Source organism: Brevundimonas sp. Bb-A (genome assembly GCF_009394735.1).
GTDB classification, from domain to species: Bacteria; Pseudomonadota; Alphaproteobacteria; order Caulobacterales; family Caulobacteraceae; genus Brevundimonas; species Brevundimonas aurantiaca.
Genome location: NZ_CP045456.1, coordinates 1,184,469 through 1,297,075, shown reverse-complemented (window position 1 = coordinate 1,297,075; position 112,607 = coordinate 1,184,469). Strand labels below are relative to the sequence as shown.

Annotated in this window: 108 protein-coding genes, 1 tRNA gene and 3 pseudogenes (2 of these 112 cut by a window edge); 52 read left to right on the top strand and 60 right to left on the bottom strand. The window is 68.3% G+C overall.

Annotated elements, in window-relative coordinates; genetic code table 11:
• The 3 genes in view from BSP_RS06420 to BSP_RS06410 are tightly spaced (at most 53 nt apart) and all read right to left on the bottom strand, a layout consistent with a single transcriptional unit that may run on beyond the window.
• Positions 1-864 carry the 5' portion of a TMEM43 family protein gene (locus BSP_RS06420; protein WP_054764973.1) on the bottom strand. Its footprint begins 315 nt before the window's first position, so 864 of the gene's 1,179 nt are visible here — the first part of the coding sequence; it begins with the start codon at positions 862-864; its stop codon lies beyond the left edge, outside the window.
• Between the two features lie 8 nt (positions 865-872).
• Positions 873-1,766: a hypothetical protein gene (locus BSP_RS16330; RefSeq protein WP_054764972.1), complete on the bottom strand. Its 894-nt coding sequence runs from the start codon at positions 1,764-1,766 to the stop codon at positions 873-875.
• Positions 1,767-1,819: 53 nt separating this feature from the next.
• Positions 1,820-2,275 carry a hypothetical protein gene (locus BSP_RS06410; protein WP_054764971.1) on the bottom strand — a complete coding sequence of 152 codons (456 nt, stop codon included), beginning with the start codon at positions 2,273-2,275 and terminating at the stop codon, positions 1,820-1,822.
• Between the two features lie 186 nt (positions 2,276-2,461).
• Between BSP_RS06410 and BSP_RS06405 the strand changes: the two genes are divergently transcribed.
• Entirely contained in the window at positions 2,462-3,115 is a 654-nt protein-coding gene (locus tag BSP_RS06405; RefSeq protein WP_227976062.1) for a response regulator transcription factor, read from the top strand.
• Positions 3,112-5,025: an ATP-binding protein gene (locus BSP_RS06400; RefSeq protein ID WP_152949684.1), complete on the top strand. Its 1,914-nt coding sequence runs from the start codon at positions 3,112-3,114 to the stop codon at positions 5,023-5,025. The genes BSP_RS06405 and BSP_RS06400 overlap by 4 nt, the downstream gene beginning before the upstream one ends.
• A 41-nt stretch (positions 5,026-5,066) precedes the next feature.
• On the opposite strand, the gene BSP_RS06395 is transcribed toward BSP_RS06400, so the two are convergent.
• Positions 5,067-5,156, bottom strand: a tRNA-Ser gene (locus BSP_RS06395).
• 138 nt (positions 5,157-5,294) lie between these two features.
• On the opposite strand from BSP_RS06395, the gene msrA reads away from it, so the two are divergent.
• The 5 genes from msrA (at position 5,295) to BSP_RS06370 (ending at position 11,840) form a co-directional block, all read left to right on the top strand.
• Positions 5,295-5,945 carry a peptide-methionine (S)-S-oxide reductase MsrA gene (msrA, locus tag BSP_RS06390; RefSeq protein ID WP_054764969.1) on the top strand — a complete coding sequence of 217 codons (651 nt, stop codon included), beginning with the start codon at positions 5,295-5,297 and terminating at the stop codon, positions 5,943-5,945.
• A 106-nt stretch (positions 5,946-6,051) separates the two neighbouring features.
• A complete protein-coding gene (locus BSP_RS06385) occupies positions 6,052-7,374 on the top strand; it encodes a VOC family protein (RefSeq protein WP_152949683.1) in 1,323 nt (440 codons plus the stop codon).
• A gap of 59 nt (positions 7,375-7,433) precedes the next feature.
• Positions 7,434-9,281, top strand: coding sequence for an acyltransferase family protein (locus BSP_RS06380; RefSeq protein WP_227976061.1), 1,848 nt, complete (start codon positions 7,434-7,436; stop codon positions 9,279-9,281).
• A 150-nt stretch (positions 9,282-9,431) separates the two neighbouring features.
• Positions 9,432-11,396 (top strand): glucans biosynthesis glucosyltransferase MdoH, encoded by a 1,965-nt coding sequence (mdoH, locus tag BSP_RS06375; protein WP_152949681.1) that lies wholly within the window; start codon positions 9,432-9,434, stop codon positions 11,394-11,396.
• 126 nt (positions 11,397-11,522) lie between these two features.
• Entirely contained in the window at positions 11,523-11,840 is a 318-nt protein-coding gene (locus BSP_RS06370) for a hypothetical protein (RefSeq protein ID WP_054764965.1), read from the top strand.
• Between the two features lie 18 nt (positions 11,841-11,858).
• On the opposite strand, the gene BSP_RS06365 is transcribed toward BSP_RS06370, so the two are convergent.
• The 5 genes from BSP_RS06365 to BSP_RS06345 are packed head-to-tail and all read right to left on the bottom strand — an operon-like array spanning position 11,859 to position 14,526.
• Positions 11,859-12,143 carry a GNAT family N-acetyltransferase gene (locus tag BSP_RS06365; RefSeq protein ID WP_152949680.1) on the bottom strand — a complete coding sequence of 95 codons (285 nt, stop codon included), beginning with the start codon at positions 12,141-12,143 and terminating at the stop codon, positions 11,859-11,861.
• 60 nt (positions 12,144-12,203) lie between these two features.
• Positions 12,204-12,587: a hypothetical protein gene (locus BSP_RS06360; protein ID WP_152949679.1), complete on the bottom strand. Its 384-nt coding sequence runs from the start codon at positions 12,585-12,587 to the stop codon at positions 12,204-12,206.
• A 10-nt stretch (positions 12,588-12,597) separates the two neighbouring features.
• Entirely contained in the window at positions 12,598-13,347 is a 750-nt protein-coding gene (locus BSP_RS06355) for a hypothetical protein (protein WP_227976060.1), read from the bottom strand.
• 1 nt (position 13,348) lies between these two features.
• On the bottom strand, positions 13,349-13,747 hold the full coding sequence (folB, locus tag BSP_RS06350) for a dihydroneopterin aldolase (protein WP_152949678.1): 399 nt from the start codon (positions 13,745-13,747) through the stop codon (positions 13,349-13,351).
• Between the two features lie 5 nt (positions 13,748-13,752).
• Positions 13,753-14,526: an SDR family oxidoreductase gene (locus tag BSP_RS06345; RefSeq protein ID WP_152949677.1), complete on the bottom strand. Its 774-nt coding sequence runs from the start codon at positions 14,524-14,526 to the stop codon at positions 13,753-13,755.
• 331 nt (positions 14,527-14,857) lie between these two features.
• Here BSP_RS06345 and BSP_RS06340 point away from each other — a divergent pair, with 331 nt between their 5' ends.
• The 6 genes from BSP_RS06340 to uvrC all read left to right on the top strand — a co-directional run bounded on the left by BSP_RS06340 (position 14,858) and on the right by uvrC (position 20,569).
• Positions 14,858-15,394 (top strand): hypothetical protein, encoded by a 537-nt coding sequence (locus tag BSP_RS06340; protein ID WP_227976059.1) that lies wholly within the window; start codon positions 14,858-14,860, stop codon positions 15,392-15,394.
• Positions 15,391-16,503, top strand: a complete 1,113-nt coding sequence (locus tag BSP_RS06335; protein ID WP_152949676.1) for a hypothetical protein — start codon at positions 15,391-15,393, stop codon at positions 16,501-16,503. The genes BSP_RS06340 and BSP_RS06335 overlap by 4 nt, the downstream gene beginning before the upstream one ends.
• Positions 16,504-16,627: 124 nt before the next feature.
• A complete protein-coding gene (locus tag BSP_RS06330; protein WP_152949675.1) occupies positions 16,628-17,098 on the top strand; it encodes an NUDIX domain-containing protein in 471 nt (156 codons plus the stop codon).
• Between the two features lie 61 nt (positions 17,099-17,159).
• Positions 17,160-18,023, top strand: a complete 864-nt coding sequence (locus BSP_RS06325; protein ID WP_152949674.1) for an alpha/beta hydrolase — start codon at positions 17,160-17,162, stop codon at positions 18,021-18,023.
• A 31-nt stretch (positions 18,024-18,054) separates the two neighbouring features.
• Positions 18,055-18,501: a DMT family transporter gene (locus BSP_RS06320; protein ID WP_054764958.1), complete on the top strand. Its 447-nt coding sequence runs from the start codon at positions 18,055-18,057 to the stop codon at positions 18,499-18,501.
• Positions 18,502-18,697: 196 nt separating this feature from the next.
• Complete coding sequence (gene uvrC, locus BSP_RS06315) at positions 18,698-20,569, top strand: excinuclease ABC subunit UvrC (protein WP_152951070.1); 1,872 nt, start codon at positions 18,698-18,700, stop codon at positions 20,567-20,569.
• Positions 20,570-20,576: 7 nt separating this feature from the next.
• Here uvrC and BSP_RS06310 read toward each other — a convergent pair whose 3' ends face one another.
• Positions 20,577-21,431 carry a LysR substrate-binding domain-containing protein gene (locus BSP_RS06310; protein WP_152949673.1) on the bottom strand — a complete coding sequence of 285 codons (855 nt, stop codon included), beginning with the start codon at positions 21,429-21,431 and terminating at the stop codon, positions 20,577-20,579.
• Between the two features lie 95 nt (positions 21,432-21,526).
• On the opposite strand from BSP_RS06310, the gene BSP_RS06305 reads away from it, so the two are divergent.
• From BSP_RS06305 to pgsA, 5 genes are all read left to right on the top strand, one after another.
• On the top strand, positions 21,527-22,501 hold the full coding sequence (locus tag BSP_RS06305; RefSeq protein ID WP_152949672.1) for a sodium-dependent bicarbonate transport family permease: 975 nt from the start codon (positions 21,527-21,529) through the stop codon (positions 22,499-22,501).
• A 95-nt stretch (positions 22,502-22,596) separates the two neighbouring features.
• Positions 22,597-23,223: a carbonic anhydrase gene (locus BSP_RS06300; RefSeq protein ID WP_152949671.1), complete on the top strand. Its 627-nt coding sequence runs from the start codon at positions 22,597-22,599 to the stop codon at positions 23,221-23,223.
• Between the two features lie 43 nt (positions 23,224-23,266).
• Positions 23,267-23,554 carry a type II toxin-antitoxin system ParD family antitoxin gene (locus BSP_RS06295; RefSeq protein WP_152949670.1) on the top strand — a complete coding sequence of 96 codons (288 nt, stop codon included), beginning with the start codon at positions 23,267-23,269 and terminating at the stop codon, positions 23,552-23,554.
• Entirely contained in the window at positions 23,551-24,006 is a 456-nt protein-coding gene (locus BSP_RS06290) for a PIN domain-containing protein (protein ID WP_054764952.1), read from the top strand. The genes BSP_RS06295 and BSP_RS06290 overlap by 4 nt, the downstream gene beginning before the upstream one ends.
• Positions 24,003-24,650 carry a CDP-diacylglycerol--glycerol-3-phosphate 3-phosphatidyltransferase gene (pgsA, locus tag BSP_RS06285; protein ID WP_152949669.1) on the top strand — a complete coding sequence of 216 codons (648 nt, stop codon included), beginning with the start codon at positions 24,003-24,005 and terminating at the stop codon, positions 24,648-24,650. The genes BSP_RS06290 and pgsA overlap by 4 nt, the downstream gene beginning before the upstream one ends.
• Here the strand turns inward: pgsA and BSP_RS06280 are convergent.
• Positions 24,647-25,174: a TIGR02281 family clan AA aspartic protease gene (locus tag BSP_RS06280; RefSeq protein ID WP_152949668.1), complete on the bottom strand. Its 528-nt coding sequence runs from the start codon at positions 25,172-25,174 to the stop codon at positions 24,647-24,649. The genes pgsA and BSP_RS06280 overlap by 4 nt on opposite strands.
• An 88-nt stretch (positions 25,175-25,262) precedes the next feature.
• A complete protein-coding gene (locus tag BSP_RS06275) occupies positions 25,263-25,481 on the bottom strand; it encodes a DUF1289 domain-containing protein (protein ID WP_321208006.1) in 219 nt (72 codons plus the stop codon).
• A 155-nt stretch (positions 25,482-25,636) separates the two neighbouring features.
• On the opposite strand from BSP_RS06275, the gene BSP_RS16195 reads away from it, so the two are divergent.
• Positions 25,637-25,789, top strand: coding sequence for a hypothetical protein (locus BSP_RS16195; RefSeq protein WP_007390126.1), 153 nt, complete (start codon positions 25,637-25,639; stop codon positions 25,787-25,789).
• Between the two features lie 114 nt (positions 25,790-25,903).
• A complete protein-coding gene (locus tag BSP_RS06270; RefSeq protein WP_152949667.1) occupies positions 25,904-26,701 on the top strand; it encodes a crotonase/enoyl-CoA hydratase family protein in 798 nt (265 codons plus the stop codon).
• 9 nt (positions 26,702-26,710) lie between these two features.
• Here the strand turns inward: BSP_RS06270 and BSP_RS06265 are convergent, their stop codons facing one another.
• The 3 genes from BSP_RS06265 to BSP_RS06255 are packed head-to-tail and all read right to left on the bottom strand — an operon-like array spanning position 26,711 to position 29,672.
• Complete coding sequence (locus BSP_RS06265) at positions 26,711-27,724, bottom strand: HlyD family secretion protein (protein WP_152949666.1); 1,014 nt, start codon at positions 27,722-27,724, stop codon at positions 26,711-26,713.
• A gap of 26 nt (positions 27,725-27,750) precedes the next feature.
• Complete coding sequence (locus BSP_RS06260) at positions 27,751-28,506, bottom strand: ABC transporter ATP-binding protein (RefSeq protein WP_152949665.1); 756 nt, start codon at positions 28,504-28,506, stop codon at positions 27,751-27,753.
• A complete protein-coding gene (locus BSP_RS06255; RefSeq protein ID WP_152949664.1) occupies positions 28,503-29,672 on the bottom strand; it encodes an ABC transporter permease in 1,170 nt (389 codons plus the stop codon). The genes BSP_RS06260 and BSP_RS06255 overlap by 4 nt, the downstream gene beginning before the upstream one ends.
• A 211-nt stretch (positions 29,673-29,883) precedes the next feature.
• Here BSP_RS06255 and BSP_RS06250 point away from each other — a divergent pair, with 211 nt between their 5' ends.
• The 7 genes from BSP_RS06250 (at position 29,884) to BSP_RS16190 (ending at position 38,610) form a co-directional block, all read left to right on the top strand.
• Complete coding sequence (locus BSP_RS06250) at positions 29,884-31,971, top strand: S46 family peptidase (protein ID WP_152949663.1); 2,088 nt, start codon at positions 29,884-29,886, stop codon at positions 31,969-31,971.
• 182 nt (positions 31,972-32,153) lie between these two features.
• Positions 32,154-34,235, top strand: coding sequence for a S46 family peptidase (locus BSP_RS06245; protein ID WP_152949662.1), 2,082 nt, complete (start codon positions 32,154-32,156; stop codon positions 34,233-34,235).
• Complete coding sequence (locus BSP_RS06240) at positions 34,232-34,741, top strand: GNAT family N-acetyltransferase (protein WP_152949661.1); 510 nt, start codon at positions 34,232-34,234, stop codon at positions 34,739-34,741. Before BSP_RS06245 ends, BSP_RS06240 begins: the two co-directional genes overlap by 4 nt.
• A 232-nt stretch (positions 34,742-34,973) precedes the next feature.
• On the top strand, positions 34,974-35,549 hold the full coding sequence (locus tag BSP_RS06235; RefSeq protein ID WP_152949660.1) for a TetR/AcrR family transcriptional regulator: 576 nt from the start codon (positions 34,974-34,976) through the stop codon (positions 35,547-35,549).
• A complete protein-coding gene (locus tag BSP_RS06230) occupies positions 35,549-37,258 on the top strand; it encodes an MFS transporter (protein WP_152949659.1) in 1,710 nt (569 codons plus the stop codon). Before BSP_RS06235 ends, BSP_RS06230 begins: the two co-directional genes overlap by 1 nt.
• A 21-nt stretch (positions 37,259-37,279) precedes the next feature.
• On the top strand, positions 37,280-38,383 hold the full coding sequence (locus BSP_RS06225; RefSeq protein ID WP_194167011.1) for an HlyD family secretion protein: 1,104 nt from the start codon (positions 37,280-37,282) through the stop codon (positions 38,381-38,383).
• A gap of 50 nt (positions 38,384-38,433) precedes the next feature.
• Complete coding sequence (locus BSP_RS16190; protein WP_182714330.1) at positions 38,434-38,610, top strand: hypothetical protein; 177 nt, start codon at positions 38,434-38,436, stop codon at positions 38,608-38,610.
• Positions 38,611-38,644: 34 nt separating this feature from the next.
• Here BSP_RS16190 and BSP_RS06220 read toward each other — a convergent pair whose 3' ends face one another.
• The 4 genes from BSP_RS06220 to BSP_RS06205 form a co-directional block, all read right to left on the bottom strand.
• A complete protein-coding gene (locus BSP_RS06220) occupies positions 38,645-38,848 on the bottom strand; it encodes a hypothetical protein (RefSeq protein WP_152949658.1) in 204 nt (67 codons plus the stop codon).
• A gap of 182 nt (positions 38,849-39,030) precedes the next feature.
• Positions 39,031-40,467 (bottom strand): efflux transporter outer membrane subunit, encoded by a 1,437-nt coding sequence (locus tag BSP_RS06215; protein ID WP_152949657.1) that lies wholly within the window; start codon positions 40,465-40,467, stop codon positions 39,031-39,033.
• Complete coding sequence (locus BSP_RS06210; RefSeq protein ID WP_054764936.1) at positions 40,467-43,733, bottom strand: efflux RND transporter permease subunit; 3,267 nt, start codon at positions 43,731-43,733, stop codon at positions 40,467-40,469. Before BSP_RS06210 ends, BSP_RS06215 begins: the two co-directional genes overlap by 1 nt.
• A 3-nt stretch (positions 43,734-43,736) precedes the next feature.
• On the bottom strand, positions 43,737-44,945 hold the full coding sequence (locus BSP_RS06205; RefSeq protein ID WP_152949656.1) for an efflux RND transporter periplasmic adaptor subunit: 1,209 nt from the start codon (positions 44,943-44,945) through the stop codon (positions 43,737-43,739).
• Positions 44,946-45,114: 169 nt separating this feature from the next.
• Between BSP_RS06205 and BSP_RS06200 the strand changes: the two genes are divergently transcribed.
• Positions 45,115-45,684: a TetR/AcrR family transcriptional regulator gene (locus BSP_RS06200; protein WP_182714328.1), complete on the top strand. Its 570-nt coding sequence runs from the start codon at positions 45,115-45,117 to the stop codon at positions 45,682-45,684.
• 70 nt (positions 45,685-45,754) lie between these two features.
• Here BSP_RS06200 and BSP_RS06195 read toward each other — a convergent pair whose 3' ends face one another.
• Together BSP_RS06195 and BSP_RS06190 are read right to left on the bottom strand one after the other, a co-directional pair.
• Positions 45,755-47,029 (bottom strand): sugar MFS transporter, encoded by a 1,275-nt coding sequence (locus BSP_RS06195; RefSeq protein ID WP_152949655.1) that lies wholly within the window; start codon positions 47,027-47,029, stop codon positions 45,755-45,757.
• Between the two features lie 196 nt (positions 47,030-47,225).
• Positions 47,226-50,027, bottom strand: a complete 2,802-nt coding sequence (locus tag BSP_RS06190; RefSeq protein WP_227976058.1) for a TonB-dependent receptor — start codon at positions 50,025-50,027, stop codon at positions 47,226-47,228.
• Positions 50,028-50,313: 286 nt separating this feature from the next.
• On the opposite strand from BSP_RS06190, the gene BSP_RS06185 reads away from it, so the two are divergent.
• Both BSP_RS06185 and BSP_RS06180 read left to right on the top strand, forming a co-directional pair.
• Positions 50,314-52,152, top strand: coding sequence for an alpha-amylase family glycosyl hydrolase (locus BSP_RS06185; RefSeq protein WP_152949653.1), 1,839 nt, complete (start codon positions 50,314-50,316; stop codon positions 52,150-52,152).
• Complete coding sequence (locus BSP_RS06180; protein WP_152949652.1) at positions 52,149-53,789, top strand: alpha-amylase family glycosyl hydrolase; 1,641 nt, start codon at positions 52,149-52,151, stop codon at positions 53,787-53,789. The genes BSP_RS06185 and BSP_RS06180 overlap by 4 nt, the downstream gene beginning before the upstream one ends.
• Positions 53,790-53,794: 5 nt before the next feature.
• Here BSP_RS06180 and BSP_RS06175 read toward each other — a convergent pair whose 3' ends face one another.
• Positions 53,795-54,808: a LacI family DNA-binding transcriptional regulator gene (locus tag BSP_RS06175; protein ID WP_152949651.1), complete on the bottom strand. Its 1,014-nt coding sequence runs from the start codon at positions 54,806-54,808 to the stop codon at positions 53,795-53,797.
• A gap of 105 nt (positions 54,809-54,913) precedes the next feature.
• Between BSP_RS06175 and BSP_RS06170 the strand changes: the two genes are divergently transcribed.
• The 4 genes from BSP_RS06170 to BSP_RS06155 all read left to right on the top strand — a co-directional run bounded on the left by BSP_RS06170 (position 54,914) and on the right by BSP_RS06155 (position 61,986).
• A complete protein-coding gene (locus BSP_RS06170; RefSeq protein WP_152949650.1) occupies positions 54,914-56,974 on the top strand; it encodes a glycoside hydrolase family 97 protein in 2,061 nt (686 codons plus the stop codon).
• Between the two features lie 169 nt (positions 56,975-57,143).
• A complete protein-coding gene (locus BSP_RS06165; RefSeq protein ID WP_152949649.1) occupies positions 57,144-58,676 on the top strand; it encodes an MFS transporter in 1,533 nt (510 codons plus the stop codon).
• Positions 58,673-59,605: an alpha/beta hydrolase gene (locus BSP_RS06160; protein ID WP_194167010.1), complete on the top strand. Its 933-nt coding sequence runs from the start codon at positions 58,673-58,675 to the stop codon at positions 59,603-59,605. Before BSP_RS06165 ends, BSP_RS06160 begins: the two co-directional genes overlap by 4 nt.
• A gap of 8 nt (positions 59,606-59,613) precedes the next feature.
• Complete coding sequence (locus BSP_RS06155) at positions 59,614-61,986, top strand: glucan 1,4-alpha-glucosidase (RefSeq protein WP_152949647.1); 2,373 nt, start codon at positions 59,614-59,616, stop codon at positions 61,984-61,986.
• 55 nt (positions 61,987-62,041) lie between these two features.
• Here the strand turns inward: BSP_RS06155 and BSP_RS06150 are convergent, their stop codons facing one another.
• The 11 genes from BSP_RS06150 to BSP_RS06100 all read right to left on the bottom strand — a co-directional run bounded on the left by BSP_RS06150 (position 62,042) and on the right by BSP_RS06100 (position 73,875).
• Complete coding sequence (locus BSP_RS06150; RefSeq protein WP_152949646.1) at positions 62,042-62,737, bottom strand: TorF family putative porin; 696 nt, start codon at positions 62,735-62,737, stop codon at positions 62,042-62,044.
• Between the two features lie 91 nt (positions 62,738-62,828).
• Positions 62,829-64,178 (bottom strand): ammonium transporter, encoded by a 1,350-nt coding sequence (locus BSP_RS06145; RefSeq protein ID WP_054764925.1) that lies wholly within the window; start codon positions 64,176-64,178, stop codon positions 62,829-62,831.
• 218 nt (positions 64,179-64,396) lie between these two features.
• Entirely contained in the window at positions 64,397-65,503 is a 1,107-nt protein-coding gene (gene leuB / locus BSP_RS06140; protein ID WP_054764924.1) for a 3-isopropylmalate dehydrogenase, read from the bottom strand.
• The gene (gene leuD / locus BSP_RS06135) at positions 65,503-66,087 is read right to left on the bottom strand and encodes a 3-isopropylmalate dehydratase small subunit (RefSeq protein WP_054764923.1); all 585 of its coding nucleotides are present in this window, start codon (positions 66,085-66,087) and stop codon (positions 65,503-65,505) included. Before leuD ends, leuB begins: the two co-directional genes overlap by 1 nt.
• 149 nt (positions 66,088-66,236) lie before the next feature.
• Complete coding sequence (gene leuC / locus BSP_RS06130) at positions 66,237-67,649, bottom strand: 3-isopropylmalate dehydratase large subunit (protein WP_152949645.1); 1,413 nt, start codon at positions 67,647-67,649, stop codon at positions 66,237-66,239.
• Positions 67,642-68,889 carry a 2-isopropylmalate synthase gene (locus tag BSP_RS06125; protein WP_054764921.1) on the bottom strand — a complete coding sequence of 416 codons (1,248 nt, stop codon included), beginning with the start codon at positions 68,887-68,889 and terminating at the stop codon, positions 67,642-67,644. The genes leuC and BSP_RS06125 overlap by 8 nt, the downstream gene beginning before the upstream one ends.
• Positions 68,889-69,140 (bottom strand): ACT domain-containing protein, encoded by a 252-nt coding sequence (locus BSP_RS06120; protein WP_054764920.1) that lies wholly within the window; start codon positions 69,138-69,140, stop codon positions 68,889-68,891. The genes BSP_RS06125 and BSP_RS06120 overlap by 1 nt, the downstream gene beginning before the upstream one ends.
• 1 nt (position 69,141) lies before the next feature.
• Positions 69,142-70,854, bottom strand: coding sequence for an acetolactate synthase 2 catalytic subunit (gene ilvG, locus BSP_RS06115; RefSeq protein ID WP_054764919.1), 1,713 nt, complete (start codon positions 70,852-70,854; stop codon positions 69,142-69,144).
• 18 nt (positions 70,855-70,872) lie between these two features.
• On the bottom strand, positions 70,873-71,886 hold the full coding sequence (gene ilvC, locus BSP_RS06110; RefSeq protein ID WP_054764918.1) for a ketol-acid reductoisomerase: 1,014 nt from the start codon (positions 71,884-71,886) through the stop codon (positions 70,873-70,875).
• Between the two features lie 6 nt (positions 71,887-71,892).
• Positions 71,893-73,632 (bottom strand): dihydroxy-acid dehydratase, encoded by a 1,740-nt coding sequence (locus BSP_RS06105; protein WP_054764917.1) that lies wholly within the window; start codon positions 73,630-73,632, stop codon positions 71,893-71,895.
• A 90-nt stretch (positions 73,633-73,722) separates the two neighbouring features.
• Positions 73,723-73,875, bottom strand: a complete 153-nt coding sequence (locus BSP_RS06100; RefSeq protein ID WP_152949644.1) for a hypothetical protein — start codon at positions 73,873-73,875, stop codon at positions 73,723-73,725.
• 252 nt (positions 73,876-74,127) lie between these two features.
• Here BSP_RS06100 and gap point away from each other — a divergent pair, with 252 nt between their 5' ends.
• From gap to fba, 3 genes are all read left to right on the top strand, one after another.
• Positions 74,128-75,135, top strand: coding sequence for a type I glyceraldehyde-3-phosphate dehydrogenase (gene gap / locus BSP_RS06095; protein WP_054764915.1), 1,008 nt, complete (start codon positions 74,128-74,130; stop codon positions 75,133-75,135).
• Positions 75,136-75,311: 176 nt separating this feature from the next.
• Positions 75,312-76,508 (top strand): phosphoglycerate kinase, encoded by a 1,197-nt coding sequence (gene pgk, locus BSP_RS06090; RefSeq protein ID WP_152949643.1) that lies wholly within the window; start codon positions 75,312-75,314, stop codon positions 76,506-76,508.
• Between the two features lie 104 nt (positions 76,509-76,612).
• Entirely contained in the window at positions 76,613-77,698 is a 1,086-nt protein-coding gene (fba, locus tag BSP_RS06085; RefSeq protein WP_054764913.1) for a class II fructose-bisphosphate aldolase, read from the top strand.
• 17 nt (positions 77,699-77,715) lie between these two features.
• Here fba and BSP_RS06080 read toward each other — a convergent pair whose 3' ends face one another.
• On the bottom strand, positions 77,716-78,351 hold the full coding sequence (locus tag BSP_RS06080) for a DUF2799 domain-containing protein (protein WP_152949642.1): 636 nt from the start codon (positions 78,349-78,351) through the stop codon (positions 77,716-77,718).
• Between the two features lie 101 nt (positions 78,352-78,452).
• Here BSP_RS06080 and BSP_RS06075 point away from each other — a divergent pair, with 101 nt between their 5' ends.
• From BSP_RS06075 to rpoH, 3 genes are all read left to right on the top strand, one after another.
• A complete protein-coding gene (locus tag BSP_RS06075; RefSeq protein WP_152949641.1) occupies positions 78,453-79,463 on the top strand; it encodes an RluA family pseudouridine synthase in 1,011 nt (336 codons plus the stop codon).
• An 8-nt stretch (positions 79,464-79,471) separates the two neighbouring features.
• The gene (locus BSP_RS06070) at positions 79,472-79,774 is read left to right on the top strand and encodes a GNAT family N-acetyltransferase (protein ID WP_152949640.1); all 303 of its coding nucleotides are present in this window, start codon (positions 79,472-79,474) and stop codon (positions 79,772-79,774) included.
• 236 nt (positions 79,775-80,010) lie between these two features.
• Positions 80,011-80,898, top strand: coding sequence for an RNA polymerase sigma factor RpoH (gene rpoH, locus BSP_RS06065; protein ID WP_082382620.1), 888 nt, complete (start codon positions 80,011-80,013; stop codon positions 80,896-80,898).
• A gap of 12 nt (positions 80,899-80,910) precedes the next feature.
• Here the strand turns inward: rpoH and BSP_RS06060 are convergent, their stop codons facing one another.
• The 8 genes from BSP_RS06060 to BSP_RS06025 all read right to left on the bottom strand — a co-directional run bounded on the left by BSP_RS06060 (position 80,911) and on the right by BSP_RS06025 (position 91,489).
• Positions 80,911-81,720 (bottom strand): response regulator, encoded by an 810-nt coding sequence (locus BSP_RS06060; protein WP_054764910.1) that lies wholly within the window; start codon positions 81,718-81,720, stop codon positions 80,911-80,913.
• A 61-nt stretch (positions 81,721-81,781) separates the two neighbouring features.
• Positions 81,782-83,077: an adenylosuccinate synthase gene (locus tag BSP_RS06055; protein ID WP_054764909.1), complete on the bottom strand. Its 1,296-nt coding sequence runs from the start codon at positions 83,075-83,077 to the stop codon at positions 81,782-81,784.
• Positions 83,078-83,210: 133 nt separating this feature from the next.
• A complete protein-coding gene (locus BSP_RS06050; protein WP_152949639.1) occupies positions 83,211-84,368 on the bottom strand; it encodes a phosphoserine transaminase in 1,158 nt (385 codons plus the stop codon).
• A 47-nt stretch (positions 84,369-84,415) separates the two neighbouring features.
• Positions 84,416-85,336 carry a DnaJ C-terminal domain-containing protein gene (locus tag BSP_RS06045; protein ID WP_152949638.1) on the bottom strand — a complete coding sequence of 307 codons (921 nt, stop codon included), beginning with the start codon at positions 85,334-85,336 and terminating at the stop codon, positions 84,416-84,418.
• Positions 85,337-85,515: 179 nt separating this feature from the next.
• A complete protein-coding gene (locus BSP_RS06040) occupies positions 85,516-89,271 on the bottom strand; it encodes a glycoside hydrolase/phage tail family protein (protein ID WP_152949637.1) in 3,756 nt (1,251 codons plus the stop codon).
• 244 nt (positions 89,272-89,515) lie between these two features.
• Positions 89,516-89,935 (bottom strand): NlpC/P60 family protein, encoded by a 420-nt coding sequence (locus tag BSP_RS06035; RefSeq protein ID WP_152949636.1) that lies wholly within the window; start codon positions 89,933-89,935, stop codon positions 89,516-89,518.
• A gap of 149 nt (positions 89,936-90,084) precedes the next feature.
• Positions 90,085-90,732, bottom strand: coding sequence for a DUF2163 domain-containing protein (locus tag BSP_RS06030; protein WP_152949635.1), 648 nt, complete (start codon positions 90,730-90,732; stop codon positions 90,085-90,087).
• A 145-nt stretch (positions 90,733-90,877) separates the two neighbouring features.
• Complete coding sequence (locus BSP_RS06025) at positions 90,878-91,489, bottom strand: DUF2460 domain-containing protein (protein WP_152949634.1); 612 nt, start codon at positions 91,487-91,489, stop codon at positions 90,878-90,880.
• Between the two features lie 97 nt (positions 91,490-91,586).
• On the opposite strand from BSP_RS06025, the gene BSP_RS06020 reads away from it, so the two are divergent.
• On the top strand, positions 91,587-92,291 hold the full coding sequence (locus tag BSP_RS06020) for a DUF805 domain-containing protein (RefSeq protein ID WP_054764903.1): 705 nt from the start codon (positions 91,587-91,589) through the stop codon (positions 92,289-92,291).
• A 95-nt stretch (positions 92,292-92,386) separates the two neighbouring features.
• On the opposite strand, the gene BSP_RS06015 is transcribed toward BSP_RS06020, so the two are convergent.
• From BSP_RS06015 to BSP_RS05980, 8 genes are all read right to left on the bottom strand, one after another.
• Complete coding sequence (locus tag BSP_RS06015; protein WP_152949633.1) at positions 92,387-92,932, bottom strand: phage tail tape measure protein; 546 nt, start codon at positions 92,930-92,932, stop codon at positions 92,387-92,389.
• Entirely contained in the window at positions 92,922-93,107 is a 186-nt protein-coding gene (locus BSP_RS06010) for a phage tail assembly chaperone (RefSeq protein WP_054764901.1), read from the bottom strand. The genes BSP_RS06015 and BSP_RS06010 overlap by 11 nt, the downstream gene beginning before the upstream one ends.
• The gene (locus BSP_RS06005) at positions 93,104-93,394 is read right to left on the bottom strand and encodes a GTA-gp10 family protein (protein WP_054764900.1); all 291 of its coding nucleotides are present in this window, start codon (positions 93,392-93,394) and stop codon (positions 93,104-93,106) included. Before BSP_RS06005 ends, BSP_RS06010 begins: the two co-directional genes overlap by 4 nt.
• A gap of 471 nt (positions 93,395-93,865) precedes the next feature.
• The gene (locus BSP_RS06000; protein ID WP_054764899.1) at positions 93,866-94,276 is read right to left on the bottom strand and encodes a phage major tail protein, TP901-1 family; all 411 of its coding nucleotides are present in this window, start codon (positions 94,274-94,276) and stop codon (positions 93,866-93,868) included.
• A gap of 114 nt (positions 94,277-94,390) precedes the next feature.
• Complete coding sequence (locus BSP_RS05995; RefSeq protein ID WP_152949632.1) at positions 94,391-94,801, bottom strand: DUF3168 domain-containing protein; 411 nt, start codon at positions 94,799-94,801, stop codon at positions 94,391-94,393.
• Entirely contained in the window at positions 94,798-95,124 is a 327-nt protein-coding gene (locus BSP_RS05990; protein ID WP_227976057.1) for a phage head-tail adapter protein, read from the bottom strand. Before BSP_RS05990 ends, BSP_RS05995 begins: the two co-directional genes overlap by 4 nt.
• A complete protein-coding gene (locus BSP_RS05985; RefSeq protein WP_152949631.1) occupies positions 95,091-95,354 on the bottom strand; it encodes a head-tail connector protein in 264 nt (87 codons plus the stop codon). The genes BSP_RS05990 and BSP_RS05985 overlap by 34 nt, the downstream gene beginning before the upstream one ends.
• Before the next feature lie 143 nt (positions 95,355-95,497).
• The gene (locus tag BSP_RS05980; RefSeq protein ID WP_152949630.1) at positions 95,498-96,724 is read right to left on the bottom strand and encodes a phage major capsid protein; all 1,227 of its coding nucleotides are present in this window, start codon (positions 96,722-96,724) and stop codon (positions 95,498-95,500) included.
• A 125-nt stretch (positions 96,725-96,849) separates the two neighbouring features.
• Between BSP_RS05980 and BSP_RS05975 the strand changes: the two genes are divergently transcribed.
• On the top strand, positions 96,850-97,227 hold the full coding sequence (locus BSP_RS05975; protein WP_152949629.1) for a hypothetical protein: 378 nt from the start codon (positions 96,850-96,852) through the stop codon (positions 97,225-97,227).
• 200 nt (positions 97,228-97,427) lie between these two features.
• Here BSP_RS05975 and BSP_RS05970 read toward each other — a convergent pair whose 3' ends face one another.
• Genes BSP_RS05970 through BSP_RS05960 form a run of 3 tightly spaced genes read right to left on the bottom strand, consistent with a single transcriptional unit; the run spans position 97,428 to position 99,380 of the window.
• Positions 97,428-97,943, bottom strand: a complete 516-nt coding sequence (locus tag BSP_RS05970; protein ID WP_370513379.1) for an HK97 family phage prohead protease — start codon at positions 97,941-97,943, stop codon at positions 97,428-97,430.
• Positions 97,940-98,176 carry a hypothetical protein gene (locus tag BSP_RS05965; protein WP_152949628.1) on the bottom strand — a complete coding sequence of 79 codons (237 nt, stop codon included), beginning with the start codon at positions 98,174-98,176 and terminating at the stop codon, positions 97,940-97,942. Before BSP_RS05965 ends, BSP_RS05970 begins: the two co-directional genes overlap by 4 nt.
• Positions 98,177-98,225: 49 nt before the next feature.
• The gene (locus BSP_RS05960) at positions 98,226-99,380 is read right to left on the bottom strand and encodes a phage portal protein (RefSeq protein WP_227976056.1); all 1,155 of its coding nucleotides are present in this window, start codon (positions 99,378-99,380) and stop codon (positions 98,226-98,228) included.
• Positions 99,381-99,484: 104 nt separating this feature from the next.
• Between BSP_RS05960 and BSP_RS05955 the strand changes: the two genes are divergently transcribed.
• Entirely contained in the window at positions 99,485-99,751 is a 267-nt protein-coding gene (locus BSP_RS05955) for a type II toxin-antitoxin system Phd/YefM family antitoxin (protein ID WP_054764891.1), read from the top strand.
• A 106-nt stretch (positions 99,752-99,857) separates the two neighbouring features.
• Here the strand turns inward: BSP_RS05955 and BSP_RS05950 are convergent, their stop codons facing one another.
• On the bottom strand, positions 99,858-101,072 hold the full coding sequence (locus BSP_RS05950; protein WP_152949626.1) for a DNA-packaging protein: 1,215 nt from the start codon (positions 101,070-101,072) through the stop codon (positions 99,858-99,860).
• On the bottom strand, positions 100,999-101,427 hold the full coding sequence (locus BSP_RS05945) for a hypothetical protein (RefSeq protein ID WP_152949625.1): 429 nt from the start codon (positions 101,425-101,427) through the stop codon (positions 100,999-101,001). The genes BSP_RS05950 and BSP_RS05945 overlap by 74 nt, the downstream gene beginning before the upstream one ends.
• A 357-nt stretch (positions 101,428-101,784) precedes the next feature.
• Here BSP_RS05945 and BSP_RS05940 point away from each other — a divergent pair, with 357 nt between their 5' ends.
• The 3 genes and pseudogenes from BSP_RS05940 to BSP_RS16595 form a co-directional block, all read left to right on the top strand.
• Complete coding sequence (locus tag BSP_RS05940; RefSeq protein WP_152949624.1) at positions 101,785-102,186, top strand: IS5 family transposase; 402 nt, start codon at positions 101,785-101,787, stop codon at positions 102,184-102,186.
• Positions 102,187-102,303: 117 nt separating this feature from the next.
• Positions 102,304-104,559 carry a TonB-dependent receptor gene (locus BSP_RS05935; RefSeq protein ID WP_152949623.1) on the top strand — a complete coding sequence of 752 codons (2,256 nt, stop codon included), beginning with the start codon at positions 102,304-102,306 and terminating at the stop codon, positions 104,557-104,559.
• Between the two features lie 100 nt (positions 104,560-104,659).
• A pseudogene (locus tag BSP_RS16595) lies at positions 104,660-104,842 on the top strand (hypothetical protein); the annotation flags it as partial.
• 46 nt (positions 104,843-104,888) lie between these two features.
• Here the strand turns inward: BSP_RS16595 and BSP_RS05930 are convergent.
• The 4 genes from BSP_RS05930 to BSP_RS05915 form a co-directional block, all read right to left on the bottom strand.
• Positions 104,889-105,356, bottom strand: coding sequence for a YcgN family cysteine cluster protein (locus BSP_RS05930; protein WP_152949622.1), 468 nt, complete (start codon positions 105,354-105,356; stop codon positions 104,889-104,891).
• Positions 105,357-105,388: 32 nt separating this feature from the next.
• Positions 105,389-106,435 (bottom strand): methyl-accepting chemotaxis protein, encoded by a 1,047-nt coding sequence (locus BSP_RS05925; protein ID WP_152949621.1) that lies wholly within the window; start codon positions 106,433-106,435, stop codon positions 105,389-105,391.
• A gap of 100 nt (positions 106,436-106,535) precedes the next feature.
• On the bottom strand, positions 106,536-106,874 hold the full coding sequence (locus BSP_RS05920; RefSeq protein WP_054764885.1) for a multidrug efflux SMR transporter: 339 nt from the start codon (positions 106,872-106,874) through the stop codon (positions 106,536-106,538).
• On the bottom strand, positions 106,871-107,449 hold the full coding sequence (locus BSP_RS05915; protein WP_152949620.1) for a TetR/AcrR family transcriptional regulator: 579 nt from the start codon (positions 107,447-107,449) through the stop codon (positions 106,871-106,873). The genes BSP_RS05920 and BSP_RS05915 overlap by 4 nt, the downstream gene beginning before the upstream one ends.
• Before the next feature lie 150 nt (positions 107,450-107,599).
• Here BSP_RS05915 and BSP_RS16590 point away from each other — a divergent pair.
• The 4 genes and pseudogenes from BSP_RS16590 to BSP_RS05895 all read left to right on the top strand — a co-directional run.
• Positions 107,600-108,472 (top strand): annotated as a pseudogene (locus BSP_RS16590) (ATP-binding cassette domain-containing protein); the annotation flags it as partial.
• A gap of 111 nt (positions 108,473-108,583) precedes the next feature.
• A pseudogene (locus BSP_RS16585) lies at positions 108,584-109,519 on the top strand (ATP-binding cassette domain-containing protein); the annotation flags it as partial.
• Positions 109,520-109,587: 68 nt separating this feature from the next.
• On the top strand, positions 109,588-109,809 hold the full coding sequence (locus BSP_RS05900; RefSeq protein WP_054764883.1) for a hypothetical protein: 222 nt from the start codon (positions 109,588-109,590) through the stop codon (positions 109,807-109,809).
• Positions 109,806-110,615, top strand: a complete 810-nt coding sequence (locus tag BSP_RS05895) for a hypothetical protein (RefSeq protein ID WP_054764882.1) — start codon at positions 109,806-109,808, stop codon at positions 110,613-110,615. Before BSP_RS05900 ends, BSP_RS05895 begins: the two co-directional genes overlap by 4 nt.
• Here the strand turns inward: BSP_RS05895 and BSP_RS05890 are convergent.
• Positions 110,612-110,794 carry a hypothetical protein gene (locus BSP_RS05890; protein ID WP_054764881.1) on the bottom strand — a complete coding sequence of 61 codons (183 nt, stop codon included), beginning with the start codon at positions 110,792-110,794 and terminating at the stop codon, positions 110,612-110,614. The two genes, BSP_RS05895 and BSP_RS05890, sit on opposite strands and share 4 nt — an antisense overlap.
• A gap of 91 nt (positions 110,795-110,885) precedes the next feature.
• On the opposite strand from BSP_RS05890, the gene BSP_RS05885 reads away from it, so the two are divergent.
• A complete protein-coding gene (locus BSP_RS05885; RefSeq protein WP_054766846.1) occupies positions 110,886-111,860 on the top strand; it encodes an alpha/beta hydrolase in 975 nt (324 codons plus the stop codon).
• Between the two features lie 96 nt (positions 111,861-111,956).
• A protein-coding gene (locus tag BSP_RS05880) for a sensor histidine kinase (RefSeq protein WP_054764880.1) crosses the window boundary here: on the top strand, positions 111,957-112,607 show its 5' portion. The gene runs 330 nt beyond the window's last position; 651 of the gene's 981 nt are visible here — the first part of the coding sequence; the start codon lies at positions 111,957-111,959; the stop codon falls past the right edge of the window.

Here is a 112,607-nt window from a genome sequence, read left to right as displayed (position 1 = left end):
CTGGTTGGCCGCCTTGGCGTCCTGCAGCATCGTCTCGGCGTCGAGCCGTCCGGCCCGCACCTCGTAAAGGCGGCCGTGGCGCGTGGCGTAGGGAACCAGATCGGCGCCCTGCTGGCCGGCGATGACGCTGATCGGCCCCCAGGGAGCCGCCGCATAGCGGATGCGAGCGTCGCCCACGGCCGGCTGGGCCGGATCTGCGCCCACATAGAGGGCGTCGCCGCTGACGACGACTTTGCGCCCCAGGCGCCGCTCCGCCTCCTGGGCGTCGCCGGCCAGAAGGACGACGGTTTCCGTCGCCGGCAGCCCCGCAGCCGCCTCTGGCCCGAGGCGCCGCCGCCCCAGCCTGATCTGCGGCGTCGAAAAGTCCTGATCCTTCAGAATCGGTTCGGGATTGACGTGTCCCTGCGGCTGCTTGAACCCGTCGGAATCCACCGGAAGCGACGACCATTCCAGCCGGTAGTCATAGGTGGCGACCGTCTCCTCGCCGCCGCCCAACCGCGTGCGCGTCTCGGTGCGAACCGTCTCGACCCACTGATAGAGTTCGACCTTCCGAACCAGCCGGAGGCCGGAGATTCTGAGACCTGTGCTCTCGTCGCTCAGCGGTCCGGCGGCCTGGGCCATGCCGACGACGTGAATGGGCCGCCCCTCCTGGGCCGGGTCGATCCGGTCGGGCGAGGCCGAGGTCGCCAGACGTCCGCCCTCGTCCAGCGTCTGGGCCGCACGCACGGCGCGGCCTTCGTTGCCGAACAGAAGCGTCAGGCCTCCCAGCACCAGGATGACGCCGACCGCCATGCCCGCCAGGGCGCCGCCCAGCCGTTGCAGCCAGGAGGCGTGGGTCGTCACGACGAGGGGATCTTGGCTCATGTCCGGCTTCACGGGGTTTCAGTGATTTGCAGGACAGCCGGCGCCGTGCCGCCGCCGAAGACGCCGACCCAGATGTCGTAGACGCCGCTGCGCGGCGCGTTCAGGCGGATCTCTGCGTTGGTGCCTTCGCCGCCGTCGTCGTCGCACAGCCACTCGCCGTCCGGCGTATTGACCATCAGGGTGACGTCGCGGTCGGCGTTCGCGCGAATCGCCAGCGGCATGCCGGCCGCGTCGTAGGTCAGTTCGAAACTGGGCGCGATCGCCGTAAAGCCGGAACAGCCGTTTTCGACACGCGAGGCGTCGACCGTCCCTCCAGCGGTCACGGCGCGACGGAAGGGATCAGGCGTAAAGCCCGCGCGAAGCCGGCGCGAGCCATAGGCGGCCGGTGCGGCGTGATCGGGAGCGTCCCGGCCGTCGTCGCTCGCCTCGGGGCCGTACCGGCCGCCGCCCAGCATTTCCGAAATCCGGACCTCGCCGATCGGGCGAGGCTGACCGAAGGCGCCCAGCCAGATGCGGTATGTCCCGGACTGGGGGCTGGAAATGACGATGCGCGCGTTGCGGCCGTCGAGGCTGTCGTCGTCGCAACGCCAGCGCCCGTCCGGTCCCTGGACGACCAGGCTGGTGTCTGCAGGGCTGTCGCTGGTCAGGACGAGCGGGGAGGCGCCGGCTTCGTAGCGAAGCTCGATATTGGCGCGACGGGCCACCATGCCGACGCATCCGGGCGCCAGGGATGCGGCCGACCGGGCGCCGCCGGCGCGGAGCTGCACGACCTCGGGATCCGGCAGGAAGCCGGATTCGAGCTCGACAATCTGGAAGTCGGGCCTGTGCTGAAAGGCCTGGGCCGAGACCTGACCGGCGGCGAAGACCAGGCCGAAGCCGATGAGAATGGATCGAAAAGCCATGGGACTGAACGTTCGGCGCGGCCCCGGATCGATCCGGGACCGCGCCTCTTTCTTCAGGGGGTTTCGGTGATCTGCAGGGTGGCGCTGGTCGTGCCGCCGCCGAAGGTGCCGACCCAGACGTCGTAGGTTCCGCTCTGCGGCCGGTTGAAGCGCACCATGGCGTCGCCGTCGCCGTACGAGTCGTCGTCGCAGTGCCAGCGTCCGTCCGGGCCGTTGATGATCAGGGTCGTGTCTTCCGACGAGACCGTGCGGAACACCAGCGGCAGGGAGCCCGCCTGATAGGTCAGCTCAAAGTCGGGGGCCTGGCTGATCATGCCGGTGCAGGCGCCCGGCAGACGCGCTCCGTCGACCGATCCGCCCGCCTGGACGCTGACGCGGTAGGGGTCGGGGGTGAAGCCGGAGCTGAGCGAAATCTCGCCGAAGTTGGCGGTGAGGCTGGCGTCCTGGGCGAGCGAGACGGTCGGGGCGGCGGCGGCCAGCAGGGCGGCGGCGAGAAGACAGAGTTTCAAGTTCGTGGTCCTTCCAAATGGGCCCGCCGTCGAGACCGGAGCCGGTCGGAGGCGGGTTCGACAGAAAGCTTGACCGTTGGGGGAGGCGCTTGAAATACCATGGGCGGGCGAGCCGCCTCCCATGATCATGGGATGCGGTCCGGCGCCTTCCCGCTAAGCTTTGCGGTCGTTTATCAGGAGAGGGCCGTGCCCCACCGCATCGCCGTCATCGAGGACGACCCCTTCGTCCGTCGCCACCTGGCCCGCCTGATCGACGCCCATCCCGAGCTGCAGCTGATGGGCGAGGCCGGCGGCGTCTCGGCCGGACTGGCGCTCGCCGCCAAGGGCGCCGACCTGATCATCGTCGACCTGGGACTGCCCGACGGCTCCGGTCTGGAGGTCATTCGCACGGCGGCGGCCCTGCCGTCCCCGCCGCGCTTGCTGGTGCTGACCGTTTTCGGCGACGAGACCAGCGTGGTCGAGGCGGTCGGCGCCGGCGCGGACGGCTATCTGTTGAAGGACAGCGCCGACGAGACCCTGTGCGCCGACATTCTGGAGACGCTGAACGGCGGGTCTCCCATATCGGCCTCGGTGGCGGCCTATCTGCTGCGGCGCATGCGCCGCGCGCCGCAACCGGCCCAGCCCGAACCGTGCGAGAGCGCCGCCGCCGTCACCCCGCGCGAGGTCGAGCTGCTGAATTTGCTGGCGCGCGGGCTGAGCTATCGCGAGGTCGCCTCGGCCCTGTCGATCTCCCACCATACGGTGGGCGCCCATGTGAAGGCCATCTATCGCAAGCTGGCGGTCAATTCGCGGTCCGAAGCGGTGTTCGAGGCGGTCCAGACGGGCCTCATCCAGCTTTGACCACGCCCCTGCTCAACCTGGATCTCGAACGCCGTCCTGTCGCCGGCGGTCTGATTCTCACGGTCATCATCCAGGCGCTCTTCTGGGCCTTCGTCTTCGCGGCCAACCGGCCGGCCCTGCCGCCGGCCCAACTCGCCGCCCTTCAAATCTCAAAGGCCTATGTGGCGCCGGTCCCCGGCCTGGAGCCGGAACCGATCGAAAGGTCGGGCCGCACGCTGAAACGCCTGCCCTTCAACACGCGCGAGAGCGACGCCTCTCCCTGCGTCCGTGGCGCGCGCTTCTCGGCCTATCAGCTGAGCGCGGACGTCAGCCTTCCCGATCCCGACGTGGTCTACGGCGTCCATGTCAGCGGGATCCGCGACAATTACGCCGTCTGGCTGAACGGTCGAATGGTCGCCACGCCGCGCGGACGCTTTTCATCCCAGCCGACCCGGGAAGGCAACGAGCCCCTGACCCTGGGGCTGACGCCCGAACTGATCCAACCGGGCAAGAACCGGCTCGACATCGTCGCCGTCGCCAACGGTTGCCATCCGAATTTCGGCCGGATCTATGTCGGGCCGGAAAACGTCCTGCGGCGCCTTCAGCAGCAGGAAAGACTGACGAAAACCGTCCTGCCCTTCATCACGGTGATCGCCTCCTCGACCCTGGCCCTGACCGCCGTCTTCCTGCTGCCGCTCAGCGGTTACAGCGGCGTCTTCTTCAGCCTGGCCGCCTTCATGATCTCGCTGGCCGTCCGGGGCTGGACCTTCATCTGGTACGACGCCGACATCGACCGCGCCCTGAGGGACGTGGCGGCCTATTCGATCTCGGCGACGGCCATGGCGAACGCCGCCTTCTTCCTGAACCGCTGGACCCAGGCCCCGGCGCGCCATCTGGTCTTCGTCTACGGCTGGTGCCTGGCCTGCATCATCGGCCTCTGGTGCGGCTGGGCGGCCAAGGTCGTCTGGGTCCCGCAGATCACCGAAACGGGCGGCATCGTGCTGTGCGGCCTTTATTTCATCTGGCGGATGACCTGTCTGGCCAAAGCCCGGCGGGCCGTGGCGGCGCGCACCTTCGCCTTCCTGTCCGTCGCCCTGACGGCGACGATACATGATCTGATCATCGCCCTTTTCGGCCTGCCCCGATGGACCATGGCGGGGCTCTATTTCCCCTTCGTCCTGATCGGCGCCATCGCCTGGGAGATCATCATCAGGGGCATAGATCTGTATCGCGGCGCCGCCATGGCGCGCGACAGCCTGGCGGAACAGGTGCAGCTCAAGGAGGCCGAGATCCGCTCCACCTATCTGCGCCTCAGAGAGCAGGAGCGGATGATCGCCATCAACGAAGAGCGCCAGCGCCTGGTGCGCGACATGCACGACGGAGTCGGCGGCCATCTGGTCTCGCTGCTGGCCCAGTTGAGAGGCGGCGCGCCCGATGTCGAAACCCTGCGCGAGGGCGTGCGGATCGCCATCGACGATCTGCGGCTGATCATCGATTCGATGGACGGCGTGGATGACTCGCTGGAGGTGGCCATCGCCATCTTCCACGAACGCATGGCGCCCCGCCTGCGTCTGGCGGGGATTGAGCTGACTTGGTCGGCCGAGCCGGGCGCGCCCGTCGAGGGTTTCGGCCCGGAGGCCAGGATCAATATCTACCGCATTCTTCAGGAGGCGATCACCAACGCCGTGAAACACGCCAAGGCGTCCAGAGTCGATATTCGCTTGAAGATGGAACGCGACGCCGTCGTTATCTCGGTCTCGGACAACGGCATCGGACTGCCCCAGTCGCTGCGTGAAGGCGGCAAGGGCCTGCCCAACATGAACCGCCGCGCGGACCGGATCGGCGGAACGCTGGATCTGGTCCCGCTGAACCCCGGACTTTCAGTTCGGCTGCAGGCGTCTCTCCCTTCTGCGCCGGAACCAGGGCGTTAGGAGGCGAAAGCGAGCCGAAGAGAGCCCGTAACACCAGGCGCTGGCGGACAGAGAGGGATTCGAACCCTCGGTAGGCTTTCACCTACACACGCTTTCCAAGCGTGCGCGATCGACCACTCCGCCACCTGTCCGTTTCACGCCAGCTCGTGCGCGCCGCCGGAGGTCGATCCGGCGGGAGGCGGGCCTGATAGAACACCATGGCCCCCTCGGCAAGCGCCTGTGACGTCCCCATATGGGGGCGGACGACATTTTCCTTATTGGGGAACCCCATGCTGCTGACCAAGACCGCCGAACTGCCCACCGCCGAGACCGCCCTGCCCGGACGCGCCGAGCCCCTGGCGACGGACGAAACCCATTTCGTCAGCGGCCATCCGCTGAAGGGGCCCTATCCCGAGGGTTTTGAAACGGCGATCTTCGGCATGGGCTGTTTCTGGGGCGTGGAGCGGGTCTTCTGGTCCCTGCCGGGCGTCTGGGTGACGTCGGCCGGCTATTCGGGCGGAATCACGCCCAATCCGACCTATGAGGAGACCTGCACCGGCCGGACCGGGCATGCCGAGGTGGTCAAGGTGGTGTTTGACCCGTCGGTCATAACCTACGGCGACCTGCTTAAGGCTTTCTGGGAAAACCACGACCCGACCCAGGGCATGCGCCAGGGGAATGACGTCGGCACCACCTATCGGTCCGCCATCTACACTCTGAACGACGATCAGCAGCGCGAGGCCGAGGCGTCGCGTGACGCCTATCAGGCGGCCCTGACCGCGGCCGGGCGCGGCGCCATCACCACCGAGATTCAGCCTGCCGGCGAATACTATTACGCCGAGGGTTATCACCAGGGCTATCTGGCCAAGAATCCGGCCGGCTATTGCGGCATCGGCGGCACCGGCGTGGTCTGTCCGATCGGGATCGGCGTGAGGGCCTGACCGACGTCCTTGGATGACGGTCGGGCGAAATGTCCTGTCCGCCTCCGGCTAGGCGTCGGCGGCGGACAGGCGTAGGGAAGCCGAAAACGCCCAAGGGAGAGCCGCCATGTCCGCCTTCGTCCATCCCGATGAGATCCGCAGCCGTTTCTCGGCCGCGTTGTCGGCCATGTACCGAGCGGAGGTGCCTCAGTACGGGGAGCTGCTGACCCTGGTGGCCGAGGTCAACGCCGAGGCCTTGAAGGCCGATCCGGCGGGGGCGGACCGGCTGGCCGCAGCCGGCGAACTGGCGCGGCTGTCTGAGGAACGCCACGGCGCCATCCGCGTCGGCACGGCGGACGAACTGGCCACCATCGCCCGCGCCTTCGCCGTCATGGGCATGGCGCCGGTCAGCTATTACAATCTGGCCCCCGCGGGGGTGCCGGTCCATTCGACCGCCTTCCGGCCGGTCGATCCGGCGGCCCTGGCGCGCAATCCCTTCCGGGTCTTCTGCTCCCTGCTTCGGCTGGAGCTGATCGCGGATGAGGACCTGCGTCAGGAGGCGGCCGCCGCCCTGGCCCGGCGCGACATCTTCACCCCGGGCGCGCGGGCGCTGATCGAGGCGGCCGAGGCCGCCGGCGGCCTGGACGAGGACCAGGCCGACCGTTTCGTGTCCGAACTGCTGGAGACCTTCCGCTGGCACGCCGAGGCGACGGTCAGCGCCGCAACCTATGAACGCCTGGTCGCCGCCCACCGGCTGATCGCCGACGTGGTCAGCTTCAAGGGGCCGCACATCAACCATCTGACGCCGCGCACCCTGGACATAGACGCGGCCCAGGCCGCCATGCCCGAACGGGGCATCACGCCCAAGGAGACGATCGAGGGGCCGCCCGCCCGCGCCTGCCCGATCCTTCTGCGCCAGACCAGTTTCAAGGCCCTGCAGGAGGCCATCGCCTTCCCCGGCGCGGACGGGGCCGTCCAGGGGGTGCACACCGCCCGCTTCGGCGAGATCGAGCAGCGCGGCTGCGCCCTGACCCCGACCGGACGCGCCCTGTACGACGCGGCCCTGGCGAGCAAGGACTTCTCGGCCCTGCCCGACGACTGGACGGCCCTGCGCCGGAACGGCCTGGCCTGGTTCAGCTATCGCGCGACGCCGGACGGCCTGGCGGGCCGCGCCGAGACGACGGATCTGGAGGCCCTGATCACCCTGGGACAGGTCGTCGCGGAGCCGATCACCTATGAGGACTTCCTGCCCGTCAGCGCGGCCGGAATCTTTCAGTCCAACCTGGGCGCCGAGGTGCGCGAAGCCTATGCCGTCGACCCGGCCAAGGCCGATTTCGAACAGGCCCTGGGCCGGTCGGTGCTGGACGAGATGGCCCTGTATCAGGCGGAGCAGGATGCCTCGATCAGCGAGACGTTGAAGGCCCTGGGTCTGGCCTCGGCCTTGGCCTGAGGAATCCGAGACCATCCGCCGTATTGCCTGACGCCCCGCGCCGGATCATAGACGCGGCCGTGACCCCCTCCGCCCCCTCGTCTGCGCGTCGTTATGATCTGGACTGGATCCGGGTTGGGGCGTTCGGCCTGCTGATCCTCTATCACGTCGGCCTGGTCTACGGGGTCTACGGCTGGCACGTGCACAGCGTTCACACCTTCGAGTGGATGCGCGAAGCCATATTGATCACCAATCCGTGGCGGCTGACCCTGCTGTTTCTGGTGTCGGGCGCGGCCCTGCGGTTCATGACCTTCCGCCGCACGCCGCGCCAGGTGGCCCGGGCGCGGTTCGAGCGGCTGGTTCCGCCGCTTCTGTTCGGGGCCGTGGTCCTGGTGCCCATCCAGTCCTGGATCGAGGCCATGGACAAGGCCGGCTGGCCCAATGGCCTTGCCGGTTACGCCGCCTGGATGGTGCGCGAGTTCAGCTTCAGCGGCCTGGCCGACGGCGTGCCGGTCAACCATCTGTGGTTCATCGTCTATATCGCCGCCTACAGCGTCGTCACCATACTGCTGTGGCGACGGCCGGGCCTGATCGACCGGATCGGCGGGTGGCTGGAGAAGTCTCTGGCCGGGCCGCGCCTCCTGATCCTGCCGATCCTCTATCTGATCGCCATCCGCATCCTGCTGTTCCCCTGGTTCGGGGTGACCAATGTCCTGCACTGGGACTGGTACAATCACGCCCTGTCCCTGGCGGCCTTCATCTTCGGCTTCAGCATCGTGGGGCGAGAGAGCATCTGGCGCGACATGGAGCGGTATCGCTGGGTCGCCCTTAGCCTGGCGGCGCTCGCCCTGCCGATCATGATGGCCCAGGTCTGGCACCCCGGCGGCCGGGCCTTCTGGGGCGTGCCCAAGGCCATGGTCTACGGCCTGGACCAGTGGGCGACGATCGTCGCCATCCTGGGTTTCGGCAGCCGGCATCTGCGGTCACGCGGCGGGCCGGTTCTGACCTATCTGACCGAGGCGACCTTCCCCCTCTATCTGGCGCACCAGACCATCCTGGTGGCGGCGGTCTGGGTCATTCGTCCTGCCCATCTGCCGGCGGGGCTGGAGGCCCTGTCCCTGCTCCTGATCACCTTCCTGGGCAGTTTCGCCGTCTATGAGGTCGTAAAGCGCATCCCCGCCATCCGTCCTCTGTGGGGTCTGAAGCCCGCCGGCGGACGGCCCTGGCCGCTGGATCTGGAGGCCTTGCGACGTCCCGCCGCCCGTTATCACCGCCGTCGTCGCCTGCTGGCCGTCGGGATCGCCGCGCCGCTCCTGGCTCTGACGGTGGTGGCGGCCGCCATCGCCGCCTATCCCGGCTTCGACAACGCCACCCAGTATCTGAGCGAGCTGGGCGGTTCCACGGCCCAAGCCCCGATTATCTTCAACGGCGGCGTCTTCATCGCCGGCGCAATGGCGGGCGTGGCGGGGATCGGCTTCGGCCTGGCCGTCTACGCCCTGACGGAGAAGCGGATCGCGGGCGCCGTGATCGCGGCGGTCTTCGTCCTGGCCGGGGCGGGCATGTCGGCCTCGACCCTCTACCCCTGGCCGGACCCGCGCCACATGGTCATCAACCTGGCCCTGGGCATTCAACTGGCGCCGGTGCTGCTGCTCTGGGGTCTTGCCTCGCGCCGGGATCTGCCCCGGCTCAAAATCTTCCTGACCGCCATCTTTGTCATCATGGCGTGTCTGACCGTTGTTACAAAACACATGGTCTTTCCCGGCACGGTCAATGACGCCAACGTCGGCTGGTGGGAGCGGGCCTACGCCCTGGTGCTGGTCGGCTGGGTCGGCGTCGCCGCCTGGCTGCTGGACCGCAAGTTGTTGCAGGAAGCGATAAAATCCCCGTCTGGCGGGTCCGTCGCCCAGGTCGCGGCGGCGGGTGAGTAAAAAAACCCCGAATTTTTCGCCCCTATCAACATTGCGTGATTGAAAATCGCGCGAATGTGATCGACTATAGGGGTCGTGCTGCGATGCAGCGCGCACCGCCTTCCTGCCTTCGGAAGCGCGGATGGTCAACACGGGGGCGTCCAGAGCGGCATGAACAAGCTGGCGATCCGGCCTGTCGAACAGGCTGAAATCGAGACGAAGAACCCGGCGCCCCAGGGCCCGGCCTGGTCCTGGCTGCCCGACGAGGCGCCGCTGGCCATGCCGGTCCAGTCCCTGACCGCGCCCGACGCCGTCGCCGAGGCCATCCCCGCCACCTCCCCGCGCGCGGTCGGCCTGCGCCGGCTGATGCTGCTGGCCGGCACCCTGGTCCTGACCGGCCTGTCCGCCATCGCCCCCTTCTATCTCTACGCCCGCAAGGGTTGGGACGGGACCGAGGTTCTGGCCTTCGGCATCTTCATGGTGCTGATCACCGCCATCTCCTGCTGGTTCGTCAGCGGCCTGATGGGCCTGTTCGTCATGCTGCTCGGCAAGGATCAGGCCGACCTGGCCTTCGCCCCCCACCCGGCCCTGCCGCGCACCCGCACGGCCCTGCTGATGCCGCTGTACAATGAGGACGCCCGCGCCTCCTTCGCCCGTCTGGCGATGATCGACGCCTCGCTGACGCGCCTGGGCGCCGCCTCGGCCTTCGACATCTTCGTGCTGAGCGACTCGACCAAGGAAGAGGCCGCCGCCGACGAGCGTTCGGTCTTCCAGGCCTTCCGCCAGACCGCCGGCTGCAAGACCTTCTATCGTCGCCGCACCGAGAACACCGAGCGCAAGGCCGGCAATCTGGCCGAATGGGTCCGTCGTTTCGGCGGCGCCTATGAGAACATGATCGTCCTGGACGCCGACAGCACCATGGCCGGCGAGACCCTGCTGCGCATGGTCGACGCCATGGAGCGCAATCCCGGCGTCGGCCTGATCCAGACCGCCCCCGTCATCATCAAGGCCCGCACCATCTTCGCCCGCGTGTCCCAGTATTCGGTGCGCCTGTACGGCCGCGTCGCCGCTGCGGGCCTGGCCTACTGGACCGGTTCGGAATCCAGCTATTGGGGCCACAACGCCATCATCCGCACGCGCGCCTTCGCCGCCTGCTGCGGCCTGCCCCACCTGAAGGGCAGGAAGCCCTTCGGCGGCCATATCATGAGCCACGACGTGGTCGAGGCCGCCCTGATGCGCCGCGCCGGCTGGGCCGTCCACGTCAGCGCCGCCCTGGACGGGTCGTGGGAAGAGACCCCGCCGTCGATCACCGACTTCATCCGCCGCGACCACCGCTGGTTTCAGGGCAATCTGCAGCACCTGGGCCTGATCACGGCCAAGGGCCTGTCGCCGATGAGCCGCCTGCAGCTGGCCATGGGCTGCATGGCCTATCTGTCCTCGCCCCTGTGGCTGGCCTCGCTGATCGTGGGCCTGTTCATCCAGATGTTCTATCCGGTCGACTGGACCAGCTTCTTCTACATCCTGAACCCGCAGTTCACCCCCTTCATGCTGGCCTCCTTCCTGTCCGGCGTCCTGCTGATCGGGCCCAAGTTCATGGGCGCCGCCCTGGTGCTCAGCCGCCCGGCCGAGCGGCGCGCCTTCGGCGGACGCCGCGCCATCGCCAAGGGCATGGCCGCCGAGATCGCCCTGTCGGCCATCCTGGCCCCCATTCTGATGGTGGCCAACACCAAGGCCTTCATCCAGATCCTGTCCGGCCACGACACCGGCTGGACCACCCAGCAGCGCGAGGCCGACGGCCTGGCCTGGTCCGACGCCTTCCGCGCCATGCGCTGGCAGATGGTCGCCGGCGTGGGCTTCATGGCGCCCCTGTGCGTCCGCCCCGACCTGGCGACCTGGTTCGCCCCCATCGTCCTGCCGCTGCTGCTGGCCGCCCCCATCGCAGTCTGGACCTCGCGCGTCCGTTCGGGCGACGCCCTGGCCAAGAAGGGCTTCCTGGTCACCCCGGCCCAGGACGGCGTCAGCGTCAATCCGTCGGTCCTGCACACGCCCCGTTCGCCCCTGCGCGCCGTCGCCGGCGGCGTCCTGGCCCCGGTCGCAGCCCCGGCCATGGTCCCCGCCCGCGCGCCGGAGCTGTAAGCGCCTCTCCACCGGCCGCGACCGATGCAAGGCGGCCACAGAACCGCCATAACCGCTACAGCCACGCTCGACGCAGGGCTCGGTCTTGATCATCTTCAGTCATCAGCTCTGCTGAGGACCGATTCCATGACCAAGAAGACCAGCGCCGATTCCAAGCCCGAGCTGCGCATCGTCGGGACCGAGGCGGCCGTCTATGACCTGATGCGCGCGCCCGAGACCACGGCCGAGCGCGTTAAGCGCCTGCAGATGGAGGCGCACGCCCTGGCCCTGGAAGAGATCGACCAGTTCGAAAAACTGCTGACCCAGGCGGCGCAAAAGGCCAAGGACATCGCCTCGGGCGGCGACGCCTATCCGGTCGGCGTTCGAGAAGTCGCCACGCGCATCGCCGCCGACCTGCCGACACGGGCCGAGACCATACGCACGATCGTGGGCCGTCTGGGCTGATCACGCCCCCTTCGCCGTCTAGGCCAGGACGTCGTCGTAATCGGGGTGGCGCTTGTGCCAGGCCACGGCGTAGCTGCATCGTGGGAACAGTTTCAGCCCCTGTTCACGCGCATATTCGGCCATCGCCTGCATGAAGCGGCCGGCGGCGCCGGAGCCGCGCAGCGCCTGATCGGCCTCGACGTGCAGGATCATCCGCGCCCCGCCGCGCACGGCGTAGTCGGCCCAGACCCGTCCGCTTCCGCCCTCGCCGTCGAACACCTGTTCGAAGCGGTTATCGTCCCTGGCGTCGGTGAACGGTCCCATGCTCAACTCCCTTTCAGCCTCAACAGCTTGGGGCGCCGCGACGTTCCATCGGCGAGTGCGTCAGATCGGCTTGTTCTGCAACAGATTGATCAGGCCCAGCACGCTCTTCACCGTGAACCAGACGCTGAGCAGGAACCAGATCAGCAGGAACAGCAGCAGGAAGGGAATCCCGATCAGCACCACCGAGGCCAGGGCGCTGACGGCGATGCCGACCCAGGCGGCGATGGTCCACCAGAAGACCGACCAGAAGAGGCGGATCTGGGCGTCGATATGTTGCCGGGCCACGCCCGCGGCCGTGCTGCGCGTCACATAGGCCACCACCAGCCCGACCAGGACCAGCACATTGGCGCTGGGGATGGACAGGATGAACAGGGCCCAGGCGATCAGGGCGCCGACCTTGCCTTCCGGCTCCTGGCCGGGGGTGAAGTTGGGTTCGGTCGTCATGGTCGTCCTTTCAGAACAGCCAGCTGCGCGGGCGGTCGATCGGCCGCCCGGCCTTCAGACGCATCACGCCGAAGACGCCCCGCGCCAACACCCACAGGGCCAAGAGGAACAGGACGAAGACGCCGATATTGACGATCACCAGCAGACCGCCCAGCACCACCGCCCCGGCGGCGATCCACAGGGTGCGCCGCTGATACAGGAAGTGGCTGGCGGCCAGCCGCTCCTCCGGCCCGTCGCGACCGGTCACGGCCAACAGGGCCAGCACCGCCGAAACCCCCAGGGTCGGCACCGCCAGAAGGATCAACACATAGACGGCGTAAAGGCTCATCGGCGCGGCCGGCTGTTCCTTTCGGCGCTCCAGACTGTCACGCAGGGCGTCCACCGGGCCGGGCCGGGCCGACCGTTCGAAGGGTCCCGGCTGGGCGGGGGCGGGCGCCGTAACGGGCTGGGGCTGGGGCTCGGGCGGATCGAACAGATCGGCTTCGCGCTCAGGGGCCGGCGTCACGGGCTCGGCCCTGGTCGGCGCGGCGACCGGCGCAGCCGGCGTCGCCTCCGGCTCTCGGCGCCGCCCCGCCAGCGAAGCCGCCGAGACGAAGCCGACCAGGGCGTCGTGATCCTGATCGTCGGACGCGGCCTGGGGCTGTGCGGACTCTGAGCCTTGCGGATCGCCGGGTTCGGCCATGGACAGGATACGCTTCTCTCGCGCCGCCGAGACGGCTGGACTGTTAAGGACAATGGCCGCCCAGGCGGGCGGACGCAACCTATCGCGCCAGAACGATCTCGCATCCCGGCGCGATCACGGCCGAAAGGGCGCCGGGCTTTTCGATCCGCACCGTGGCCCGCATCACCCGCCGGTCGTCCAGACAGGCCCGCGCCAGCCGGTCGGCGAAGGTCTCCACCAGTCCCACATGGCCCTCGGCGGCGATGGCGCGCGCGGCCTCGGCGACGGTCTCATAGTTGATGGTGTCGCCCAGCCGCTCGATCGGCCGGGGCTCCAGCTCCAGGGTCACGTCGATCACCAGGGTCTGCAGCCGCCCCTGTTCGTGGTCATAGACCCCGATCCCCGCCTGAACCTCCAGCCCGCGCACGAAGACGCTCAGCCGCTCGCAGCGCAGCGGTTCGTCCGCCGGAAACGGCGACACCGACGACGACTGAACCACGCGACCTACTCCTGGATGTCCGGGGTGCGCCAGGCCAGATGCTGGCCCCCATCGACGGCGATCATCTGGCCCGTCACCATTCGCGCGTCAATGAGCCACAGCACGGCCTCGGCCACCGCCTCGGGGCTGCCCGGCGTCTGCAACAGGGTGGCGCGCGCCTCGGCGGCGAATTCCTCGGGGGTCTGATGGATCGACGGCAGGGTCGGCCCCGGCCCCACGCCGTTGACCCGAATGCCCGGCGCCAGGGCCTGGGCCAGGGTCTGGGTCGCCCACCACAGGCCGTTTCTCGACAGGCTGTAGGAGAAGAAGCGCGGATCGGGCTTCAGCACCTTCTGGTCCAGCAGATTGACGATCGCCCCTTCCACCGTCTGGGCGGCGAAGGCCTCGGCCAGAACGATCGGCGCCCGCAGATTGGTCTCCAGATGCTTGTCCCAGCTGTCGCGCGTCAGGCCGCCGATCCGGTCGTCCTCGAACACCGAGGCGTTGTTGACCAGCACCGTGACCGGTCCCAGGGCCTCGGCCGCCGCCGGGACCAGGGCCCGCACCCGCGCCTCGTCCGTCAGATCGGCCTGCAACAGACAGGCGCGCCGCCCCAGGCCGCCGATCGCCTCGGCCAGATCCCGCGCCGCCTCGCCCGAGGCGTGATGATGGATCGCCACATCGAACCCGGCCCTGGCCAGGGTCAGACATATGGCCCGCCCGATCCGCCGCGCCCCGCCCGTGACCAGGGCGACGCCCCGCGCCGCAGAAGCGTCCGAAGCCGCCGGGACTTCAGTCAACCCGACCGAACTCGACCAGGTTCATCAGGGCCATGACGGCGATGAAGCCGAAGATGATGCCGAGAGCCAGCATGGTGATCCTCCTGTTTCCCCAAGGCTTAGAGGCAGGCGGGGCGCGGTTCAAGCGGGGATGGGGGTGGGGGTGGGGGTGGGGGTGGGGGTGGGGTGGGGTGGGGTGGAAGATGCCCCGTAGCCGACACTTGCAAGTACCGCTTCGAGATGGCGCAGGACCTGGACTCAGATGCACTAAGCCGACCCGTTGCCACCGTGACGTCCTATAAATTCCTGGCGTGCACCATCAGACCGTGTAGTCGTTGAGGCGGAGGCGAACATGGCGAATGAGCTGAAGTTTCATGATTTGAGTGCAAGACACTACGGCGTAACCGAGAGCATCTCGGGTGCCTACGCTGAAGCTGCTTGCGTCTGCCTCGACCGCCACCATGCACCAGATGTCGATTTCGCTGTGGAGGACACTGGGAAATCCTCCATCGCCAAGGCTTCGTGGGCTTCGCCAGTTGATGCCCGCGTTTTGTCTGCCTGGAACAACGTCACCGATACGACCGAGAATGGCGCATACGGCCTTGCGCTTGCGGCCGTTGAGTGTTCGCGCGGTCTCGTCGCTATAAGACGCGCAGAAACGCTCACCGGGGCCGACTATTACGTCAACACCCCAGATGCCCCCGTAGATGACTTGGAAGCGAGCTTTCGGCTCGAAGTTTCCGGGATGGAGTCCGGTGATGAGACCGCCATCAAAGCGCGGCTCAGACAGAAGATTGCCCAGACGGAAAAAGGCAAATCCAACCTCCCGGCGCTGGCGTGTGTTGTGGCCTTCCACGCGCTGAAGATTTGCACGGCGGAGGCAGCATGAGCTGGTCCAACGCGCATAGCAAAAGTGAAGCGTTAGCAGCATGCGCGCACCAAGCCGCTCGACAGGGGCGTGCCGATGAAGCGCGCCGGCTCTTCATCGAGGCAGCGGAAGCCGAACAACTGGCTCTGGATCAGATCGGTAGGGACAAACCTCGCACGCTCGGCATTATCGCCATCAGCGCCGCCGCGCTATTTTATAAAGGCGGCGATTTGGCACGAGCGGGTCAAGTCGCCCACAAGATGTCGGCAGAGCCGGCCTTGCCTGCCTTCGCCCATGAGGAGCTCAAAAGTCTATTGCAGGCCATCTGGAACGAGCAGGCCCGAGATGGGTCGGGAATTGAGTTCGCGCCTGGTGAAGTTGTCGTGTCCGTGAAAGGCGGGCAGGTGGTCACCGGCGGCGCTCCGCTGGATCTAATCGTAAGTAAAGTTCAAGATATCCAGAGCATCTATTACCGTACGGTAGAAATGTTGAAGGGGATGCCTCACCGTACGAAGGGGCCGGTTGCGAAGGATATACAAGATAGATACAGGCCATGGCTTTTCCAAACTGTACCAGGTAGTTACCAATTTATTGTTGCCGTGCAAAAACCTCAGCAACATGAGCTTTTTCCTTCTGACAACCCAGAGCCCGAGCTGCTGACTGAAACCTTTTTATCGATCGTCAAAGCGGGTGCAGGCGATGCGGCGACGATGGAACAAATCGTCCCCGATCCTACCTATCGAAAAACTCTCCTCAAGCTTACGCAGAACCTCGCCCCTACGGGCAAAACGTTTGAGGCGATTGCGTTTAGAGGTCCCTCTGACGCATCGAGCGTCGTGCTCACATATGATACCCGCAAGCATATTCGGGACCAGCTTCGGCCGCCACGGGACACGAATGCGCCATCGACCGACGAAGTGATTACTGGTGTTTTGCGGGCGGTTGACTTGGAAAAGGACTGGCTAGAAGTGGTTCGCCCCGAAGGCGACGCCGTGAAAGTGAAGAATGTTGGCGAGGTCGTCGATGATCTCATCGGACCGATGGTCAATCACCGGGTAAATGTCACTGTTCGGAAGTCAGGTCATCCCAAACCAAAATATCAGTTCATCGACATCGAATCCGACGAATAGCGTGACTGACTGATCGCACCCCTGAATCGAGAGAGTCCAGATTTCGCTAGATTTCCACTGTCCGCTTGTGTCGCAGTGCTCCCATGCTCCTATCTAAAGACGAGCGATATCTCTCCTCACCCCCATGACCTGGCGCATCCACGTCGAACCCTTCACCCGTCCCCTCTTCTTCGCCTGGTCGCGCCTCACGCGCGGCAAGACCTTGGGCGTGCGGGCCGTGGCGACGGACGCCGGGGGGCGGGTGCTGCTGGTGCGGCACACCTATCTGAAGGGCTGGTGGTTGCCGGGGGGCGGGGTGGATCGGGGCGAGACGACCCATCAGGCCGTGGCGCGCGAACTGCGTGAGGAGGCCGGGCTGATTGCGCGGTCGGCGCCGCGCCTGGTCTCGATCCATTCCAATGAACGGTTCTTTCCCGGCGATCACGTCGCCGTCTTCCTCATCGACGCCTTCGATCCGGGCGAACCGACCAGCCGCGGCGAGATCGCCGAGGTCGGCTGGTTCCACCCCGCCGCCCTGCCCGCCGACGTCAATCGGGGCTGTCGCGCGCGGCTGGCCGAAATCTTCGACGGCGCCCCGGTTTCCGACCTCTGGTGAGACGGAAACGATCCGCTGATCCGTTTCAGAACGGCCAAGCCTGTTCGGAAAGGATCCTTCTATGCCCGTCTCCCGTCGCCTGGCCCTGATGGGGCTGGCCCTCGGCGCCGTCTTGCCCAATGCTGCTCTGGCCCAAACGCGCGGAGATCGGCGGCGCCGTCGAACGGGGCCGTCCACGGCGACCCCGGCGCCGTCCCAGACCGTCGCCTTCGGCCCCGATCCGCTTCAGGCCTATGACCTCTACGCCGACCGGGGCGCAGGACCGGTCCTGATGTTCGTCCACGGCGGCGGTTGGTCGCGGGGCGAGCGGACGCGGGTCAATGAGCTGCCGGCCTATGCCCGCCGCCACGGCCTGACCCTGGCCTCGACCGGCTATCGACTGGCGCCCGCCGTCAGCGCCCGCGAGTCGGCCATGGACGTCGCCGCCGCCGTCGCCGACCTGAAACGCCGCCTGCCCGGCCGGCCGCTCTATCTGATGGGCCATTCGGCCGGGGCGCATCTGGCCGCCCTGGTCGGGATCGACCCCGACTATCTGGGCGCCGTCGGGCTGAGGCCGTCGGATCTGGCGGGGGTGATCCTGCTGGACGGCGCCGGCTATGACGCCACGGCGCCGCGCGGGGACGGCCGCATCGACCAGTGGCTGGGCCAGACCTATGACCAGGCTTTCGGCGATCAGGCCGCCGCCCTGTCGCCCACCCTGCGCGTCCGCCCCGGCGTCGCCTATCCGCCCTTTCTGATCTTCCACGTCGCCCGGCGTCAGGATTCGGCCGTCCAGAGCCGGGGCCTGGCCGAGGCCCTGACCCGCGCCGGCGGCCGCGCCGATGTCGTTCCCGCCCCCGACGACAGCCATATGACCATCAATCGCGGCTTCGGCGCCGCCGGCGATCCGGAGGGCGAACGCGCCGCCCGCTTCATCTCGGGCTAACAAAAGGCCGGCGACGTGCTAGCCAAGGCCCATGAACCCGTCTCTGTTCGCCATCCTCGTCGTCGTCCTGGCCGGGGGCGCCACCGCCCTTCAAGCGCCGACCAACGCCAAGCTGGCGACCGCCGTGGCCTCGCCGGTGAATGCGGCCTTCATCTCCTTCGCCGTGGGCACGACGGTGCTGGGCATCCTCGCCGCCCTGATGCAGACCCGGCCCGACATGGCCGCCGCCCGCGCCCTGCCCTGGTACGCCTGGCTTGGCGGGGTCTACGGCGCCTGTTTCGTGGTGGCCGCCGCCTGGGGCGTGCCGCGCCTGGGGGTGGCCATGACCATCACCCTGATGGTCGGGGGCCAACTGCTGCTCAGTTTGATCCTGGATCATTTCGGCGCCCTGGGGGTGCCGCGCCAGCCGCTGAACCTGGGCCGGATCGCCGGTGTGGGCCTGGTTCTGGCCGGCGTCCTTCTGGTTCGCCGCTCGTAAATCCAGACCCTCTCCCGCTTGCGGGAGAGGCAGCGCGTCGATCGCGCAGCGATCCAGCGACGGAGAGGGAAGTCTTCTTCCCTGAAGTGAAACTCCCCCATCGTCAGCCGTCTCGCTACACTCGACGAGCTGACACTTCCCCCGCAAGCGGGGGAAGGACATGCGCCGCCTCGCGCGAAGCCCTATATCCATCCCGATGACCGAGGAGACGCTCGATTCGACCTTGAAGGCCGCCGCCCTGATCGCCGACGAGGCGCGTCGGGCGCCCGACAAGCCGGGCGTCTATCGCATGTATGGCGAGGACGGCTCGTGCTTGTATGTCGGCAAGGCCAAGTCGCTGAAGAAGCGGATCGTCCAGTACGCCCAGGGAAGGTTCCACACCCAGCGGATCGGCCTGATGGTCTCGCTCACCCGGTCGATGGAGCTGGTGGTCACCGCCACCGAGACCGAAGCCCTGCTGCTGGAATCCAACTTCATCAAGAAGCTGAAGCCGCGCTTCAACGTCGTGTTGCGCGACGACAAGTCCTTCGCCGAACTGATGATCCGCAGCGACCACCGCGCCCCCCAGATCCGCAAGCATCGCGGCGCCCACACCACGCCGGGCCAGTATTTCGGGCCCTTCGCCTCGACCTGGGCGGTGAACCGGACCCTGAACACCCTGCAGAAGGCCTTCCTGCTGCGCTCATGCTCCGACAGCGTCTACGAGACCCGCACCCGCCCCTGTATGCTGCACCAGATCAAGCGCTGCTCGGCGCCCTGCACCGGCCTGATCTCGCTTGAGGACTATGGCGAATTGGTCACCGAGGCCGAAGCCTTCCTGCGCGGCAAGTCACGGGCCGTCATCAGTCGCCTGTCGCAGGAGATGCAGGCCGCGTCCGACGCCATGGACTTCGAACAGGCCGCCCGGGTCCGCGACCGCATCCGCGCCCTGTCCGCCATCTCGATGGAGAACTCCGTCAGCGCCGACAGCGTGGCCGAGGGCGACGTCTTCGCCCTGCACACCGACGGCGGCCAGGCCTGCGTCCAGGTCTTCTTCTATCGCGCCGGCCAGAACTGGGGCGGGCGCGCCTATTTCCCGCGCGTGGACAAGACCGACACCGATCCCGAAATCCTGGCCGCCTTCCTGGGCCAGTTCTACGAGGACAAGCCGATCCCGCGCCTGATCCTGTCCAACGTCCGGCCGCACGAGCTGGAGCTGCTGGAAGAAGCCTTTTCGATGAAGGCGGACCGAAAGGTCGAGATCGCCAAACCCCAGCGCGGCGAGAAGCTGGCCCTGGTCGACCATGCCCTGACCAACGCCAGGGAGGCTCTGGGCCGCCGCCTGGCCGAAAGCTCGGCCCAGGGCAAGATCCTCGACGAGGTGTGCGAGGCCTTCGGCCTGGAGGCCCGGCCCGAGCGGATCGAGGTCTATGACAACGCCCATATCCAGGGAACCAATGCGGTGGGCGGCATGATCGTGGCCGGCCCCGAAGGCTTCCAGAAGTCCCAGTACCGCAAGTTCAACATCCGGGGCGAGGATCTGACGCCCGGCGACGACTACGGCATGATGCGCGAAGTCATGCGCCGCCGCTTCGCCCGTCTGGTCAAGGACGAAGAGGAGGGCGAGGAAGTTGTGCGCCCGGACCTGCTGCTGATTGACGGCGGCGCGGGCCAGCTGGCCGAGGTTCTGGCCGTCATGGCCGACCTGGGCCTGGACGACATCGCCGTGGTGGGGGTCGCCAAGGGACCGGATCGCGACGCGGGGATGGAGAAGTTCTTCATGCCCGGCAAGCCGCCCTTCATGCTGCCGCTGAAGTCCCCGGCCCTCTATTATCTCCAGCGGCTGCGCGACGAGGCCCACCGTTTCGCCAACGGCGCCCACGCCAAGCGCCGCTCGATGGACATCCGCAGGAATCCGCTGGACGAGATCGAAGGGGTCGGCCCGGGCCGCAAGAAGGCCCTGCTCCACGCCTTCGGCTCGGCCAAGGGCGTCGGCCGCGCCTCCGTCGCCGACCTGGTCAAAGTGGACGGCGTCAGCCAGGCCCTGGCCGAACGCATCTACGCCTTCTTCCATCCCCAGGCGCGGTGATTCAGGGCTAGGCGCGATCCGGCGCACGCTCCAGGCTTCGAAACACCTCCTGCGCCAGCAGCTTGGCGGGACCGCCCGAGCCGCGCGCCGACACCAGGGCGATCTCGCTGTCGTGCAGGGCGGGCAGGGTCTTCACCACCGCCAGATCGCGCGGCGCCATGGCGGCCGGCAGAACTCCGACGCCCAGCCCCGCCCGTAGCGCCGCCATCTGACCGGCAAGACTGGGCGAGGTGAAGGACGCCCGGAATCCGATCCCCGCCGTCTCCAACGCCTGTAGCGCGCGCTTGCGATAGATGTCCGGCGCAGGCGCGATGATCAGGGGCAGCGGCGAGGCCTCCGCGACCGAGGCGTCTTGGGCCACCCAGACCAGCGGCTCGCTCCACACCTTCAGCCCCAGGTCGGCGCCCCCGGCCTCGCGCTTGACCAGGGCCAGGTCCAGCAGTCCGCGCGACAGCTGATCCAGCAGATTGGCGGTATAGTCGCATGTCACCGACAGCCGGATGCGCGGATGGCTGCGCGCGAAGGCCCCCAGTATGCCCGGCAGATGAACCGTGGCGATGTCTTCCGGCGCCCCGAACCGCACCTCGCCCTCGGGCTCGCCGTCGCTCAGCGTGGCGATGATTTCGTCGTTCAGCTTCAACAGCCGCCGCGCCTGGGGCAGCAGGGCCGCCCCCTCGGTGGTCAGCCCCACCCTGGCGCCGCCCCGGTCCAGCAGCGGCGCCCCGAGCTGCTGCTCCAGCCGCCGCATCTGCAAGCTGACGGCCGGCTGGGTCAGGCCGCGTTGCTGGGCCGCCCGGGTGAAGCTGTGGGTTTCGACCACCGTCACGAAGGTCCGCAGCAGATCGATGTCGAGACTGGTCATGCCATAACTGTTCGTTATGTCGCACATCAAGTCAATAAACTGGCGCGTCTGGCGCGGGGCGGGCAAAGGGCCCGCCACTGAGTTTTGGAGCCCCCATGCCCGATATCGCCGCCGGTCTCGGACTGCTGTCCTCGCCCGCCATCCTGTTCTTCTTCGTGGGCGCGGCTGCGGCCTTCGCCCGGTCCGACCTGTCCATACCGGAGCAGGTCGCCAAGGCGATCTCCCTTTATCTGATGCTGTGCATCGGCTTTCGCGGGGGTGTGGAAGCGCGCGAGGCTGGGCTTCAGGGCGACTTTCTGACAGCCGGGGCTCTGGGATTGGCGCTCAGCGCCCTCATGCCGCTCCTGGCCTTCATCCTGCTGCGGTGGACGTCGCGACTGGATCGTCCGACCCTGTGCGCCCTCGCGGCCACCTACGGATCGGTGTCGGTGGTGACCTTCGCCGCCGGTCAGCAGCATCTGACCGCCCTGGGCCTGGCGCCCGGCGGCTATATGGCGGCGGTGCTGGCCCTGATGGAGACGCCGGCGATCCTGACCGCCCTGGTCCTGATGCACGGCGCCGGTCGCGAGCCGTCGACCGGCCGGGGCGTCGTCCTGCGCGAAGTTCTGGTCGGAGCGGCGACGGTGATGCTGCTGGGCAGCTTCCTGGTCGGCCTCATTTCAGGCGAGGCGGGGCTGAAGAAGCTGGACCTGTTCGTCAATCCGCTGTTCCAGGGCGCCCTGTGCTTCTTCCTGCTGGACCTGGGTCTGACCGCCGCGCGCAGCCTGATGACGGATCGGCGCAAGCTGACCTGGCCGGTGATCGGTTTCGCCCTATGCTTCCCCGTCCTGTCGGCAGGCGTCGCCCTGGCCCTGGGACGACTGGCGGGTCTTGGACTCGGCGACGCAGCCATGCTGGCCGTCCTTGCGGGCTCGGCCTCCTACATCGCCGTGCCCGCCGCCATGCGGGTCGCGGCGCCCAAGGCCGATCCCGGCGTCTTCGTCACGGCCTCCCTGGCCGTGACCTTTCCCTTCAACCTCGTGATCGGCATCGCCCTCTATACGGCGGCCGCAGTCTGGCTGTGGGCCTAGACGCCTCACCGAAGGGGTGCGGAACCGGAGAGGCGACGGCGATTTTCCCGTTTTCACCTCTCCCCCGCCCCGAGATTGGGTCCTATACCCGCCCCATGTCCGATCCGTCCAAAGACCCTCTCCTGTCAGGCTACCGCCGCTTCCGCGCCGAACACTGGCCCGAGGCGCACGCCGAGTACGAAACCCTGGCCGAAAAGGGCCAGAAGCCGCACACCCTGATCGTCGCCTGTTCCGACAGCCGCGCCGACCCGGCCCTGATCTTCGACGCCAAGCCGGGCGAGTTGTTCGTCGTCCGCAACGTCGCCAATCTGGTTCCGCCCTATGAACCGGACGGCAAGCTGCACGGGGTTTCTGCGGCCCTGGAGTTCGGGGTCAAGGTTCTGGGCGTCAAACGCATAGTCGTCATGGGCCACGCCCACTGCGGCGGGGTCAACGCCATGATCAACGGCGCGCCCGACGTCGTCGCCGACTTCGTGGCCCCCTGGATCGCCCAGGGGACGCCGGTGGTTCAGCACGTCGCCGAAACCGTCGCGCCGAACGAACTGGAGCGCGCCGCCGAAGAGGCCGTGGTGCGTCTGTCGATCCGAAACCTGCGCACCTTTCCCTGGATCGCCGAGCGTGAAGCCAAGGGCGAACTGGAGCTCAGCGGGCTTCATTTCGGAATCGCCGACGGCGTCCTGACCGCCCTCACCGACAAGGCGAGGTTCGAGCCGTTGGGTTGAAGACCGCCTTCCCCGGCTCACCTATTCTTGTTATGTTCACCCCATGGCCACCAACGTCCACCTGACCCCGGAACTGGAGCAGTTCGCTCGAGATCGTGTGAACACAGGCCGCTATGCCAGTATGAGCGAAGTGGTTCGCGACGGTCTGCGCCTTCTGCAGGATCAGGAAGTGGCGCGTCAAAGCGCGGAAGCTGCTCGACGGGAAGAACTGGCCCGGCAGCAGGAAGAAAGCGCGCGCCGTCAGCTGGCGTTCAAGGCCATGTTGGACCGGTGGAGCGCCATGCCCTCGATCGACATAGGCCCCTGGACCCGCGAAGAGCTGTACGATTGAGGATCGCCCTCGATACGAACGTCATCGTCTACGCTGAAGGGCTCAACGGTCCCGCACGACGCGCTGCGGGCAGACGACTGATCGACCGGCTTCATGCGGATCATGAGCTCATTGTCGCCGCCCAATGCCTGGGAGAGTTGCACCGCGTGCTGACCGGCAAGGCGCGAATGACACCCGCAATGGCGTCGGAGATCGCGGACAGTTGGCGACGCCTCGCAATCGTGCCCGCGACCAGCGAAGCCGTCGTCTTCTCGGCCTTTGAACTAGTCGCCACCCACCCGCACCAGATCTGGGACGCCATCATCCTATGCGCTGCCGCCGAAGCCGGCTGCGGCCTTCTGCTTTCCGAAGACATGCAGGACGGCTTCGTCTATCGAGGCGTCACCGTCGCCAATCCGTTCGCGGAGACGCTTCACCCCCTGCTCGCGTCCCTGCTGGAGATCCCGTCATGACCGCGCCCGCCCTCCGCGCCAATCCGATCCCCAACATCCTGACGGGCATCCGCCTGTTCGCCGGGGTGGTGATGTTCGCCATGCTGGCCGGCGCCGCGCCGGGGGCGCTGGACGCCTGGCTGTCGCCCGAGACCCAGCTGAAGTTCGGCCTGTGGGCCTTCTGGATCTTCGTCATCGCCGCCTCGACCGACTGGGTCGACGGCTTTTTGGCCCGGCGCTGGAACTCGACCACCCGCTGGGGCGCCATTCTGGACCCGATCGCGGACAAGGTCCTGATCACCGGGGCCATCCTGGGGGTGCTGGCGTCCGGCTCCCTGCCGGGCATCGCCCTGCCCTGCGGCCTGATTCTGTTCCGGGAGTTCGCGGTCTCGGCCCTGCGCGAGACCATGGCCGGCCGGATCGAACTGCCCGTCACACTGGCCGCCAAGTGGAAGACGACGGTCCAGATGGTGGCGCTGGCGGCCCTGCAACTGACCCTGCTGTGGGACGCCTTCGGCCTTCAGAACGAGGACGGCTCGCCCCTGTCCTGGCAGCCGGCCTTCGAATCCTTCGCCGTCTTCCTGATCTGGTTCGCCGCCGTCATCACCCTGTGGACCGGCTGGCAGTATTTCCGCGAAGCTCGGCGTCAGATGCAGGATCTTTAGGGCCTCAGCGTCAGTCCCGCAGGCGTCGCCTCAAAGGCCGACAGCCGCCCCAGATAGCTCATGCCCAACAGGGAATAGGCCAGCCCCTCTTCGACCACCAGGGCCTGGACTCGCTCCACCCGCGCGCCTGCGACCGACACCGCCGCCAGTTCGACGGGCGCGGCGCGGGCCAGGCCCGAGGCGGTCTGCACCCGCCCCGTAAAGGCGTCCGGCGCCGGATCGACGCCCAACCGTCGCGCATCGGCCCGCGTCAGGGCCACCACGCTGGCGCCCGTGTCGATCAGAACCCGCACGGCCCGGCCCTCGATGGTCGCCTGCGCCCAGTAGTGACCGTCCGGCCCCTTCACCACCTGGGTCGCGGTCCCAGAAGCCGGGGCGGGCGCGACGACGAGGCGTTCCGGCCGGGCCGCCGCCGCCAGGGCGGGGGCGCCGCCGTCCAGGTGACGGATCGCCAGGGCCGTCGCGAACGAGGCCGCCAGAGAGGCGCCCAGGACGACGACAGACTGAAGATCGATACGGATCATGCCCTTTCAATAACCGTCGCCCGTTGGGATGCGGTGAAGCGACGTGGCTGACGAAGTCTTAAACGCCCATCCCCCCGACCCCGCCCCCTCAGCCCAGTTTGGCGGGGTCGATCCGGCCGCGCCGCGACGGCAGTTCCGCCATGATCCGCGTCCGCTCTTCCTCCCCCAGGGCGCGCCAGCCGGCGATCTCCTTCAGGGTTCGAAAGCAGCCCAGACACAGGCCGCTTTCACCGTCGATGGCGCAGACCATGACGCACGGCGTGGCGATCGCCTTCGGCGGAAGCCGGGGCGGGCTGGGCGCGCTCAACGCGACATCTTCATAAAAATTGCTCCGGTTACTGACTTAAAAATTTGCATTTTGGACGGAGATGGCTATCTTGGTCATCGACGCGAAACGACTGATGGTGAGATCCCTAGGTACGACGCGTCTCTTTTCATCGTTCTGCGAAAGGAGACGCCAAGATGAACGATAAGGAGCGCAACCTCCAACACGCCATGATGTCCTTCGCCCTGTGGGGCGGGATGCTGGTCAACAGTCGGCACATGCCGTCTAACTCGGGACGGGCGGCCAGCCATCCGTCCAACTTCGTACCCTATACGCCCAAGAAACGCTGACGGCTTCGCGAGCCGGACGTGCAGGAGCCCCGGTCCCGACCGGGGCTTTTGCAATTCCGACCTTGCCTGACGCGACGGCGGCGGACGATGAGAGGGGAACAAGGGAGACGACCCATGGGGCTGATTGCCGAAACCCGCCAGGGCGCGGTGCTGATCTGGACGCTGGACCGTGAGGCGCGGCTGAACGCCCTGCCCGACCTGGGCGACGGCGACGAATTCGCTGAGGCCTGCGCCCGCGCCAACGCCGACATGACGGTCAAATGCGTCGTCCTGACCGGGGCGGGGCGGGCCTTTTCGGCCGGGGGCGATCTGACCGCCATGCGCGACCGGCGCGACCTGTTCGAAGGCTCGGGCGCGGAGATCCGCACCCGCTATCGCCGCGTCGTCCACCGGATCGTCCGCAGCCTCTATGATCTGGAGATTCCGCTGGTCTCGGCCGTCAACGGCCCGGCCATGGGCCTGGGCTGCGGCATCGCCGCCACAGCCGACATCCGCATCGCCTCGGACCGGGCCAGCTTCGGCGTGCCGTTTCTGAAGCTGGGCATCATTCCCGGCGACGGCGGGGCCTGGCGGCTGCCGCGCGACGTCGGCTACGCCCGCGCCGCTGAAATGCTGTTCACCGGGCGCAGCATCGACGCCGAGACGGCCGAGCGCTGGGGTCTGGTCAACCGCGTGGTTCCCCACGACCGGCTGATGGACGAGGCCCTGATCACCGCCGGTGAAATCGCCGCCCAGCCGGCCCAGGCCCTGCGCATGGCCAAGACCCTGATGCGCCAGGGCCGCGACCAGACCTTCGAACAGATCCTGGAGCTGTCGGCCGCCATGCAGGCCCTGGCCCATATGACCGACGACCATCAGGAAGGCGTCGCCGCCGTGCTGGAAAAGCGGCCGGCGGATTTCACCGGCCGCTGATGCGGTCCCTTACTTCTGTCCCGCCGCGCGCATGGCCTGGGCGGGACCGACGCCGGCGGCGACCGGACGGGCGACGCCGGCCTTCTGACCGGGCTTCATGAACTTCACCAGGACGCGCTGGCCGATCAGGAAGGGGGTGTCGTCGGCCGAGACCACGACCTCGACCACCCGTTCGTCGGTGCGGGCCGAAGGGTCCTCGGATTGCAGCTGGCGGGCGCCGAAGACGGCGGCGCGGCGCAGGACGCGGCCCACCGAAATCTTGGTGGGATCGCCTTCGGGCGTCAGCTCGACCTCCTGGCCGACGGTGACGTTGGGCAGGTCGGCCTCGACGATCTCGGCGCGGACGATGCGGTCGGTCTCGGGCTCCAGGTCGAACATGGCCGTGACGTTCAGGGTCGAGGCGCCGGCGCCCGGCTGGGCGTAGCGGCGGGCGATGCGGCCGTTCATCGGGGCGCGAATCACCGTCAGCTCCTGATTATAGCGGGCCTCGTCCAGGCGGGACTGGGCGGTCTGGACGGCCGCGTTCTGGGACGCCATTCGGGCCTCGGCCTGGGCGATCTGATCGCGGGCCTGGTCCAGACGCTGGGCGGCGACGAAATTGGTCGCGGCCAGTTTCGACAGCCGCTCATATTCGCGGCGGGCCGTCGCCAGCTCCACCCGCGTCATGCCCAGCTGGGCGCGCGCCTCGGACACCGCAGCCGCCGCGCTCTGGGCCGCCAGACGGGTCTCGTCGTCTTCCTGGCGGGCCAGGATCTGGCCGGCGACGACCTTGTCGCCCTCATTGACGAAGACTTCGCGGACCACGCCGCCGCGACGGGCGGCGACCTTGATCACCCCGCCCTCGACGTCGGCCTTGCCGTTGGCGATGGCGGCGTAGGGGCTGTCGATCTTCTGGGCGGCGGCCTTTTCGACCTCGGCCTTCTTGGCCGCGCCGGCCTTGCTGAAGGCCATGAAGCCGACGACGAGGACGACGATCAGGATCAGGCCGATCCAGAGCCATTTGTTTTTGAGAAAGGCGGGCATGACGGTTCAGTCCGTTCGAAAAGAGCTTAGTGGGACGCCAGCTGGGCGTCGGGATCAGGGGTGCGGCGTTGATCGTCCAGGATCTTGCCGTCTTCGATGTGGATGACCCGGTCCGCCCAGGCTTCCAGGCGCGGGTCGTGGGTCACGCAGATCACGGCGGCGCCGTGTTCGGTGGCGGCCCGGCGCAGCAGTCGAATGACCACCTGGCCGTTCTCGCCGTCCAGGGCCGAGGTGGGTTCGTCGGCGAACAGGATCTGCGGGTTCTTGGCCAGGGCGCGGGCGATGGCGACGCGCTGCTTCTCGCCGCCCGACAGGGCGCTGGGCCGCTGGTTCAAGCGATGGCCCAGGCCGACCTCCTCTAGGGCGGTGGTGGCGCGCTTCTTGGCCTCCGACGGCGACAGGCCCTGATATTTCAGCACCGTCATCACCTGTTGCAGCGCCGTCAGCGACGGAAACAGGTTGAAGCCCTGAAAGATGAAGCCGCAGTGATCCAGCCGGAACTTGTCGATCCGGCCCGAGCCGTATTTCCACAGGTCGTCGACGTCCAGAATATCGACCCGCCCCTCTTCAGGCTTCAGCAGGCCGGACAGATTGGCGATCAGGGTCGACTTGCCCGAGCCGGACGGCCCCATGACCATGGTCAGGTCGCCGTGGCGCGCGTCGAAATCGACGCCCTTCAGCACCTCGACCCAGCTGCGGCCCGTTTTGAACCGCTTGACCAGACCCTTGGCCTCGATGGCGAAATCGCCGTGCTTGCCGTGGACTTTGGTATGAACGCTCATCGCAGCAGGTCCGCAGGCTGGCTCTTCTTCAGGACGCCCAGCGACAGGAAGCCGGACAGCAGGGCGATCACCACCAGCATGGCCGAGACCATCATCACCATGGTGGGCGGGAAGGACATGGTCAGGCCCGAACCCGCGGCCAGCAGGCTGACGGCCCAGGTCAGGGCGAAGGCCGCCAGAACCCCGGCGATCCCGACCCAGAAGCTGAGTTCCAGCACGATCCGCCGCAGCGACCCCATAGACACGCCCAGAGCCCGCAGAGAGGCGAACTCCTTGATGTTCGCCATGATGGCGCCGCGCAGCGTCTGCCAGGTGATGGCGACCCCGATCAGAATGCCCAGGAACAGCGAGAAGCCCAGCATGATGGCGATGAAGCTCTCCTTCATCATCGCCCCCTCGTTGGCCTTGGCCAGGTCCTGGCGCGTCCAGGCCTTGAACTGGCCGTTGGAGATGGCGTTCAGCTGCGCCACCACGATTGGGGCGCGCGAGGGATCCTTGATCTGGACCATCAGCGGCCCGACCCGTTCGCCGGTATTGGCCTCGCCCAGCATCCGCAGGGTGTCGCGTGACATGACGACCGTGGCCTGCATCATATTGGGATAGCCTTGGGTCACGGCCGCGACCCGCACGGTCTTGCCGTTATAGGTGGCCTGGTCGCCCAGTTTGACGCCCAGCCGTCCTAGGGCGGTCTGGTCCACCGCCACCGCATAGGGCTGGCGCAGGGCCTCGACCAGATCGTCGGAATAGTCGACGGGCACCGTCACCGCGCCGGGCATGGCGTCGATGGTGGTGACGTTGACGAACTCCATCTTCTTGGCGCCGGGGGCGGCGGGCTCGGCGCCCGGCTCCTTGTCCTTGACGATGTTCTGCCAACGCCCGCCGGACCCGTCCAAGTCGGCGACGGCCAAGACCTCGGGGTGCTGATAGACCACCGGCATGATGCGCCGCGGCACGCCCGAGGGGCCGCCGTTGAACAGGGCCGTGGCCCCGGGGCTCAGGATCATGATGTCGGCGCGGGCGCGGTCGATCTGGGCCGTAAAGGCCTTGCCGATCCCCATGAACATGCCGACCTGGGCCAGCACCAGCAGGCCCGAAAAGGCGAGCGCCACAATGGCGGCCATGTAGCGGCGCCACTCGTAGAGCAAGGTTGATAATGCAAGCGACATGGTCGTCGATAAACCCCCGGTATGGGGTCTATCTGACCGGCGCGTGCCTCAGCGCCAAGTTAAATCGGGGTAAGGCTTCGCATCGGCGCGATTGCGAGGGACTGATCGCCGGGCTATCGGCGTCTGGCTCTTGGCGGCGTCGATGAAACGGCGCTAGTTACAAGATAACAGGCGGATCAGCCCGGTCCCGCACTCTGGAGGAAGTTTCCAAATGTCCCTGCCGTCCCTTCGTCTCACCGCCTCGCTGGCCGCCCTGGGCGCCGCGACCGTCGTCCTGTCCGCGCCTGCGACCCCCGCCAAGGCCGATGAGGGCATGTGGACCTTCGACAACTTCCCCATCGCCACGGTGAACCAGAAGTACGGCACGAACCTCGACCAGGCCTGGCTGGATCGGGTGCGCAACGCCGCCGTGCGTCTGCAGGGCTGTTCGGCTTCGCTGGTTTCGGGCGAAGGCCTGATCCTGACCAACCACCACTGCGTCGTCAGCTGCGTTCAGGACCTGTCGGACGCCCAGAACGACTACGTCAAGAACGGCTGGATGCCGGCGACCCGCGAAGAAGAGAAGAAATGCCCCGGCCAGACGGCCGAGATCCTGACCGACATCACCGACGTCACCGACCGCGTCACCGCCGCCGGCGCCGGGCTTGAGGGCGCCGCCTTCGTGCGCGCCCGCGCGGCCGAGATCGACAAGATTCAAAAAGAAGTCTGCGGCGACGATCAGAAGCTGACCTGCCAGGTGATCAGCCTCTATCGCGGGGGTCAGTACAAGCTCTACAAGTTCCGCAAGTACGAGGATGTGCGTCTGGTCTTCGCGCCCGAGTTCCAGGCGGCCTTCTTCGGCGGCGATCCGGACAATTTCAACTTCCCGCGCTACGCCCTGGATGCGGCCTTCCTGCGCGCCTACGAGGACGGCAAGCCGGTCTCCACGCCGAACCACCTGACGTGGAACCCCAATGCGCCCAAGGAAGGCGACGTCACCTTCGTCGCCGGCAACCCCGGTTCGACCTCGCGCCTGTTGACCATGGCCCAGCTGGAGGTCCTGCGCGATCAGCAGCTGCCGATCACCCTGATCCAGACCTCGGAACTGCGCGGTCGCCTGCTGGAATATGCGACCACCAGCGAAGAGGCCAAGCGGGTCTCGGTCGATCCGATCTTCGGCCTGGAGAACAGCTTCAAGGTCTATTACGGCCAGCAGGGCGCCCTGACCGACCCCGCCTTCATGGCCAAGAAGCGCGCTGAGGAGCAGGAGCTGCGCCAGCGCGTCGCGGCCGACCCCGCCCTGGCCCAACGGATCGGCGACCCCTGGGCCGAGCTGGAGCGCGCCGCCGCCGCCCAGCGCGACCTTTACCTGCCTTATCGCCAGCTGGAATCGGGTCCGCGCTCGCAGCTGTACAGCTACGCCAAGGCCATCGTCCGCGCCGCCAAGGAGCGGGCCAAGCCTGCGGCCGAACGCCGCGCCGGCTATTCCGAGGCGGACATCGCCGCCCTGGGCCGCCGCCTGGCGCAGGACGCCCCGATCTCCGACGACATCGAGAAGATTCAGATGTCGTTCTGGCTGTCCAAGACCCGCGAATATCTGACGGTGGACAATCCCAGCGTTAAAGCCCTGCTGGGCAAGGAAAGTCCCGAGCAGATCGCTGAGCGCACCGTCGAGGGCACCCGCCTGGCCGATCCGGCCTTCCGCGCCGAAGCCTTGGCCATGACGCCGGAACAGCTGGCCGCCTCGGGCGATCCGATGATCCAGTTCGTTCTGGCCAATGACGACGCCGCCCAGGCCGTCCGCACCCAGTGGGAAGCGGCCGTGTCCGGCCCGACCAGCCGCGCCGCCGAAAAGATCGCCCAGGCCCGGTTCGCGGTCTACGGAACCAACCTCTATCCCGACGCCACCTTCTCCCTGCGCCTCTCCTACGGCCAGGTTAAGGGCTGGACCTATCGCGGCGTGACGGTGGAGCCCTTCACCTATATCGGCGGTCTGTACGAGCGGAATACGGGCGCCGAGCCCTTCAACGCGGCCGAGGACTGGCTGGCGGCCGAGGGCAAGGTGAACAAGTCGACCGTCTATGACTTCGTCTCGACCAACGACATCATCGGCGGCAACTCCGGCTCGCCCGTCATCAACGCCAAGGGTGAAGTCATCGGCGCCGCCTTCGACGGCAACATCCACTCGCTGGGCGGCAGCTTCGGCTATGACGGCGAGCTGAACCGCACCGTCACCGTCTCGACCGCCGCCATCACCGAGGCGCTGCGCACCGTCTACAACCAGCCGCGCCTGCTGCGCGAACTGGGCGTGCGGCGGTAAGGCCGGGTCATAAAGTCTCCTCCCCGCTTTGCGGGGAGGGGGACCGCGTAGCGGTGGAGGGGCTCTTCACCACCGCACCGGCGCCTGTCATGTATCTCAGAGCCCCTCCGTCACGGCGCGAAGTCGCGCCGCGCCGCCTCCCCATCGCGGAGCGATGGGGAGGAGACTTCAAGGACCATCCCATGCGCCTCGCCCTTCTCGCCTCCGCCGCCGTCGTCGCAGTCGCCTTCGCCACTTCGGCCGGCGCCGAAGAAGGCATGTGGACCTACGACAACTTCCCCATCGCCCGCGCCAATCAGACGCTGGGGACCAATATCGACCAAGCCTTCCTGGACCGCGTCCGCCTGTCCTCGGTCAAGTTCGGCGGTTGTTCGGCGGGCGTGGTCTCGGGCCAGGGCCTGGTGATGACCAACAATCACTGCGTCGCCACCTGCGTCGCCAACCTGTCCACGCCCCAGGTCAACTACGCCGAGACCGGCTTCCTGCCGAAATCGCGCGAGGAAGAGCTGAAATGCCCCGGCGCCACCGCCGAGATCCTGACCGATATCTCGGACGTGACCGAGCGGATGCACAAGGCGGGCGAAGGGCTTGAAGGCCAGGCCTTCACCCAGGCCCGCGACGCCGAGGCCGGTCGGATCGAAAGCGAAGCCTGCGGAAACGACCCCAAGATCCGCTGCCAGGTCGTCAGCCTGTACCGGGGCGGCCAGTTCAAACTCTACAAGTACCGCAAATATTCCGACGTCCGCCTGGCCTGGGCGCCTGAGGATCGGGCCGCCACCTTCGGCGGCGATCTGGACAATTTCTCCTTCCCCCGCTTCGCCGTCGATGCGGCCTTCATCCGCCTGTACGAAGACGGAAAGCCGGTCGAGACCCCGACCCATTTCGCCTGGAACCCAAACAAGCCGACCGAGGGCGAGGCCGTCTTCATCTCCGGCAACCCCGGCGCCACCCAGCGTCTTCTGACGATGGACCAGCTGACCACCATCCGCGACGTGGTGCTGCCGCTGGACCAGTTGATCGCGTCCGAGCTGCGCGGCCGGCTGATCCGCTATTCCGAAGAGGGCGAGGAGCAGGCCTTCATCGCCATGGACCCCATCGTGGGTCTGGAGAACACCTACAAGCGCGGCCGCGGCCGGATGGCCGCCCTGATCGATCCGGCCTTCATGGCTCGTAAAGCCGAGCAGGAAGCCGACTTCCGCGCCCGCGCCGCCGCCTCCGGCGTCGATCCCTGGTCGGCGCTCAGCGCGGTCCAGCCGGTCGCCCGCGAACTCTATCCCTCCATGGCCCTGCTGGAGGGCGGCACAGGCCTGGGCACGACCTCGGTCGCCGGGGGATCGCAACTGTTCAGCTATGCCCGCACCTTGGTGCGCGGCGCCCAGGAGCGGGCCAAGCCGTCCGACCAGCGCCTCCCCGAGTTCGCCGACAGCCGCCTGTCCGGCGTCGAATCCCGCCTGTTCGCCGAACGTCCCACCTATCCCGAGCTGGAGCAGATCCGGCTGGAATGGTGGCTGTCCAAGACCCGGGAGTGGCTGACGGTCGACAACCCTTCCGTCCGCACCCTGCTGGGCAAGGAGAGCCCCGAGGGCCTGTCGGCCCGACTGGTCGCCGGCACCCAGCTGGCCGATCCGGCCGTGCGCCGCGCCCTGTGGACCGGCGGTCTGGCCGCCATCCAGGCCTCGACCGATCCGATGATCCAGTACGCCCTGGCCATCGACGCCGACGCCCGCGCCGTCCGCGACGCCTGGGAGACCCGCGTCCAGGCCCCGACCGACCGCGCCTCGGAACAGCTGGCCGCCGCCCGTTTCGCCGCCTATGGCGACGCCGTCTATCCCGACGCCACCGGCACCCTGCGCCTGACCTACGGCCAGGTCGAAGGCTCCGACGTTCCGGGTCAGCGGTTCGCCGCCTTCACCACCTTCGCCGGCCTGTGGGACCGCGCCACGGGGGCCGCGCCCTTCGCCGTCGCGCCCAAACTGCTGGCGGCCAAGGACCGGATCGACCCGAACGCGGTGATGGACATGGCCGTCTCGACCGACACCATCGGCGGCTCTTCCGGCTCGCCCGCCATCAATGCGAAGGGCGAGATCATCGGCGCCAACTTCGATTCCACCGTCCTGACCCAGCGCAACGCCTATGGCTACGACCGCGCCGTCAACCGCAGCGTCATCGTCACCACACAGGCCGTCACCGTGGCCCTGCGCGACGTCTACGGCATGGACCATCTGGTGCGGGAGCTGGGCGTTTCCCGAGACCGGAGGCGGTGAGCGACATCGCCTTCCGCGCGGCGACACTCGACGACGTCGCCGCGCTTCATCCCCTGATCGAGCGGGCCTATCGGGGCGAGACGGCCAAGGCCGGCTGGACCCACGAGGCGGACCTGCTGTTCGACACCCGCACCAGCGCCGAGGAACTGTCGGCCCTGATCGCCGATCCCGACCGGGTCATCCTGCTGGCCCATCAGGACGGCGCCCTGGTCGGCTGCGTCCAGGTGGCCCGCGTCGACGACGAACGGGCCTATCTCGGAATGCTGACGGTCGAGCCCGGCCTGCAAGCCTCTGGCCTGGGGCGCCGTCTGCTGGCCGCCGCCGAGAGCGAGGCCGTGACCCGCTTCGCCGCCCGCCGCATGGAAATGACCGTCATCCACCGCCGCGCCGAGCTGATCGCCTGGTACGAACGGCGCGGATACCATCTCACCGGCGAAACCCGCCCCTTCCCCGTGGACCCGCCCCGGCCGGACCTGCACTTCGTGGTGCTGGAGAAGGGACTCTAATTTCTTCCTTCTCCCATGGGGAGAAGGTGGCCCGAAGGGCCGGATGAGGGCCCGCCGGCGGGCCAGCTCGCACCGCCGCACCCTCGCCCTTTGGCTGCTGCGCGCCGCCCTTCGGGTCGGGCAAGACTGATCGCTACGCTCTCAGGCGCTCAAGCCCTCTCCCGCTGGGAGAGGAATCTTCGAAGACCTCCCCTTGCAAAACGGACACTCGTGTCCATTTAAGCGCGTCACCATGTCGCGCCCCGCCCCCAAACCTCGCCGCAAGGACGTCATCCACAACCGCGCCGCCCTGCTGGACGCCGCGCGCGCGGTCTTCGCCGACCAGGGTCTGGACGCGCCGCTGGACCTGATCGCGGAAAAGGCCGGCGTCGGACGCGGCACCCTGTATCGCCATTTCGCCGACCGCACCGAACTGGCCCTGGCCGTGCTCGAAGCCGACGTCGCCGACCTGGACCGCCGCACCGCCGAACAGGGCGAGGCGCCGGAGACCTTCTTCTGGTTCCTGGACCGGTTGGCCGAAGACATGGTCCGCAACGCCGGCCTGGCGGGCCTGGTGCGGAACGTTCGGTCGCCCGACGCGCTTACGCCCCTGCGGCAAAGCTTGATGGAGGCGGGCGCCGCCCCTCTGCAACGCGCCCAGGCGGCCGGTCTGGTGCGAAAGGATCTGCGGCCGATGGACATTCGCCTGATCGCCACCCTGCTGGGCGCCGGCTTCCAGGGCGCCGATGAAGCCGAGCGTCAGGCTGTGTCCCAGCGCACCCGCGCCCTCCTCATGGACGGCCTGCGCCCCCGGGCCGAGGCCTCCTGATGGCTCGTCGCGCCGACCACAACTGGCATCTGCCGTGGGACCAGTATCTGGCCACGCTGAAACCCCACGAGCGCCCGACCCTGCCCGGCTCGCCCGCCACGCCCGACCACACGGCCTGGCTGAGGCTTCAGTACGCCCTGACCGGCGTCCTGGTGGCCCTGGTCGGCAGTCTGGGCAATGCGGCTGTGACCGCCAATCTGACGAGTCTTCAGGGCTCTCTGGGAATCACCCCCAGTGAAGCCGCCTGGCTGCCGGTCGTCTTCGTCATGACCAACGCCTGCATGAACCTGATCCTGTTCAAGTTCAGACAGCAGTACGGCCTGCGCCTGTTCACCCAAATCTGCCTGACCGCCTTCGTCGTCACCTGCGCCGCCCACCTGGCGGTCGACAACTATGAGTCCACCCTGTTCGTCCGCGCCGTGGCCGGCACGGCGGCGGCGGGCCTGTCCAGCCTGGGCTTCCTCTATATGATCCAGGCCTTCCCGGCCCGGCACCGGTTGAAGGGCCTGGTGATCGGCATCGGCCTGTCCAGCTTCGCCGTCCCCATCGCTCGCCTGATCATGCCCAGCCTGCTTCAGCTGGACGACTGGCGCGCCTTCTATACCTTCGAACTGGGCATGGCGCTGCTGGCCTGGGCCGCCGTCCAGGTGTTGCGACTGCCCCCGTCCGAGCGGCTGAAACTGTTCGAGCCGCTGGACTTCGTCACCTTCGCCCTGTTCGCCCCCGGCGTGGCCCTGCTGGCCGCCGTTCTGGGCCTGGGCCGGATCGTCTGGTGGACCGAAGCCCCCTGGATCGGCTGGGCTTTGGCGGGGGCGATCCTCCTGCTGACCGCCGCCCTGATGATCGAGTACGACCGCAAGAACCCGCTGATCAACGTCCGCTGGCTGACGGGCCCCGACATCCTGCGTCTGTTCGGCGCCATCCTCCTGATCCGCATCACCCTGTCCGAACAGACCTCGGGCGCCGTGGGCTTCCTGACCGTGGTCGGCCTGGGCCCCGATCAGCTCCACGGCCTCTTCCTGGTCATCCTGCTGGCCATGATGGCCGGGACGGCGGTCGCCGCCCTCACGCTGGACATGACCCGGCTGAACCTGCCCATCGCCATTGCCCTCGGCCTGATCGCCGTCGGCGCCTATATGGACAGTCACGCCACCGTCCTGACCCGCCCGGCCCAGCTCTATGTCAGCCAGGCCCTGGTCGCCTTCGCCTCGGCCCTGTTCGTCGGCCCGGCCCTGCTGATCGGGGTGGGCAAGGTGCTGCAACAGGGCGCCCGCAACATCATCAGCTTCATCGTCATGTTCAGCGTGCTTCAGAACCTGGGCGGCCTGGCCGGTTCGGCCCTGATCGGCACCATCCAGGTGGTGCGCGAGAAATTCCATTCGAACCAGCTGGCCGCCGACATCACCAGCCTGGACCCCCAGGTGGTTCTACGCCTGCGCCAGCTGTCGGGCGCCTATTCGTCCACCATCACCGACCCCGCCCTGCTGAACGCCGAGGGGGCGGCCCTGCTGACGCGCCAGGTGACGCAGCAGGCCAATGTCCTGGCCTATAACGACGTCTTCCTGATCATCGCCGTGGTCGCCGGCCTGGGCGGCGCCTGGGTGACGGCCGTCCATCTGCGCCCCCGCCTCAAGGCGCGCCGTCAGGCGAAACGGGAGGCCCGAAACACGCCCACGCCCGACGCCGCAGCTGTCGCCGCCGCCGACTGATCTCCGAAAGCCCCGAATCCGATGACCGACACAGCCCCCGCTCCCCCCGCTCCCTCCGCTCCGCCCGCCTCTGCCGCCCCTGCCGCGCCGGAACCCCGCAAGCGCGTCCTCTGGGCCGTGGTGGCGGCCATCGTCGCCGTCTTCGCCGTCGGCCTGGTCCTCTATGCCTGGCGGCTGCCGCCCTTCACCGGCCATGTCCAGCGCACCGACAACGCCTATGTGCGCGGCCAGGTGACGATCATCAGCCCCCAGGTCAGCGGCTATGTGACGGCCGTGCCGGTCCAGGACTTCCAGAGGGTCCAGCAGGGCCAGCTTCTGGCCCAGGTCGACGACCGTATCTACCGCCAGAAGCTGGAACAGGCCGAGGCCGCCCTGCACTCCGCAGAGGCGGCCCTGTCCAACTCGACCCAAAGCCAGGCGTCCGCGCGCGGAACCGTGGCCCAGCAACGCGCCTCGATCGCCGCCGCCCAGGCCGCCCTGACCAAGGCCCAGGCCGATGCCGACCGCGCCCGCACCCTGAAGGCCGGCGGCTGGGTGTCGCAATCCAATGTGGACATCGCCGTCGCCGCCCTGCGCAGCGCTCAGGCCCAGCTGGCCCAGGCCCAGGCCGCCGAGGGCGTGGCCCAGACCGGCGTCACCTCGGCCGTGGTCAACCGCGACAGCCTGGCCGCCTCGGTCGAGAACGCCCAGGCCGCCGTCCGTCTGGCCCAGATCGACTTGGCCAACACCCGCATCATCGCCCCCCGCTCCGGCCGCCTGGGCGAGATCGGCGTGCGCCAGGGCCAGTATGTCACCGCCGGAACCCAGCTGATGGGTCTGGTCCCCGACGTGGTCTGGGTCACGGCCAATATGAAGGAGACCCAGATGCGCGACATCCGCATCGGCCAGCCGGTCGAGATCACTGTCGACGCTCTGGGCGGTCAGAGCCTGCGCGGCCGCGTCGAACGCATCGCCCCCGCCGCCGGCAGCGAGTTCAGCGTCATCCGCCCCGACAACGCCACCGGCAACTTCACCAAGGTCGCCCAGCGCATCCCCATCCGCATCCGGCTGGATTCCGGTCAACCGGCCCTGGAGCGCCTGTCGCCCGGCATGTCGGTGGTGGCCAGGGTGGATACCGGTCGCTGACGGAACCCGCCTGCGCGCCCCGCGCTCCCTCATCAGCAAGGGAGACCATCATGGATGACATTCAGACCGAGGGCCGCAAGAAGAACGGCGCTGAGCCGTTGGGCAAGCCGGACGCCCTGACGCCAGAGGCAGACGTGAAGAAGGTGGGCGACCAAGAGCGGCGCAGCGCCGGGCCCGACGGGCCTGATGCGGCCGAAGTGGGCGACACCTTCAAGCGACAGCCCTGATCGTCCCGGCCTGATCACTCCGGTTTGATTTCTCTCATGACCGGCCGTACGACAGGCGCGCGGCCAGCAGATGCACGTCGTGCGCCCGCATCCGTTCGAAATTGCCCAGACCCAGGGCTAAGGCGCGCATCACCTCGGTCTGGCGGGTGTGTTCGGGATGCTGCGGCAAGGACGCCTCGGCCCGCGCCAGCTCCGCATCCAGCTCGGCCATCATATCGGCCAGAATTCCGTCATTCATCTGATCCTCCGTCACGCCGCCGACCGCCGCAGTCGGTTTAAGCACGAGGAGAACAAATTGGGAACACGACACGCCGACGTCCTTGTGGACGATTGTGACTCTCGACGCACGAACGCCGGCGGCCCGAAGGACCGCCGGCGGCCTGCCTTCACTCCCCCCAAGGGACGGAGGATTTTCTCTCGTCAGCTCTCGGCCTGCCAGCCGCCGGCGAGGGCGCGGAACAGGGCGATCTGGTAGGTGGTGACCAGGGCGTCGGACTGGGCCAGGGCGGCGTCGGCGGCGGCCTGGGTGCGTTCGGCGTCCAGCACCACCAGGAAGCTGTCGGCGCCGGCGTTGAAACGCTGACGCGACAGGGTGGCGGCGCGGGCGGCCTGGTCCCGCGCCTCGGTCAGGGCAGCGCGGCGGTCCAGTTCGTTGGCGTAGTTGCTGAGCGCCGTCTCGGTCTCCTGCAGGGCCGTCAGAACCGTCTGGTCGAAGGTCGCCAGGGCGGCGTCCGAGCGGGCGCCGGCGGCCTGGATCTGGGCGCGGGCGGCGAAGACGTTGGGGAAGGACCAGCTGATCAGCGGACCGAAGCTGAAGCGATAGTTCTGGTCGTCGCCCAGTTCGCTCGACTCCAGCGCCGTCGAGCCGAAGGAGCCGCCCAGGCTGATCTGCGGATAGAGGTTGGCGGTCGCCACGTTCACGCGGGCGGCGGCGGCGGCCAGATTGGCCTCGGCCTGACGCACGTCGGGACGACGCGCCAGCAGAGCCGCGCCGTCGCCGACCGGTATCGGCCGGCTGAGCTGCGGCGGCCGGACGCAGGCGGCGGCGGCCTGGTCAGCCTCGGCCGGGGTGCGGCCGGTCAGGGTGGCCAGGCGGAACAGGGCCTCGTTGCGCGACGCCCGCAGGGTCGGCAGGGTCGCCGCCGTCTGGGCCAGGGCCGCACGGGCGCTGGCCACGTCCAGACCGGTCCCCGCCCCGCCGTCGAGCAGGGTCTGGGTCAGGTTGGCGGTATTGCGCTGAAGCTCCAGCGTCCGTTCGGCCACCGCGATCTGGGCGTTGGCCGAGCAGACGTCGGCATAGGCGCGGGCCGTCTCGGCCGCGACCGAGACCTGGACCGTGGCAAGAGCCGCCTCGGCCGCGCGGGCGTCGGCGCGGGCGGCGCGGATGGTGGATTCCACCCGTCCGAACAGATCGACCTCGTAGCTGGCCGCCAGACCGACGTCATAGGTGTCGATCTCGGGGGCGTCCTCGCCGGCGGGCAGGCCGGTGACGGTGGCGGCCGAGGCGCGGCTGCGCTGGGCCTGAGCGCTGGTCGTTGTGCTGGGGAAGCGGCCGACGCGGGCTTCGGACAGGGACGCTCGAACCGCGCGCAGATTGGCGAAGGCCGCCTCCAGCTCGTTGTTCTCGGCGAAGGCCTGACGGATCAGGCCGTCCAGGGTCGGATCGTCGTACAGCCGCCACCAGTCGTCGCGGGCCGGGGCCGCGGCGGTCACGGCCGGATTGGCCGCGCCGACGAAGCCGCCGGTCCCCGAGGTCGGCAGAGCCGCCTCGGGCGCCTTGGGCCCGACCGCGCAGGCGGCGAGCAGGGCGCCGGCGGCTGCGGCGGTCAGGAAGCTGAGGGTCTTGGTGCGGGTCATCAGATGTCCCCTCCCCGACCCGTGGCCGGAGCCGGCGCATTAGGATCGGTCAGGCTGGAAGTTTGATCGTAACGGACGGTCTCGGCGCCGGTGGGCGTCGGCGTCTTGCCCTGCGGCAGTTTGGACGACAGCCAGCGGGTGACGACATAGAAGACCGGGGTGAAGATCAGGCCGAAGAAGGTCACCCCCAGCATGCCGGAGAAGACCGCCGTGCCGAGCGACTGGCGCATTTCGGCGCCGGGCCCGCTCGCCAGCATCAGCGGCACGACGCCGAGGATGAAGGCGAAGGAGGTCATCAGGATCGGGCGCAGACGGGTCCGGGCCGCGGCCACGGCCGCGTCGAACCGGTTCATGCCCTGCTCTTCTTCGGCCTGTTTGGCGAACTCCACGATCAGGATGGCGTTCTTGGCCGCCAGCGCGATCAGAACCACCAGGCCGATCTGGACCAGGATGTTGTTGTCCAGCCCCCGCAGGTTCACACCGATGATGGCGGCCAGCAGACACATGGGCACGATCAGGATGACCGCCAGCGGAAGCGTGAAGGCTTCATACTGGGCCGCCAGCACCAGGAAGACGAAGACCACGGCCATCAGGAAGATCATGGTCGCGCCCGAACCGGCCGCCTTCTGCTGGTAGGCCAGCTCGGTCCACTCGTAGGTGAAGCCTTGCGGCAGGGTGCTGGTCGCCATCTGCTCCATGACCTGAAGGGCCTGGCCGGAGGAGACCCCCATGGCCGGATTGCCCTGCAGCTCGGACGCCGGGAACAGGTTGTAGCGGACCACGCGCGACGGGCCGGAGTCATTGACCAGATTGGCCACCGACCCGATCGGCACCATGGCCCCACTGGAGGAGCGGGTCTTCAGGTTGGCGATGTCGGCGATGTCGTCGCGGTACTGGGGCTCGGCCTGGGCGGTCACCCGATAGGTGCGGCCCAGAAGGTTGAAGTCGTTGACGTAGGACGAGCCCAGATAGACGCCGAGTGTGTCGAAGACGGCGCTGGGCTGGACGCCCATCATCAGGGCCTTGTCGCGATCGACGTCGGCCGAGATGCGGGGCGAGCCGGTGTTGTAGGTCGAGAAGACCTGGCTGACCTGATCCGGGGCCTGGGCGGCGGCGCCCATCATGGCGAAGGTCGCCCCCTCCAGCGCGCGATAGCCGGCGCCCGAGGTGTCCTGGATCATCATCTTGAAGCCGTTGCCGTTGCCCAGACCCTGGACCGCCGGCGGGGCGATGACGAAGATCTGCGCGTCCTCGATCTGACCCGTGGCCTGGGTGATGGCCCCGGCCAGGGCGGCGGCGGCCTCTTCCTTGGAGCGTTCTTCGAAGGGATCGAGGCGCACGAAGATGGTGGCGGCGTTCGATCCGAACGAGAAGCTGGCGCCGTCCAGGCCCGCGAAGGCCACGGTGCCGTTGACCCCGTCGGTGCCCTCGATGATCTGACGGGCGCGGGTCATCACCGCCTCCGTCCGGTCCAGGGAGGCGCCGGCCGGCAGCTGAATCACGCCGATCAGGAAGCCCTGATCCTGTTCGGGAATGAAGCCCGAGGGGGTGTCGACCAGACGCCAGGCGGTCAGGCCCAACAGACCGGCGTACAGGATCAGCACGATGCCGACCGTGCGCACCAGACGCGCCGTCAGACGACCATAGCGGTCCGACAGCCAGTCGAAGCCCTCGTTGAACTTCCGTCCGCCCCAGCCGACGTAATAGACGGCGGTCCCCAGGACGCCGGGCTTGCGCACCGGGCCGTGGTCCTTGTCGTGCGGCTTCAGCAACAGGGCGGCCATGGCCGGCGACAGGGTCAGGGAGACGAACAGGGAGATGACCGAGGCCGAGGCGATGACCACGGCGAACTGGCGGTAGAAGATGCCCGGAATGCCCGGCACGAACATGGTCGGCACGAACACCGACACCAGCACCAGGCCGATGGCGATCAGGGCGCCCGAGACCTCCTGCATCGATCGATAGGCGGCTTCCTTGGGCGACAGACCCTCGCTGATCGCCCGCTCCACATTCTCGACCACGACGATGGCGTCATCGACGACGATGCCGACCGCCAGAACCAGAGCGAACAGGGACAGGGAGTTGATCGAATAGCCGAGCGCCAGCTGCACTGCGAAGGTGCCGACCAGGGCGACCGGGATGGCCACGATCGGAATGATGGCCGCGCGCCAGGTCTGAAGGAAGACCATGACCACGATCACGACCAGGACCACGGCCTCGATCAGGGTGTGCTGAACCGACTCAACCGAGGCGGCGACAAATTCGGTGGGGTTGTAGGGCACCGAGACCTGCATCCCGGCCGGCAGTTCGGCCTTGACGGCCTCGACCTCGGCCAGGACCCGATCGGCGGTGCCGAGCGCATTAGCGCCCGGCTGCTGCACGATGGCCAGGCCGACGCCGCGCTGGCCGTCAAAGAAGCCGCGAATGCCGTAGTCCTGGGCCCCCAGTTCGATCCGCGCCACGTCGCGCAGATAGGTGACACGGCCCTCGCTGTCGGTCTTCAGAACGACGTTGGAGAACTGGTCGGGATCGGTCAGACGGCCTTGGACCTGGACCGGCAGTTGGAAGGCCGAGGCGCTGTTCGGGAAGGGCGGCTGGCCGATGGAGCCGGCGGCGGCCTGGACGTTCTGGGCCCGCAGGGCGGCGACGATGTCCGGCCCGGTCAGGCCGCGCTCGGCCGCCTTGGCCGGGTCGATCCAGACCCGCATCGAATAGTTGCCGCCGCCGAAGACCTGGACCGCGCCCACGCCTTCGATCCGCAGCAGGCGGTCCCGCAGGGTCGAGTTGGCGTAGTTGCCGACATAGTCGTTGTTCAGCGAGCCGTCGGGCGAGGTCAGCCCCAGGATCATCAGGAAGCCGCTCTCGGCCTTGTTGACGACCACGCCGGTTTGGCGGACCGCCTCGGGCAGACGCGGTTCGGCCAGGGCCACGCGGTTCTGGACGAGCACCTGGGCGGCGTCCAGATCGGTGCCCGGCTGGAAGGTGACGGTGATCGCCACCGCCCCGTCCGAGGTGGACGAGGAGGTGATGTAGAGCATGTCCTCGACGCCGTTCACCTCCTGCTCGATGGGGGCGGCGACGGTCTCGGCCAAGGTTTCGGCCGAGGCGCCGGGATAGGCGGCGTTGATGGTGATCGTCGGCGGCGCGATCTCCGGATACTGCGACAGGGGCAGCAGCGGATAGGCGAAGACGCCGACAATGGTGATCACCACCGCGATCACGGCCGCGAAGATCGGCCGGTCGATGAAGAAGCGGGATATGTTCATGGCTTAGTCGCCGGTCGAAAGGCTGGTGGCGAACGAGGCGGTGGAGGCCGGGGCCGCCTGGGTGACCGGGGCGTCCGGCGCCTGTTGGGCGACGGGTTGGATCTTGCCGGTCTTGGGCGTGACCTTGGAGCCCGGCTGGGCGGCGCGTTGCAGGCCGGCGATGATGACGCGGTCGGTCGGGGCCAGACCCGACTTGATCACGCGCAAACCTTGGACGATCGGACCCAGTTCGACGGGCTTGGTCGTGACCGACCCGTCGGCGTTGACGACCGAGACGACGCGGCGCGCCTGATCGGTGCCGACGGCGGTGTCGGGCACCAGCAGGGCGTCATAGGAGCCGGCGCCGGCGACCTGGGCGCGGCCGAACAGGCCGGGGCGCAGGAAGCCGTCGGCGTTCGGCACGATGGCGCGCATGCGGATCACGCCGGACGAGGTGTCCAGGGCGTTGTCCGAAAAGTCCAGCCGGCCGGTGCGGGTGAAGCCGCTCTCGTCCTGCAGGCGGATGCGGACCGGGGCGCCCTGGCTGGCGCCGCCGTCTCGCATATATTTCAACAGCACCGCTTCCGAACCGTCGAAGACGAAGTGGATCGGACCGCCCGAGACGATGGTGGTCAGGACGTCGCCCGCCGAGGAGCCGCCGGCGACCAGATTGCCCGGATCGACGCGACGATCCGAGACCCGGCCCGAGGTCGGCGCCGTGACGCGGGTGTATTCCAGGTTCAGCTGGGCGGTGCGAACGGCGGCGTTGGCCGCCGCGAGATTGGCCTGGGCCGCATCGACCGCCGCCTTGTTGGCGTCATATTCGGCCCGGGAAACGGCCTGGGAGGCCAGCAGGGTCTCGCTGCGCGCCAGATTGGCGCGGGCCAGGGTCAGCTGCGACTGCATCTGGGCGACCTGGGCCTGGGCCTGGGCCAGGGCGGCCTGGGCGGGGCGCGGGTCCAGGGTGAAGAGCAGCTGGCCCTTCTGGACCATCTGGCCGTCGCGGAAATGGACCGCCTGGATATAGCCGCCGACGCGGGCGCGGACATCCACGCTCTCGATCGCTTCGAAGCGTCCCGTGAACTCGTCCCAGTCCACCACCTTCTGCTGCAGAGGCGTGGCCACCGTCACCGGCGGGGCGCCGCCGGGCGCCTGGCCCTCGGCCTTGGGGGAACATCCATAAAGCGCGCCCGTCACCATGACGGACACGGCCGCAATCTTCAGCCCGCGCATCTGCGCAATCTCCCTGTCGGAGGTAAATCCCTGTCGTGCGGATGAGGACCGGTGGGGAGCCGGCCTTGTCAACGCATGGTGACTTAATGGGTGGCGTCGTGACGCTTGTCAACAGGCGTTGACAAAGCCATATGGAGGCTACGGTTATTCATTCTGGAGTGTCGCCCCCTTGTTATGTCCCGGCCCCCGCCCGAGGAACGCCGCCGCCACCCGCACGGCCATCCTCGAAGCAGCACGCGACCGTTTCGCGGCCGAGAGCTATGACGATGTGGGCATGCGCGACATCGCCCGCGACGTCGGCGTCGATGCGGCCCTGATCAGCCGCTATTTCGGCTCCAAGGACGATCTGTTCCTGGCGGCCCTGGACAGCTGCAGCGACGGCAGCACCCTGATGTCGGGCGACAAGTCCGAGTTCGGCCGGCGCGTCGCCCACGAGATCGTCTTCGAGCCCAAGAAGGCTGAAAAGCTGAAGGGCATGGCGATCATGCTGCGCTCCATCGGCTCGAACAAGGCCGCTGAAATGGTTCAGAACACCTGCACGGCCCGCTTCTTCGGCCCGCTTGAGGAATGGATCAGCGGACCAGACGCCCGGGTCCGCGCCCGCCTCTTGGCCGGATTCATCATGGGGATGTCGGTCAGCCGCGAACTGGGCGGCGGCAGTTTCAACATCGACCAGGCCGACTGCGAAAAGATGCGCGACCGCCTGGCCCCGATCCTTCAGGGCCTGATCGACGGCTGACCGTCCGCGCGGAAATGAAAAGGGCGCGGAGATGGCTCTCCGCGCCCTTTGTCGTGTCTGAAGACCGGCCTCAGTGCGAGACGGTGGTCGTCACCTCGGTCTTGGCCTTGGTGCGGATGCAGGCCACGGCGAAGATCGTCAGGCCGACATAGCCCAGCATCGGCACGACGAAGGCCGGCTGAAGCGCGCCGGCGGCGTCGGCGATGCGCGCCGCCACCTGGGGCAGCAGGGCGCCGCCGATGATGCCGAAGACCAACAGGCCCGAGGTGGCCGAGGTGGGGGCGGTGGACCGCTCCAGGGTCAGGGTGAAGATGGTCGGGAACATGATCGAGTTGAACAGGCCGATCGACAGGGCCGCATAGGCCGCCGTCGGTCCGCCGATCCGGCTGACGACGAAGCAGAGGACCGCCGCCGTCACGGTGCAGACCGCCAGGACGATTCCCGGCCGGACCTGGGTCAGAACGAGCGAGCCGATGAAGCGGCCGACCATGGCGCCGCCCCAGTAGAGGGCGACCATCTTGCCCGCCGTCTCGATCGGCGCGTTCAGGGTCTCGGGGCTTTCGAGGAAGTTGGTCAGCATGCCGCCGATGGCCACTTCAGAACCGACGTAGAGGAAAATGGCCAGGGCGCCGAAGATCGCCCAAGGCGAGGTCAAGGCCTTCAGCGGCGAGACCGCCTGGGTGGCGGCCGGCGCCGCTGCATTGATCTTCTTGCGGGCGGTGAAGATGAAGAAGGCCACCACGGCGAAGAAGGCGCCCATGCCCAGGAAGGCCATGTCGATGCTGCGCAGCGACTGGGTGCGGGTGGCGGCCGTGACCACGGCGCCGGCGGCGAAGACGCCGCCCGTCAACAGGACGTGCGACCCCAGCCACGGACCGACCGTGGTGCCCAGGGAGTTGAAGGCCTGGGACAGATTCAGACGGCTGGAGGCGCCCTTGGGCGCGCCCAGTTCAGCCACCAGCGGATTGGCCGCGACCTGAAGCAGGGTGACGCCCGAGGCGATGACGAACAGGGCGATCAGCACGCCCGGATACCAGTCGGCGGCCGTCGCGGCCGGCACGATCAGACAGCCCGCCACCATGACGACCAGGGCGCCGATGATCGAACGGCTGTAGCCCAGCCGGCCCAGCACCGCCGCCGCCGGCAGGGACATCAGTCCATAGGCGATGAACCAGGCGAAGGTCGTCAGAAAGGCCTCGGCGTTGTTCAGATCGAACACCCGCTTCACCGCCGCGATCAGCGGATCGATCAGCGAGGTGGCGAAGCCCCAGGCGAAGAAGAGCGTGGTGACATAGGCGAAGGCCAGGCCTGTGCCCTGACGTCTTGCGGCCTCTGGTGCGGACATGAATATTCCCCCTTACGGATGATACGAAGACGCCGCGCTGTGCCCGCGCGGTTCTGATCGCCTTGGTTCGGCCATAGCGGACGCGCCGTCCAGCGGAAAAAGGGCGCCTGTAACCAAACTTTGGCGCGCAACAGTCCCACAAAAGAAAAAAGGCCGCCTCGTTTCCGAGGCGGCCACAGTTTGCTCAGGGGAGAAATCAGAAGCGGTAGTTCATGCCCACCGCGAAGGTCCGGCCATAGCTCTGATAGTCGATGGTCCGGCGCTCATCGCCGTTTTCGAAGGTCTTGAACGGCTCGTCGGTCAGGTTGTTGACCTGGGCCAGGATCGACAGGCCTTCCAGCGGACCGGATTGGAACTCATAGCCGATCTGGGCGTCGACCACGGTTTCCGCCGCGACCGACCGCAGGGTGCGGCCGTTGCCGAAGCCGGCGACCTCGCCCAGGAAGTCCGACCGGTAGCGACCCGAGACCCGCGCCTGGAAGCCGTAACGCTCATAATAGAGGGTGCCGTTGACCACCGTCTCCGACAGGCCCGGCAGGGTGGTCGGGGCCTGGGTCGGGTCGGGCTGGACCTCGCTGTCGGTCGCCGAGGCGCTGAAGACGCCCCCGAAGCCTTCGAGCGCGGGGTGGAGCAGGTCGAACGGAGCCGACACCGAGAACTCCAGACCCTTGATCCAGCCGCCGTCGCCGTTGTCCGGCGCACCGACCAGACCTTGGCGCAGAGCCGGTTCGGGGTTGGTCGGCGAGATCACGCCGATCGGATAGCCGCTGAAGTCGAAGATCTGGTTGCGGTTATAGACGTAGCTTTCGAGGTGTTTGTAGAAGCCGGCCAGCGAGACATAGCCTCGGCGGTTGGCGAAATACTTCTCGAACGACAGGTCCGCGACGTCGGCGATATAGGGCCGCAGTTCCGGATTGCCGCCGCCGCCGCCCCACGGCGAACGGTTGATGTCCGTCGATTGGGCCAGGCTGGTGTTGTAGCTGTAGTTCCGCGAGGCGCGCATGTCGTCCATCCGCGGACGCGCCAGGGTGCGCGAGACCGCAAAGCGGGCGAACATGTCGTCGCCGACCTCCAGGATGAAGTTGGAGCTTGGCAGGATCTCCAGATATTCCGCACCGCCGTTGACGGCGACCGTTTCGGCCACGCCGGGGCCCACCTGCCGCGCCGAGAAGCCGCTGGAGCTCTGATCCGTATAGACGAACTGCATGCCGACATTGCCGGTCAGGGGCATGCCGAACAGTTCGTGGTCGATGTTGGCGCGGATATAGGCGGTAGAGACCTTTTCAGTCACTTCCCAGTTGCCGGCGGCGACGTCGGCGTTGGGGTTGCGAACCCGATCCAGCAGGCCGCTGTTGACCACGCCCAGGGCGTCATAGCTCAGCACCTGCGAGATGCCGAGATAGCCCAGGTCGGTCGGGGCCAGCAGATATTCCGACGGCACGAACAGATCGCCGCCGCCGGGGACGCCGATATAGTACTGGTCGTTGACGAAGCTCTTGTTGCGCTCGGTATAGTTCAGGCCGAAGTCGATGGAGCTGAACGGGCTCTGGTGCAGAGTCCGCTTGGCGGTGATGCGGGCCGCCTTCAGCTCGTCCTCGATCGAGGGCGTGTTCATATAGCCGACCTGGCCGCCCGGAATGACGTCCGAACCCCAGCCCTGGGCCGAGGTGATGCGGATCAGGCTGGCGTCGGCGTAGTCGAGCCGGCTGTTGAACCGGGTCACCCCGTCGTCGGTCAGTTCGAAGCCCAGGGTGTCCAGGGCGCCGTTGATGTTGCGGCCCGTCCCGGCGTTGGTCTCCAGGATGATGTCGTCACGCTCGACCTTCGAATAGCTGAGGTCCAGACCCAGGGTCCAATCGTCATTGGCGACGAATTCGGTGTTCCAGCCCAGGGCGGTGATGTTGCTGTCGCGCTTGTTCAGGTCGTTGCGGACCACGCCCTTGATGTTGTCCCAGGTGCCGGCGACGATCAGGCCGTCTTCCACGGTGTAGCCGGGGCGCAGCGACGGCGCCGGACGGCAGACGGGCGAGGCGACGTTGACGGTGCAGTCGCCCGACGATCCGCCCCAAGCCAGCGGGAATTCGATGCCGCGCAGGACCTGGGTGTTCTTGAACTCGGAATAGAAGGCGTCGATCGTCGAATGGATGCGGTCGTTCGGGCGCCATTCCAAGACGCCCATATAGCCGTCGCGCTCCAGCTCCGAGGACATGACGTAGGGCTTGACCCCGCCGGTCAGCAGATTGCCGTCGGAATAGGTGGGATAGCCCCAGGCGTTGAACCGCTCGGACTGATAGGGCGAGCTCATGTGGGCGTAGCCCAGGGCGACGCCCAGGGTGCCGTCCATGAACTGGTCGATGTAGGAGACGGTGTAGCGGTCGCCGCTGTCGGTCGTGCCCGAGTTCAGGGCGCCGATGTCGTTCCACTCATGCCGATAGTTCAGGGCGATTGCCTGACGGCCGTAGGCCAGGGGCCGCACGGTGCGCAGATCGACCGAGCCCGCCAGACCCTGACCCAGCAGGGCCGCATCCGGGGTCTTGTAGACGACAACGCTGCCCAGCAGTTCCGACGGGAACTGGTCGAATTCGACGCCGCGGTTGTCGCCGGTGGTGACCAGTTCGCGGCCGTTCAGCAGGGCGGTGGTGAAGTCCGGGCCCAGGCCGCGGATGGAGATCTGCTGGCTGCGGCCGTCAAGGCGCTGCATCGTCACGCCGGGCAGGCGCGCCAGGGATTCGGCGATCGAGACATCCGGCAGCTTGCCGATGTCTTCGGCGGAGATGACTTCGACGATCGAGGTGTTGTTGGCCTTGGCCGAGATCGAGGCCTCGATCGAGCGACGGATGCCGGTGACGACGATTTCGCCGACTTCGGTCGGCGCTTGATCGGCCTGTTGGCCGGTGGTCGCGGTTTGAGCCTGCGCCGCACCGACGGCGACGAAGGCGGCGGCGCCGACAGCAGCGCCCGACAGCAGGCGCACGCGCCGGTTAAGACGTAGAGACATGGTCATCCTCCCTGGGGGCCGCCGCGATTCTGAATGTCGCAGCCGAAGCCTTCGCAAAAATATGCAAATCTTGGACAAGGTTGCAAGCCGTTAATGTGGGCGACGCATTTTCGTCGCACTCTCCAGAGCTACAAAAGCCCGGTATACGCGGATATACGGACGGATAAGGCCAAGCTTTCGCTGCATTGCATCATTCCAATCCGCGTTGACAGGCGGCCCCAGGACTGCAAAATCTTGCAAATCGATCTGGAAGGCTTTGCACTTTCCAGACAGGAGGACCGACAGGATGAGCCTTGCCCCCCGCAAGACGAACCGCGCCCGCGCCTTGGCCGCAGCGACGGCTCTGATGGCGAGCCTTTCGGCCCTGCCCTTTCAGGCCCGCGCCGAGGCCCCGGCCGCGTCGCCCGCAGCCGACGCCCTGACGGCGCTGCGTCAGCGTCCGCCGCAGGACGAGGTCATTTACTTCCTGCTGCCCGACCGGTTCGCCAACGGCGATCCCGCGAACGACCACGGCGGCTACGCCCCCGAGCGGCTGAAAAGCGGCTTTGATCCGTCGGACACCGACTTCTACCACGGCGGCGATCTCGCCGGGGTGACGCAGCGGCTGGACTATATTCAGGGCCTGGGCGCCACCGCCGTCTGGCTGGCCCCCGTGTTCAAGAACAAGCCGGTGCAGACGCACAACGGCTACACCGGCGCGGCGCACCACGGTTACTGGATCACCGACTTCACGGTCGTCGATCCCCATTTCGGCGACGAGGCGGCGATGCGGGCCCTGGTCGATGCGGCCCATGCGCGGGGCATGAAGGTCTATCTGGACATCGTCGCCAACCACACGGCCGACGTCATCCGCTACCGCGAATGCCCGGACCGGCCGTGCGAATACCGCAGCCGGGCCGACTATCCCTACACCCGCCGCGGCGGAGTGGACGGGGCGGCGATCAACGCGGGCTTCGACGGACGGGACTTCTCGCGCCTGACCCGGCCCGACTACGCCTACACCCCCTATGTCCCGGCGGGCGAAGAGACCGCCAAGGTCCCGGCCTGGCTGAACGACCCGATCCACTATCATAACCGGGGCGACAGCACCTTCGCGGGCGAAAGCTCGCTGGACGGGGATTTCGCCGGTCTGGACGATCTGCTGACCGAAGACCCCGTCGTGGTCCAGGGCATGATCGACGTCTTCGGCGGCTGGATCGACAAATACGGGATCGACGGCTTCCGCATCGACACCGCCCGCCACGTGAACCCCGAGTTCTGGCAGGCCTTCATCCCCGCCATGCTGGAGCGGGCGCGGGCCAGGGGCATCCCGAACTTCCATATCTTCGGCGAGGTGTTCGACGCCGATCCGGCCGTCACGGCGCGGTTCACGCGGGAGGACGCCTATCCGGCCGTGCTCGACTTCCCCTTCCAGAAGACGGCGGTGGAGGTCGCATCCGGCAAGACGGGGACCGACGCCCTGGCCCGACTGTTCGCCGCCGACGCGATCTACGCGAAGGGCGCCGAGACCGCCGCCGTCTTGCCGACCTTCCTGGGCAATCACGACATGGGCCGGGTCGGCTTCTTCGTGAAACAGGCCAATCCCGACGCCGACGAGGCCGAGATCCTGGCCCGGGTGAAACTGGCCCACGCCCTGATGATGTTCAGCCGCGGCGTGCCGACCCTCTATTACGGCGACGAACAGGGCTTCGCCGGCGCCGGCGGCTATGGAAACTCGCGCCAGGACATGTGGCCCAGCCGCACCCAGGTCTATGCGGCGGAACAGCCGGTCGGCGGACGGCAGACGCCCTATTCCACGACAGCGCCCCTCTACACAGCCATCGCCGAAATGGCCCGAATTCGCGCCGCTGATCCCGCCCTGCGCCGGGGCCGACAGGTTGTTCGCGCGGCGGGCGACGCGCCCGGAATCTTCGCCCTGTCCCGCCTGGATGAAGCCGGCGGGGAGACCCTGGTCCTCTTCAACAGCTCGACCGCCGAGGTGACGGCCCAGGTCGAGGTGGAGCCCGGTTCGCTGCGGTGGCAAGCTGTGCGCGGCGACTGCGAATCCTTGGCCTCGGCGCCGGCCAGCTACGCCGTCCGCATTCCTCCTCTCGACTACCTGATCTGCAAGAGCACGCCCCAGTGAACGCCCACAGCCTCGACCTCGCGACCGCCGCCCAGCCGGCGACCGCCCATCACGAATGGTGGCGGGGCGCCGTCCTGTACCAGATCTATCCGCGCAGTTTCGCCGATGCGAACAACGACGGGGTCGGCGACCTGAAGGGGATCACCGATCATCTGGATCACGTCGCCTCGCTGGGCGTGGACGGCATCTGGCTGTCGCCCTTCTTCACCTCGCCGATGAAGGACTTCGGCTATGACGTCGCCGACTATTGCGACGTCGATCCGATCTTCGGGACACTGGCCGATTTCGACGCCCTGGTGGCGCGCGCCCATGCGCTGGGCCTGAAGGTCGTGATCGACCAGGTCTTCTCCCACACCTCGGACGAGCACCCTTGGTTCCTGGACAGCCGAGCCTCGCGCTCGGGCCCGCACGCCGACTGGTACGTCTGGGCCGACGCCAAGCCGGACGGATCGCCGCCGTCGAACTGGCAGTCGGTGTTCGGCGGCCCGGCCTGGACCTGGGACGCGCGGCGCGGCCAGTACTATATGCACAACTTCCTGGCCTCGCAGCCGCAGCTGAACGTCAGGAACCCCGAGGTCCAGGACGCCCTGATCGCAGCGGCGCGCTTCTGGCTGGACCGGGGCGTCGACGGCTTCCGCCTGGACGCCATCAACTTCTCCATCCACGACCTGAAGCTGACCGACAATCCGCCGATCAAGGACGGCAAGAAGCGCACCCGGCCCTTCGACTTCCAGGACAAGATCTACAACCAGAGCCAGCCGGAGATCCTCGGCTTCCTGAACCGGATCCGCGCCCTGACCGACAGCTATGAGGGGCGGTTCACCGTGGCCGAGGTCGGCGGCGATCACGCCGATCGCGAGATGAAGGAATACACCGCCGGGACCGATCGCCTGCACTCGGCCTATGGCTTCCTGTATCTGTACGCCGACACGCTGAAGAGCGAACTGGTCGCGCGGGGCGAGACCATGTGGCCGGATCAGCAGGGCGAAGGCTGGCCGTCCTGGACCTTCTCCAACCATGACGCGCCGCGCGCCGTGTCACGCTGGGCGCAAGGGCGGGACCGCAAGGCCTTCGCCGAGATGGCCCTGATGCTGCTGGTCTGCCTGCGCGGCAATGTCTTCGTCTATCAGGGCGAGGAGCTGGGCCTGCCCCAGGCCGAGGTGCCGTTCGAGCGGCTGGTCGATCCCGAGGCCATCGCCAACTGGCCCGAGACCCTGGGCCGCGACGGCGCCCGCACCCCCATGCCCTGGCATGCGGATCAGGCCAACGCCGGCTTCTCGACCGTCGAGCCCTGGCTGCCGGTCGACGCCCGCCATCTGCCGCTGGCGGTGGATGCGCAGGAGGCCGACCCGGCCGCGACCCTTCACGTCGCGCGGCGGATGATCCGGCTGCGTCATCAGCACCCGGCCCTGCGCTTCGGCGGCATGACGCCGATCGAAACCTCGGACCTGCTGATGTTCGAACGCCGGGAACGCGGCGGCGGCGAAGAGCGGCTGCTGTGCGTCTTCAACCTGGGCCATGAGCGGATCGACTGGAGCCCGCCCGCAAACGCGACGCGGATCGAGACGATCAACTGGACCGAGGCCGACGGCGCCGCCCTGCCTCCGCTCGCCGGCCTGGTCTTCAGACTGGCATGAGCCGTTCAGCCGCCACAGGTCTCGCGCACGATCAGGTCGGTGGGCACCCGTTCCGACCGACCGGCCGTCGCGCCACCGTGGTCCAGCAGCTTGGACACCATCAGCCGTCCGGCCTTCATCGTGTCCTGGGCGATGGTGGACAGGGCCGGGCGCGAGTAGCGGCTGAAGGGCACATTGTCGAAGCCGATGACGGAGACGTCGCCGGGCACGGTCAGGCCGGCGTGTTCCAGCGCGCGCACCGCGCCCAGGGCGATCTGGTCGGAGGCCGCCACCACCCCGTCGAACCTGACGCCCCGACGCACCAGGGCGTCCACGGCGGCCTCGGCGGACTCGACCTCGAAATGGGCGGGCACGATCAAGTCAGGATCGACCGACAGGCCCGCCGCCTCCAGCGCCTCCAGATAACCGCGGTGCCTCTGCATGGCCTCGGGCGGATCCAGATCGCCCAGGAAGACGATCCGCGTGCGGCCCAGTCGCGCCAGGTGCGAGGTCGCGCGGCGACCGCCCGAGAAGTTGTCCGATCCGATCGAGCAGTAGTCCTGCTCCGGCAGGTCGGCGCCCCAGACCACGAAGCGATGGTCGCCCGCCGCCAGCCGGTTGAAGGCGCCGTGCAGGCTGGACTGGCCCAGGAAGATCACGCCGTCCGCACGACTGGTGTTCATCGCCGCCGCCAGCTCGTCATAGGTGGCGGGCGAGATGTGGCTCATCAGCAGGTCGCAGCCCCGTTCGCGCGCCGCCTCGCCCACCCCGGCCAGAAGCTCCAGGAAGAAGGGGTCCGAGATCCGGCCCTCCCGCCCCTGGGGTCGCGGCGTCACCAGGGCGATCGTGCCCTGGGCCCCGATCGGTCCGGCGGGCATGTAGCGGCGGAAGGGGTAGTCGTGCTCCTTCGCCAGCTTCCAGATCAGCTGCTTGGTGCGGTCGTTGACCGCAGGACTGTCATTCAGCGCTCGGGAGGTGGTGGCGACGGAGACGCCGGCCAGGCGGGCGATGTCTTCAAGGCGGGTTGTCTTGCGGCTCAAGGTCGCGGGTCCTCAGCACAGGCTTTCAGGCCTGCAAATTTTTCTGCAAACATTTCAGCCACCGTTCGCGGCGGTTGGCAAGAGGCGGCGTAACGGAGTTCACAGATGAAGCGCAGATCCTTCCTGGCCCTCGGCGGCGCCTCGATCCTGGCCTTCGGCGCGACGGGCGTTCGCGCCCAGACCGCGCCGACCCACGCCCGCGCCAGCTCCCCCGGCGGGGTGCTGACGGTCGAGGCCTTCACCGACAACGACGGCCGGCCGATGTATTCGGTGCTGCGTCAGGGACGGGTGGTCGTGGCGCCGTCGAAGCTCGGCTTCCTGCTGACCGACGCCCCGGCGATCGAACGGGGTCTGGCGATCACGGCCGGTCAGCCCGTGACCTTCGACGACACCTGGGAGCAGCCCTGGGGCGAGCGCCGCTTCATCCGCAACCACTATAACGAATGGCGGGTCCGCTACGCCGAGACCGGCGGCCTGCAACGGCGCGTCGAGGTGGTGTTCCGCCTGTATGACGACGGCCTGGGCTTCCGCTACGAGTTCCCGGACCAGCCGGCCCTGAAGACGGTTCGCATCGGTTCGGAGATCACCGAGTTCAATCTGGCCGAGGACGGCGAGGCCCTGTGGTGCCCGGCCTGGGAATGGAACCGCGAGGAATATCTCTACAGCCGCACCCCGATCAGCGCGGTCGGCAGCGCCCAGACGCCGATGACGGTCAAGGGACGGTCGGGCCTGCACGTCTCGATCCACGAGGCCGCCTGCATCGACTACGCCGGCATGAACCTCAGGCGGTCGGAGGAGACCAGGTTCCGCGCCCAGCTGACGCCCGGCCTGACCAACGCCGCCGTGGTGCGCCAGGCGCCGTTCAACACACCCTGGCGGACGCTGCAGATCTCGGACAGCGCTGCGGGCTTGATCGACTCCAGCCTGATCCTGAACCTGAACGAGCCCAACAGGCTGGGCGACGTCAGCTGGTTCAAGCCGATGAAATACGTCGGCGTCTGGTGGGAGATGCACCTGGAGCTGAAGAGCTGGAACTCCGGCCCCAAACACGGCGCCACCACCGAGAACGCCATCAAACACATCGACTTCGCGGCCAAGCACGGCCTGGGCGGGGTCCTGGTCGAGGGCTGGAACAAGGGCTGGGACGGCCAGTGGTTCGCCAATGGTTCGGACTTCAGCTTCACCGAAGCCTATCCCGACTTCGACATCGAGGCGGTCTGCGCCCACGCCCGGTCCAAGGGCGTCCAGCTGATCGGCCACCACGAAACCGGCGGCAACGCCTTCCACTATGAGCAGCAGCTCGAACCGGCCATGGCCCTGTATGAGCGGCTGGGCGTCCATTCGGTCAAGACCGGCTATGTCGCCGACGCAGGCGGCGCTCGCGTCGCCGGGCCGGACGGCCGGATGGTGATGGCCTGGCACGAGAGCCAGGCCATGGCCCAGCACCATATGAAGGTCGTCGAGGCGGGCGCACGGCACAAGGTGGCGATCAACGCCCACGAACCGTTCAAGGATACGGGCCTGCGCCGCACCTATCCGAACATCATCAGCCGCGAGGGTCAGCGCGGCATGGAGTATTCGGCCTGGGGCAATCCGGGCAATCCGCCCGAGCACGAGCCGAACCTGGTCTTCACCCGCCTGCTGGCCGGGCCGATGGACTATACGCCCGGCATCTTCGGCATGGAGACGCGCAGCCCCGGCGGGGTCCAGACCACCTGGGCCAAACAGCTGGCCCTCTATGTCGTCATCTACAGCCCGATCCAGATGGCCGCCGACCTGCTGGTCAACTACGAGGCCAATCCCGGCCCCTTCCAGTTCATCAAGGACGTGCCGGTCGACTGGGCCGAGACCCGCGTGCTCGCGGCCGAGATGGGCGACTATGTCGCCATAGCGCGCAAGGATCGGACCTCCGACGTCTGGGCCCTTGGGGCCATCACCGACGAGCATCCGCGCGTCCTTACGGCGCCTCTGGACTTCCTGGACCCCGGCCGGCGCTACCGGGCCGAGATCTACCGCGACGGCCCCGAGGCTGACTATCGCGGCAAGCGCGAGGACATCGTCATCGAACGTCGCGACGTGACCTCCACCGACGTCCTGACCCTGGCCCTGGCGCCCGGCGGCGGCCAAGCGATCCGGTTCGTGCCGGTCGGGCGGGGGCGGCGGTGATGGGCGGTGCTAAGACCCTCTCCCGCTTGCGGGAGAGGTGGCCCGTCGATCGCGCAGCGATCCAGGGTCGGAGAGGGAAGTCTTCTGACAGAAGGCTGAACTCCCCCCATCGTCACGCGTGTCGCTGCGCGCCACGACGCGACACTTCCCCCGCAAGCGAGGGAAGGTCATGAGCGCCGCCGCCCCCATCCTCTCCCACCGCCCGCGCCTGTCCGGCCTGGCGATCTGGAACATGTGCGTCGGCTTCTTCGGCATCCAGATCGGATTCGGCCTTCAGAACGCCAACACCAGCCGGATATTCCAGACCCTGGGCGCCGAGGTCGACAGCCTGGCGATCCTCTGGATCGCCGCCCCCCTGACGGGTCTGTTGGTCCAGCCCCTGGTCGGGCATTTCAGCGACAAGACCTGGACGCGTTTCGGGCGTCGCCGCCCCTATTTTCTGGTTGGGGCGATCCTGACCACCCTGGCCCTGATCGCCATGCCCAACAGCCCCGGCCTGTGGTTCGCCGCCGCCATGCTGTGGATCATGGACGCCTCGATCAACATCACCATGGAGCCGTTCCGCGCCTTCGTCGGCGACAATCTGCCGGAGGAGCAGCGCACCGCCGGCTATGCGATGCAGAGCTTCTTCATCGGCGCGGGCGCCGTCTTCGCCTCGGTCCTGCCCTGGCTGCTGTCGAACGTCTTCGGCGTCGTCTCGACCGCCGAGGCGGGCGTCGTGCCCCTGTCGGTCAAGATCGCCTTCTACGTCGGCGCCGCCGGCCTGTTCACGGCCGTGCTGTGGACGGTGCTGAGCACCCGCGAATACAGCCCCGAACAGCTCGCCGCCTTCGAACGCGCGCGCCTTGAAGCCCTGGGCGCCGCCCCGGCAGACGATGCGCCTGAGCCGCCGGCCCGCAGCGTGCGGGGCTGGATGGGTTCGGGCCTGGTCTGCGCCGTTCTGGGGGGGCTCGGCCTGGTGCTGATCGTCGGCCTGGATCTGGAGAAGGAGCTGCTGGTCCTGGCCGGCTTCTTCGTCGGCTTCGGCCTGTTGCAGATCGCAGTGGGCATGATGCAACGCCGCCGCATCGTCAACGCCGTGACCGAGATCCTGAACGACGTCTATCGCATGCCCCAGACCATGCGCGATCTGGCGGTGGTCCAGTTCTTCAGCTGGTTCGCCCTGTTCGCCCTGTGGATCTACACCACCGCCGCCGTGACCAGCGTCCATTACGGCACGACCGACACCACCTCGGCCGCCTACGCCGCCGGGGCCGACTGGGTCGGGGTTCTGTTCGGGGTTTATAACGGAGTCGCGGCGCTGGCGGCCTTCACCTTGCCGGTCCTGGCCAGGCGGATCGGCCGCAGGGCGACCCACGCCCTGATGCTGCTGCTCGGCGCGACGGGCCTGTTCGGCGTCTTCCTGATCCGCGAGCCGGGCCTGCTGTGGCTGCCGATGATCGGCGTCGGCTTCGCCTGGGCCTCGATCGTCTCCATGCCCTACGCCATCCTGTCGGCGGCGGTGCCGGCGCGGAAGATGGGCGTCTATATGGGCGTGTTCAACATCTTCATCGTCGTGCCCCAACTGCTGGCGGCCACGGTTTTGGGTTTGATTCTGAAGCACTTTTTCAGCGGCCAGGCGATCTGGGCCCTGGTGCTGGGCGCCGCCTCCTTCCTGCTGGCGGCCTTCAGCGCCCTGAGGGTGCGGGAGCAAAGGGCGTGAACCGCCGCGCGCTCCTGGCCTTGGCCGCCGCCCTGCCCTTCGCCGGCGCCGCACGGGCGCAGACGGCGGCCGGCCGTCTGATCCTCCACGAGGCTGTGACCTCGGCCCATGTGAAGGCGAGGAACGTCTCCGTCTGGCTGCCGCCCGGCTATGAGACGTCGGATGCGGCCTATCCCGTCCTCTACATGCACGACGGACAGAATCTGTTCGATCCCTCGACGGCCAACTTCGGCGAATGGGGGGTGGACGAGCATCTGACGCGGCTGATCGCCGGCGGTCAGGTGCGCGCCCCCATCGTGGTCGGCGTCTGGAACACGGATCTTCGCCTGCGGGAATATGTCCCGGCCGATCTGATCGCGGCCCTGCCCGAGGACATGCGCGGCGATGTTCAGGCCGTCTATGGCGGCCCGCCCCTGTCGGACGGCTACATCCGCTTCCTGACCGAAGAGCTGAAACCCTTCGTGGACCGGACCTACCGCACCCTGCCCGGCCGCGAGGACACCCTGATCAGCGGCTCCAGCATGGGCGGGCTGATCTCCCTGTATGCGGTGATGAAGCGGCCGGAAGTCTTCTCCGCCGCCGCCTGTCTATCGACCCACTGGCCGCTGCGGGTCACAGGTCTGGACGGCCCAGGCCTGGAGGCCTGGCGCGAACGTCTGGTCGCCGCCTGGACCGGGGTGATCGAGCGCGGCCTGCCGGCGCCCGGCGCGAACCGCTTCTACTTCGACCGGGGCGATGTGACCCTGGATCAGTTCTACGCCGCCTTCCAGACCCAGGTGGACGCCGTCTTCCGCCGTCGCGGCTACGGCCCCGGCGATTTCCAGAGCCTGGTCTTCCCCGGCGCCCAGCACAATGAGGCCTCGTGGAACCAGCGGCTGGACGTTCCCCTGAGCTTTCTTCTTTCCCCCGCCCCCACGCGCAACCCGTGAGGACCACAATGCGTCATTTCCGTTCCTTCTGCCTCGCCGGCGCCGCCGGCCTGGCGCTCGCCTCGACCGCCTCGGCCCAGTCCGGAGTCGCTCCGGGCGCGCCGGGTGATCTGCCTACCTGGTCCAGCGCCGCCAAGACCGGGGCTGGGGCCTCCTATGAAGCCTATGTCGACGGCCAGTACCGCGACGGCGGACCGACCGGCGCGGTGTCGAAGGTCTGGTTCTCCATCGCCGACGGCGTCCTGACCGAGACCATGTACGGCCTGATCCACGAGGCCCAGATCAAGGCGCTTCGCTTCGCCGTCGTCACCCCGGAGGGCCTGGCCGTCGAGGGCGCCGACACCACCGAGCGGACCGAGTATCTGCACACGGACGCCCAGGGCCGCCCCCTGTCGCCCGCCTATAAGGTCACGACGCGCGACAGGGCGGGTCGGTTCGAGATCGAAAAGCGCCTCTTCACCGATCCGGATCGCAACGCCCTGGTGCTGCGGGTCAAGATCACGGCCCTGAGCGGAGAGGCCACGCCCTATCTGCTGCTGGAGCCGCACATCGCCAACACCGGCGTCGACGACCGGGGTCAGGTCACGCGCCAGGCCTTCCATGCCTGGGAAGGCGACACCCATCTGGTGCTCAAGCCGAGCCGTCCGTTCGACAAGGCCGGCGTCGGCTTCGTCGGCGCCTCGGACGGTCTGACCGACCTGAAGGACGGCCGGATGGACTGGACCTACGCCTCCACCGGTGAGACGGCGGGCAATACGATGATGACGGGCGCCCTGCCGCGCCTGCGTCAGGGGCAGAGCCTGAGCCGAGATTTCGTGATCGGCTTCGGCTCCAGCGAGGCCGAGGCCCAGGCGGCGGCGGACGGCGCCTTCGCTGTCGGCCTAGACGAGGTCCTGGCCCGGTTCAACGGCGAGGGTGATCGCATCGGCTGGGAGGACTATGTCGCCTCCCTGACCGAACTGCCGCGCATCGCCGAACAGGCGACGGACGGCGGCAAGCTGGCCTACGCCTCGGCCCTGATGCTGAAGGTGCAGGAGGACCGCACCCATGCCGGCGCCCTGATCGCCTCCCTGTCCAACCCCTGGGGCGACACGGTGGACGCGTCGAAATCCTCGACCGGCTACAAGGCGGTCTGGCCGCGCGACTTCTATCAGGTGGCCATGGCCCTGGCGGCCCTGGGCGACAAGGAGACGCCGCTGGCGGCCTTCAACTATCTGCCCCAGGTCCAGGTCGGCCCGGACACGCCCGGCAATACCGGCGTCGGCGGCTGGTTCCTGCAGAAGACCCATGTGGACGGAGAACTGGAATGGGTCGCGGTCCAGCTGGACCAGACGGCCATGCCGATCATGCTGGGCTATCGTCTGTGGAAGCTGGGCTGGCTGTCCGACGCCCAGATGGCCGACCACTATCGTTCGATGCTGAAGCCGGCGGCCGACTTCCTGGTGGACGGCGGCAAGATCGGCCTTCTGTGGAACGACGCCGAGATCAAGCCGCCCTTCACCCAGCAGGAGCGGTGGGAAGAGCAGCAGGGCTATTCCCCCTCCACCACCGCCGCCGTGGTGGCCGGGCTGACGGTCGCGGCCGAAATGGCGCGCGCCTCGGGCGATGCGGCGGGAGCGACCCGTTATCAGCTCGCCGCCGACAGCTACGCCTCTAAGATCGAAGAGCGGATGTTCACGACCAGCGGCGACTTCGGCGACGGCCGCTATTTCATCCGCATCACTCAGAACGAGAACCCGAACGACAAGGCCCCGATCGGCGCCGCCAACGGCCAGATCGCGCCTCAGGAGGACCGGGTCGTGGATGGCGGCTTCCTAGAACTGGTCCGCTACGGGGTGCGCAAGGCCGACGATCCGCACATCGTTTCGACCCTGCCCGTCTATGACGATCAGAGCCTGGAGGACCTGTACCGGGTCCGCTACGACTTCGGGCCGGAGGGCGACCAGACGCCGGGCTGGCGCCGCTACGGCGTCGACGGCTATGGCGAGGATCATGTCACGGGCGCCAACTATGGCGTCGGCGGGCAGATGAGCCCTGGTCAGCGGGGTCGGGTCTGGCCCTTCTTCACCGGCGAGCGCGGCCACTATGAGCTGGCCCGCGTCAGCCTGAACGGCGCTCCGTCCGCCGCCGACATCGCCGCCATCCGCCAGACCTATGTGCGCGGCATGGAGCGGTTCGCCAATGACGGGCTGATGCTGGCCGAACAGGTCTGGGACGGGGTCGGCGAGCCGACCGCGCGCGACTACGCCCTGGGCCAGAACACCGACTCGGCCACGCCCCTGGCCTGGACCCATGCCGAATATCTGAAGCTGCTGCGGTCCTTGGCCGACGGCAAGGTGTGGGATCGGTACGAGCCGGTCGAAAGCCGCTACGCCCGCTGATACGAAAAAGGCCCCGGAGCCAGTGCTCCGGGGCCTCGTTTGACCGAAGACGGGCTCAGTAGGTCAGCTTCAGACCGACCACGAAACGGTCCTCGGCCGTCGGCACGCCGTCCACGTCCGTGTCGTAGTAGCGCGCATCCGCCGAAAGATTCTCCGTCAGAGCATAGCCGATCCCGGCGTTCCAGGTCAGATAGTCGTCGGACACGTCCAGCCATTGCTGACCCACGGCGCCGGAAATCGTCCACTTGTCGGCGGGCGAGAAGGCGGCGTTGACCTCGGCGTAGGTCGCTTCCTTATCCGCCGCGCCGAAGAAGTCGGGCGAATAGTAGACGGCGGCGCCGAAGGTGGCCGGGCCCACGGCGCGCGAGGCCGCAGCCTTGACCTCCGCATAGTTGTAGTCGGCGCCGTCCGGTTCGCCCGCATAGAGGTAGCCGATCACGCCGAAGTCCAGGGCGAAGCCGGCCGCCTCGGTGCGGTAGCCGCCATAGACGTCGACTTCCGCGTCGGTGTCGTCGCCGAAATCAACGTTTGAGGCCCAGGCGCCGGCATAGAAGCTGCCGGCCGTCAGATCGACGCCGCCCTGGATGGCGGGATCTTCGTTGGTCTGACTGTAGCCCCGGAAGACATAGTCGCTGGTCACGCCGACATTGAAGGCCACCTTGGCGTCCTGAGCCGAGGCGGGCGCGGCCAGGCCGGTCAGCCCCAGAGCCAGGGCCGCAGCGGCGGCCGTACCGAACAGTTTCATTCTCATTATCTATCCCCTTGGTTTCGTTATTTTTGTTCCAGCGCCCGATGGGATCGCCGGGAGGGAGGGCGCGGCCGGCGGGCCGCACCCTCTGGTTTCAGTGTTCCAGAGCCTCGCCGTGCAGCGAGGTGTCCAGACCGGCGGCTTCTTCCGCCTCGCTGACCCGCAGACCCGTGGTGAACTTGCAGATCACCAGGATGATGAAGGTCCCGACCGCGCTATAGGCGATCGTCCAGGCCAGGCCGATGGCCTGGGCCCCGACATTGGCGCCTTCCGACAGGCTGTTGATCGCCGTGGTGGCGAAGACGCCGGTCAGCAGGGCGCCGATCAGGCCGCCCGCGCCGTGGATGCCGAAGGCGTCCAGCGAGTCGTCGTAGCGCAGCAGCTTCTTGATCCAGACCGACGAGATGTAGCAGACCGGACCAGCGATCAGGCCGATGATGACCGCGCCCTTGGGATCGACGAAGCCCGCCGCGGGGGTGATGGCGACCAGGCCGGCGACCACACCCGACAGCATGCCGATCAGGGAGACCTTCTTCTTCTCAATCAGTTCGATGATCTTCCAGGTCAGGGCGGCGGCGGCGGCGGCCAGCACCGTGTTCAGCAGGGCCACGCCCATCAGCTCATTGGCCGCGCCCGCCGAACCGGCGTTGAAGCCGATCCAGCCGACCAGCAGCAGCGAGGCGCCGATCATGGTCAGGACAGGGTTGTGCGGATTGATCGGCTCGACCCCATAGCCTTTGCGGCGGCCCAGGAAGATGGCGCAGACCAGACCGGCCACGCCCGAGTTCACGTGAACCACCGCCCCGCCGGCGAAGTCCAGCACGCCGGCGGAACCGAGGAAGCCGCCGCCCCACACCCAGTGACAGATGGGGGAATAGATCAGCAGCGACCACAGGGCCGTGAACAGCAGCAGGCCCGAATATTTCATCCGCTCGGCGAAGGCGCCGGTGACCAGGGCCGGGGTGATGATGGCGAAGGTCATCTGGAAGGCGATGAACAGATATTCCGGAATGCCCGTCAGCAGGCTGTTGGCCGTGCCAAGGGTCACGCCGTTCAGGAACAGCATGTCCAGGCTGCCGACGTAGGGCTGAAGCGCGGCGTCGGCGTTGGCGCCGAAGGCGATGCTGTAGCCCGCGATGAACCAGACCAGGGAGACGACGGCGAAGACGCCGACCGACTGGGTGATGGTGGCGATGACGTTCTTGCGCCGCACCATGCCGCCGTAGAACAGGGCCAGTCCCGGCAGGGTCATCAGCAGGACCAGGGCCGTGGACGTGCCCAGCCAGGCCGTGCCCGCGCCGTCCAGCTCCAGCGCCGACTGGTGCGCCAGCAGGGCGGGCGCCGCCTCCGGCGTCTGGGCGAAGGCCCCGCCGGCGTAAAAGAGCCCGATGGTCAGAAGCAGGAGCGCAGCGACCCCCGGAAGTCGATTCCAAACGTGCGACATAAGCAAATACCCCCTTGGCAATCTCGCAAGTGCGAAGGTTTTACTGCAATCGCGTTCGACGCAAGGGGGTCAGGCTGAAACGGTGCAACTTTCTTGCAACGGTCCTGTCAAAAAAGTTAAGCCTCGCATGATCCATTCGTCGTGCGAGGCTTAAGGTTCAGATTCATGTTTCAAGGAACGCTGTTCCCGGCATGAAATTCAGGGGCGGCGCGACGCCCTCAGGCCCAGTGCATCTGCACCCGGTGCGCCGTCGCCCAGTGAATGGCGCGGATGGCGTCGATGACGGCCTCGGTCGCCCCCCGCGTGCCCAGGGCTCCGCCGAGATCGGCGGTCACGGCGCCGGCCGCCAGGACGGCGGCGACGGCGGCCTCAATGGAATCCGCCTCGTCCTCCAGCTTCAGACTGTGACGCAGCAAGAGGGCCGCCGACAGAATCGTGCCGACCGGATTGGCCAGATCCTGACCGGCGATGTCCGGCGCCGACCCGTGGATCGGTTCGAACAGGCCCGGCCCTTCCGTGCCCAGCGACGCCGACGGCAGCAGGCCGATGGAGCCGCCCAGCACCGAAATCTCGTCCGACAGGATGTCGCCGAACATGTTCTCGGTCAGGATGACGTCGTATTCGCGGGGCTTCCTGATCAGGTGCATGGCCATGGAATCGACCAGGGCGTGCTCCAGCGCGATCTCGGGGAACTCCTCGGCATGGATGCGGGTGACCACTTCGCGCCACAGGCGGCTGGTCTCCATCACATTGGCCTTGTCGACCGAAGTCACCTTGCCGCGGCGCTGGCGGGCCGTCTGGAAGGCGGCGCGGGCGACGCGCTCGATTTCAGGGACCGTATATTCGCACAGGTCGGTGGCGCGGTCGGCGGTGCGGGTCTTCTCCCCGAAATAGACGCCGCCGGTCAGTTCGCGAAAGACGATCAGATCGACGCCCTCGACGATCTCCTTCTTCAGCGGCGAACGGTGCGCCAGGACCGGCGATACCTGCAGCGGCCGCAGATTGGCGAACAGACCCATGGCCTTGCGGATCGCCAACAGCCCTTCCTCGGGCCGGCGCTTGCCGCCGTCCCATTTGGGACCGCCCACCGCGCCCAGCAGGACGGCGTCCGCGGCGACGCAGGCGGCCCGCGTCGCCTCCGGCAGGGGCTCGCCCGTCTCGTCTATGGCGGCGCCGCCGATCAGATGTTCGGTGAAGTTGAAGCTGTGGCCGTAGAAGTCGCCGATGACCGCCAGCACGTCGCGCGCGGCCCGCGTCACCTCCGGCCCGACGCCGTCGCCGGGCAACAGGACGATCTCATAGGTCTTGGGGGCGGCTTGGGTCATCAGACGGTCTCTCTCGAACGCTCGAAGGCTTCGATCTCTGGCAGGTTTGATTGCAGCCAGCCCAGGGTGTCCACCCCGTTCAACAGGCACTGGCGTGCGAAGGATTCGACCTCGAACGGCACGGGCTGGGCATTGCCGCGCCGGATCTGCCGGGCTTCGAGGTCGATTGTGACCGGCTGGTCGGGCTGCGACGCCAGATCGTCCCAGACATCCTGGCTGACGACGACCGGCAGCAGGCCGTTTTTCAAGGCGTTAGATGTAAAAATGTCAGCGATTTCGGTCGAGATCACCGCCCGGAACCCATAGTCGTACAGGGCCCAGGGGGCATGTTCGCGCGACGAGCCGCAGGCGAAATTCTTGCCCGCCAGCAGGATGCGATGCTCGGCCGGATCGATCCGGTTCAGAATGGCTTCGGGCTTTTCCGAACCGTCGGCCTCATAGCGCCAGTCATAAAAGGCCGCCTTGCCCAGCCCCTCGCGCGTGGTGGTGGTCAGGAACCGCGCCGGAATGATCTGGTCGGTGTCGATATTGGCCTGGCTGAGCGTGACCGTCTTCGAGGTCAGGGTGGTGAAGGGCTCAGACATCAAAAACTCCGCTCATCCCGGCGAAAGCCGGGACCCAGTTCTGTGGGCGATAGGCGTCACCCGTCGCGCCCTGTCGGCGATCCCGCGCATTGTGCTTCGCGAAAGCACTGGGTCCCGGCTTTCGCCGGGATGAGCGGAAGGGGGTGTCGCTACGCATCCACGACCTCGTTCAGAAAGACGCGCGGATCGGTCAGCACACCGGCCACCGCCGTCGCCGCAGCCGTCGCGGGGCTGGCCAGTATGGTGCGGGCGTCCTTGCCCTGGCGGCCTTCGAAATTGCGGTTGGAAGTCGAGACGGCCAGCTGACCGGGCGCGACGACGTCGCCGTTCATGGCGATGCACATGGAACAGCCGGGAATGCGCCATTCGGCCCCGGCGGCGATGAAGACCTCGTGCAGTCCTTCCGCCTCGGCGGCCCGGCGAACGGCCTCCGAACCGGGAACCACCAGCATGCGCAGGCCCGGCTTGACCTTGCGGCCGCGCAGAACCTCGGCGGCGGCGCGCAGATCGGGCAGGCGGCCGTTGGTGCAGGAGCCGATGAAGACCACGTCCACCGGCTGGCTGGTCGTCGCCTCGCCGGGGGTGAAGCCCATATAGGCGATGGCCTTGCGGTCGCTGTCCGACTGGGGCTGGGGCACGGGCGCGCCGATGGGGGCGCCGGCGTCCGGCGTCGTGCCCCAGGTCGCCATCGGCCGGATGGCGGCGCCGTCGATCACGACTTCCCTGTCGAAGGTCGCGCCCGGGTCCGTGGCCAGCTTCAGCCATTCGGCGGTCGCCGCCTCATAGTCGGCGGAGACATGTTTGCGGCCCCGCAGCCAGTCGATCGTGGTCTGGTCCGGGGCGATCATCCCCGCGCGGGCGCCGGCCTCGATGGACATGTTGCACAGGGTCATCCGCCCTTCCATGTCCAGCGACCGCACCGCCTCGCCCGCATATTCGATGACGTAGCCGGTGCCGCCGCCGAAGCCGATGGCGGCGATCACGGCCAGGGCGACGTCCTTGCCCGACACGCCCGACTGCAGTTCGCCGGTCACCGTCACCCGCATCGCCTTGGGCTTGCGCTGCAACAGGCATTGGGTCGCCAGCACATGGCCGACCTCGGAGGTGCCGATGCCGAAGGCCAGGGCTCCGAACGCCCCATGGGTGGCGGTATGGCTGTCGCCGCAGACGACCGTCATGCCCGGCTGGGTCAGGCCCAGCTCCGGCCCCATGACATGGACCACGCCCCGATCTTCGGACCCCCAGCCGGCCAGGGGAACCCCGTGGGCGGCGCAGTTTCGCTCCAGCGTATGGACCTGGGCCTCGGCCTGCGGGGTGACATAGGGTTTCAGCCCGTTCAGCCCCGCCGGCAGGGTCGGGGTCGAATGGTCCAGGGTGGCGTAGGTCCGGTCGGGCCGGCGCACCTTCAGGCCGCGGGCCTCGATCTCGCTGAAGGCCTGGGGACTGGTGACCTCATGCACCAGATGCAGGTCGATATACAGGACGCCCGGCGTATCGGCCGTTTCCGGCCGCACCACATGAGCGTCCCAGACCTTGTCGAACAGGGTCTTTGGATCAGGCATACTGGGCCACCGTCTCCTCAACGCCGTCGACGCGATCAATGATGGCGATCAGTTCGGCGTCGCTGATCTCGCCGATCTGGTCGGCGCGCTGTTTGAAGCCGGCGACGACGGCCGCCAGACGCTCGCCCTCGATCGGACGGCCGATGGTCTCGGCCCGCTTGGCGATGGCGTGGCGGCCCGAGTGCTTGCCCAGAACGAACCAGCTGCCTTCAAAGCCCACGTCCTGGGGCCGCATGATCTCATAGGTGCGGCTGTCGGCCAGCATGCCGTGCTGGTGAATGCCGGCCTCGTGGGCGAAGGCGTTGATGCCGACCACCGACTTGTTGCGGGCGATGACCGTCTCGGTGATTTCGCACAGGATCTTGGAGGCGCGGACCAGATGGCGGCTGTCGGCGCCGATGGCGACGCCATAGCGGTCTTCGCGCACCTTCAGGGCCATGATGACCTCTTCGATCGAGGCGTTGCCGGCCCGTTCGCCGATGCCGTTGATCGCGCCCTCGACCTGACGCGCCCCGCCCTGGACCGCAGCCAGGGAGTTGGCGACCGCCATGCCCAGGTCGTCGTGGCAGTGGGCCGAGAAGATCACATGGGGGTGGCGCTTGTGGATCCGCGCCGCCAGGGCGCGGAAGGTCTCGCGCACCTCTTCCGGGGTCGCATAGCCGACGGTGTCGGGCACGTTCAGGGTCCGGGCGCCGGCGTCGGCGGCGGCCTCCAGCACATCGGCCAGGAACTCGGGTTCGGTGCGGAAGGCGTCCTCGGCCGAGAACTCGACGTCGTCGAACAGGCTGGCGGCGTATTCGACCGCCCGGACGGCCGTGGCCAGAACCTCGTTGGTCGACATCTTCAGCTTGGCCGAGCGATGGATCGGGCTGGTGCCGATGAAGGTGTGGCAGCGACGGTGCGACTTGGGCGCCGGCTGCAGGGCGCGGAAGCTGGCGTCGATGTCCTTTTCGTTGGCGCGCGACAGGGAGCAGAAGACCGGCCCCTCGACCTCGCCGGTCACGCGGCGGATGCAGTCCTCGTCGCCGGGCGAGGCGGCGGCGAAGCCGGCCTCGATAACGTCGACGCCCAGGTCCTTCAGGACCTGGGCCATCTTCACCTTGGCTTGGGCGGTCATGGAGAAGCCCGGCGCCTGCTCCCCGTCCCGCATCGTCGTGTCGAAGACGATGACCCGGTTGGGGTCGGCGGCGATCTCCTCAGTTCGGGATACGCCGGATACTCGTACTTGTTCGGCGGTCATTACGCAGCCTCGGATTGAATAATGTCGTTGCCGATCCGGCGCACGCCGAACAGGCGGTCGATCTGGCGACCCAGATTCTCCATGCACCGACCGGCGTCTCGGCCGCGGATGGTCAGGGAGATACGGCGGAAGGCCCCTTCGTCGGCCATGTTGATGCCGTCGATGTGGAAGCCCCGGCGCTCCACAAGACCGATGAGACGCTGAAGCGAACCGTCCGCACGGTCGATCTGGATGTGGATCGTGTTGCTCATCTCAGGAGCCCTCCATCATTTCAGCATTGCTCTTGCCCGGCGGAACCAGCGGCCAGACATTGTCTCGGGGATCGATGACCACATGGGCCAGGCAGGGGCCGTCGGCGGCCAGCAGGCGCTGGATGCCTTCGGACACCTGATCGCGGCGATCGATACGGAAGGCCTCGATGCCGAAGGCCTCGGCCACCTTCACGAAGTCCGGATTGTCGGACAGGTCGATCTCGGAATAGTTCTCGGCGAAGAACAGCTCCTGCCACTGGCGCACCAGGCCCAGCGAGGAGTTGTCGATCAGCACGATCTTCAGCGGGATGCCGTAACGCCTCAGCGTCGCCAGCTCCTGGATGTTCATCATGAAGCCGCCGTCGCCGGCGATGGTGACGACCGTCGCGGACGGATCGGCCAGCTTGGCGCCGATGCCGGCGGGCAGGCCGAAGCCCATGGCGCCCAGACCGCCCGAGGTGATGTGGGCCTCGGGCTTGGAGAAGCGGCAGTGCATGGCCGCCCACATCTGGTGCTGGCCCACGTCGCAGGCGGCGACGAAGGCGTCGCCGGCCGCTTCGGACACTTCTTTCAGCAGAGCCGGGGCGTAGACCCCCTCGCCCGGCGCGTCATAGCGATAGGCGCTGGTCCGGGCGGCGTCGACGCACGCATCGACCCAGGGCTGGATGTCCAGGGCCGGTCCGCCGGCCATGCGCGCCGTCAGGGCCTCGATCCCGTCCTTCAGCTCGCCGACCACGGCCACATTGGCCGCCCGCAGCTTGCCGACTTCGGAGGCGTCGATGTCGAAATGGACGATCCGGGCGTTGGGCGCGAACTCGGCCAGCTTGCCCGTGGCGCGGTCGTCGAACCGGGCGCCGACGACGATCAGCAGGTCGCTGTCCTGAACCGCATGATTGGCCGCGCGGGCGCCGTGCATGCCCAGCATGCCCAGCATGCGCGGCGCGTCGGTCGGGACGGTGCCCAGGGCGTTCAGGGTCGAGACCTGGGGGATGCCGGTCGCGGCGACGAAGGCGCGCAAAGCCTCGGTCGCGCGGCCGATCTTCACTCCGCCGCCGACATAGACCAGCGGCCTCTTGGCGGCGCGGATCGCGGCCTCGGCGGCGGCGACGGCGTCGTGATCGATGCGCGGCGTCTCGTTGGGGATGTGGAAGCCGTAGTCGTCGCTGGTCGTGGCGAACTGCACGTCCTTGGGCAGGTCGACCAGGACCGGACCGGGACGGCCCGAGGCGGCGATGTGGAAGGCCTCCTCGACGGCGGCCGGAACATCGGCCGCGTCGCGGACCAGGATCGAGTGTTTCACGATCGGCAGGGTGACGCCCAGGATGTCGATCTCCTGGAAGGCGTCGGTCCCCATCAGCCCCTGGGCCACATTGCCGGTGATGCAGACGATCGGCGCCGAGTCCATCATCGCATTGGCGATGCCGGTGATCAGATTGGTCGCCCCCGGTCCCGAGGTGGCCAGACAGACCCCGACTCTGCCGCTCTTGCGCGCATAGGCGTCGGCGGCGAAGGCGGCGGCCTGTTCGTGCCGGACCAGAATATGTTTCAGCTTAGACCCGGCCAGGGCGTCATAGACCGGCATGATGGCGCCGCCCGGATAACCGAACACCACCTCCACGCCCAGCCGCTCCAGGGTGGAGACCAGCAGGCGCGCCCCCGATTGGGGGGCGGCCTCGGCTGAGGATTTGAAGGCGGCGGCGGTCATCAGGGTCATCCGGTCTTTCGCTCGGGCTCAGGCCGCTTCAGATTTGGGCGTGTTCAGCCAGGCCATCCGCTCGCGCAGACGGGCGCCGACCTGTTCGATCTGGCTCTCGCGGTCCGCCTTCAGCCAGGCCTCGTACTGGGGCTTGCCGGCCTCGTTCTCGGCGATCCAGTTGCGCGCGAAGGTTCCGTCCTGGATCTCGTCCAGAATGGTCTTCATCCGGGCCTTGGTCTCTTCGTTGACGACGCGCGGGCCGCTGGCGACGGCGCCGTATTTGGCGGTTTCCGAGATGAAGTGGTGCATCTTGGAGATGCCGCCTTCGTAGAACAGGTCCACGATCAGCTTCAGCTCGTGCAGGCATTCGAAATAGGCGATCTCGGGCTGGTAGCCGGCCTCGACCAGGGTGTTGAAGCCCTGCATCACCAGTTCCTTGGCGCCGCCGCACAGGACGGCCTGTTCGCCGAACAGGTCGGTTTCGGTCTCTTCGCGGAAGGTGGTTTCCAGCAGGCCGCCGGTCGCGCCGCCGTTGCCCTTGGCGTAGCCCATGGCCCGGTCGCGGGCCTTGCCGGTCGCGTCCTTCTCGACCGCGAACAGGCTGGGCACGCCGCGGCCGCGCTGGAATTCGCGACGGACCAGATCGCCCGGTCCCTTGGGCGCGACCAGGATGACGTCCATGTCGGGGCGCGGGGTGATCCGGCCGTAGATGATCGAGAAGCCGTGGGCGAACAGCAGGGCGGAGCCCTGTTTGGCGTTCGGCTCGATGATGTCGCGATAGACCTGATCCTGAACCATGTCGGGGGTCAGGATGGCGATGATGTCGGCGCCCTTGACCGCTTCGGCCGGCTCGGCGGTCGGGACGCCGTCGGCGGTGGCGTGTTTCCAGCCCGTGCCGCCGTGACGAACGCCGGCGACCACGTCATGGCCGCTGTCCTTCAGGTTCTGGGCGTGCGCCCGACCCTGCGAGCCATAGCCGATGATGGCGATGCGCTGCCCGGCGATCGCGCCCGGCTTGATGTCTTCGTTGGTGTAGATGGTGATGGCCATGAGAATTCAGGCGTCCTGAGCAGCAGCGGATTTGTGAGAGGCCGGGATTTGCGCCGGCGGCGGGTTGGGGATGGTGACCGCGCCCTGGGCGGCCGAGGCCACGGAGGCGCGGTATTTGGCGAAGACGCCTCGCGCCGGGCGGACCACGTGGGGCGTGAAGCCCGCCCGGCGCGTCGCCAGATCGACGTCCACGTCGATCCGGCGGTTGGTGACGTCGATGGTGATGCGGTCACCATCGCGAATGAGGGCGATCGGGCCGCCGACGGCGGCTTCCGGCGAGATATGACCGGCGACGAAGCCGTAGCTGGCGCCCGAGAAGCGTCCGTCGGTCAGCAGGGCGACATTGTCGATCTTGCGGCCCTTCAGGGCGGCGGTGACCTGCAGCATTTCGCGCATGCCCGGGCCGCCCTTGGGGCCTTCGTAACGGATGATGATGACGTCGCCCTCGCCGACCGAGCCGTCCTGAACCGCGTGGAAGGCGTCCTCCTCGCTGTCGAAGACGCAGGCGGGGCCTTCGAACTTGTCCACCTTGTGGCCCGTCAGCTTGATGACCGCGCCCTCGGGAGCGACATCGCCGTAGATGACGGCGAAGCTGCCGCGGTCCATCACGGGGGCGTCGAAGGTCGTCACCACCACCTGGCCGGGCGTCTCCTCGGCCTCGGCCGCCTCGGCGAACAGGCTGCGGCCGCTGACGGTCGGGGTGTTCACGATCTTGCCGGCCTGGGCCATCCGCTGGGTCACCAGACGGGTGCCGCCCGCGGCGTACAGGTGCGAGGCCAGAAAACGGCCGCCCGGCTTCAGGTCGCAGATGACCGGCGCCTCGACGCAGGCCTGGTGGCAGTCCTCGACGCCGAAATCGACGCCGGCCTCGGCCGCGATGGCCGTCAGGTGCATGACGGCGTTGGTCGAGCCCCCCGAGGCCGAGACGGCGACGGCGGCGTTCTTCAGGCTGGCGCGGGTGATGTATTTGCGGGCCGTGTCGCCGGCGAAGACCCGCTCGACGATCAGACGGCCGCAACGCTCGCCTTCAGCCGCCTTGCCGGGATCGACCGCCGGCACGTCATTGGCGCCCATGGGGCTGATGCCCATGACCGACAGGGCCATGGCCATGGTGTTGGCCGTGAACTGGCCGCCGCAGGCGCCGGCGCCGGGGCAGACGGCCTGTTCGACCGCCTTCAGCCCTTCGTCGTCCAGGGCGCCGGCCGAATGGGCGCCGATGGCCTCGAACACCTCCTGGACCGAGACCTCCTTCGAGCCGATCACGCCCGGCATGATGGTGCCGCCGTAATAGACCAGGCCGGGGATATCCATCCGGGCCAGGGCCATGGCCGCCGCCGGAATGGTCTTGTCGCAGCCGACGATGCAGACCACGCCGTCCAGCTGGTGCCCCTCGATCGCCAGTTCGATCGAGTCGGCGACGACCTCGCGGCTGATCAGCGAGGCCTTCATGCCCGCCGTGCCCATCGAAATGCCGTCGGTCACGACGATGGTGTTGAAATCCACCGGATAGCCGCCCGCCGCGATGATCCCGGCCCGCACGTCCTTGGCCAGACGGTCCAGGTGCATGTTGCACGGGGTGACCGTCGACCAGGTGTTGACGATGCCGATCATCGGCTTGTCGAAGTCGGCGTCCTGCATGCCGGCGGCGCGCAGATAGGAGCGGGCCGCCGCCCGGTTCGGACCGGCCGTCACCGCCGCGCTGCGCGCGTTGGGCTTTCTGGGCTCTGAGGTAGAATCTTGCGTCATCGGTCCGGTTCGTTTCGAACCGCCAAGCACGAAAAACCCCGCTTCCTTTCGGGAGCGGGGTGGTGCGAGGCGATCCTGAGTGTGTCTAGGTCAGGTCGCAGGCATCCACGCCGCTTGCGTAAGCAGGCCGAGGAGTACGAGGATAATAAGGGTTACGGGGCTTTCCAGGCCGATCGGCGCGCGAACGACCGCCACCGCCTTCGCGGTGCGTCCCTTCGTCATGTCGCGCGTCATCACAGCCACGGGCGGCTCCCTGTTCTGACGCCAAGAAACCATATGGGCCGGGGCCGCACAACCCCTGTCGCAAAAATTTTGCGCAAAAACCCGGCGGCGACCACCATGGGGGTGTTTCTTACCTTGCGTCCGCAAGTCTCTCCGCCGACCGTAACGGTTCCTAACCGCTTGTTAGGGCCGCAGGCCCCGCGCGGGGTTGAAACCGGGCCGCGACAGTTCCATTGAGACCCCCAACAACATAATCGTTCAGAGGAGCCCCCCATGACCGTTCGCGTCGCCATCAATGGTTTCGGCCGCATCGGCCGTCTCGTCCTTCGCTCGATCATCGAGCACGGCCGCACGGACATCGAGGTGGTGGCGATCAACGATCTGGGCCCGGTCGAGACCAACGCCCACCTGTTCCGCTATGATTCGGTCCACGGCCGCTTCCCCGGCACGGTGACCTCGGGCGAGGACTGGATCGACGTCGGCACGGGCAAGATCAAGGTCACGGCCGAACGCGACCCCGCCAACCTGCCCCACGCCGAGCTGAAGGTGGACATCGCGCTGGAGTGCACCGGCATCTTCACGTCGAAGGACAAGGCCAGCGCCCACCTGAAGGCCGGCGCCAAGCGCGTCCTGGTCTCGGCCCCCGCCGACGGCGCGGACAAGACCATCGTCTTCAAGGTCAACCACGAGACCCTGACCGCCGACGACATCGTGGTGTCCAACGGCTCGTGCACCACCAACGCCCTGGCCCCCGTCGCCAAGGTGCTGAACGACCTGTTCGGCATCGAGCGCGGCTATATGACCACCATCCACTCCTACACCGGCGACCAGCCGACGCTGGATACGATGCACAAGGACCTGTACCGCGCCCGCGCCGCGGCCCTGTCGATGATCCCGACCTCGACCGGCGCCGCCAAGGCCCTGGGCCTGGTTCTGCCGGAACTGAAGGGCAAGCTGGACGGCTCGTCGATCCGTGTCCCGACCCCGAACGTCTCGGTCGTCGACCTGAAGGTCGTCGCCGGTCGCGAGGTGACGGTGGAAGAGATCAACGCCGCGCTTCAGGCCGCCGCCGACGGCCCGATGAAGGGCGTGCTGTTCACCACGACCGACCCTCTGGTCTCCAGCGACCTGAACCACATCGCCGCCTCCTCCACCGCCGCCCTGCCCCAGACCCAGGTGGTCGACGGCAAGCTGGCCCGCGTGCTGAGCTGGTACGACAACGAATGGGGCTTCGCGACGCGGATGAGCGACACCGCCCTGGTGATGGCGAAGTTCCTGTAAGAACCGCGCGTCTCCTCCCCGTTCGCCTCTTGGCGAATGGGGAGGTGGCTCGAAGCGTAGCGGAGAGACGGAGGGGCTCTTTCTGCGCGCACGAAGGACCCCCTCCGTCACGGCGCAAGAGGCGCCGCGCCACCTCCCCATCGCTTCGCGACAGGGAGGAGACAGGGAACCGATCAATGACCTTCCGCACCCTCGACGACGCCAAGGATCTCGCCGGCAAGACGGCCCTGGTCCGCGTGGACTTCAACGTCCCGATGGAGGACGGCAAGGTCACGGACGACACCCGTCTGCGGGTCGCCCGGCCGACGATCCAGCGCCTGCGCGACGCCGGCGCCAAGGTGGCGCTCCTGGCCCATTTCGACCGTCCCAAGGGCCGGCGCGTCCCGTCCATGAGCCTGAAGCCGGTCGTGGATGATCTGGAGACCCTGCTCGGCGCCCCCGTCCGCTTCGCCGACGACTGCATCGGCCCGGACGCCGTGGACGCCATCCGCGACCTGGACGCCGGCGGCGTGGTCCTGTTGGAAAACGTCCGCTTCCATGCGGCGGAAGAGGCCAATGATCCGGTCTTCGCCCAGAAGCTGGCGGATCTCGGCGACCTCTATGTCAACGACGCCTTCTCGGCGGCGCACCGCGCCCACGCCTCGACCGAAGGGATCGCCCACCACCTGCCCGCCTACGCCGGCGAATCCATGCGCCGCGAACTGGACGCCCTGGACGCGGCGCTCGGCAATCCGCAAAAGCCCGTCATCGGCATCGTCGGCGGCGCCAAGGTCTCGACCAAGCTGGACCTCTTGAAAAACCTGGTCGGCAAGCTGGACCGCCTGGCCATCGGCGGCGGCATGGCCAACACCTTCCTGTACGCCCAGGGCATCGACATCGGCGGCTCCCTGGCCGAGCGCGACATGGCCGACACGGCCCGCGAAATCATGGCCGAGGCCGAGGCGCGGGGCTGCAAACTGCTGCTGCCGGTCGATTTCGTGGTGGCGACCGAGGTCAAGCCGGGCGCCGCCGCTCGCCCGGTCGCCGCCGGCGCCGCCCTGTCGGCCGACGACAAGATCCTGGACGCCGGCCCGGCCACGGTCGCGCGTCTGCTGGAGGCCCTGACGGCCTCCAAGACCCTGATCTGGAACGGCCCTCTGGGCGTGTTCGAGGTGCCGCCCTTCGACGCCGCCACCGTGACGGTCGCCCGTCATGCGGCGGCCCTGGCCAAGGCCAGCGTCCTGACCGCCGTCGGCGGCGGCGGCGACACGGTCTCGGCCCTGAATCACGCGGGGGTGTCGGACGACATGACCTTCGTCTCCACCGCCGGCGGCGCCTTCCTGGAATGGATGGAGGGCAAGCCCCTGCCGGGGGTCGAGGCCCTGCGCGCCTGAACCCTGACGCAGCGGAAACAACTGTAACACGGCGTGACTTTGAGCGCGCCGCCCGCTAGTCTCGCGCCCAATCAAAAAAGACTTTCGGCTCAGGAGACTTCATCATGGCGCGCATCACGCTGCGACAGCTGCTCGACCACGCGGCGGAGAACGGCTACGGCCTTCCCGCCTATAATATCAACAACATGGAGCAGGGCCTCGCGATCATGGAGGCGGCCCATGAGGTCAATGCGCCCGTGATCATCCAGGCCTCGCGCGGCGCCCGGAACTACGCCAACGACATCGTCCTGGCCAAGCTGATCGACGCCCTGGCGGAACTCTATCCCGACATCCCGGTCTGCATGCACCAGGACCACGGCAACGGCCCGGCGACCTGCGCCACCGCCATCCAGTACGGCTTCACCTCGGTGATGATGGACGGCTCGCTGGAAGAGGACGCCAAGACCCCCGCCTCCTATGAATACAATGTCGAGGTCACGCGCCGCGTCACCGAAATGGCCCACGCCTGCGGCGTCTCGGTCGAGGGCGAACTGGGCGTGCTGGGCTCGCTGGAGACCGGCATGGGCGAGGCCGAGGACGGCCATGGCTTCGAGGGCAAGCTGGACCATTCCCAGCTCCTGACCGACCCGGATCAGGCCGTCGAATTCGTCGCCGCCACCAAGGTCGATGCCCTGGCCATCGCCATGGGCACCAGCCACGGCGCCTATAAGTTCACCAAGAAGCCGGACGGCGACATCCTGGCGATGAACGTCATCGAAGAGATCCACCGCCGCCTGCCCAACACCCACCTGGTCATGCACGGCTCGTCCTCCGTGCCGCAGGAGCTTCAGGACATCATCAACCAGTACGGCGGCGAAATGCCCCAGACCTGGGGCGTGCCGATCGAAGAGATTCAGCGCGGCATCCGCCACGGGGTGCGCAAGGTGAACATCGACACCGACAACCGGATGGCCATCACCGGCGCCATCCGCAAGGTCCTGGCCGAAAAGCCGGGCGAGTTCGACCCGCGCGCCTATCTGAAGCCCGCCAAGGAGGCGATGAAGAAGCTCTGCAAGGAGCGCTATCAGCAGTTCGGCTGCGAGGGCCAGGCCTCGCGCATCCGCCCCTTGTCCACCGCCCACATGGCCAAACGCTACGCCTCGGGCGAGCTTGACCCGTCCTTCCGCAATGCGGCGGTCAAGGCGGCCTGACGACCGCCCCTCCCTGATCAGACCGGGTAGCGGCTGCTCAGTTCGAACCGCACCCGGTCCTCTTGCCAGCGCGCCCGGTCCAGCTCGTCCCTGGCGTCGCGGGCGTTGCGGCGAGCGTCGCGGATTTCGCCCCGCACCTCTTCGATTCGGTTGCGGATCCGCTCCTTCTCCTCGTCGGTCAAGCCGTCCTGACGCAGTTCGCGCTGTTTGGCGTCCAGCTTGTCCTCGCGGTCGTCGATCCGCGCCTCGGCGCTTCTCAGCGCGCTCTCGGCCGCCTCCACCGCCGCTGCCGCCTCATGCAGTCGCCGCCCGTCGTTATAGGCCGGGAGGAAGGCCGCCTCCTCCTCGGGCCGACAGACGCGGTAATAGGTGTTGCCCGCCCGCCCCTCGATCCAGCCGCGCTGGAAGGTGCAATAGCCGCGCAGCCCGTCCTCGCGGGCGCGGCTGTAGGTCGCCGGATCGGGCGCGACCTGATATTTGGCGCAGGCCTGGGCATGGTCGTCCAGCCGGCTCATCGGATAGCCCGCCGCCCCATCGGCGTAACCCTTGTCGCCCCAGGCGCCGGCCAGACACTCTTCCTGGCTCATGGTCGAGCAACTGCCCAGCAGAACGGCGGCGGCGGCGACGCCGCTCGCGATCATCAAGGTCTTCATCACGGTTCCCCACGCCCCCAAGCGCCACTATTCACGTCAGATCAGGCCCGACGCAAGCGCCCTCGCTGGAAGCCGATCTTCCGATGCTTTACGGATAGAGGGTGTCCGACCCCGAACTGATCGACGACGAAGACCCGGCGCCGGCCGCCGAGACCCTGGAGGCCCGGATCGACCTGTCCGGCGTCCGCCTCGACAAGGCCCTGGCCGAGGCCTTTCCCGACCTGTCGCGCGCGCGTCTCCAGGCCCTGCTGGCCGAGGGGGCGGTGCGCCGTGACGGGGTCGTCCTGACCGGCGGCTCGGCCAAGGCCCAGCCGGGCCTCTATCGGGTCGATCTGCCGCCCGTCGCCCCCGCCGCTCCCCAGCCCCAGGTCCTGCCGCTTGCGGTCCTCTATGAGGATGCGGACCTGATCGTCATCGACAAACCCGCCGGAATGGCCGCCCATCCGGCGCCGGGCACGCCCGACGGCACCCTGGTCAATGCGCTGCTGGCCCGTTGCGGCGACAGCCTGTCCGGCATAGGGGGCGTCGCCCGACCGGGCATCGTCCACCGGCTGGACAAGGACACCTCGGGCGTCATGGTCGCGGCCAAGAGCGACCGCGCCCACCAGGGCCTGTCGGCCCTGTTCGCGACCCACGACATCGAACGCACCTATATCGCCCTGACCCGCGGCGCGCCGACCCCGCTCCAGGGCCGGATCGAGACGCGCATCGGCCGCTCGACCGCCGACCGCAAGAAGATGGCCGTGCTGAAGACGGGCGGGCGCGAGGCGATCACCGACTATCGGGTCCAGCGGACCTTCGGCGAACCGGCCCGCGCCGGCGGCGCGCCCCTGGCGGCGCGTGTCGCCTGCACCCTGCAAACCGGCCGCACACACCAGATCCGGGTTCATCTGTCGTCCAAGGGCGCGCCCATCCTGGGCGATCCGGTCTATGGCTCCGGCAGCCCCGCCCCCCCGGTCCGCGCCGCCCTCGCCGAGGTCGGACTGACGCGCCAGGCCCTGCATGCCGCCGTCCTGGGCTTCGTCCATCCGATCACCGGCGCGCCCCTGCGTTTCGAAACCGACCCGCCCGCCGACATGGCGGCCCTGGAAATCCTGCTCTCCACCCTGTGAGGCCGCTGATGGACCCCGGTATCCACGACAACACCGCGCTCAACCGCTATGAACTGCCGGTCGACGGAGAGACGGCCGTCGTCACCTACAATCTGTCGCCGCCCAATCTGATGATCACCGAGACCCTGGTGCCCGAGCGGCTGGAAGGCCAGGGGATCGCCAGCCGCCTGGCCCGTCACGTCCTGGCCGACGCCCGGGCGCGGGGCCTCTTGATCCTGCCGGTCTGCCCCTTCTTCTCCGCCTATCTTCAGAAACACCCCGAACACGCTGAGGCGGTGCATCCGACCTATCGCGGCATACTGGGGATCTGACCGCCCCCTGGGCGCCTCGTCCCCGATGCGGGTCTTGATTAGCAACTGACTAAGTTCTATATTGAGCCGGTCGGCGTGAGTGGCGCCGGGGTCACGGTCACGCTTTCGTGTGACGATCCGCCCCTAACAATGGCGGCAACCCATCGCTACTTCACCGGTTGAGGGGTGAGGCGTCGGCGCACATGCCGTGGCCGACGGCGAAGCGCCCGCTCGTTCTAGACGGTCGGAGGGACCATATGGCTGCCAATAGCACGCTCGCGGTGATGTCGCCTGAACAGGGCCTGTCGCGTTATCTGACGGAAATCCGCAAGTTTCCGATGCTGACCAAGGACGAGGAGTTCATGCTCGCCAAGCGTTGGTCCGAGCATCAGGATCCGGAAGCCGCCCACCGTCTCGTCACCTCCCACCTGCGCCTGGTCGCCAAGATCGCCATGGGTTATCGCGGCTACGGCCTGCCGATCGGCGAGGTGATCTCCGAGGGCAACGTCGGCCTGATGCAGGCCGTCAAGAAGTTCGATCCGGACAAGGGCTTCCGCCTTGCCACCTACGCCATGTGGTGGATCAGGGCCTCGATCCAGGAATACATCCTGCGCAGCTGGTCCCTGGTGAAGATGGGCACCACGGCTGCGCAGAAGAAGCTGTTCTTCAACCTGCGCAAGGCCAAGAGCCAGATCTCGGCCTTCGAGGAAGGCGATCTGCGCCCCGAACATCTGTCGGCCATCGCCACCAAACTGGGCGTGTCGGAACAGGAAGTCACCGACATGAACCGCCGTCTCGGCGGCGACGCCTCGCTAAACGCGCCGCTGCGCGCCGACGGCGAAAGCGAATGGCAGGACTGGCTGGCCGACGACACGGCCGTCTCCCAGGAGACCCAGCTCGCCGACGACGAGGAAAAGGGCATCCGCATGAGCCTCCTGCAGGAGGCCATGGAGGAGCTGACGGATCGGGAAAAACACATCCTCACAGAGCGCCGCCTCAAGGACGACCCCGTCACGCTTGAGGAACTCGCCGGCCATTATGGCGTCTCGCGCGAGCGGGTGCGTCAGATCGAGGTCCGCGCCTTCGAAAAACTGCAAAAGGCCATGCGGGCCGCCGCCGAAGAGCGCAATCTGGTCGACGCCTGATTTCCTCGGGTATCAGGACGCCCTGGCGACCGGCGCGTTCGACGCCGGCGTCTGGGTCAGGGCCAGTATGGCCCCGACCGGCTGGGCCAGACCGGCCTTGGTCACGCCGCCGCCGTCCATGAATGCCTCCAGCCCACCCGCCGCGATCGCCAACCGGGCGTCGCCGCTCTTGATCGCCACCGCCTTCAGCGTCTGCGCCTGCTGGCGGATGGCGCGGGTGGCCTGGGCCGGGTCCTGGTCGAACTGGGCCATGGCCGCAACGAGGATCCGCATCGCCTGATCCTTTATGTCCAGCCCGCCCTTGGCCGACGCATCGGTGCGGCGCTTGGGCGCTCCGGCGTATTCGCCCGAGTTGAAGCGCCGACGATCCGGCCCGACATAGCCGACCGCCTCGATCCAGGGGCGGGGCTTCAGGGCGACGTTCTCCACCCGTTTGAACAGATCGCCGGTCGTATAGGGTTTTCTCAGAAACTCGTGAACGCCCGCGTCGCGCGCCCCCTTGATGGCCGCCGCCGTCGCCTCGTTCGTGACCATGATGATCGGCGCCATGCGACAGACCATGGAGGAGCGCCGCACCCGCCGCGCCAGCCGCTCCCCGCTCAGGGTCGGGCCGGCGTATTCGGTGAAGATCACGCCGGGCTCGACGTCGCGCAGCAGCTCCACCGCCCGCTCCTCGTCGCTCTCCACATAGATTTCCCGCGCGCCCAACCCCTTGATCAGGTCCGACATCAGACGCGCAGAGGCGGCGTTGGGTTCGATGATGGCGACGCGCCGCACCGTGGGCTCGATGCGGCTCAGGGTCTTTGCGTCCGCAGTGAACAAGGGGTCGGCTCCGTTTGACTCCTCGACCCTATCTGACCGCCGTTAAGACTCGCTGAATTGCTCAGCCCTGGAAGGGATCGCGCATCAATATGGTGTCGTCCCGCTCGGGGCTGGTCGACAGCAGGGCCACCGGCGCGCCGATCAGCTCCTCGATCCGCCGCACATATTTGATGGCGTTGGCGTTGATGTCCTTGAAGCTGCGGACCCCGCCGGTGCTCTCGCTCCAGCCTTCCAGCTCCTCGAACACCGGCTCCGCCGCCGCCTGGTCCTTCAGACTGCTAGGCAGATAATCCAGCACCTCGCCGTTGACCCGATAGCCGACGCAGATCTTCAGCGTCTTCAATCCGTCCAGCACGTCCAGCTTGGTCAGGGCGATGCCGTCGATGCCGTTGATCGCCACCGACTGGCGCACCAGCACCGCGTCGAACCAGCCGCAGCGCCGCGCCCGCCCGGTGTTGACCCCGACCTCGCGTCCGACCGTCGCCAAATGCTGGCCGACCGCGTCGTCCAGTTCGCAGGCGAAGGGCCCTTCGCCGACCCGGGTCGTATAGGCCTTGACGATGCCCAGCACATAGCCGACGCCCCGAGGCCCGATGCCCGACCCCGCCGCCGCCTGCCCCGCCACCGTGTTGGAGCTGGTCACATAGGGATAGGTGCCGTGATCCACGTCCAGAAACGCGCCCTGGGCCCCTTCGAACAGCACCCGCTTGCCCGCCTTCTGCGCCTGGTCCAGCACCCGCCAGGCCGGCTTCACATAGGGCAGGATCTTGGGCGCGATCTCCAGCAGTTGGGCCAACAGCGCCTCCGGATCGATCGGCTCCAGGCCCAGACCGGCGCGCAGCGGATCGTGGTGCGAGCGCAGCCGGTCGATCTTGACCTTCAGGTCGTCGGCGTTGGCTAGGTCGCAGACCCGAATGGCCCGTCGCCCCACCTTGTCCTCGTAGGCCGGGCCGATGCCCCGCCCGGTCGTGCCGATCTTGGCCCCGGGCGCGCTGGCCGCCGCCTCGCGCGCCACGTCCAAGGCCGGATGGATGGGCAGGATCAGACAGGCGTTGTCGGCGATGGTCAGGATGTCGGGGCTGATTGCAACGCCCTGGGCTGCGATCTTCTCGATCTCGCCGACCAGATGCCACGGATCGACGACCACCCCGTTGCCGATGATCGACGGCTTGCCCTGCACCACGCCCGAGGGCAGCAACGCCAGCTTATAGACCTTGCCGTCCACGACCAGCGTATGGCCCGCATTGTGCCCGCCCTGGAACCGCACCACCATGTCGGCGCGGTTGGACAGCCAGTCCACGATCTTGCCCTTGCCCTCGTCGCCCCACTGGGCGCCGACCACCGCCACGTTCGCCAAAGTCCGTACTCCGCCTCGCGTCCTCGTCGGAGAACGCATCAAAACCAGCAGGCGCCGCAGCATTGCGACGGTCTGAATGCGGGCGCAGCCTATAGCGGGGGAATCGTCCGGTGTCGTCCCGATCCGTCGTATTTTACGACAGTTCCCCCACCGCCGTCTCGAACGCCCATTCGAGCCACGGCGTCGCCGCCACTACATCGGCCGTCTCGACGGTGCAGCCGCACCACAGCCGAAGGCCCGGCGGCGCGTTCCTGTGGGGCTCCATATCGAACACGGCGCCCTCGCCTTCCAGCAGGGCCTTGAAGCGTTTGACGAAGCCCTTCTGCCCCGCCTCGTCCAGGCCGGTCACGCGCGGATCGACGAACTTCAGACAGACTGAGGTGGTCGAGCGGATCTCGGGCCTCTCGGGCAGGAAGGCGATCCAGTCGGTCCGCTCCACCCAGTCGGCCAGGGCGGCGAAGTTGGCGTCGGTGCGCCGGATCAGTTCGCTCAAGCCCCCGATCCCTTGCGCCCATTCCAAGGCGTCGATCCAGTCCTCGATGGTCAAAATGGAGAAGGTGTTGATCGCCACCCCGTCGGCCAGGGCGCGATCGAACCCCTTGCCGTCGGTCAGGCGCAGCAGTTTCGGGACGGGTCGTTCAGGTCGATAGGAATCCAGCCGCGCCACCGCCCGCGGCGACAAAACCATCACCCCGATCCCCGCCTCGCCGCCCAGCGCCTTCTGGAAGCTGAAGGTCACCACATCCAGCTTGTCGAACGGCAGGGGCATGGCGAAGGCGGCCGAGGTGGCGTCGCAGATCGCCAGCCCCTCGCGATCGTCGGCGATCCAGTCGGCGTCCGGCACGCGCACGCCCGAGGTCGTGCCGTTCCAAGGGAAGACCACATCCTTGGACCAGTCGGCCCGGCTCAGGTCCGGCAGCTCGCCCCAGGGCGCCGTCAGGGCCTCGGGCTCCAACCCCAGATGATCGCGCACGTCCGCCAACCAGGTCAGGCCGAAATTCTCGAAGGCGACCACCTGCACCGGCCGCTGCCCCAGCATGCCCCACAGGGCCGCCTCGACCGCCCCGGTGTCCGATCCCGGCGTATAGAGCAGCACATGGCTGTCCGGCACTTCCAGCACCGCCCGGGTCAGCCTCAGCCCGTGGGCGAACCGCTCCACCACCTCGGGCGCGCGGATGCCCCGGCCCAACAGATCCTGCGGCAGGCCGCCCAGGCTGTAGCCCGGCCGTTTCGCCGTCGGTCCGGCCGAGAACCACGGCCGCGCCGGTTTGACATCAGGCTTTGCGATCATGGTCTCTTCCCCTTGCGCGACCGCGCGTCACCCGGCCCAAACGCCGCTCAACGCCCCGGCGTATAGGGCCGCTTGGCCCGCCAGTCTTCGGCGAACTTGATCAGGGCCGCATCCGGCGTCTCGGGCAGGGTCACGACGATACGGGCCAACAGATCGCCGCGCCGCCCCTGGGCGAAGGCGCCCCGTCCCTTCAGCCGCAACAGCTTGCCCGAGTTGGAGCCCGGCGCGATCGTCACCTGCACCTCCCCTTCCGGCGTCGGCGCCCGCACCTTGGCCCCCAGAACCGCATCGGGCACCGAGACCGGCAGGTCCATCGTCAGGTCCGCCCCGTCGCGCTTATAGATCGGGTGCGGCTCGATCTTCAGCTCGATCAGGGCGTCGCCGTTCTCGGCGCCCCGCCCCGGCGCCCCCTGGCCGCGCAGGCGGATGGTCTGGCCGTCCGACGCGCCCTTGGGAATGGTCACGTCCAGGGTTCGACCGTCGGAGAACTGGATTCGCCGGGTCGCCCCCGAAATGGCGTCCTCCAGGCTGATGTTCAGGCTGGCGCGCACGTCCTGGCCGCGCGCGGTGAAGTCGCGCGGACCCCGCTGGCGGCCCGCGCCCCCGAACATGCCGAACAGATCGTCCAGGTCGATGCCTTCGAAGTCGGCCCGACCGCCCGGTCCGCCGCCGCCGGAGAAGCCGCCCTGGCCGAAGGGATTGCCGCCCGGCCGTCCGCCCCCGCCGAAGCCGCGATACTGTTCATTGCCGTCGGCGTCCAACTGGCCCGCGTCATACTTGGCCCGCTTTTCCGGATCGCCCAACAGGTCGAAGGCCGCCGTCACCCGTTTGAACCGTTCCTCGGTCTTGGCGTCGCCGGGGTTCTTGTCGGGGTGCAGTTCCTTGGCCAGTTTGCGGAACGCCTTCTTGATCTCGTCCGCGCTCGCGCCCTTTGAAACGCCCAGTTCCTTATAGGGGTCGCCTGCCACGTCCGTTGCCGCTCCAACTGAAAACACCTGAGAGGCCGTCAGTTAAGCCATGCCCCCGCCCCCGCAAAGGGCCGGACCCGGATATTTGCTCAGGCCAGAGCCTGATCCGTTGAGGAGGAACCGCTTCGCGGTTCCGCTGAAACGGTGAATCAGGCTCCAGATTAGAGCGAGAGCCTGATTCACGCTTCTGTCGGAACCGCCGCGCGGTTCCGTCCGAAACCATCAGGCTCTAAGCCGATTTCCGCCTCCGCGCCCCAGCCGAACCCCTCGCCCCATTGGGCCACGGCGATCCGCGCCGTCGGGGGCGGCCCGCCGGGAAAGTCCACCGCCGCGTCCGCTGCGGCGTAAAGGGCCGTCGCCCCATCGACCTCCATCGTCCGCACCACCGCGCCCCCGTTCGTCACCCGGAGACGAAAACGCATCGGATCGACCGGCGTCGGCTCGCCGTCCCAGCCGTCGCCGTACAGCCGCACGCGCGGCGTCCAACTGATCCGCCGTCCCTCGGCCGAGACCCGCACCGTCAACCCCGCCGGCGACCACGGCCGGTCGTAAAGCCCCCGCAGGGTGAAGCCTGCCTGGCGGAACCCCGCCCCGCCCGGCGCCGCCCCCGCCGGTCCGGCGCGACAGACCAGGGGCAGGCCCCGTTCGGCGCGCCCGATCTCCGCCCGCGCCGGGCGCGGCTCCAGGAACACCACCACCGCCCCGGTTGCGGCCCCCGCCTGCATCTCCGCCTCCGTCCCCTGCTGGCCGCGCAAAAGGCCGGTCAGCCGCCAGACGTCCGGGGCGATCAGGGTCGCGGATCGGTATTGCGCCACCTCCCATCCCCCCGCCGTCTGGATCGCCAGTGTGTTGGCGCCGCCCAGCACCGCCGTCTCCGCCGCGCTCTGCGGCGCCGCCCCCTCGACCCGCACCACCAGGGTGTTGACCGTGTCCCAGCGCCCGGGCGCCCCCGGCCGCAAGGGCTCGACCAGCACTCCCACGGGCGTCGGCGCGTCCAGATCGGCGCGCGCGGTCAAGGCGCCGGCCGACGGCCCGGCGTGCAGCCGCATCGGCCGCCACGGCTCCACCGCCGCCGCCGCCACCGGCCGTGCGTCGTCCTCGCTCCCTATCAGCGGCGGCAGATCCAGCAGGGCCAGAAAGGGCGCCCCGGTCGTCGCCGGACCCTCGCCGCCCCTTCCTCCCCCCTGATCCTCATAGAGTCTTCGCGCGCCGACCGGCTCCAGAGTGATCGCCGGCGTCTCCTCCGCCGCGACGCGCGCCACCCGCCAGTCGCCGTCGCGGCCCTCCAGCCGCACCACGTCCCCAGGCTCGGCCGCCAGGGCCTCCAGCGGCCCCAGGGTCAGGACGACCGTCTCGGCCTGCTCCGCCTCCAGCGCCCGCTCCGCCACAGCCCGCGCCAGGCCGTCGCCGCAGACCAGGGGCAGGTCCAGATCGACGCCGCCGCCGGTCGCGGCCCGCCCGTCCTCGGCCCGCCCGTCCTCGACCCGCGCAGTCACCGCCCCCGTCTGATAGTCCGCCGTCTCATCGACGAAACGCACCCGCGCCGCGCCGGGTCGGGCCTCCAGCCGTCGCGTCGCCGTCTCGGCCCCGCCTGCCTTGGGCAGGGCCAGGCCGTCGCGGCTCAGCACCGTCCCGCTCGCCGTCCGTCCCAGGACGGCGACCCGCCCGTCCCGCTCCGCCGCCACGGCGTCGAAGGCGGCCAGCAGCGGCTCCAGGGCGTCGCGCGTCCGCATCGGTCGGTCGATCACATAGCCGGCCGCCGCCCCCTCCACCCCTTCGATGATCCGTTCATCCGCCGCCAGGCCGCCGCGCGCCAGGACGGCGGCGACCAGATCGGCGCCGTCGCCCGCCAGCCGCCCGTTCAGCCAGTGACCCGCCCGCCACGCCCCGGCGTCGGCCCAGACCTCCGCCCGCGCCGGAAAGGCCGGATAGGGCCGGGCGTCCCAGCACCAGGCGTCCGCCCCCTCCAGCATCGGTCGGCCATAGACGGCCGAAACCGGATTGTTCTCAGGCGCCGCGAAATGGCCCAGCACCGCCTCCAGCGCCGCCCGCTGCACTGCATCGTCGCGCGCCCCGGTGGAAAAGGGCGGCAGGGCGCTTTCGCCGCTCTTGGGGTCCTGAAACAGATTGGGCGCATTGCCGCCCCGATCCACGGCCGCACAGCCGAACTCGGTCAGCCGCACCGGCTTCATCCCCGGCCGCCAGGCCGTCGGCGTCGCCGCCCGCACCCCGCCCGGCCGCTCATAGTGCAGGTTCGACCACCAGCCCTTCAGATCCTTGGGCCGGAACAGCCAGTCCTCTCCGTGCGCCCCGTCCGAGATGGGCGTGCGCACCTGGGCCGCCCGGTCGGCCGCGCTGGCGTAATACCATTCGAACCCCTCGCCGCCCGCGACGCCGGCCGCCAGATAGGCCGGGTCCGCCGCCCCGTCGAACCGGGCCGCATCCAGCCCCCCGTCCCCGTCACGCCAGTCGGTCAGGGGCGGGTACCAGTCGATCGACACATGGTCGATGTTCGGATCGGCCCACAGGGGGTCGAGGTGAAACCGCACGTCCCCGCCCGCCTGCCGTCCGAAATATTCGCTCCAGTCGGCGGCGTAGGACAGCTTCACCCCCGGCCCGACCACCGCCCGGCACTCGGCCGCCAGGGTGCGGAACTGCTCCACCGCCGGAAAGCCGCCCGCCGCATCGCGCGTCCAGGTCACGCCCCGCATCTCCGATCCGATCAAGAGGCCGTCCGCCCCTTCCTCGGCCGCGATTCCAGCGTAGTGCAGCGCCATCCGCCGCAGGCCCCAATCCTCCGGCCCGCCGAACAGGGCCGCGATCTCGGCGGCCGCCCCCGCCCCGTCCGTCCCGGCCACCCGCCCTCGCCACGGATAGCCGGGACAGTCCATGAAGACGAAGGGATACAGCGTCACCTCCAGGCCCCGCGCCTTCAGCTCCGTCACCGCCTGGCGCACGCTCTCGTCTGACGGCGTCCCGCCATAGGCCGGAGCATCCGATCCCGGCACGCGACTGATCAGATGCGCCTCATGCCTCGCCACCCCCGCCACCGACCAGATCATCGGCTCGGTCGGCTTGTCGCGCCGCTCCACCCCCGGCCGCACCCGACAGTGACCGGCCCTCAGATCATCCCCGAACCAGCCGACCACCAGGCTGACCCGTTTCAGATTCGGCAGCTGGGCCTGAAGCTGATCCAGCGACACGATCAGGTCGGCCCGCCCCTCGCCGTTATGGACGTTCTCCGCCGTCGTCCGCGTCAGCCCCTCGCGCCGCACCACCGCCTCGGTCGCCAGGGCGAACTCCCCCGCGCCGGGGATCAGACACACCCCCTCCAGCCGGTCCTCTAGCCGCGGCCCCGCCCCGCGCGGCCGCCGGAACACCTCGAAACTCAGCTGCGGAACCCGGTCCCCGAACGGCCCCAACGGCAGGTCCTCGAACACCACATAGGCCACGCCGCGATAGGCCGGCGCATCCTGCTCCACCGCCTCGATCAGCGGGTCCGGCCTCTGGTCCTCCCCGCCGCGATGCACCCGCATCGCCACGCCGTTCAGCTCCATCAGCCGTCCGTCGGCCCAGACCCGGCCGATCCCGTCGATCTCGCCTTCGCACAGGGCCACGGCGAAGCTCAGCGAATAGGCGTAGTCGACCGTCTTGGCCCCGCCCTTGCCCGCCCGTCCCTTGACCTTGCCTTCCAGAAACCGCGCGGCCCAGATCACCTGACCCGTCACCCGCGCCCGGCCGAAGACGCAGGCCATCGGCGCCCCCTCGGCCGTCCCCTGGATCTTCAGCCCGTCCAGCCTCGGCCCCAGCTGTCGCGCCGGCGACAGGGAGCCGATCACCCGATCGTCGATCACCCGCCCGATCGTCGCCCCGATCACCCGACCGACCGGCCCGCCGACCGACTGCCCCACCGCGCTCAGTACGACTTGCGCCATCTACGCCTCCAAAAAAGAACCTCCCTCCCCTCGGGGGGAGGGTCGTCGCACAGCGACGGGGTGGGGGCGGCCCTCCCCAGACCCTCTCCCGCTTGCGGGAGAGGTGGCCCGTCGATCGGCGCAGCCGATCCAGGGTCAGAGAGGGGAGTCTTTTTGGAGCAAGAAGACTTCCCCCATCGTCAGCCGTCTCGCTCCGCTCGACGCGCTGACACTTCCCCCGCAAGCGGGGGAAGGTCTGTAAGCCTCACCCCGGAAACCGAAACGCCGCGACCAGCCGTCGTCGCCACCATATCCCCATCCAGCTCTCGACCACCGCCCGTCCCCAATAGGCGTGGATCATCCTCGGCTCCGGCCCGCCGCAGTCGCTCAGAATGGCGCAGTGTTTGGCCGCCACGCCCGGCGACATGCGAAACAGCAGCACATCCCCCGGCCGCATGACCGCCGGCGGGACGGGCCTCAGCCACCGCTCCAGCGCCTCCCGCAAAAGCTCGCGCCCGCCCGCCTCGGCCCAGTCCGGCGAATAGGGCGGAACGCCTTCCGGCTCCGCCCCCGCCACCTCGCGCCACAGCCCGCGCACCAGACCCAGACAGTCCGCCCCCACGCCCTTCACACTGGCCTGATGCCGATACGGCGTCCCCAGCCAGGCCCGCGCCGCCACAGCCACCCGCGCGCCGACGTCTCCCGCCCCAGACCCTCTCCCGCTTGCGGGAGAGGTGGCCCGGCGTTCGCGAAGCGAACCAGGGTCGGAGAGGGAAGTCTTCCTCTCACAAGAACGTCCCCCATCGTCAGGCGTGTCGCTTCGCGCCTTGCCCCTCACCGCCGGCTCCCGCCGTCATGGCGGCCGCCCTGCGCCGGCCAGGCCGTCAGGAAGTCATCCCCCGGCACGTCCGGAAAGCCCCGAAAATTCACCCCATTCCCAAACGTCCCGACACAGGTCTCCCACCGCTTGTCGCAGGTCCGCCCGGCCGCATCCGCGACCCCGCAGCGCTCGTCCCCCAGCCGCGCGTCGCACAGCCGGCCGTAGGTCCGCCCGACCACCCGCTCCAGCTTCGCCAGCGGCCCTTCCAGATCGGCGACGAAGGCCCCGTCCTGCCGCCTCAGCCGCGTGATCGTCCCCGACCACAGCCGCACCCTCAAGTCCAGCTCGGACCAGTCCAGGCGCCACAGCTCCACCGCCGCTCCGTCCAGCCGGCCCTGCGCCACATCGGCCTCGCGGATCGAGGCGTCGTCCAGCACGCCCGAGGCCGAGGCCGTCCCCGCCGCCAGCCCAACCCCGCTCTCGGCCGCCCCGACGGTCCAGCCGCTCGCCGCCCGACAGACCACCCCGTCCAGCGTCAGATCGCGGTCATGGTCGGTGAAGCCCGCCCGCGTCCCGTCGACGCGCCGCATCAGCCAGACATGGCAAAGCCGCGCCGCCCCGCTTTCGATGCGGGCGGCCAGATCGTCCGGTATGTGTCTCATCTTCGCCTTCGCTCAGTGGTCGGTGGCGAGTGGCGAGTGGCGAGTGGCGAGTAAGCGGGCCGAACATTCGTTCCGACGATCAAGTCTCGGCGCTCCCGCATCCCGAACCGCCTCGCCACTCGCCACTGACCACTCGCCACTCTCTTCAGACCCTCACCTCGATCAGCGGGACCGCCGCCATCCGCCCCGCCTCGAAACTCTCCAGGGTCGTCTCGATCCGGTCGGTGTCGAACCGCACCGGCGTGTCGAATTGAAAGCCCCCCGTCACCGTCACCCCCGCCGCCGGCGCGGACGCCAGGGTCACGGCCCCCGTCGTCCAATCGACGGAAAGGCCCTGGGTCTCCACGCCACCGACCGCCACCCGAACCGACCCCTCGACCGGCTTCCGGATCGGTCGTTCGACGTCGCCGTAGGTCTTGATCAGCGGAAACACCGTCCGCGCCCCGTCGCCCAGGCCCAGAACCTGATCCCCGGCCGAAACCGTCCCGCTGGGCGCGCACGATTTGAAATCGGCGAAGTCCTTGAACCGGAACCCGTACAGCCGCCCCCGCCGCGCCTCGAAGAAGGCGATCAGGGCGGCCATGTCGTCCAGCGATCTCAGGTTCGCCCCGATCAGATAGCGCCTGCGCCCCAGGGCCCAGGGCGTCGATCGCCGCTCGAACCCGGACGCCAGGGTCGCGATCTCCGTCCGCCGCTCCACCCCGCCGGTCGAGCCGAAAGCCAGCCGCGCGGGCAGGCGCACCTCATGAAAGCTCATTCGAACCTGTCCCCTGTTTCACTTGTCCGAACGGCGCCGCTCGTCCATGCTCGGCTAACGACGGCCGAGGGGGCCGTCTCGAGACGGGAGCGAAGACTTGCGCGGCGAAATCCTCAGCTATGACACCACGGCCGGCGCCGGCCTGATCAGCGGCGACGACGGCGTCCGCTACGGCTTCAGCGCCGCCGGCCTGCAGTCCCCCGCCGTCCCCGCCCCCGGCGTCCGCGTCGATTTCGTGCCCGAGGATGGCGAGGCGACCCAGATCCTGATCCTGGCGGGCGGCCCCTCCACCGTCGGCGTCGCCGGCGGCTACGCCAGTTCGACCGACACCACCGTCGCCGGTTTCGACTGGCAGAAACTGTTCCTGTCCTTCGAGGGCCGTACCCGCCGCAGCCATTTCTGGATCGGCTGGCTGATCCTGCTGGGCGTCGGCGTCGTCGCCGGCTGGCTGCCGATCATCGGCGCCCTGATCTCCCTGGCCCTGATCTGGCCGAACCTGGCCATTTCGGTGAAACGCCTGCACGACATGGGCAAGACCGGCTGGCTGGTCGCCATTCCCTGGGTCGCCGCGACGGTCTTCACGATCATCGGCTTCGTCATGGTCATGGGCGCCGCCTTCGCCGGCGGCATGGGCCCCGACTATTACGAAGACAATCCCGCCGCCTTCTTCGCCCTGATGGGCCCGGGCGTCGGCGCCTTCGCCCTGGCGGGCCTGGTTCCTCTCGCCTTCCTGCTGTGGATCGGCCTGGTCGAGGGCGACAAGGGCGACAACCGCTTCGGCCCCAACCCCAAGGGCGAATAGCAAGACAGTGACGAGTGGCGAGTGGTCGGTGGCGAGACAGGCCGCATCCGCATCGCCGCTCGTCACTCGCCCCTCGCCGCTCGCTACTCAAAACCCTATCTCCCCCGCGCCCCCAGGCTGACCGCCCGCGCCAGCATCTGGGCGATCTGGGCCTCGGATCGCAGCAGGGCCTCGGCCCCGCCGTCCACCGCCACATGGACGGTCACAGCACCGCCCGTCGTCGGCCCGATGTCGCCGCCGACGCTCGGGCGAAACACCTCCGGCCCCCGTTCTCCGACCAGATAGGCGCCGCCCCCCAGCACCGGCCCGCCGTCGGCCCTGGCACCGCCGAAATTGGCCCCGCCGAAACTGGACGCCGCCGCCTGGATCGCCGCGCTCAGACCGCTTCCCGATCCGCCGGACCCGGCCGCCGCATTCACCGCCTTCAGCACCGCCTGGGCCAGTTCCGACAGGGACACCTCTCCGTCCGCCGCCGCCCGCGCCAACGACCGGGTCAGGCTTTCGCCCGCCCGGCCGAAGGCCGCCTCTATGGCGTTCGCCGCCTCCTCAGCCGGCCCCTTCAGCGCCTCCAGCGCCGCCCCCGCCTCGGCCGCCTTTAGCGGCAGGTCGTCGATCCCGTCCCGTCCGAACTCATCCGTCATCGGGCCAGTCCTCCATCAGTTTCGCCAAGCCCGCCCGGCCCATCGGCGCCGTCCCGCGCGGCGCCTCGGTCAGCATCCGCCATTCCTTCAGCGACAGCCGCCAGAAGGCCTCGGGCGCAATCCCCATCCGCATCGCCGCCCGCATCATCTCGCCCCAGGGCGTCGCGCCCGTCATCTTCCGGCTTGACCGGAGGACGCCTCAAAGGCCGCCGCCACGGCCCGCGCCGCCTCGCGCGGATCGACCGCCTCGACCTCCGGCCGGGCCTCGCCCCCGCCGCGCAGCACCGCCGCCAGGACCACCATCAGATCCCGCGCCGACAGGGTCTTCATCCGCTCGGCCGCCGCCGCCAGACCCTCGACGCCCAGCCCGGTCTCGATCTCGGCCAGGGCCCCCAGGGTCAGACAGACCCTGCGCCGCACCCCGCCCAGCATCACCGCCGCCTCGCCCCGCGCCTGGTTCATCGTCCATCCCGATCTGAAGTGAAAAGGGCCAGGGCCAGGGCCAGTGCTAGGGCCAATCGACATTGGCCTGCCGCCGTCCTGCCGGGCGGCGCGCAGCCGCCGACACAGGAGAAGCGCCTCGGGCGTTGAAGACCCTATTCCATTGAGTGTCCGTCTTCCTTCCGGCGTCAGCGGAAGGGAAAACGTCCGGCGGCGGAACGCCGATTGAGGATGGGTTCATCACAACGTGCACGACGAGGTCACGGCGGACACGGCGCGTTCCGACGGCGTCGTGACCGCTGTGAATCCGCCGTGATCGCTGTGATGAACCCGGTCGCCGCATCAAGGCCCTCTGACGCGGGAAGAGCGGCCTGACCGCAGTAAGCTGAATGTCGATTGAACCTAGCGAGCGCCTACTCAGCCGCCCCGCCGTTCTCCGCTCACCGGCGAAGCCCGCTCACTAGCACTAGCACTAGCACTAACGCGCGCGCCTCACGCCGCCGAAAACCCGACCGCCCCCGCGCTGGCCAGGCTGAGCGCAAAGGTCGCCTCCCCCTCATGCGTCCCGGCGTATTCCAGGGCCGCCACCAGGAACGGCCCCTCCAGCACGCCGAAGTCCGGCACCACCAGCCGCCACCGCTTCGCCGCCTGATCGAAGAAGGCTTCCCGCACCAGGGCGTCCGAGGCCGCATCGCGGAAGATCCCCTGGCCCGACACCGCCGCCGACTTGACCCCGGCGCCGGCCAGCAGTTCGCGCCACCGTCCGGCGCTGTCGCCGTCGGTGGCGTCCACCGTGCGCGCGTTCAGCGAAATCGTCCGCGCCCTCAACCCCGCCACCGTCGTGAAGACGCCCGGCGCCCCCTCGATCTTCAGCAGCATGTCCTTGCCCGCCTGTGCGGTCATCTTGTCCTCGCTTTGCTCCTGAGTGGCGTGTGGCGAGTGACGAGTGGCGAGGAAGGTCGTCGCAACGGCTCCCCCCGCTGCTTCCGCCCGCCCGATCCAGCTCGCCACTCGCCACTAACCACTCGCCACTTCCTCGGTCACCGCCCTCAGCCGCACCACCGCATAGGTCCGCCGCCCGTCGCTCGCCCCGAACACGTCGGCGAAGGTCGCCCTCAGGGTCGCGGTCCGCACCCCGTCCGCCTCCAGCACCGCCTCGTGCAGACAGGCCCGCACCGCCGCCGCCATCGCCTTGGCCTCTTCCGCGCCGAGGAAGCGCGACACCCCGGTCAGGGTCAGCCTCTGCTCCACCCCGCCCCCGTCCGCCGTCAGCGGCCGGCTCTCGCATCGGCCCAGCGCCAGATAGGGGCAGGCCGCCCCCTCCGGCGGCCGGTCGAACACCCGCCCGCCGATCAGGGCCGACACCGCCGCATCCGCCTTCAGGGCCGCGACCACCGCCTTTTGCAGGGCGCTCTCATGATCCTTCATCGCACCCGCTCCAGCTCCAGCCGCAGCCGCCCCGGCCGCAGAGGATCAAGGCCGACGACGTCCCAGTCGGCCCCGCCGAACCGCAGCACCCGCCCGACCGCCAGCCGCGCGTCGGCCCGCGCCTCGGCGCTCAGCCGCTCGACCGTGCGCCTCTGATCGCCCTCGCCCCGTTCGATCCGCCGCCGCGTCCCGCAGGTCAGCCAGGCCGAGCCGACGGGTTCGAAACCCACGCTGCGCCCGCCATAGGGGGTCTCGGCCTCCACCGGCCGGAACAGGCTCGCCAGAACCCTCACAGCCGCACCGTGCGATAGGGGGCGGTCCATTCGTCGATCGACAGATCCGCCGCCGCCTCGCCCCGCTCATAGGCCCGCAGCACCAGCATCAGGATCGCCAGCCTCAGCCCCGCCGGCGCGGTCGAGGTCAGGCTCAGCCCCACCTCCGCCTCCACCCGCGCCTGGGCCGCCCCAATCAGGGTCTGGATCAGGCCGTCCTCGGCCTCATGCTCGACCCTCAAAAACAGCTTCGCCTCCGCCACCGTCACCGGCTGCGCCATGTCTCACCTCGCCTTGCTCGGAAGTGGCGAGTGACGAGTGGCGAGCGGCGAGACGGCCACCCCTACTCAGCCCAAACGCCGTTTCATACGTCAGCGGCGAGCGACCACTCGCCCCTCGCCACTGACCGCTCGTCACGCCGCAACTACGTCGCCGCGAACCGCATCACCTTGATCGCGTCGAAGTTCTGCACCCCGCCGCCGACGCGCTTGGTCGTGTAGAACAGCACATAGGGTTTGGCCGAATAGGGGTCGCGCAGCACCCGCACCCCCGCCCGATCCACGATCAGATAGCCCCGCTGGAAGTCCCCGAAGGCGATGGACAGACTGCCCGCCGCCACATCCGGCATGGTCTCGATCTCAGTGACCGGATAGCCCAGCAGGCTCGCCGTCTCGCCCAGCCGCGTCGCCGGCTGCCAAATGTAGTTGCCGTCGGCGTCCTTGAACTTGCGCACGGCCGAGACCGTCTTCCTGTTCATCACGAACCGGCCGTTCGGCCGATACTGGGCCTTGGGCGCATAGATCAGGTCGATCAGCCGGTCGGTCGGACTGTCGGCCGCGAACCCGCCTGCGGCGCCCGAGGCCACATAACCGATCTGGCCCCACTGCTGCCCGGCGTCGGCGACGGTCGGATAGGCCAGAAAGCCCTTGGGCTTGTTCACCCCGTCGCCGGCCACGAAGGCCTGGGTTTCCTGGGCGGCGAAGGCGTCCTCGACCTCGGCCGCCAGCCATTCGTCCAGATCGACCATGGCGTCGTCCAGCAGGGCCTGGGTCGCCGCCGGATTGGCGTACAGATCGGCCGAGGGGAACTCCAGCAGGGCCAGGGTCGCCGGATCGGTCTCGGGCCGCGCCGCCGTCTCGGCCGCCCAGCCGCAGGCCACGCCCGCCGTCGAGACCGGCTTTCGGAACACGCCCGCCGCCACCGTCCTGACCGTCGCGATCTCGCGCATCGGCGAGGCCGCCATCAGCCGCCGCTCGATGGCCCGCTCGGTCTCATAGGGCGCGACATAGCCGCCCGAGGTCGCCCCCGTCGAAAGTCCCGCCTTCACCTCCAGGGCGCCAGACTGGCCGGTCTTCAGATAGCCGTCCCACGCCGCCTTCGCCTCCGGCGCCGACGTCGGCTCCACCGGCTCCCCGCCGATCGCCGGACGCCTGTTCTGGCTCATCACCCGATCCAGCCGCGCCTGCGCCGCCGCCACCGCCTGATCGATCCGCGCCACCTTCTCCTCCAGCAGCACATCGGCCGCCGCCTTCTTCTCGATCTCGCCCAGCCGGGCGTCGTTCGCCCCTTTGAACGCCTCGAACGCCGCGATCATCTCGCGCACGGCGGCGTCCGCCTCGGGATGCCCCGAAGCCTGTTTGGTCTCTTTCATGATGTCTCCGGTTTGATGGCGCCCCTCTTCGGCGCCGCGTGATCCGGGCGTGGCCCGAAACCTGTGATGGACGGCTGTCGTCCCTGGAAAAGCGTGCTACTCCGCGTGACGGAGGAGCTTCACCCATGTTCAGTCTCGTTCTCGCCTTCGCCGGCGCCCTGGCGCTTCAGACGCCGCCGGACACCTCCGGCCTTCCGCCCGAACAGGCGAAACAGGTGAATCAGGTCTTCGCCGGCATGACGCGCATGTTCGAAACCCTGGGCACGTGCGAACGCCAGTTCCCGCCGGGCGTCGCCGAGCAGGTCCGCGCCGCCCTGGCCAATGAGACCGATCCGGAAAAGAAGGCGGCCTCCGAGTTCCTCCTGGCGGCCTATGACAAGGGCAAGGCGTCCCCGCGCGCCGCCACCATCTCCTCCGACGAATGCACGGCGGAAATGGAAGCGATCACCGCCGAAATGCAGGCCCTCCAGGCCAATATCGAAGCCGCCACGCCCAAAAGCTGAAGCCGCTAGAATCGGGATCGCGGTCATCTGGCGCGATCCGCCCACGGCCCAGACCGCTCAGCCAGACCCGTCATCCTCGGGCTTGACCCGAGGATCGGCCCCTGGCCAGGCTCTGCGCCCGCGTCTTTGCTCAAGCGGCGGATCGCTCGATCCTCGGGTCAAGCCCGAGGATGACGGTCTTAGAGTATGATCATTCACGATCAGCCCGGCCCCGTCACACCCACGACGCTAAACCGCGCCCCCGGCAACATGGGAAACGTCACCAGCGACACCTCCCACAGCTCAACCCCGCTCAGCACCCTCAAACGTCCCTGACGCCGCGCCCGCGCCGTGCGGTATCCGATCGACAGGCCGTCCATCGCCCCCGCCCGGCTCAGGGCGGCGGCGAAGCGGGCCTCGGGCGACCAGTCTTCGATCCGGCCGCGCACGAACAGGCCGCGCTCGTCCTCGCGCACCTCGTCCCAGACCCCGACCGGCGCCCGGCCGTCGTGCTGGTTCAGCATCCGCACCCCTTCGGCGCCCGTCTTGGCCAGACTGTCGGCGAACGCCCCCGCCTGGACCACGTCCCCGTTCAGATCCGCCACGCCCCACAGGGAGGCGTAGCCCTGAATCAGGAGTGGCGCATGACGAATGGCGAGGGGCGAGCGAAGTCGCCCCTGCCTTCGTCCAATCGCCTCGCTCGCCTCGCCACTCACCACGCGCCGCTCGCCACTCATCCAAGCCCCTCCAGCCGCCGTTCGATCCGCTCGACAGCCGCCGCCGTCGCCTCGCCTTGGGTCTCCAGCCGCGCCAGCCGTTCGGCCACCAGCCTCTGTTCCCCGACCCTCTGCTCCAGGGTCGCGATCCGCGCCGCCGCCCCGCCCGCCCAGACCAGTCCGCCGATGGTCTGCACCACCACCGCGATCACCAGGGCGGTCGGCACACGCCGGACCTGAGAGTCGTCGCTCATGCGTCACGTCTCCCTCGCCACTCGCCACTCGACACTCGCCACCCCTTCCTCATCCCTCCACCCCCGCCATCCGTCGCCGCTCCGCGTCCGTCAGGAAGCTTGCCGCCTCCAGCCGCGCCCACAGGGCGTCGCGTTCGGGCTGCAGCGCCGGCACGGCCTCCAGGTCGGCCCGCACCTCGCAGCCGGGGAACCGTCCGCCCAGCCAGCCGGTCATCGCGCCCGCCGCCTTGCGCGCCAGGGGTATGACCGTCTGTCGCCAGAAGGCGGTGTTGGCCTCGCGATAGTTGGAATAGGTGGCGTCCCCCGGTATCCCCAGCAGCTGCGGCGGAACCCCGAAGGCCAGGGCGATCTCGCGCGCCGCCGCATGTCGCCCGGCGGTGAAGTCCATCTCGGCGGGGGTCAGGCTCAGGGGCTTCCAGTCCATTCCCCCCTCCAGCAGGATCGGCCGCCCGGCGTTCTCCACCCCGGCGTAGGCGCTGGACAGTTGGGCCTTCAGCGCTTCGAACTGGCCGTCGGTCAGCCGCTCGCCGCCCTTGGCCCCATAGATCAGGGCGCCGGACGGCCGCGCCCCATTGTCCAGCAGGGCCTTGTTCCAGGCCCCGGCCGCATTGTGCGCATCCACCCCCTGCGCCGCCGCCTCCAGCGGCGACAGGCCGTACCAGTCGTCCAGCGGATGCCACAGCTTCAGCTGCATCACCGGCGCCCAGCCGTCAGCCGCCCGCCCGATCCGGATCGACCGTCCGTCCACGGAATAATCCCACGCCTCGGGCCAGCCCGACCGGCCGGGAACCACCTTGACCCGGTCCGACCTGAGCGCCCACAGCTCCTCGGGAACCGCGTCCCCCACCGCTTCCACCCAGGCGTTGCCCGAGACCTGAAGCGATCCGTAAACCGCCTCCATCAGCTCCGCCCCCGACTGTTCGGGATTGGGCCGGCGGATCAGCCGCGCCAGCGGATGGGTCTCGTCGCGCACCCCGTCCACAAAGACCGCAAAGGGCGCCGAGGCCGCCGCCTCCGCAATCATGCGGATGCAGCGATAGGCCACGGCGTTCTTCTGATAGCCTTCGCGCGCCAGGCCGGCGTAGTCATTGCCCGTCCACCGCGCCCGCCCGACGCCCGACAGCAGCACCGCCGTCCGACTGGTCTTCGCCTCCGGCGCGCCCGGATCGGGCGCACGCCCGCCCCGGCCGAACGGCCACCGCATCCCACCCATCGCACTCTCCTGAATATGTCTCGCCGCAGCGGAGGCGGCGGCCGGCGCTCGGCGCCGCCGTTTCGCCTCCGCCCCGCCCGTGCTAGTCTCGGCCCATGACGATCCACGTCGACATCGCCCGGTCTCAGGCCACCCTGGCCGAACTCGCCGCCCAGGCCGAACAGGGCGAGGAAATCGTCCTGTCCCGCGACGGCCACGCCGTCGCCGTCATCCGCGCGGCCAAAGCTCGCCCCAGCCTCCGCATCGGCGCCCTGGCCCACCTGGGGCCGCTGACGGATGAAGAAGCAACCCTCTTCCTTCAGCCGGACCCCGAGATGGAGCGTTTGGCTCGTTCGGAAGACGAAGATCATTTCTACCGCTGAATGGCGGTCCTGCTCGACACTCAGGCCCTGCTCCTGGGCGTTCCCTTGATCAGCGCCGACACCGCCCTGGCGCGGGCCGCAGCCCAATATCCCCAAACCTCCGGCGTCATAGTCTTCTGATCCACGGCCCCTCGCCCTGCGGCTCCAGCATCAGCCGCGACACGCCCCAGACCAGGGCGTCGGCCCGGTCGGGGCTGGGTCCGCCCTCGCAGCCCAAGGCCAGCATCTCCTCCTCCAGGGCGGGAAAGTCGCCGCAGTGGACGACCCGCCCCTGTTCGTACAACAGGGCCACCGGCTCGGCCCGGGCGGCCTTGGAGCGGCGGGCGTGGACCAGGGCAACCGGGGCCGGACAGTCCGCCTGGCCCAGGACGCTTCGCACCATCTCCCCGCCCTGATTGGCCTCGGCCGCCACCTCCTGGGCGTCGAAATCCCGCGCGGCGCGACAGACGGCGGCGGCCCAGCCGCCGGGCGACAGGCCCCGCACCGTCCGGTCGGCCAGGACGAAGGCCCGCCGTTCGCGCCGTCCCACCACCACTATGCCGCAGGCGTCGCCGTGGGCGCTGGCGGGCGGATCGACCGCCACGATCACCCGGTCCAGCTCGGCCGGCCGGCTTCCCCGCGCCTGTTTCAGATCCGCGATGCGGAACAGGGCGCCCTCGCCCTCCACCACCTGTCCCTCCAGCTCCTGAGCCGCCAGCCGCGTCCCGCCGTAAAGGTCGGTCAGATGATCGACATAGCCCGGCGACAGGTTCTCGGCGTTGTCCGCCGTCGCCGCCCGGTCCGTCACCGTCCCCGGCTCGGCCATCAGCCGCCGCAGGGCCGGAATGGGCCGGGGCGTGGTCGTCACCGCCAGCCGGGGATCGGGCCCCAGCCGCAGGCCGAACCTCAGGTTCGACAGGACCGCCTCGGGCTTGCGCCAGGTGCAGAACTCATCGGCCCAGGCGGCGTGGAACTGGGGTCCGCGCAGACTGTCCGGGTCCTCGGCGGAAAAGGCGTAGGCGGTCGAGCCGTTGGCCCACACCAGCCTTCGCCGTCCGGCCTCCCAGCGGGGCCGGTCGCCCGGCTCGGCTAGGGCCTTGATGCCCGCCTCCCCCTCGACCATCACCTCGCGCACGTCGTGCAGGGCCGGACCGACCAGGGCGATCACCGCGCCGGGCCTGAACCGCGCCGCCACATCCATCCACACCGCCCCGGCGAAGGTCTTGCCCGACCCGCGCCCGCCCAGCAGCAGCCAGGTCCGCCAGGGCTCATCCAGGGGCGGGCATTGGTGAGGATGCAGCCCCGTCGCCCGCACCATCCGCCTCAGTTCGCGCGCGTCCATTTGGTCGGGCGCCTTTCGTCTCCAGAATGCGGTCCAAACGCTCGGAATGGAGGGTGAGCCGGCGTCGCAGCCGCTCGTCCTCCTCGGGTCTGTCGGTTCGCCCACCCATTTCGTCCTCTTCGCTGTCTTTTTCGGCCCTGCGCTCAGCCTCCATGCGGCGGCGGATCGCATCGACCGCCAGGGCGGCGCGCGCCACCACGCCGGCGCGCCGCGCCAGCGTCTCCGCATCCGCCTTTTCCTCGGGATCGTCCTTGGCCAGCACGGCGGCGGCGCGCTGAACCGCCCCCTTCAACTGCTCGAACAGCGGCGCCAGCCAGTCGCCGCCCGCCTCGCTCTCTTCGCTTTCTCCCGTCATGCCCAAACCCTAGCGCACCAGCGTCCCCAGGCCGGAAGTTCGCGCTTGGAAAGGCGTAATGGTTTGGAAGAACGGGATTTCAAGCAGCGTCGCCCTACGGCTTGAAGCCATGCATCCGACAACGGCTCCAAGCGCGGTAGGCCCAAAAATGACAAAGGGCGCACCCATAAGGATGCGCCCCGGAATTCGACGGCTTCAGCAGCTTGTCATCGCCTCCTGAAGCCCGCCACGCCGTCAAGCGGAGTGGTCTCAAAGCCCGATGCCTGAACAGAGCGGGGACGCGCCCAATCTGGGGGCTATAGGTGCCGTTTCAACTGCTGGAGGCAAGCCGCAGAGTACGGAACCCCTGATGCTTTGATGCTCTGGAGACGACCTGTCTCGACTGAGATCCATCTCCGCTGCAACGCTCAGGGCCTCCCCGTCGCGGTTTGTCTGAGCGGCGGTCAGGCCTCGGATGTGAAGGGCTATGCGCCGGTGATTGACCAACCCGGTCCCGACCCTTGCGTCCTGCTCGCCGACAAGGGCTACGACGCCGACTTCATCCTGGCCGACCTGGAAGCCAGAGACGTCGCCACCGTCATCCCCGCCAGGCGGAACCGCAAGGTCCAGCCCGTCATCGACGGCCATATCTATGGCCTGAGGAACCACGTCGAGCGATGCTTCTCGAAGCTGAAACACAACCGCAGACTGGCCACTCGATACGACAAGACCGCAGACAGCTTCCTCGGCTTCGTCCTCGTCGCTTCAATCCGCCTATGAATCAGACACTTTTCCACACCGCCTAGAATAGAATTTAGAATTAACAAACGCTAATTCGTTCGCAAGGCGTGTTGCGTCTAGGTTGTTTGACGAGAGATTATCGTCAGGGGGGCAGGCTTGACGTTCCATCGTACGCGCCGTCATTTTCAAAGAATCCGCAGCCGCGCGACGGGGTTCGAGACGCCCTGCCGCCATCCAAGGTGGATCGATCTTTCAGCGGCGGCGCGGATAGGCGCATCGGTCGTTGCGCTGTCTGCGCCGGGCTCCTCTGTCTTGGCTGCCACTCAGGCGGCCCCTGGCGCCCCGCCGGCGGGACCGCAGAGCCAAGGCCCGACCGAGGTCGAGACCGTGACAGTGGTGGGCAATGCGCGGGTCAGGGGCTCGGTCGATCGTCGCAGCTACGACATAAAGAACGATCTTCAGTATCAATCCGGTTCGCTCGCCGACGTCCTGAGCGGCGTGCCTTCCGTCAGCGTCGATCCCGACGGCTCCGTCAAATTGCGGGGGGCGTCGGGGGTCACGATTCTGATTGACGGGGAGCCTGCGCCTCAGGTCAACGGAGCCAATCAGGCGGCGGGGGTTCAACAGCTACGTGCCGCGCAGTTCAGCCGGGTCGAGGTCATGACCAATCCTTCGGCGGCGTTCAGCCCGGAGGGTCAGGCGGGAATCATCAATCTGATTTCCCGGAAGGACGGACAGTCGCAGCCGACGACCAATATCACTGTCGGCGGCGGCAGTCGCAGCGCAGGGAACTTCAGCGTCAGCCACTCGGCCAATCATGGACCGCTGTCGTTCAATGGGTCCGCCGGCGCCAGACGAATTCCCCTTGTGATCGACGACACTACGACCCGGCGCTTCATCCAGCCCGCCGACGCGATCGATCAAGACCGTCTTGAGAGCCGGACGCAGCTTCGCAAGACGGAAAGCAATGCGTCATCGACCGTGGGATGGCAGCTTGACCCCAAGAGCAAGCTCACGCTCGATCTGGACTATTTCGGCCTGGACCAGCGCCAGGACCGCCGCGCGGTCTTCGACTCGTCCGCCCGGACGAGCGGCGCCGAACCGGCCTTTGAGAGCACCAGCCATGGGCGCAGCGACGCCGACCTGGTCTCCGGCGGCTTGATGCTGAAGCGTACGCTTTCGGGGACGGACAGCTATGCTTTGGCTCGCCTGCGCGTGTCTCGTCAGACCGAGGACGAAGCCCAGGACGACGTCATCGACTATTGGGACGAGCCCACCAGGAACCGGCGACAGGCCGCCCTTCGTTCGCTCGAGCTGCAAACGGTGACGTTTAAGGCGGAATACAAGATCGAGGCCAGGCCGGGCGGGGAACTGATCGTCGGGTCCGATCTGGAGCGGCAGGAGGCCGACGTAGGCTACGCCGAGGGGCAGACGCCTGGAGCTGCCGGCCGCGCGAGAGACAATCCGTTTGGCTACGATCGCAGCGTCGCCTCCCTCTATACAACCTACAAAACTCGATTTGGCGAACTGGAGGTTCTGCCGGGCGTTCGGCTGGAAGTCGCCGACTGGGTGACGCGACAAGGCGGGAACGCTCAGCGCACACGTGATTTCGAGATTTATCCGACGGGCCATGTTCGCTACACGGTCGCTCAGGATTGGATCATCGGCGGCAGCTTTACGAGACGAGTCGATCGTCTAAGAGCGAATGATCTCGACGAGACCGTTAAATATTCTGGCCCCTTGTCCTATTTCAGCGGCCGACGTGATCTGAAGCCCGAAAAGACCAGCGCCTATGAACTGGAGCTTGAACATGAAGCTTCAGGACGCAACTATTTAGCCACCGGCTACTATCGTTCCACGTCGAACCGGATCGGCACGCTCAGCACTTTGCGGGCCGACGGTGCGATCCTCGACCGGCGCGCCAACATCGGCGAGTTTCGAACAGCCGGCCTAGAGCTTGTGGCGAGCGGCTCGGTCGGATCGACGATCACCTACAAGTTGACCGGCCGGTTTGCTTGGAATGAGGTCAGCGGCGCGGAGGGGGCAGGCTCTTACCGCCGCAGCGCTTGGACGCCCTCGTCTCAAGCCAACGTCAACTGGAAGATCACCGACCACGATTTCGTTCAGATAAACGCCGTTCAGCTCGGTGAAGATCTGAGCCAGCAAAGACGACGCGAGGCGTTCAGTGTCGTCAACCTCGGCTACCGACGAAAACTTGCCGACAGCCTATTTCTCACGGCCACGGTGTCAGACCTCTTCGACAGCGCCCCAAGACGAGAGAGGGTGCGCGGCGAAACCTTCGATCAGGACATCGACCGCCGCTACGACGCCAGACGCTTCACGCTCTCCCTGTCCTACGCCTTCGGGAGGCGCACCGGTAGCCTGGAGGATCGCTTCGACTACGGAAACTAGGCGGTGCGGACAAAGTGGATTCCCAGATTCTCTGATTGCTGATTCAAGGCTGTTCTTTGCGGAGAGCGGCGTTGGTTCGGGGTTTGATGACGGACGAGGAATGGGCCTTCTTCGAGCCGTTCGTGATCGAGACGGGACCGAGGCGGGATCGGCGGCCACTCAGTGCCTCCCTGTCGCGGTTTGTCTGAGCGGCGGTCAGGTCTCGGATGTGAAGGGCTATGCGCCGGTGATGGACCAACCCGGTCCCGACCCTTGCGTCCTGCTCGCCGACAAGGGCTACGACGCCGACTTCATCCTGGCCGACCTGGAAGCCAGAGGCGTCGCCACCGTCACCCCCGCTCGACCATCCATTCGGGCGCCTCGAAGTCCAGGGCGTCTTCCGGCTCGGCCAGGGCCAGTTCCGAGATCGTCTGCCCCCGGACCGAGACCCCGGCCGTATGCACCGTCTCGGGATCGCCCGAGACCAGCGGATGCCAGGCCGCCAGCGGCCGCCCCTCGTGCAGCCGGCGATAGGCGCAGGACAGGGGCATCCACTCCAGCGCCTCGATATTGTGCGGCGTCAGCTTGATGCAGTCCGGCACATGGGCCTTGCGGTTCGCATAGTCCGAACAGGCGCAGGCGTTCGGATCGAACAGCCGGCAGTGGACCCGTGTCGGGATCACCTCGCCCGTGTCCTCGTCCTCGAACCGGATGACGCAGCACAGGCCGCAGCCGTCGCACAGCCCCTCCCACTCGGCCGGGGTCATCTCGGCCAAGGTCTTGGTTTCCCAATAGGGTCGGGGGGAAGCGGGCATCATCGGACGGGGCGCCTAATCGACGGATGCGGCCATCAGATGGCGGCCGCGTCCTGGACCAGGCATCCATACCACCCCAGACCCTGATAGGTCTCATAGCCCGGCGTGCGGGCGTAGCCGACGGTCCGGTACCCCTTGGCGTAGCTGCCCATGACGCCGCCCGCGACGTCCAGCTTGACCGTCTCGCTCAGCACCCCGACCCCGTCCGAGGCCGCCAGGACGCGGTGCTTCTGGTCCAGCAGCAGCACCCGCGTCCGGGCCTTTTCGTCGGGCGTCAGCCGCACCCCGTCCACCACCGTCTGGGCCTGGGCCTGCCAGTCGAAATGGACGCCCAGAACCCCGATCACCGCCCCGTTCGCCAGGCCGCCCTGGCGGATGGCGGTGGCGTAGGTCGCCGTCGGCGCCCCGTTCAACGGCTCCAGCCGGGCGACGTCCGCCACGGCGAAATCCTCGCCCGATCGGGTCGCCAGGGCGTCGCGGAACCAGGTCATCTCCCGCGCCGACCGCCCCCGGACCGGATAGCGGTCGGGCCGGCCGTTGGCGACGATGGTCCCGTTCCTGTCGCAAATCCACAGGTCCAGATAGACGGTGTAGGCGTCCAGAATGACCTTCAACCGGCGGCTGGCGTGTTCGGCCTTGGCGGCGTCCGGCTGGGCGACGCAATCCACCACGGCGCTGTCGGTCGCCCACCAGCGCACGTCGCAGGTCCGCTCATAAAGGTTCCGGTCGATGATCTCGATGGCGTTCAGCGCCAGGTCCGCCAGCCTCTGGCCCCGCAGCTGGCCCAGGATCGCCCCGCCGATGGCCGACAGCTCGCTCAGGTCGCCCCGCACCTGCTGCTCCAGGGCGCCGGCGATGTCGTCGATCTGGCCCGAGATGCGCTTGAACTCCTCGGCCACCACCATGAAGCTGCGCCCGGCCTCGCCGCTGCGGGCGGCCACCACCTGGGCGTTGACCACCAGCATCTTGGAGGCCCGATTGACCGAGGCGATCTCGCCGATCTTCTCGCCCGCCACGGCGTTCAGCCGCTCAGACAGCTCGAGAATACGCTCAGGCCTGACGCCCGCGTCCGCTTCACTCATGGAGACCCCCGTCCCGCCCGGCGCGCCACAAGGGGAGGCGGGCGAACCGAGGCAAGCGCGAAGGCTAGGACGATAAAACTTAACGCCAGATAACCACGGCTCAGTGAGCCATGCTCTTTGAAAACAGCTGGATCACCACCACCCCGCCGACGATCAGCGCCAAGCCGAGCATCGCGGGCGCGTCCAGCCTCTGGCGAAAGGCCACGGCCCCGATCACCGAGATCGCCACCACCCCCAGGCCGCTCCAGATCGCATAGGCGATCCCCACCGGCATCTGCTTCAGGGCCACCGACAGCAGATAGAAGGCCAGGCCGTAGCAGACCGCCGTTCCGGCCGTCGGCCAGGGCCGGGTGAACTGCTGCGAGGCCTGAAGCAGGCTGGTGCCCGCCACTTCGCAGGCGATGGCGGCCAGGAGGGCGGCCCAGGTGACGGGGCTCACGGCTCGTTGGCCGTGATCGTATGGCCCGGCGTCAGCAGGGACAGCAGGGCCTTGCGCTGCTCGTCCGAGACCTGATGCAGGCCGAACAGGTCCGACATCCACAGGCCGTCGGCGATCAGCCGCAGCATAAGGGCGTCGTCGGCGCCGACGGGATCATCGGGATCGTCTGTCTTGATCCGCTCCATCCAGGCCTTCCAGCGCAGCACCAGGCTGGGATCGAGGGCGAAGGCGGCCAGGACCACCCGCCCGATGCTGACGTCCTGCAAGGTCACCGGCTCATTGACCGTCACCCTCAGATAGGCGCGGGCGTTGCGGCCGTAGGGCTCCGGATCGCGCGCCGCCTCGGCCAGGACGCTCTCCACATGCATGGCCCCCAGATGATCGATCATCCCCTCCAACAGGGCGGTCTTGCTGGGAAAGTGGTGCAGCAGGGCGCCCTTGCTGACGCGGGTGCGCGCCGCCACCGCATCGAGAGTAAAGCCCGTCGCCCCCAGTTCGGCGGCGACCTCCAGGGCCTTGTCGATGATTTCGGCGCGGGTCTGATCGGGCGCGCGGCGGCGGGAGGGGGTGTCCATAAACGCTACATACCGGCCGGACGGTAACTGTCAAGCTGGGTGCCGATGGACGATCTTTCCGGTGGCGTCTCGGCCCTCCAGCCCTTAGATCAACGCCCTTCCCGCCCCTTCCCCGCCCGTACAGCCTCCCCAGGGAGGATCGAAAGTCAGATGGCCGCCAGACCCCCTCTCGTCGCGCTCAAGGACGTCCGCCTTCAGGACGGCCCCCGCCCCCTGTTCGACGGCGTCGATCTGGCGGTCGAACCCCGCAGCCGCGCCGCCCTGGTGGGCCGCAACGGGGCGGGCAAGTCCACCCTGATGAAGGTGGTCATGGGGCTGATCGAGCCCGACAGCGGCGACCGCTCGGTCCAGTCCGCCACCCGTTTCGCCTATGTGCCGCAGGAGCCGATCATCACCGGCGAAACCTTGCTGGACTACGCCTCGTCCGGCGAGGCCGAGCCCTGGACCGCCGAGGCCTGGCTGACCACCTTCGGCCTGGACCCGGCCAAGTCCACCCAAGGGCTGTCGGGCGGCGAAACCCGCCGGGCGGCGCTCGCCAAGGCCTTCGCCGAGGAGCCCGATCTGCTCCTGCTGGACGAGCCGACCAACCACCTCGACATCCTCGCCATCGAGCTTCTGGAGACCGAGCTGATCTCGGCCCGGTTCGCCCTTCTGGTCGTCAGCCACGACCGCGCCTTCCTGAACCGGGTCACCGACACCGTTCACTGGCTGGAGGGCCGCCGCGTCCGCACCCTGAACAAGGGCTTCGTCGAGTTCGACGACTGGGCCGCCAAGACGCTGGAGGAGGAGTCGGAATCCCTGCGTCGCCTGACCAAGACCATCGAGCGCGAGACCGAGACCTTCTACCGCTCCATCACCGCCCGCCGCAGCCGCAACGAGGGCCGCGCCCGCGCCCTCCAGGCCATGCGCGCCGAACGGGCCGAGAAGATGAAGGACGTCCCGCGCGAACTGTCCCTGGGCGTCGATTCCGGCGCGACCTCGGGCAAGCTGGTCGCCGAGATCAAGGGGGTGTCGAAGGGGTTCGACACAGTGGCGAGTGGCGAGTCGCGCGTGGCGAGCGACGGCTCCGCCGCCCCGACCGCCGAGCAGGACCCGTCGCTCTCGCCACTCGCCACTCGCCACTCGCCACTTCCTGCCCGCCGCACCCTGTTCAAAAACCTGACCACCCGCATCATGCGCGGCGATCGCCTGGGCATCGTCGGCCCCAACGGCGCGGGCAAGACCACCCTGGTCAAGACCCTGCTGGGCGAACTGCCCCCTGACGAAGGCACGGTCCGCCTGGGCGCCAATCTGGAGCCCGTCTATCTGGATCAGTCGCGCGAGGGGCTGAAGTCCGACATGACCCTGTGGGACGCCCTGACGCCCGGCGGGGGGGACAGCATCATCGTGCGCGGCGTGTCCAAACACGTCGCCGCCTACGCCAAGGAGTTCCTCTTCTCCGAGGCCCAGCTGCGTCAGCCGATTTCGACCCTGTCGGGCGGCGAACGCAACCGCCTCCTCCTGGCCCGCGCCCTCGCCAAGCCCGCCAATCTGCTGGTCCTCGACGAACCGACCAACGACCTGGACATGGACACGCTCGACAAGCTCGAAGAGCTGCTGGAGGGCTATGACGGCACCCTGATCCTGGTCTCCCACGACCGCGACTTCATCGACCGGCTGGCGACCTCGACCCTGGCCCTGAACGGCCGCGGCGACATCGTCGAGACCCCCGGCGGCTGGACCGACTTCCTGCGCCAGAATCCGGGATTTCTTAATCCTGCCCCCGTTGGGGGAGGGGGACCGCCGAAGGCGGTGGAGGGGGCTCGGGCCGTCCCCGCCCCTCAAAAGAAGACCGCCAAACTCTCCTACAAGGACGCCCGCCGTCTGGAAGAGCTGGAAAAGCTGATCGAAACCCTGCCCGCGACCATCGCCCGCCACGACGCCGCCCTGTCGGACCCCGACCTCTACGCCCGCGACCCCAAGGCCTTCGACGCCGCCATGAAGGCCGCCGAAAAGGCCCGCGCCGAGCTGGAATCCGCCGAGATGGAATGGCTGGAGCTGGAAGAGAAGAAGGCGGCCCTGGCTGGGTGAGGGGCGCCGCTTGAATCGGATGCGCCAAACCCAATCTCATGCTAGGGTGAAGCCCTGAAGGAGACTCCATGTCGACGATGCAGATCGCTTCTGAAGAGACCCTGCGCGCCGGTCGCAGGATCGTCGAACAGTACGGCAGCTGGTCGGCCGCCATCGCCAAGGGCGAGCGTCGCGACGACGGCGTCGTCATCCTGCCCGCGCCGCCCTCTGTCGCGACCACCGCTCAGGCCGAGGCGCCCGCCCAGGCTCAGGCCAAGATGCAGGCCAAGACCCCGGCGCGCGCCGTTTGACCGTCACGCTCGGGGTCGCCTGGGCGCTGTTCATCCTGGCTCCAGGTCTGGCGGTGTTCGCCGCCCTCTACACCTCGGGCGGCGGCAAGGTGGTGGCGCCCGCCCCACCTGCCCCCAACTCCTTCACCGCCCTGTCCATCGTCATCTTCGGCGCCCTGACGGCCCATGCGGCGGCGGCCTTCGTCTTCGTCCTGGGGGACGGCGTCGCCTACTCCCTTCCGGCCTTGCGTCCGCCGTGGAACCCCAATCCTTACGCCTATTTCCTGGCCGCCCCGCCCAAGACCGACCCCTTCCTCGGCCTTGAGGTCTGGTCGCTGCTGTTCGTCCTCCTGGTCCTTTCGATCGGCGCCTATCTGGTCATGCGGTGGGCGATCGGCGGCGCGGAGCGGACCAGCATCGCTCGGGCTCGGCTTGAGCCGCCCCAGCCTGCGGTCCCCCTGTTCCGATTTCTGTACGGCGGCTGGGCTTCGACCCTGGTTCAGCTCAGTCCCGAAGCCGCCTACGACAAGCATCTGGCCGCCTATGTGGTGACCGACATGGAGACCGAGAACGGCTGGGTCGGCTATGAGGGCGAGGTCGCGAGCCTGTCTCTCGACACCGACAAGCAGATCGTCGCCCTGACCCTGAAGAACTGCCAAGCCTTCCGGCTGGAGCCCACAAAGACCAGCCTCAGTCACAGGGTGATGGCCCGCGCGGCGCCCATTCCCCTGCTGCTGATCGAACGGTCGCAGATCAAGAATGTGGCGCTTCAGGTCGTCTTTCAGCGCAAGCCCAGTCCTCGTCCGGCGGACGGAACGGTCGTCTAGCCCTGCGCAGGTCCGCCGTCCTGATCCTGGGGCGGCGTCTTGCCCTGGCCCCGGTTCTGCATCACCCCGACCACGATGAAGGCGACCAGGCCGAAGGCGAACCACAGGCCGAACTTGTCGGTGAGCAGGCCGATCAGGCCGAAGATCAGCAGAACGCCGAAGGGGGTGAGCTTCTTCATGGGGCGGACGTTAGCCGGGTTTCTTTCGGCTGACGAGACCTTCCGAACCTCCGCCCTTGAAACCAAAGCCGCCCTTACCCACTCCAGCCTCATGACCCTTTCCACCCATGTCGTCGACTTTCCCCCGGCCCAGCAGGCGGCGGTGCGGCGGATCAACGCCGTCCTGGCCCGCGCCCCGCGTCTGCGGACCGACCCCTGGCGGATCGAGGCGGGCCAGCGCCTGTCCCTGTGGTTGGACGCGGCCGCCGGGGCCGTCACCGTTCCCCGCCTGCGCAAGCGCGGCGTCACCGTCGAAATCCGCCAGACCGACGGCGAGACGCCCGTTCCCTTGCGCATCCTGCGGCCCGAAGGTCCGCCCCGCGCCGTGGTGCTGGACATTCACGGCGGCGGCTGGGTTCTGGGCAGCGCCGGGCTGAACGACCGGCTGAACGCCCATCTGGCGCGCCACGGCTTCTGTGTCGTCTCGGTCGATTACCGCCTGCTGTCCGAACGGCGCGGCGTCTATATCGACGCCGCCATCGCCGACTGCCTGGCCGCCGCCCACTGGACCGTGACCCATGTCGACGATCTGGGCGCCGCGACCGTCTTTCTGACCGGGGAATCCGCCGGCGGCCATCTGGCGGCCCTGACCGCCGTCGCCCTGCGCGACCAGGGCCTGATCGACAAGGTCAAAGGCTGCGTCTTCACCTATGGGGTCTTCGACCTGTCGGGAACCGAGGGCGTCCGCTCGGCCGGGCCCGAGACCCTGCTGTTCAACGGACCGACCATGCAGGCGGATCTGGCGCGGCTGGCGCCCGATCGGGACGAGGAAGCCTTGCGTCGGCCCGACGTCTCGCCCCTCTACGCCGACCTGACCGGCCTGCCGCCGGCCCTGTTCCTGGCGGGCGAATACGACCCCCTGTTCGAAGACAGTCTGCTGATGGCGACGCGCTGGGGCGAGGCGGCCGAGGCCGATCTGATCCGCGTCCCCGAGGCGCCGCACGGCTTCCTGCATTTCGGCGGCCCAGCCGCGCGCGGGGCGCGGGCGGCCGTCCGTCACTGGCTCAACAGGCGCCTGAAGTCATAAGGAAAATTCCCGATTGTGGGACTGAGGGATTTCCCTTACCTCACGAAGCGTCACCACCGCGCGATCCGGACGCGGGAATCGGGGAGAAGTGAGGCTTTGAACCCGGTCCTGTTTCGCCGTCCCCTCTATGGCTACGGCCTGGCGGTCTGCGCCTGGCTGACCGCGCTGGGTGTGCGCATGGCCCTGGCCGACTGGTTCCCGCCGGGCTTCCCCTATCTGACCTTCTTCCCGGCCGTGGTGGTGATCGCCTATTTCTGCGGACTGGGGCCGGCGGTTCTGACCGCCGTCCTGTCGGGCCTCAGCGCCTGGTGGTTCTGGATCGGGGCGCCGGGGTTCGACTGGAGCGCAGCGACCGGCCTGGCCCTGGCCTTCTACGTCTTCGTGGTGGCGGTCGACATCTTCTTCATCGTCGGCATGAATGCGGCGACCGACAGTCTGAAGCGCGAGGTGGCGCGCAACGCCGCCCTGGCCGAGAGCCGCGACCTGTTGCTGAAGGAGGTCCAGCACCGGGTGTCCAACAACATCCAGGTGGTCTCCAGCCTGCTGCGGCTGGAGGCGGGCATGACCCGGGACGAGACGGCCCGGCGCGTCCTGTCGGAGGCTGCGGCCCGCACGGCCCTGATCGCCAAGGTGCAGCGCAGCCTGCTGGACGCCGACGGCGCCGCCGCCCCCTTCGACGACCTGGCCCGCCGCCTCGTCGCCGACGCCCTGGAGGCCACGGGCCGCACGGATGTGACGATCGAGGTC

What these genes read in the sequence shown, in the direction of transcription:
- BSP_RS06305 (WP_152949672.1), top strand. Translation starts at nt 21,527, where the DNA reads ATGCCCGATATCGCCGCCGGTCTCGGACTGCTGTCCTCGCCCGCCATC.
- BSP_RS06070 (WP_152949640.1), top strand. Translation starts at nt 79,472, where the DNA reads ATGGACCCCGGTATCCACGACAACACCGCGCTCAACCGCTATGAACTG.
- BSP_RS05975 (WP_152949629.1), top strand. Translation starts at nt 96,850, where the DNA reads ATGTTCAGTCTCGTTCTCGCCTTCGCCGGCGCCCTGGCGCTTCAGACG.
- BSP_RS06120 (WP_054764920.1), bottom strand. Translation starts at nt 69,140, where the DNA reads ATGAGCAACACGATCCACATCCAGATCGACCGTGCGGACGGTTCGCTT.
- BSP_RS06030 (WP_152949635.1), bottom strand. Translation starts at nt 90,732, where the DNA reads ATGAGACACATACCGGACGATCTGGCCGCCCGCATCGAAAGCGGGGCG.
- BSP_RS06265 (WP_152949666.1), bottom strand. Translation starts at nt 27,724, where the DNA reads ATGCCCGCCTTTCTCAAAAACAAATGGCTCTGGATCGGCCTGATCCTG.
- BSP_RS06170 (WP_152949650.1), top strand. Translation starts at nt 54,914, where the DNA reads ATGAAGCGCAGATCCTTCCTGGCCCTCGGCGGCGCCTCGATCCTGGCC.
- BSP_RS06040 (WP_152949637.1), bottom strand. Translation starts at nt 89,271, where the DNA reads ATGGCGCAAGTCGTACTGAGCGCGGTGGGGCAGTCGGTCGGCGGGCCG.
- BSP_RS06005 (WP_054764900.1), bottom strand. Translation starts at nt 93,394, where the DNA reads ATGAACCAGGCGCGGGGCGAGGCGGCGGTGATGCTGGGCGGGGTGCGG.
- BSP_RS06310 (WP_152949673.1), bottom strand. Translation starts at nt 21,431, where the DNA reads ATGACCAGTCTCGACATCGATCTGCTGCGGACCTTCGTGACGGTGGTC.
- leuC (WP_152949645.1), bottom strand. Translation starts at nt 67,649, where the DNA reads ATGCCTGATCCAAAGACCCTGTTCGACAAGGTCTGGGACGCTCATGTG.
- ilvC (WP_054764918.1), bottom strand. Translation starts at nt 71,886, where the DNA reads ATGGCCATCACCATCTACACCAACGAAGACATCAAGCCGGGCGCGATC.
- BSP_RS05995 (WP_152949632.1), bottom strand. Translation starts at nt 94,801, where the DNA reads ATGAAGGATCATGAGAGCGCCCTGCAAAAGGCGGTGGTCGCGGCCCTG.
- BSP_RS06370 (WP_054764965.1), top strand. Translation starts at nt 11,523, where the DNA reads ATGACCAAGAAGACCAGCGCCGATTCCAAGCCCGAGCTGCGCATCGTC.
- BSP_RS06155 (WP_152949647.1), top strand. Translation starts at nt 59,614, where the DNA reads ATGCGTCATTTCCGTTCCTTCTGCCTCGCCGGCGCCGCCGGCCTGGCG.
- BSP_RS06335 (WP_152949676.1), top strand. Translation starts at nt 15,391, where the DNA reads ATGAGCTGGTCCAACGCGCATAGCAAAAGTGAAGCGTTAGCAGCATGC.
- BSP_RS05990 (WP_227976057.1), bottom strand. Translation starts at nt 95,124, where the DNA reads ATGGACCGCCCCCTATCGCACGGTGCGGCTGTGAGGGTTCTGGCGAGC.
- BSP_RS16190 (WP_182714330.1), top strand. Translation starts at nt 38,434, where the DNA reads ATGGATGACATTCAGACCGAGGGCCGCAAGAAGAACGGCGCTGAGCCG.
- BSP_RS06385 (WP_152949683.1), top strand. Translation starts at nt 6,052, where the DNA reads ATGTCCGCCTTCGTCCATCCCGATGAGATCCGCAGCCGTTTCTCGGCC.
- BSP_RS05885 (WP_054766846.1), top strand. Translation starts at nt 110,886, where the DNA reads ATGACCCTTTCCACCCATGTCGTCGACTTTCCCCCGGCCCAGCAGGCG.
- BSP_RS05930 (WP_152949622.1), bottom strand. Translation starts at nt 105,356, where the DNA reads ATGATGCCCGCTTCCCCCCGACCCTATTGGGAAACCAAGACCTTGGCC.
- BSP_RS06330 (WP_152949675.1), top strand. Translation starts at nt 16,628, where the DNA reads ATGACCTGGCGCATCCACGTCGAACCCTTCACCCGTCCCCTCTTCTTC.
- BSP_RS05925 (WP_152949621.1), bottom strand. Translation starts at nt 106,435, where the DNA reads ATGAGTGAAGCGGACGCGGGCGTCAGGCCTGAGCGTATTCTCGAGCTG.
- pgk (WP_152949643.1), top strand. Translation starts at nt 75,312, where the DNA reads ATGACCTTCCGCACCCTCGACGACGCCAAGGATCTCGCCGGCAAGACG.
- BSP_RS06300 (WP_152949671.1), top strand. Translation starts at nt 22,597, where the DNA reads ATGTCCGATCCGTCCAAAGACCCTCTCCTGTCAGGCTACCGCCGCTTC.
- BSP_RS06225 (WP_194167011.1), top strand. Translation starts at nt 37,280, where the DNA reads ATGACCGACACAGCCCCCGCTCCCCCCGCTCCCTCCGCTCCGCCCGCC.
- BSP_RS06280 (WP_152949668.1), bottom strand. Translation starts at nt 25,174, where the DNA reads ATGATCCGTATCGATCTTCAGTCTGTCGTCGTCCTGGGCGCCTCTCTG.
- BSP_RS16330 (WP_054764972.1), bottom strand. Translation starts at nt 1,766, where the DNA reads ATGGCTTTTCGATCCATTCTCATCGGCTTCGGCCTGGTCTTCGCCGCC.
- BSP_RS05945 (WP_152949625.1), bottom strand. Translation starts at nt 101,427, where the DNA reads ATGACGGGAGAAAGCGAAGAGAGCGAGGCGGGCGGCGACTGGCTGGCG.
- BSP_RS06340 (WP_227976059.1), top strand. Translation starts at nt 14,858, where the DNA reads ATGGCGAATGAGCTGAAGTTTCATGATTTGAGTGCAAGACACTACGGC.
- rpoH (WP_082382620.1), top strand. Translation starts at nt 80,011, where the DNA reads ATGGCTGCCAATAGCACGCTCGCGGTGATGTCGCCTGAACAGGGCCTG.
- BSP_RS05985 (WP_152949631.1), bottom strand. Translation starts at nt 95,354, where the DNA reads ATGGCGCAGCCGGTGACGGTGGCGGAGGCGAAGCTGTTTTTGAGGGTC.
- BSP_RS06150 (WP_152949646.1), bottom strand. Translation starts at nt 62,737, where the DNA reads ATGAGAATGAAACTGTTCGGTACGGCCGCCGCTGCGGCCCTGGCTCTG.
- BSP_RS06010 (WP_054764901.1), bottom strand. Translation starts at nt 93,107, where the DNA reads ATGACGGGCGCGACGCCCTGGGGCGAGATGATGCGGGCGGCGATGCGG.
- BSP_RS05890 (WP_054764881.1), bottom strand. Translation starts at nt 110,794, where the DNA reads ATGAAGAAGCTCACCCCCTTCGGCGTTCTGCTGATCTTCGGCCTGATC.
- BSP_RS06250 (WP_152949663.1), top strand. Translation starts at nt 29,884, where the DNA reads ATGTCCCTGCCGTCCCTTCGTCTCACCGCCTCGCTGGCCGCCCTGGGC.
- BSP_RS16195 (WP_007390126.1), top strand. Translation starts at nt 25,637, where the DNA reads ATGAACGATAAGGAGCGCAACCTCCAACACGCCATGATGTCCTTCGCC.
- BSP_RS05915 (WP_152949620.1), bottom strand. Translation starts at nt 107,449, where the DNA reads ATGGACACCCCCTCCCGCCGCCGCGCGCCCGATCAGACCCGCGCCGAA.
- BSP_RS06105 (WP_054764917.1), bottom strand. Translation starts at nt 73,632, where the DNA reads ATGACGCAAGATTCTACCTCAGAGCCCAGAAAGCCCAACGCGCGCAGC.
- BSP_RS06165 (WP_152949649.1), top strand. Translation starts at nt 57,144, where the DNA reads ATGAGCGCCGCCGCCCCCATCCTCTCCCACCGCCCGCGCCTGTCCGGC.
- BSP_RS05980 (WP_152949630.1), bottom strand. Translation starts at nt 96,724, where the DNA reads ATGAAAGAGACCAAACAGGCTTCGGGGCATCCCGAGGCGGACGCCGCC.
- BSP_RS05960 (WP_227976056.1), bottom strand. Translation starts at nt 99,380, where the DNA reads ATGCGGTGGCCGTTCGGCCGGGGCGGGCGTGCGCCCGATCCGGGCGCG.
- BSP_RS06295 (WP_152949670.1), top strand. Translation starts at nt 23,267, where the DNA reads ATGGCCACCAACGTCCACCTGACCCCGGAACTGGAGCAGTTCGCTCGA.
- leuB (WP_054764924.1), bottom strand. Translation starts at nt 65,503, where the DNA reads ATGACCCAAGCCGCCCCCAAGACCTATGAGATCGTCCTGTTGCCCGGC.
- BSP_RS06235 (WP_152949660.1), top strand. Translation starts at nt 34,974, where the DNA reads ATGTCGCGCCCCGCCCCCAAACCTCGCCGCAAGGACGTCATCCACAAC.
- BSP_RS06015 (WP_152949633.1), bottom strand. Translation starts at nt 92,932, where the DNA reads ATGACGGATGAGTTCGGACGGGACGGGATCGACGACCTGCCGCTAAAG.
- BSP_RS06360 (WP_152949679.1), bottom strand. Translation starts at nt 12,587, where the DNA reads ATGACGACCGAACCCAACTTCACCCCCGGCCAGGAGCCGGAAGGCAAG.
- BSP_RS06230 (WP_152949659.1), top strand. Translation starts at nt 35,549, where the DNA reads ATGGCTCGTCGCGCCGACCACAACTGGCATCTGCCGTGGGACCAGTAT.
- BSP_RS06220 (WP_152949658.1), bottom strand. Translation starts at nt 38,848, where the DNA reads ATGAATGACGGAATTCTGGCCGATATGATGGCCGAGCTGGATGCGGAG.
- BSP_RS05970 (WP_370513379.1), bottom strand. Translation starts at nt 97,943, where the DNA reads ATGAGTGGCGAGCGGCGCGTGGTGAGTGGCGAGGCGAGCGAGGCGATT.
- BSP_RS06320 (WP_054764958.1), top strand. Translation starts at nt 18,055, where the DNA reads ATGAACCCGTCTCTGTTCGCCATCCTCGTCGTCGTCCTGGCCGGGGGC.
- BSP_RS05940 (WP_152949624.1), top strand. Translation starts at nt 101,785, where the DNA reads ATGCTCTGGAGACGACCTGTCTCGACTGAGATCCATCTCCGCTGCAAC.
- BSP_RS06365 (WP_152949680.1), bottom strand. Translation starts at nt 12,143, where the DNA reads ATGGGACCGTTCACCGACGCCAGGGACGATAACCGCTTCGAACAGGTG.
- BSP_RS06080 (WP_152949642.1), bottom strand. Translation starts at nt 78,351, where the DNA reads ATGAAGACCTTGATGATCGCGAGCGGCGTCGCCGCCGCCGCCGTTCTG.
- BSP_RS06270 (WP_152949667.1), top strand. Translation starts at nt 25,904, where the DNA reads ATGGGGCTGATTGCCGAAACCCGCCAGGGCGCGGTGCTGATCTGGACG.
- gap (WP_054764915.1), top strand. Translation starts at nt 74,128, where the DNA reads ATGACCGTTCGCGTCGCCATCAATGGTTTCGGCCGCATCGGCCGTCTC.
- BSP_RS06255 (WP_152949664.1), bottom strand. Translation starts at nt 29,672, where the DNA reads ATGTCGCTTGCATTATCAACCTTGCTCTACGAGTGGCGCCGCTACATG.
- BSP_RS06325 (WP_152949674.1), top strand. Translation starts at nt 17,160, where the DNA reads ATGCCCGTCTCCCGTCGCCTGGCCCTGATGGGGCTGGCCCTCGGCGCC.
- BSP_RS06195 (WP_152949655.1), bottom strand. Translation starts at nt 47,029, where the DNA reads ATGTCCGCACCAGAGGCCGCAAGACGTCAGGGCACAGGCCTGGCCTTC.
- fba (WP_054764913.1), top strand. Translation starts at nt 76,613, where the DNA reads ATGGCGCGCATCACGCTGCGACAGCTGCTCGACCACGCGGCGGAGAAC.
- pgsA (WP_152949669.1), top strand. Translation starts at nt 24,003, where the DNA reads ATGACCGCGCCCGCCCTCCGCGCCAATCCGATCCCCAACATCCTGACG.
- leuD (WP_054764923.1), bottom strand. Translation starts at nt 66,087, where the DNA reads ATGTCTGAGCCCTTCACCACCCTGACCTCGAAGACGGTCACGCTCAGC.
- BSP_RS05950 (WP_152949626.1), bottom strand. Translation starts at nt 101,072, where the DNA reads ATGGACGCGCGCGAACTGAGGCGGATGGTGCGGGCGACGGGGCTGCAT.
- BSP_RS06145 (WP_054764925.1), bottom strand. Translation starts at nt 64,178, where the DNA reads ATGTCGCACGTTTGGAATCGACTTCCGGGGGTCGCTGCGCTCCTGCTT.
- BSP_RS06210 (WP_054764936.1), bottom strand. Translation starts at nt 43,733, where the DNA reads ATGAACATATCCCGCTTCTTCATCGACCGGCCGATCTTCGCGGCCGTG.
- ilvG (WP_054764919.1), bottom strand. Translation starts at nt 70,854, where the DNA reads ATGACCCTGATGACCGCCGCCGCCTTCAAATCCTCAGCCGAGGCCGCC.
- BSP_RS05900 (WP_054764883.1), top strand. Translation starts at nt 109,588, where the DNA reads ATGTCGACGATGCAGATCGCTTCTGAAGAGACCCTGCGCGCCGGTCGC.
- BSP_RS06125 (WP_054764921.1), bottom strand. Translation starts at nt 68,889, where the DNA reads ATGACCGCCGAACAAGTACGAGTATCCGGCGTATCCCGAACTGAGGAG.
- BSP_RS05965 (WP_152949628.1), bottom strand. Translation starts at nt 98,176, where the DNA reads ATGAGCGACGACTCTCAGGTCCGGCGTGTGCCGACCGCCCTGGTGATC.
- BSP_RS06260 (WP_152949665.1), bottom strand. Translation starts at nt 28,506, where the DNA reads ATGAGCGTTCATACCAAAGTCCACGGCAAGCACGGCGATTTCGCCATC.
- BSP_RS06205 (WP_152949656.1), bottom strand. Translation starts at nt 44,945, where the DNA reads ATGCGCGGGCTGAAGATTGCGGCCGTGTCCGTCATGGTGACGGGCGCG.
- BSP_RS06050 (WP_152949639.1), bottom strand. Translation starts at nt 84,368, where the DNA reads ATGATCGCAAAGCCTGATGTCAAACCGGCGCGGCCGTGGTTCTCGGCC.
- BSP_RS06245 (WP_152949662.1), top strand. Translation starts at nt 32,154, where the DNA reads ATGCGCCTCGCCCTTCTCGCCTCCGCCGCCGTCGTCGCAGTCGCCTTC.
- BSP_RS06215 (WP_152949657.1), bottom strand. Translation starts at nt 40,467, where the DNA reads ATGACCCGCACCAAGACCCTCAGCTTCCTGACCGCCGCAGCCGCCGGC.
- BSP_RS05955 (WP_054764891.1), top strand. Translation starts at nt 99,485, where the DNA reads ATGACGATCCACGTCGACATCGCCCGGTCTCAGGCCACCCTGGCCGAA.
- BSP_RS06025 (WP_152949634.1), bottom strand. Translation starts at nt 91,489, where the DNA reads ATGAGCTTTCATGAGGTGCGCCTGCCCGCGCGGCTGGCTTTCGGCTCG.
- uvrC (WP_152951070.1), top strand. Translation starts at nt 18,698, where the DNA reads ATGACCGAGGAGACGCTCGATTCGACCTTGAAGGCCGCCGCCCTGATC.
- mdoH (WP_152949681.1), top strand. Translation starts at nt 9,432, where the DNA reads ATGAACAAGCTGGCGATCCGGCCTGTCGAACAGGCTGAAATCGAGACG.
- msrA (WP_054764969.1), top strand. Translation starts at nt 5,295, where the DNA reads ATGCTGCTGACCAAGACCGCCGAACTGCCCACCGCCGAGACCGCCCTG.
- BSP_RS06190 (WP_227976058.1), bottom strand. Translation starts at nt 50,027, where the DNA reads ATGTCTCTACGTCTTAACCGGCGCGTGCGCCTGCTGTCGGGCGCTGCT.
- BSP_RS06185 (WP_152949653.1), top strand. Translation starts at nt 50,314, where the DNA reads ATGAGCCTTGCCCCCCGCAAGACGAACCGCGCCCGCGCCTTGGCCGCA.
- BSP_RS06000 (WP_054764899.1), bottom strand. Translation starts at nt 94,276, where the DNA reads ATGACCGCACAGGCGGGCAAGGACATGCTGCTGAAGATCGAGGGGGCG.